Below are 115,343 nucleotides of genomic sequence, written 5' to 3'. Positions count from 1 at the left end.
TCTACTTGCTATGACTGGGCAAGCACATGCCATGGCCTGAGCTAATACCATACCAAAGCCATCTTGTATGCTAGGTAACACCAGCACATGACTGCGACTCATGATGTGTTTCAGTTCCGCTTGAGGCACATGCCCCAATACTTTTGCATCTGAAGGCCATAGCCCACGCTGTTGTAACAGCGTTATTAAAGCCTGCGAAGGCGACCCTACAAAAGTTAATGACTTAGCAGGATGAGTAATTTTTTGATAAGCCTGAACAAGGTATTGAACACCCTTTTGTAAACTCATCGCACCTACAAAAAGAATATCGAATCTATTTTCATCTGGCGCAGTGACTGGTTGGAAGCGTTCAACATTCACTCCGTAAGGTAGTAATGCTAACTTATCAACTTGAACACCCTGCTCAACAAATGAACTAAATGCAAAGGTAGATGGCACAGTGACGAGATCTGCCTCAGCATACTCAGCCTCCTCACGGTCGATAGTACGTTCATCTATACCAGAAAAATCTAAACCCCAGCTATCATGCTCTTCGCGCAACAACTGATTTTGTACTCGAATATGCGCAGAACCTCTATCACAAATAAAACGTATGCCTCTTTTATGCGCCTTTTTACCTGCCAGAAGTGCAGTTCCAGACATTCCTATATATAAATCACAATCTGGTAAGTGATGACTAACATAATGACTAAAAGTAATATCAGCCGCATATTTCCACTGACGAATTATTAAATCAGGCCACTTATTTTTCCATGGAAGTGCCATGTATGCTCCATGCACCCAAGGAAAACTATGTATCAAAGGTTCTGGCAACTGCTCATTACGCAGCTTGAAACTAGGGTACCCCGAAAAAATTGATTCTAATGCTCCACGTGCATGCAACTCGCGCGCCAAGTCAAAAGCATGATATTTCCCTAATGTTGAAACAGCAACCTTCATGCTGTCACGCTTTTCTGAGGTTGATAAGCCATTGCAGCATATGCAAGTTTGGTCGCCACTATAGCAATGAGTAGTTCTGAAACAATCATAGCAATGGCCACACCATTAAGCATCCAATACTGTCCAAACCACCAGGCTAGAACAATCACAAGTACTCCAACCACTAAAGACCATTGAGCGATTTTCATTGGTTGGTTAATTGCCATTAATAGGCCACGCGGTACATGCCAAACTCCACATATTGCAGCATATATAAGCATGAGTAGCATTAAATCTGGGGTGAATTTAATACGCCCATGCGTCCAAAAGTCTAATATCCACGGTGATATAAAAAAAACTAATACACTTAAACCTATTGCTTGAAAAACTCCGAAAAGTGAAGACCTCTTAAACAACCACTCAACCGCCTCCATTCCACCTTGACCAAATAGACGTGAAAATTCTGGCCAAACAGCAAAACTAAACATAGCTGTCACTTGAACAGAAATACGAGCAATTGTCCGATATGTATTAAAAATTGCGACTAAAGAGGATCCAAATAAAGTCCCCACAAGTAAAGTAATGCCCTGAAAGCTCAAAGCATTAGCTAATGGAAATGTCATAAATGATATTGCTGGTTTTACTAATGAAATAACTTTAGACTTTTCCGCCAAACTAATTCCCAACTTAATACCGTGATTACCACGCACGGCGTACAATATAAAAAATATAGTACCTATTAAACGGGCTACTAGGCTAAATAATGCAATTGCAGCAAAACTACCTATAAACATCAACCCAAGTATTGAGCCTAACCACTCCCCTAAGCGGACAAGATTACCAAACATCGCACCAATTGCGTAGCGACCTGTTGATCTGTACAGCGTTTCGATTAAACCACTAAATAAAGAAAGTAATACCCCAGCAGATAAGGCAAGTAAAGCGACTCGACGATCCATAGTGTTTAGCCCTGGAAACGGAGCGAATAGCACCAATGGAATAACTAACAAAGCCAATGAACAACAAACAATCATCATAAACAACTGTGCACTTTGAAAAGTTCTATTTGCCTCTAAGACATCACCATCACCCATAGACATAGTCATCTGATTTCCTGCTGCAGCAACCATTCCTATATCTGCCATAGACAGATAAGCTGGAATTGCTGACAACATAAGCCATACACCATATGTTGAGGTATTCCAGTAATGTAAAAATAATGGTAATGAGACCAGCTGTATAACAATAGTAATTGCCAAGCCAAAAGAGTTTGCACCCATGCCTGCGATGATTCTACGTTTCATAGACAACCTATAAATAAATGCTGTTGATTTAATACAATATTTTTATAAGCGCGAATCATAATTTAATGTTTAACAACAGAGTTCACCGCACTCAAGAATCCAGCGACGCTTTTGCACTCCGCCATATCCGAAGCAACCACTAATGACGCCTGAGACATCTTTGTAAATAGTTCAGGCCGACTTGCCAACGCAACTATTTTAGTTGCAAGCGAGCTAGCATCTAAACTTGGATAAACTAGCGCATTAAAGTCTGGGCGCGCCGCATCGGTAGCGCCGATACAACCAATTTGATCGCTAACAATTAATGGCATACCAACACAAACGGCTTCTCGTGCTGACAGTCCATATGGCTCTTTTTCAGAAGGAAAAATCAAAATATCAGCCATAGCATAGATGGACGGCAACACATCTACGTTAATAAAACCAGCAAAAACTGCACGAATGCCTTTAGTGCTGGCAATCGCCTCTAGTTCGGCTTTCATCACACCATTTCCTGCAAAAAATGCGACCAGCTTCGCCGTCATGCCTAGTTTTTCTTGTGCAGCCCTCACTGCTAATAATAAGTCTTGTGGTCGCTTCCATGGCGCTAGCTTTCCCACAAATAAGAGGACTACTTCATGATTAGATATTTTATAGTTGGTACGATACTGCTCACGCAATTTAAGCTTATTGACTTTAGCTTCGTTTAGCCGAGACTCATCAACGGTAAAGGGGCAGCGAAATATAGCGTTTGGTTTGATGCCATACTTAAGATAGTAAGCAGCATTATTTTCACCTGTTGCCAGAACTCCACTAAATCGATTAAGCAATACAGGCAATACCATATCTTTTAGAAATTGCTTTAAAGCGGGACGGCGAAACAACAAAGAACTGTCTGACCAAAGCAACACTGGAACTCGTTTTAAATTACACCATAGCAAGGCACGTAAAAGCGTTAGTTGTGCATAACCATGCAATTGCACAACGTGCGGTGCAAAGCTTTTTAATGCAGAAGTTACGCTAGGATTATTAATTTTTAAGAAACCAGACTCTTTTATGGTCTCTGCTTCAGATAAGAATTCATATTCATAGCCTCCAAGCAAATCAGTAGCCCATTTAATTTCAACGGCCATATCCTTGTCAAAATATGAGTTAAGACCAATTTTAGAGGCAAAGAAAACTTTTAGCTGAATACTCTCTTGATTTGCCAGCGCTTTATATAAATGCACAAAGTGCTGTATAGGGTGAGATATGACGATTGCTACACGAATTTTTTTTACTGGATTATTCATACGAATGTTTACTTTAGCCAGCAATTAAGGTTCTATTAATGCTGCGATTTCAATTGCACGCTGGTCGTAACTATAGGCTGGCACACAACGCTGATAGGCTTTTTCGACCATTTGCAATCTTATCTGTTCATGTGCCAAATAGAATCGAATTTTTTGCGCTAAATCATCTACCGCAGTGAAAACATCGATCTCTTGGCCTACATCATACAGTTGCCTAATTTCAGCGTTATCTGCATGCAACATAAAGCCTCTACAGGCTGGCAACTCAAAACTGCGCGTTGAAACTAAGTCTTGCCAACCGCTATCATCAGCTGCCCCCATATGAATCGCCAAATTAATTTTGGCCGAGCTGACTAATTGTGCATAGTTCATTGCATAGATTGGTCGGTCTGCTAGGCAATTGATTAGCTCCGCACTGCATTTCGAGTGACTCCACCCATTACCGTAAATCTTAAAACGTACATCTGGACAAGCTTTTATTAGCTCAGAAAATAACTTTTCTTTATGTGTAGTATAGGTGCCAACATACAGGACATCTGGTACGTCAGCTACATTCAACGAGTTTTCTTTGGGTGGTTGATGAACATCTGAACAGTATCCATGATGCAGGAAATGAACTTTATCTCTACTCATTAATTTTTCAAGCGCTTCTACTTGAAAAGATTTAGTCGTTATAAATGCCGAATAAAGCGGAAAAGTAGATCGATCAACACTTTCGTAAGTAAATCTAAAATCTGGATAGTAATTTACTGTCTTGACTCCTCGTGACGCTAATATTTTAAGCGTTTCTGGTTTGATATTATTGCCTTTGACAGTTAAAAAAACCTTTGCATTTAATTGATCAACCGCTTGTAATATTTCTTTGTTGTAAATAGCAATATTTATGGGTCTGCTTAACCTACCAATGACTCTAGCTATCAGTGACCGCCCTTGTATAAATGAGGAGGACTGACTAACTTCTACAACTTCGAATCCTAAACGACGAAACCCTTGGGCTACACCAAAAGTCGTCGATCCAAACCATGAGTCAGCTGCGATAACAATACTAGATTTAAAACACACAATAATATTCTCTAAAAGTCATTCTGCTTAGCATTTAAACTTTGGGACCAATAAGGATGGCTTGTTGCGCAGGACCTATCGCTTTGAGCAGGTCATTGATAAACTGATCATTGAGTTGATTTGACAGCTTGGCATCGTCAGCAACTTCAGAAACACGAAATAATAATCCATCTGCAATATAGCCTTTTAGTCCCATCCCCATACGAGCATAATTGAGCGCACTTGGTGGGCCGCTGATGACTTTATCTCCAATACGAATAAAATAGGTCACTTGCTCTAATGTAGAACTCCTCGATGCCGTCATACGCCTTACATTGATTGGGAAACTTGATGTATTCAAAACCTCTTCTTGTAAGCTTTCAATTTTAAAACCTTGGGAGGAATAGCAAGATTCAGGGCGATGTAGTTGCTTAGAGAAAGTTTGATTATCTCCATACGCGACCGAAAGCATGACTTGCCTGCCGCTAGGCTTATGCAAATAAGTACGGCCTACTATTTGCGTGTAGAGGCTATTCAGGGCGTCTTGTTGCTCTGGGTCGACAATTGCGCTACCTAGTACATCTGAAACTTCTACCCAGTCACCAAACTGCTTTGGTACAACATTTTCAAACTGCGGCTTGCCAATATGTTCAAACCAAGTAGCATGTGGTGTTAACCAGAATGCAATCGCAACACAACTTGCCATAAAGAATACGGCTAACCAATGGTGAGTATTTGGCTTAGAACTCGCATTAATATTCATCTCAATCACCATGGAATCTCCTACCAATCATTCGCAACAGAGAATCCGTGCCAAGCATCATAAGTAATCCAGCTGCAAATAACACCATTCCAGCAAAACCATGTAGAAAGCCTTGACCAGCCGCGTTCCCGCAGTAATAGGTAATGAGCGATAAAACAATCACACGAATCACGTTAGCCGTAAAAGAAATCGGAATGATAAGAATTGGCAACGCAATATTGCGTAATATTGAGTGATGATGCACTAGGTTAAGGTATAAGATTCCTAGTGCTTCAAGCATGAAAAGAGTACGCATTCCAGCACATGCATCGGCAACTAATAATTGATAATGCCCCAAATAAATCACAACACCACTTCGAGCGACAGGCAGTCCGCCCCATGCAAGTACGTTAACAGTCACAGTTGAAACAGCGAGCTTCATTACACCAGTAATAGGACCTACTAAGGAGTTTGGCAGAGGAATCATAAATATCATAAAGAACAACGGAAACTTTAACTTATTGAGTAAACCCAATCCACCAGACATCAATACGATGCCTGTTAGCAGCCAAACGAAGGCTCCCGTCTCAAAGTAGATAATGTCTAATGCCCTACCAGGAATATATAAGGCTCCTGCTATCAAAAAGCAGACCCATGCCAATGCTGGCGCAGGTTTATAACGCTGTAAATCTGGCGTTTCGTTCCAACGAGTCCAAAGTAGCCAAAGTGAGATGCTTAAAATGATAGGGCCATGAGAATGCTCATCATCAGTCCATAGACCATTACCCGCAAAAAGGCTCCATAGTGTGGGTATAAACATGAGCGCTAAACCTGCAAACATCAACCATAGGCTTTTATTTGCAGTAAAGTGTGCATGTATCTCACGTACTTTTAAAGCAAGGGAGTTTGATTGAGATAATGTGTTCATTAAGCAACTTCCCAAGCTAGCATACAGTGATTGGTGGTCAACATTACACACTCAGGTTTCTAAAAGGATCTGTTGCATAGGTCAATGCTATACCCTCTTTTAAACCAACTTCAGACTGCCATCCAATGTCTTTCAGTCGACTTACATCAAGTAGCTTACGTGGCGTTCCATCTGGCTTAGTTGCATCAAATACAACTCCACCGTCAAAACCCACAACTTCCATCACAGTTTCAGCTAACTCACGAATAGTAACGTCTGTGCCAGTGCCAACATTATATAAACCTTCATTGATGTCATTTTCCATTAAGAAAACACAAGCTGCTGCCATGTCATCTACGTACAAAAACTCGCGCTTAGGCGTACCAGTACCCCAAATCACCAAATCTGCATCACCACGTTCTTTGGCTTCATGCGCTTTTCTTAACAAAGCTGGAAGCACGTGACTATTCGCTAGGTCATAATTATCATTTGGACCATAAAGATTTGTGGGCATGACAGCTACAAACTGATGCCCATATTGCTGCTGATAACTTTCACAAAGTTTGATGCCAGCAATTTTGGCAATTGCATAAGGTTCATTTGTTTTTTCTAAAGCGCCTGTTAATAAGTACTCTTCTTTAATTGGCTGCTGGCAATCACGTGGGTAGATGCAACTAGAACCTAAGAAACATAACCGTTTCACTCCAGCTAAATGAGCACCATGAATCAAGTTCGCTTCGATGATTAAGTTCTCATAAATAAAATCAGCTCGGTAGGTATTATTTGCATGTATACCACCCACTTTAGCCGCGGCCAAAAAAATGTAATCTGGCTGCTCTTCTTGCAAAAAGGCAAACACTAATTTTTGATCTAACAAATCTAGCTCTTGGCTACTACGTGTGAGTATATTGCTATACCCCTTCGCTTCTAAGTTTCTTAAAATGGCAGAGCCCACCATTCCACGGTGCCCTGCGATATAAATCTTAGCGTCTAATTGCATATTGATATCTCTAAAATTCAGTTAATTAATGCTTAGATGACAACTCTTTTTCGTATGAGCTTTAATGCTGTGCGCGCAAGATACTCAGCACGTATCGGGTCTTCTGCTTCAGCATAGCAACGCAGCTCTGGCGCATTTCCAGAGGGTCTAAAATGAACAATTTCGTCATTATCAAACGTAATACGAAGTCCATCGGTCTGATCTAACTCACTGACGTTTGCACCAAAGCTCTTTAGTAACTGATTAATAGAGCTAATTGATGCAGCTAGCTCGAGCAACAGCTGACTAGAAATATCAGAAGGAAATAACTGCAATCTATCGCTGGCAGTGTATCTAGCTGGTAGGGTTTGCGATAATTCAGAAAGTTTACACGCACTCCCTTTGGCCATAGAAAGAACTGAGAGTATTGGCAGTGCGGCATCTCTAGTATTTAACAATGCCAATACTCGCCCATCTTTTACCATACTAGACCCAAGTAAAAATCCGCCATTGGCTTCAAAACCTACGATACTATTTAAACCAGACTCACGTAATTGCTCCATACCAGCAATCACATAAGGAGAACCAATGCGAGTCCTAATCACCGTTGAGAAAACACCACTTTTCTCAATAGCAGTATTGCAGCTTACTGGCGTTGCGACAGCTTGAGCGTTAAGAAAGTGTGCGCACAATAGACCAACAACATCTCCGCGCATCCATCGCCCTTGCTCATCCGCGATAAGTGGCCTATCCGCATCACCGTCTGTAGAAATAATTGCGTCAAATTTATTTTCGCTCGCCCACTTATGAGCTCGTTTTATGTCCACCTCTGCGACAGCTTCGGTATCGATAGGTATAAACTCATTCGTTCTATTCAGTGAAGTCACTTGAGCGCCAAGCGCTTCTAAAATCTCTCGTAACAAATCACGCGCTACGCTGGAGTGCTCGTAAAATCCAAGTTGCATTCCAGCTAAGCAATGAGGCTCAAAATAATCAAGGTATCGATTAATATACATTTGACGAGCAGCCATATGCACATCAGTCAAATCAATTGGATGGACCACTTGAGGCAAACGAATGATTGCCTGACTAATGCTTACTTCGTCGTCTTTAGTAATTTCACCTGACAGTCCATAAAATTTAATGCCATTTCTGTCAAAAGGGATATGACTGCCAGTAATCATCATCGCAGGAATGCCCTGCTGTTGAGCATAAAAAGCCAAAGCGGGTGTTGGAATATCAGCACAGAAATCGACCGTAAATCCTGCATACTCAATTGCAGCGGCACAAACTGCAGCTATACGAGGACTACTTGGGCGCAAATCAATTGCCAACGCTACGCTACTTTGGGGCTCAATACTCATTGTTTCTAAAAAAGCTAATGTATAAGCAAAGCAAACATCATCGGTCATATCTACAACCAAGCCACGTGCGCCACTCGTACCAAAGCGAACATTGTTAGTAGCGATTAGGTCTTTTAAGGAAATAGTTCGTTCAGACTGATTCATTTTGATAGAATTTTCATCAAAGAAGCTTCGAGCATATGCTTAAAGTTATTCATGATAATCATAAGCAGAGTATCCATTTTCTTTCACCAATTCGTCACGCTCTGCACTTTTCAGATCTTCTCTAACCATTTCTGAAACCAACTCTTGGAAGCTTGTTTTAGGCGTCCAGCCTAATTTTTCTCTTGCCTTGGTAGGGTCACCCAGCAAAGTTTCTACTTCTGTCGGGCGGAAGTAACGTGGATCAACTTTTACAATAACCTTGCCATTCTGGTCTGTACCCGTTTCATCAACCCCTTCACCCTGCCAGTTAATTATAATATCCAGCTCTTTGGCAGCAGCATTCACAAAATCACGCACACTATATTGGACGCCAGTCGCAATGACAAAATCGTCAGGTTGCTGCTGTTGTAACATGAGCCATTGCATTTCAATATAGTCTTTAGCATGACCCCAATCTCGCAGTGAGTCCATATTGCCAAGGTACAGGCAGTCTTGCAGATTGAGTTTTATGCGTGCTAATGCCCGTGTTATTTTACGAGTGACGAATGTTTCGCCGCGGATAGGGCTTTCATGATTAAAAAGTATACCATTACATGCATACATACCATATGCTTCACGATAGTTAACGGTGATCCAGTACGCATAAAGCTTAGCCACTGCATATGGACTGCGCGGATAGAATGGGGTTGTTTCTTTTTGGGGTATTTCCTGCACAAGTCCATAAAGCTCAGAAGTAGAAGCTTGGTAGAAACGTGTTTTCTTTTCAAGACCTAAAATACGTATAGCCTCAAGAATGCGTAGAGTACCGATACCATCGGCATTTGCCGTATATTCAGGCGTATCAAAGCTTACGGCTACATGACTCATAGCGGCAAGATTATAAATCTCATCTGGCTGAACCAACTGAACGATGCGAATAAGATTAGTAGAGTCAGTCAAATCACCATAATGCAATACAAGATTTCGGTTTGAAACATGCGGATCTTGATAAAGATGATCAATACGATCTGTATTAAACAATGAGGCTCGACGCTTCAAACCATGAACAACATAACCTTTTTTTAGCAAAAACTCCGCCAGATATGCGCCATCTTGGCCTGTGATACCGGTAATAAGTGCAACTTTATTCATGAATTAACATTTCAAACAAGGTTTATAAAATGACGCTAGCCAATACTAGCAATCAATTTCTATATTGATTCTAGTGTTGAAACATAATGACTTATCTTCTTTACAAGGGCATGACAACTAAGTTTTAATCATGTTCAAAATAGAGATTAGCACTTAGAATTCATTGATAACAGAACCGATGACACGAGCACCTGTCATTGAAATTTGACTGCGTACTTCAGCAACATCAGAAAGTCGTGTGTGATTTAACCTAGAAACAAGCAATGCTCCTCCACACCTTGCCACAGTTGCTTGCACGTCTGCAATATAACTACCTGGAGTAGTATCAATAAGAATCACATCATATTCATTTGCTGCAGTATGCATAAAGCTTGCAAAGACATCTCTATTTAATAGCTCTTGAGGATTTGGAGGCAAAGTGCCCGCACCAAGCACGGATAAATCAACGAAAGAATCAACATTAGTCACAACACTCATCGCCGCTCGATCAGCTAAAATATCAGACAAGCCAAGCTTTTCTTTAAGATTAAAAATCTTATGCTGACGTGGGTCACGCAAATTTGCATCTATCAAAAGCGTGCGTTGTCCCAATTGTGAAAACACTATGGCTAGATTAGCGGCTAGAAAACTTGCACCTTCACCTTCATTGACGCTGACAACGGCTAAAGTCTTATAGCCTTCATTAATCCATCGCATCATGACTTGGCTTCGCAACACGCGCAACTCTTCCACCTGCTGGCTAAATGGTTGGTATGCGGCGACTAGCTCAGCACTGTAATTACCCTGCCCTGCATGTAAGTAGGGATAATTAAACTGCATGGAAAGCACTTGACTAATATCAGCCTCAGTAATCAGTTTAAGCTTGAGTGCTGCATCACCAAATCGCAAGCCTAAGTCTTTTTGTGCTCGAAGAATAGCCTCAGCGTCTTGTGTTGATATTTTTCCAAGTTGGAGCAATAGGCGACCAATACTTCGCTCGCTAACTGTATCTACATTTTTACCTAATAAATGCGTCATATTATCTTGCATACAATTCCTTGCGCGGCCTAAACAATCGACGAGATAATGCTTTAAAGCCATACTTACTTACATTGCCTTTATTTGAATTACTTCGAATAATGGCAAAGACTGGTAGCTGCAAGTCTTCACTAAGATCTTCACGACTGCGAACACGTCTATCCATTATTTCAGCGAGTAATCCCACCCCGACACCTAAAATTGAACCGAGAAAAATGGATAAGATAAGATTAAAGAAAACTCTAGGACCCGCAGCTTTTCGTGGGGCTGAAGCAGGCGTTAATACGGCAACATCTGCCTGATTTGCACTGCCTTCCAAGGTCGTTTGAGTAAAGCGTTGACTTGCTGTATCCATCGCCCGCTGAGCATTTTCCACATCGCGTTGCAGCACAGATAACTCATCTCTAGTGAGATTTAGCTCAAGTACGCGCGCCTTTTGGGCTGCAAGTGCGGCTCTTATATCAGACTCTCGCTGCTGATGAATCTGCGCAGTGCCGCCGATAGTTGTCGTCGCTTTACGAGTTTCTTCTAGCAATTGGCTTTTAAGTTTATCAAGCTCCGCCTTAGCTGATTGATACTGAGGATGAGCGTCACTTAGCCTCTGTGATAACTCAGAAAACTTGGATTCTGCGCGAACGATCTCAATTTTAAGGTTTTGAACTACTGGGTTTGCTGCAACATCAGGCGACTCATCACCATTTCCAGTTGTGCGCTGCTGGCGAGATGTCGAATCAAAAGACTGTGATTGGGCGGATACCAGTTGTGAAGAAAGGTCGTTGAGACGAGCACTTTCAACATCAAGATTGCCCATCACACTCGTTAACCCTTTTTCCTGCTGATATTTTGAAAGCTTAGACTGAGCAGCTTCTAAATTTGTCCGCAATGTTTTGGTTTGCTCACCAAGGAATTCAGCGGCTTTCTGTGCAGGCTCTACCTTAAGTTGTATATTAGTTTTTTGGTATGCCTCTGCAAAAGCATTTGCCACACCTGCTGCGAAATCAGGATCTGTACCAGTAAATGATATTTCAATCACACTACTTTCACGAGATGGCTTAGCTTCTAAATTATTCAGAAGCAAATTACCAAACCATTCACGAATATCACCTTTACCATTTGTCGCTTTATTAAACTGTGCTTGAGCTTGCTCGTTCTCAGCAAACTTGAGTTGATCAACCACTTTAATCGCAACGGTAGGGCTAGTAATAATATCTATCTGAGTTGCCATATAGCCTGGCATTAGCTGGGCTGGAAGAGTAAGACCTGTGACGGGGTCAACACCTTTATAGTTAAGCACTATAGAAGTTGTTGCCTTGTACACTTTAGCAGTGAGTAAGTTGACGAGCAGTGTTGTTAACACAATCAAGCCGAATGTAATTAATACAATCTTAATCCTTGCCTTAAGGATAATCAGAAACTGAGTGAAATTCATGAGGGTTCCTAGAACAGGCTTTCTTGTACGTATAGAACATCATCCGGCAAAACAGGATCTGTTAGCTCTGGAGAAAGTTTTTCTATTACACCTTTTTCATTCCGGCGATGTAACTTGATGTTGCGTTGAGTACCACGCGAGGTTAATCCACCACCTTGAGCAAGTGCTTGTATCACCGTCATATTACGTTCAATACGAAATGATCCAGGACGCTGTACTTCACCGTAGATATAAAACATTGGTGCACGAGGGACATAGATACCGTCACCACTTGCGAGTTCTATATTTTCAGAGTTGTTACCAGTTCTAAATAGGCTATCTACATCAACTTCAAAGCGATTAAGTTTTCCATCTCGAAAGGTGGTCACAGTGACTACATCGGCTCCAGAAGGATTAATGCCGCCAGCTACTCCTAAGAAATCTGCAACAGTTCGAACACCGCCAACAACGGAGTACTTTCCTGGGCGATTGACCTGCCCCATGACCGAGATGTCACGAGCATGAACATAAACAATTTCACCACCAGCCAATGGAATATTCTGTGAGCCATCAGCTTTGTCGACAATGCTACGCAAATCGTATTCACTCTTGCCAGACTTGCCAATAATGGTAATTAAGTCAGAACCATCAGGCGTTGCTCCGCCTACGAGTGCGAGCAGATCAGTCAGGTTTGTTGCACGATCCAATGGATAGCGCCCTGGTTTGTAGACACTGCCTAATACAGAAATCATCTTACTTTGGAATTGCACCACTAAAATATTGATTTGCGGCTGCTTAAGAAATCGACCACTGACAAGCAACTCGGCAAGTTTACTTTCTGCTGCAGGAGCGGTCATACCACCAAGCTGAACTTCACCAAGTAAAGGGAAACTAATTGTTCCATTCTCTGTGATTCTAGTTTCAAGTGTCAAATCAGGGTTGTTATATACCGTGATTTTAAGCACATCACCTGGACCCAAAACGTAATTGCTTTCTTCTGCAGAGGCTGAGTGTATCCAAACAGCTAGCACTAACGTCACCATACAGACAAAAAAATGTCTAAAGCTTTTACCTAACATTAACTAAGTCTCTCTATAAAAATTAATGGTCATCTTACTCGAACAACTTAAAGCAAATAGCAAGACTAGTTAAAGCCCTGACAAGCCTTTATTTACTGCAGATGAACCAGCATCAGACTTAGCATCTTTTTGGTTTGACTTAACTTCGGCTTTTACCTCGGCTACAGGCTGTTTAGCAGCGTTTTCTTTTGCACTATCAGGCTTCTCTAAATCTGACTTTTTCATGTCAGAAAAAACCCCAGAAAATTCAATTTTCGCCTTTTCATTAAGGGTAATCATTTCTTTTTTAGCTAAAGTTTTTTTATTCTGATTTAAAAAATACTGCTCAATAATTGGTGTCGCTTTTGTACGAGTAATTGGTGATATTTGAGAGGCTGCAATTTGTATCACATTCAGTGTATTACCTGTTGGAACCTGCAATACCTCTCCATCTTTTAGCGCTTGTAATTTCACCAACAAAGCCGTTGGCAACTGCTCTGCAGCTTTCACATTACTGTTAACAGTAAATACATAATTATTGTCTTTTATCCACTTAACGATTTGATTGATATCTTTCAGTGATTTTAGATTTGTTTCAGCCTCCGCAGACTTATCTTTACTAACATCAACCACTAGCTCCTGTAGACGGAAAATACGACGGTTTTCAAACAGCTCAGGGTGGGATTTATAAAAAGTATCGATTTCTGATGAAGAAGGTTTAGGTGCTTTTTGCATCAATTGCTCTAAATAAGCTTGAGCTAAGAACTGATCCTTTGACGCTTCTATTGCCTGCTGCACCCTAGGGTCAATATCCAACTTAGAGTTAAGCGCTTGTTGCTTAAGAAGTTGTTGCTCTACCAATGCAGCTAAAACTTGCTTAGATGCGGTTTTGGCCTGAGCCTTATCCAAAGGACCCATTTGAGCCATCTGATTATTGACCTGATGTATTGTTATCTCATCACCATTTACGATAGCAACCACTTGCGAGTCGGATTTTTTTGAGGCTGCCTGATCTTTTTTTCCACAAGAAGCAAGTACCATTGCCGAACAAATGATTAACAGTACTAAACCACTATTTGTATGACGCATATCTATTTTATCCAATTCTAAAGTCCATCTACTATAAGAGTAAAATGTGTATTTAATATGTCTAAAATAAGTCAAATTTATGACGTTGTATTAAGCGATTTAACAAAATCACTGAGCGCAATGTCACCAAAACTTAAAAAAGTTAATTGATTAATAATCGTAGCGTAAAGAAAGATTTACGTTATTAAATTGATATCCTTCATTTGCTGAATTGGATGTACGCTTTTCGCCTTGATATTGAAGCTGAACTAATGTCCTTAATGTGGGAGCATAAATAAGCGATAAATTGTAAAGCTTGGACTCATCGTGACGATCTATATTATTGAAAGATACTCCAGCACTTCCTAGATATGTTCTTTCCTCATATCCAACACCTGATCGCAACCTGATTTTGCTGGTAGCGTCCCATGTTGGACTGATACCCCAACCCTTCGCCTTTACATAGGTTGACAGCACATCATCTACAGGCGAAACCTCTTGGTACGCGGTTAAGTTAACACTGGTTTTACCTGTCAGACTTTCATCTAAATTCCAGCGTTGGCTAAAACCATTAAAGTCACGCTCTGGCGAATCTTTGCGGTCTAAACTTACGCGTGAAACTCTAGTTGAAATCCTAGTTTTACCAGTAGGCACCCATGCAGCACTCACTATAATGTCTTTCTGGGTACTCTCATTTCCGAAAATGGCCTGTGTAAAGCCTGTTCTATTCGGATACATTGAATCAGCTACACGATATGAAAGACCTAACGCTGTAGCTGATGGATTTTGGTACCGAATACCACCCTCATAAATATCATCCTCTCTGTCATAAATATTTGAGCTGGTTAATGCATTTTCCAATTTAACATGTTCACGGCTTGCACTTAATGTCCAATCTGGCTGCAAGTTCCAGTTAATACTGGCAAGTTGCCGACTCGATGTTCTTAAGTTTTTTAATGGCGTTCTAGTTTCGTTGAAGCCAGCAATTGCTTCATTTTTACTTGTACTGAGCTCACCATAAACATCATTGCCGATTCGCCAACTCCAACGAAGACTATTAGATTTACCTGTGTTATTTAAATTCTCAAATCGATTATAAGTGCTCTCATTAATACTTGTTGCAGCAGTGACTAACTGGCGACTTAACCTTAAATTAACAGCCACGCCTAAATCAACTTGTTTCACCGTATCTGAGGCGTCGGCTGTTCCCAACGCTGCTTTTGCCTGCTCAGGTGACGAAAATCTAAACACGTTATCATCGTAGCTAATATTGGTACTGACATAAGGTTTTATATCGATAATACCTTCGGCTGAAGAAGCTAAAGAAAAAAATAGCAGCCCTCCAATAGAAAGTGTTTTGTAAGTACGATTGCGCATTACCAATACTGCCAGTGACCTGTCAACATCACCCACAACCCTAGCACGCCATTAGTCACCGCGTGTGCAACTACGGGTATCCACAGATTTTTATACTTCATGTACATTGCGCCATAAACAAGCCCCGCCAATAAACCTGCAAGCCACAAATGATGTGCTGAAGCAAACAATCCTGAACTTAAAACGAGCGCATACAAGGAGATATTTTTTGGTGAAGTATTGAGAAAGTTTTTATTATCGATCCAGCGCATCACTAACGAACGCCAAAAAATTTCCTCCATGACTGGTACGATAAGTGCCGCGCCGATTAAGCGTGATGATAACCATAAGACATCTTGCGCTATGCCAACAGTTTTAAAATGATTGTTAACACCTGCCCATGTAGGATAAGGTAAGATCCAAAGCAGAAACACTAGTAGACCAGCAAGTACTGCATATAAGAAATCCACAACAGCAGGTTTAGTTGCAAGTTCTACATAGTCGCGCCAGTAATAAAGCAATACTGAAAGAACCAACAGCACTCTGACGAGATATAACCATTTAGAATCAAAGCTTAAGAAACTACCACTTAAACTATTCAAGAGTAATGGCAAATAATCACTTAGAGCCAAAAAAAAGATATAAATAGCAAAAGGCAGAACTCTAGGAAGGATATTATTTTGATTGACCATATATTCACACTGACTGGTGAGACATGGATATTACGTGCCGATTATTACGACAATATTTCTAACATTACATTTTTAATACAATTTCATTTAATTACAGGGCTGTAATCACTTAGTGAAAACCACCCCCTAATTTAGCTAACTAAGCTAGTGCAACATAGTACAGCCCCCTATTTAATATGCAGCCTGCTTTTTAACTACAAGCTCATCATTGAGCTGATCTTGGCGACTTTGTAATATATTTTCCAGTTCTACACGTTTTAACTGAAAAAATTGCTCTTTTCGCATCACTGCATTATAACTATCAGGTTTATCGTATATCTGAATAAGCTCTGTACCAAACTGGTGTAACTTAGCATTTTTAGCTTCACAAACGTCTAGTGACTTTGTCGTTTGCGCTAAATTTGTAGACAGTGTTTTTCGTTGATTATCGTTAAATTTAAGATCCGCCTGCGCTTGTAGATGCTGCGCTTGTAGATCATCCAAATTCTTTTGTGTGCTTTCTAGTAGAGCTTGCGTTTGTAACTGCTTAGCGTCTACCGCTTCTTTCGCCAGCGTTACTTTTTTAATTTCGCCCTCCAAAGCTTTATTCTTACGCTCGGCTGTGGCTAGCAACTTACTAGATTTATCTAATGCCTCATCACTACTTTTTAACTTATCTTCAAGTTCTTTTTTTTGTGCATCAAACTGCGTCTGCATGGTTGCTTTTTCAGCTTCAATATCCTGTTTCATCTTTTGCATCATCAATGCGGCACGTCTAGATGACTTGTCTTTCTCGGCTGCATTACTATTGCTAGAGTAAACAATAGTAATGGCTAAAGTCGCAATGATTAAACATGTGTTCTTAAAGGTTGGTGTTAGTGTCATGATGAGTATCAATTAAAATTTAGTATTGAGATCAAGCATTAACACATCAACAGATAGTGGAGATAATGGTGCTTCTCCAACAACGCCCGAGCTGCGAGGAGAAATCTCATCGGCGCTAAACCATCTTGCTGTTAACCAAGTATTTTTATCTAAACCATAACTGCCGCCTAACAACCAGCCTTTAGCATTGGTTCCACCTAGATAAAAATCTGAATCCGTAAAACTATCAAGAACTGAATCGGCTTCTAATCGTTTATAAGCGGCGAATACATTCCACTGGCCTTTCTGATATGTTTCTAGCATACCGACTGCCACTTTCAATTGATACGCATTCACCTGCTTCTTAGGCATTAATGGAGAATTGATATCGCCGCCTGTCGTTCTTTGAGCAATTTCCTGACTATCGAAACCTATATTCCTAATGTAGTCACCAGTTAAAATAATGTGTACGGGGTCAAACTGAGCTAAATCAATTTGCCCAGTGATGTTGATGTCTCTGAATTTCGAAGATAAACCATATTGCTCAGTACCTGATACGCCACCATTAATATCGAATGTTGAATTTCCTTTGGTTCTAAAAGCTGGAACTGTAGCGCTGAATGGCCCGCTGGTACTAGCAGTAAATCCGTTAGCTACGTTAGAAATTCCTTCCACATTCTGAAAATCATACAAAGCTACACCAAATTTTGCAGATGATTTATCACTAAACTTCCAGTTAATGCCAGCTTGTGAACCATACATCCATTTGCTCTTAGCCTGATTAAGGTCAGATTTTTCGATTTCGTCAATGGGAAATGCCCCTAGAGTAACAAAGCCAGAAAGTCGATCATTAATCGCCGGCGTAAAGCTTGCAGCAATGCCGTCAAAGGCTAAATCGGGGTCCCACATTAAATCAGTTGAGAACCAAGGGTTAGCAAAGCGACCGCCTACGACATTCAGCCAAGGTTTAATTTTGGCATTCATATAGGCTCTATCCAACCCTATTGTATATTTACCGCTAGCAGCTTCTTGTGTTTGGTTGGGCGAAATGGGGTCGTCCAAACTACCTGTGGTCATCCTGATACCAGCAGTCATCCAATCGTTAATATCTGCCTTAACCCCTAGCTGAGCACGTACTCTCAAACGATTTCTATCTTCGGTAGTATTATTTAATTTAGTACCGTTAAGACTATTAAATTTACTTGCTATAGGATTACCTTCAGGATATTTGTCTGCTTCAGCTCGTAAACGTAGTGAGCCTTCCCATTTCAAACGATCTATCCACTCTGGCATGCCTAAACGTTCACCTGCTTTATAATTGAGGGTTGTCATAACCTCATCTTTAATTTCCTCTTTCATTTGTTTTTTTACAATGTCAGGAACATATTGCACACGCACCATTTTCTTATCAATAGCCGCATCCACAGACTCAGAAGTGCTTGCGGGGGCTGCAGCAGCGTCAATTTCTTTAGCTTTTTCAGCATCCTGAGCAGCTTGCTTTAATAAAGCACCCGCTTTGTCTTTACTGAGCACGCCTTCCTGCACCAATAGATTAACTAGGTTGGTCGTAGTCGAACGAAGCTGCTCCAATGACTCGCGCTCACCAGCTTGTGCAGAGTTAACTGAAGTTCCCAGCATTACCGCAGCGATAGTTGCGATAATTGAACTGGTGTTTAAACCAGATAAATGACTACGCTGAAAGTCTTGAGCGTGCGCTTTAAATAATGGCAGTTTCTTCATATCTACTCCAATTTCATATTCAATAAAATTCATTTAATGCTTAGTTAATTTTTTAACTTTTTGAACTATGGCGGCATTTAAACCAACGATAGCTTTACCCTATAGAACGTGCACTCACTTTTAGCTTTACTGGCTGCGGCATATCTGCAGGTGGTGGCTCAGACAACGCAGGCATGTTATCTAAAGCTTTTCTAACTAATGCATCCTTATCAGCATCTCCAGTAGAGCTGAGCAACTCATATCTCTGAATATGTCCATTAGTCGCTACCCACACCTTTACAATCACTTTGTATGAACCAGTTGCAAGCGCTTTATCTTTAGAAATGGCATCTTCTATTTTGTCTTTGAGTTGCCCTGTGTACCAATCAAATTGGTGCTTATTAGGGCCACCACCTATGGTGCCTGTATCACCGCCTTTGTAATCTCCACTCACTGCACCTGCTGCAAACGGACTAGGTCCATCACCTGCAGCACCCTCCATTTTTAAGACTTCAGCTGGTGGCGTTTCAACTGGTTTCGGCTGTGGTTCAACCTTTACTTCTTTTGGCTGTTCCTTAGGTTGCTCTTTTGGCTGCTCTTTTGGCGGAGGAGGTGGAGGAGGTGGCGGTAAATCTTTTAAAGCAATCGTCGTCATCTTCTTTTTAGGGTGAGCATCACCACCTGACATAAGCTTTTTTATGCCGTAGCCAATGCCCGCAAGAATTACCAAAGCCAATAGCACAATAACAATCCGCTTTAACCAAACACTAGCTTGGCTTGGGGTTTCTGCGTCTATCAATGGGTCATAAGTGTGTTGCACGTTGATTACCTTTATGTCCCAATTTTTCCGGTGGCTAAACCTACGTTTTCTATTTCTAGCTTATTGACCAAATCAATGACGCTGACAATACCGCCATAGGGCGCATTAGCCTCGCCAGCAATCATCACATTAAACTTAGGGTCTTTGGCTTTGGCGGTATTTAACTCGGTCTCGAGTTGCGCCATACTCACACCAGCTCCATTAATAGTGACAGTGCCAGCAGGCTGTACTTTTATAATTTTTACATCGTGTTTTTCAGTGCTAGGCTTATTTGAAGGCTTAGGCAGATTCATTTTCAAACCCTGCACACCTGCAGTTGTCATCAAAATAAATATCACCAGCAGCACATAAGCCAAATCCAACATTGGCGTGATGTTAATGGTGTCATAAGGTTGTGCGTCGTTTTGTACTTGCATGATGTTCTCTATTAAGTTACTCCGCCACTCGCTTAGTCACCAAACCAACTTCAGTAATATCCAGTTTTTTACAGATTCCCAATACCTCGGAAACTTTATCAAAATGTGCAGCAGCATCGCCTTTTAGCACCACGGGCAAATCTGGATTACCACTTTTATATTCCGCTAAGCGTGACTCTAACGTCGCCATATCTACTGGGTAAGCATCCAAATACACAGCACCATCACTTGTAATGGTAATTGCCCGCATTTGCGGCTTTGCCAATGGCGCAGAATTGACGGTGGTTGGGGTTTGCACTTTCACCCCTTGCACAGATGCCGTTGTCATGATGATAAAAATCACCAACAGCACGTAAGCTAAATCCAACATCGGCGTGATGTTAATCTCGTCGTACAGCTGATTCTCTTCTTTAACGCCTTCAGACATTTTCTGCCTTACTCTTTACCGTAAAGTTCGGCAGAACGTGTCACAAATTCATCTACAAAAATCTGCATTGCAATCGTGATGTTTTTAATCCGACTAGCCAAATAGTTATAGCCAAACAACGCTGGAATCGCCACGCCCAAACCAGCTACAGTAGCCAGCAAAGCTGCCGCAATACCTGGCGCAATGGCATTCACGTTCACATCACCAGCTGCGGCAATTGCTGCAAAGGTAATCATCACCCCAACCACTGTACCCAATAGACCTAAAAAAGGGCCTCCAGAAATTGCGATGGTGAGTAACACCATACCCGCATTTTGCTTTTGAGTTTCACGCACTAAGTCTGCATCAATCGCCGCTTTAATAGCATCCATTGACGCACCACTCAAGGCGAGTTGCTGTTCAGGGTGTTGACGTTTTTTAATCTCTCTCAAACCCGCAGAGTAAAGTCGATACAAAGTAGAGTTTGGGTAGTTAGCACCTTTATCTAAGCTTAATAAATCGCTGGAATCTGCTTTCTGAAAGCGTGCCAAAAACTTTTTATTATCTTTATCAGTTTTTGATACCAATACAGCTTTTGACCACATCACCCAAACACTAATGGCAAACATCACACCCAAAATTCCAATGACAACTTTGGCATCAATGGTCAAACTATTAATTAAAATAGAAAGATAATTAGGCTCACCACCCTCTTCGTCACCTTCACCGGCATCAGATCCTGAGACTTTCAATAACGCACTTTCAACACCTTGGCTACTTGCAGCCAACTTAATTGCACCAGCAGTTTTCGCTGCACTAGCCATTTGCATTTCATCCAATTCGCCAGTAAAACCTTCACCAATTTTAATTTCTTTACTCATGTCTAATGCTTGTATGGCGCCTGTAGCCACTTGTGCACCATCCAAATACAAACTTGCATTTCCAGCATTGACTGTAAAAGCAATATGTTGCCAAACTGCAGGTTTTAGTTCGCCGCCTGCTATGGTGGCACCACCAATTTTTAAAGTGAGCTTTTGTGCATCAATACTTAAACTTAAAGCATCACCTTGATTGTAAAGATTTGCTGTCTGTGGAAGCGTCGCTGGCTTAATCCAAGCTGACCACGTGTAACCAGCACTTGCCGTAATAGCAGGGTTTGCGGCAATCACAAGTGGCTGTCCACTAAAAACCGCGCTCTCTCCAATTAAACCTGCTTTTTGTACGGTAATTGCACCTGAAGCTTGTAATCCAGTTGCTGAGCTATCTTGTAATAAGCTAGCTTCCGCAAAGTGAAAGCTAGCTAAGGTTCCAGCAGCATTAATTGCTTTAGCATCACTGGTGCTAGCCGTTGCTTTTTCATTGCCGTAATACACATTAAAATACGCATCCTTATCAGCTGGCTTAATGCTTGGCAGCATGACCCAAATAATCGCTAGTTCATTCACTGCATCAAATTTTTCGATATAGTATTTAAGTTCGGTTTTGTCATCCGCAGCAACGAAACGTAAATCTGAGCCATCTACATTCACACTTGCAAAATCAAAGTTGCCTGAGTGTAGTCGCACCACGACCGGCACTTGACTGGCTGCTTCAGTCACGCTTTGTGAATTAATGCTAACTTTTGCATGTTTCGTCCAGTCTTTGTTCCACTCCGCAACACTCGTTAATGGTAGTAACCCGCACACAATTACCAATGTTAAAAATAGTCTTTTCATACGCTAGCTTTCCAAGTTAAACTTTTATAAATTAATTGCTCATTACTTTAATATTTAGAATTCATACCAAAGCCGCATATGGCTTGCCAAATCACCTTTTTTTGTAGCCAAGCTCTCTTTAAGTGGCACGGCTAAATCGAGATTAAAATTAACACCCTTAAATGCTTTTAGCCGCAAACCTATACCGGTACCTGATAGCTGGGTTGATCCAGCATCAATTGTTTTTAAACTAGCGATGTCGTAAAAAGCAGCTAATTTAAAATCCTGAACCCAGCTAACATTTTTAAGCAACTGCGGTGTGCGAATTTCCAATGTGGAATGCAGACCCTGATCACCAGAAGCTTCCGCCTCTAAATAACCTCTTACCGTATCAGCACCACCTGCTAGATATTGTTCATTTGAAATTAAAGGTGAGCCTGAGAAAAATCCATCTAACTTGCCATAGGCTTCAAAGCCACGCGGCAAAGCCTCAGTTCGCTCTACCTCCGCTTTTGCGATGAAGAAATTTGGTTTAGCCCCAGCAGCATTGCCAACGCCAGGTCTTTTTTCCAGAAACTCTTTATCATCTGCCACTAAGCCGCGAAGTCCAAAAGTAACCCCTGTCGTGAACTGCGTACTACTACCAGCACCTTGCCAACCACCAGAGTAAGAAGCCGACAAAGGCATATAAGTAATAGGCGTACTGAGATCAAAGTTTGTGAGTGTTTGGCCGTAGTCTTTATAATCAAGGCCTAGTGATATTGAGTGATAATAACTATCAACTGAAGGTAAAGGCTTAATCAGACGTGCGCCCAAAATAGTACCGTTACCCAGAATATTAATGCCACCCACAGTTGCCACGTTACTCTTAGAGTGCACGCCATATAGCGCTAATAGCAAATCGCTATTGTCAAAGCGCATCAAATAATTGGCAGAAAGCACTTGAACTTCGTCTATATTTTCTGGAGATAGCTGAAAGCTTAATGACAAACTGTGGTCGCGTTGCCATAGGTTATCGTAACGAATAGAACCACCTAGTCGCCACCTAGTCGTATCTTGGCTATAGCGGTCGTTGAGTTCCAAGCTAGCATGCAGCGGCAGCTTATCTTCCACCTTCAACTCAACTTCAACCGTGCCGAATTCTTTACCCGCTTTTAGAACAGGCGTGATGTGTCTATCTGAAGTTCGGTTTAAACGCGTGACATCTTGCTGAAGTGCTGGAAAGTATGGAACTTCACCCTCTTTAACCGATGGTGCTAAGTCTTTAATTCTACCTAATGAGTAATAATGCGAATCTTTAATCCGCAGCCTAGAGACCTTACCTTCAGTGACGTTTAATTTGACTATTTTCTTATTAACTTCTTGCTCTGGAATGTCGACCAAAACCGTTAAATAGCCCGCGTCATGATAAGCTTTCTCTAAATCTTCTCGCGCTTTTTCAACATCATCAATGGTCTTCTTCTCACCCATGTGTGGATATACAGACGACTCAATTTTAGTTTGCGGGAGCTTGGTGTTGCCTTCTACCTGAAACTCTAAAATATCAAAATAATTAACTTCTTTTTCTTTAGATTTTTCAGGGGCAGCCACTGGATTTTCAAGAGCGTTAACATCAGCTACAGGTTGTTTTGTGACAACTGAGTCAGCATCCAACGTTTGCGAAACTGGCGGCAAAGCAAGCTTCTCTGATGCAGCGCCAAGGCTCTCCGCTGCGAACAATGAAGTCTCTTGTGCAAGCATCAGAAATGTAAAAATAACTGTGCATGTTTTATAGTTATTCTGCTTGCGCATAACGAAATAAAGTCCTGTTGATAGAGATTAGGATGGTAAGCAAACTTACCATCCTAATGAGCGATCTATACTAATAACTTTTTGTTACAGCAAGGTTACGAGATGACTAAGAAACAAGATGCTTAGTCTTTTTTATTTTTTCCATCTTTATCTTTTTTGTTTGATGCTTCAGGCTTAGTTGATACCTCAGGTTTAGCTGCTGGCGCAGACTCATCTCCTAATGAAATCACTTCTACACTAATAACAGAGGGTAGTGCTGCAAGCTTACTATTTTGCCCAAGCTTATCCGCAGCACCAAGTTGATCTCCTTGACCGTTCGTAGCTGAGGAATCTGGTGATACTGGCGCATTAAAACTAATGCCAGCTGAACTGGTTGATGGCACACCACTTGAGGTACCTCCCACTGAGATATTATCCGCCCCTATCACACGCTGAGCAGCAATCAGTAGGTTACCTGATGAGCGAATACCAGCATCACCCGCAATAACTGCCCCTGATGGTGCAATTAAGACAACTTCACCAGCTTTCACTGATGCTAATGTTTTTAAAGTACCAATACCGCTACCTGATACCACGCCCGACAAATCAACTACTGTGTTTCCTTTGTCATCTGTTCTAATAAGTGGCGGCGGCGCAGAGGTGGCTGTTTTAGGACCTTTACCAGCATCAATATCACCTTCACTCGACCAATCTAAAATATCTCCACCACCAACAGTAAACTCACGAGATTGCGCAACATCAATATTCCCCTTACTGAACAGATTAATATTGCCGCCTTTTATCGTAAATATGCCTAACTTACTAGCTGATTCAGCTTTAGATTTCTCCAGATCAATATGATCTCCAAACTTAGCTAAAAGAAAAGCCTCTGGCGTTTTAGGTAAGCCAATGACTATGCTACCCCCTGGCGCCATTACATTTAGGTCACCACCGCGCTCTGTTTTAAGTTGGCTAAAAGCTAAATCTAAATTGCCATCATAATGTTCATTTGGGAAGTAAGTTGCAATTGCATCAAATCCACGCGCATAGTTGCCACCTGCATTATGATCAGCTCCAGCTTGCCTGAGCTCTTTAAAGAAAATGCTTTGAACAAATTGATGTTGCAATTTTGTATCCATGGCTTGAAACTTTGTCCAAGCATCAGCATCGCTCAAAATACTATCCGTCCCTATACCATTTACTTTTTTAACAAAGTTGGTCAAGTCGCTACTGTATGTTTTGCTGGCTGACGGATCTAAATACTTAGCAATAAATGCTTGATTATCTGCGGCGGCGGCGCCTACTAATAGATTTAAATTAGCACCTGCTTCAGGTAAGAATGGGTTATCCAAATTACCACGCGTAATAATTCCATCGCTGGTACCCAAACTAATATTTCTACCCGCCGAAATATCGAGATAGCCTGGCCCACCCCATGTAACGCCACTCGACCCCACATTGTAGTCATGGCCAGCGGTAATGGTGGTGACATCCGTTAAGTTTAAATTCTGTCCAAATATAGCAAAATTATTAATATCATTACCTGCGATAACATTTGCTTTTTTAGGTAAAAATAGGCTGTATTTACCATTACCAACAATGTCATTCCCAGCATAAATCTCTACGGACTCATCATCATTAGCATGTAAAGGCGTTGCTGCGTGATAAAGATTAGTATTCAGTGGAGGATTGGTGCCTAACACTAGAGTTTTTAATACTGTGACAAAGTTTTGAGTAGAAGTCGGCTGTAATATAGAAGGTATTTGTGCTGGGTCTTTATCCGACATATTGATAGTCGTGTTTAAGTTCACTGAGCCACTTGCTGCTAGTTGGAGATTGCCTTTTGCTGAAGGCATTAAGGTAAACCCATTAACCGTACCACTATTACCTTTTTTGCCCTGACTCAAAGTAAAATCGCCCCCTATCGCTGCCACCTTAAGCGAGCCTGGAAATAATAAAAGCGAATCATCAGTGTTTTTTACGACCAAATCATTTGTCGTCAATTGATTAGTAATTTCAACACCACTGGCGATGGAAGTAAGCTGTACCGCGCTGCTGTCGCCATAAGTTGAAAAAACACTTGAGTCGGAATTTTGTTTAATAGTAGTAGGCACATTAATGCTAGACATACCAGTTAAGGTTGGGTTAAAAACTGTCATTAGTTTCAATTGCCCTAATGTGGCGACATTCATTGCAGCATCACCAAGCGCAAAAGCCGTAGCAACACCGTTACTATCTGCCGTTAAGCCTCCACCTGCGCGAATTGTCCCAACGCCTTTATCTACCATGTACAAACCACCAGAAATGTCACCACCAGCTTTTACAGTCAGGTCACCACCGCCATTCTGTATCAACTTACCATCCGCTGAGCCTGTGCCAAATACACGTCCATTGGTAGCGATCACCGCTGATAGGTCATTAATCGCACCACCAGCATTGATGTTGATATCACCACCACCCAAAGCACCGATGTTTTCTTTAAAGTTATTGAAATAAACCCACCAGCTGGTATTTTTGCTATAAAGACCTGTCGTAGTATCAACCCTGCCTTGGCGGAACAACCAATCGGCAGGGGTTTGGGCAATCGCAGTATCTGCCCCATTAATACTACCTTTACTGTTTAGCGTAATATCACCACCATTCATGTTATAGCTAGCAGCAACGGTTGGTGTCGTGAACGCTCCAAAACTTGTTGTGTAATCAGTCGTATCTAACTCACCCGCAGTATAAATGGCAGAGGTTGCAGAGGATAGAGTAAAGTCTCCACCCGTTGAAATTTCAATATCACCCTTACCAGTGCGTATTAACTTATTAGCCGCTAATGTGAAATTTCCACTACCGTCGTTTTTGGTTGCCAAAGCATCTGCACTATTCAAATCAGCACCTGCTGAGATTTGGTAAGTCCATGCGCCACCGTCAGTCAATACACCTGTTGTTGTCGCTGTGCTAAAGCCAGCGCTAATATTGGCATTCACATTGACATCACCTGCAGCACGCAAAGTTAATGTGCCAGGGCCTGCTGCATGCAAATCAATATCATTTGCCACAGTAATACTTCCCGTACTGCGCACCTCATCACCTGAGGCAATCACAAGTCGAGAATCAGAATCTAAACCTAACTTAGATTTAATTGCGTCAGCATTTTTTAAGAACTCAACATTGCTATCCAGCATATTGTTAACAGCTGTAGTGTTTAAGGTAAAGTCACCCGTCTTTTTATAAACTTTCACGCCCTCTGCAACAATATTTGCTTTGTCGCCTTTAACGGTAGAGCCAAACTGAGTGATGGCAATGTCATTGCCTGCTTGGGTATTATCTGCCATGCCTAAACGTGGCGCACGCAACGTGACTTTACCGTCCGTACCTAAGCCTTTACCGCTAACGTTAATCACACTGCCAATAGCGGCAAAAATACGGCTGCCAATGGAGGGTGAAGTATCACTATCCGTCGCAGTATGCAGGGTAACTTTACCGCCGTCACCTGTTGACCCTGCTGTTTCTGTTGCGGCACTCGTAGCCGATGCATCAATGATAGCTTTTGATGAAACAAGGTTGATATTACCTTTGCCATCCCCTGCTATTTGGCCAGCATTTAATTTAACAATGCCACCTTTGCTGCCAGATGCGTCAATTGTTGCATCAACATTCACATCACCATCATCTGTCGTCAGTGTTACATTATGCGCAGTGACTTTATCAGTCACATTCAAATCGCCTTGCGCGACATGTATATTACGGTTTTCATTAAAGTTACCACGTTCTAGCTCGGCATTTAAGGCTTTAAAATCAGCTACTTTGCCAGCGGTTATCTCAAAGCTACCTTGTTTAGGTAAACCTACGCCGTTACCAACCGCAGCAAGCCCATTAAGCGTACCTGCCAAGGTAGCTAAACCTGCAGCATTAACAGCTACTTTACCAGCTGCTGCACCACCCGTTGCCGAGACATCAAGCAATGCGCCTGTATCCATACGCAGATTGCCATTGCTTGCGATTAAATTAATGGTTCCAGCATCAGCTAAACCTGCTACCGAACCGAGCATTTTCGCACTACCTTTAGCACTAATTTGCGAACCAGAGAGTAAAACTAAACTATCACCGCCAGCAGAACCAGCGGCTTTAAGTGTGACGGTGCCAGAAGGCAATTCAATATTTCCGCCGTGGGTAATGGTATCTGCGGCTAACGTCAGCTTGCCACCAAGTGGAGATTTGTCTGAAAAAGTGATTGCTTCACCTTTTTCATTTAACAACGTTTTAGTTACTAAATTACCACTAGCCTTGATTGTTTGATCCGACAAACCTGCGGCTGTAATGCGACCTGCATCAATATTAAGATTACCAGTCACGTCCAAGGTACCTTTGGCTTGACTTATCACTTGATTTGCTTTTAAGTTTACTTGGCTAAAGCCAGCAGTAGAGAACGTACCTGCACCCAGGCCAATTTCTTTAGTCGCATTCACTTGTAATGTACCGTTGCCCAACGCGCCACTGGTGTTAAAGCTAGCACCATCTGGGTTAGCCAAATTAACAGTATCGGCAGTTAACGTCACTGTTTTACCTGCATTGTTGTAGCCTTTAAAACCAGCGGTTTCAAGTGTTAAGCTTTTTAAATCTTTATTTCCCACCTCAGTTTCACCGTAAAAATCAATAGAGCTATACGATTTTAATTGAACATTACTTGGGTTTCCTAATGCAGCTAACTTGCTATTATCCAGCAACAAGCCATCAACTGGAGCAGCAGGTGTGCCAAAGCTAATTTTTTGGGCGCCAAGCCGTATTGCGGCATCTTTTGCTAAAGTAATGTTGCCACTTATGTTATTAGCTTTCGTTGCATCAGCAATAACAGAACCCGTTGCTGAAACACTTGCGCCTGATTGAACATCAAGTGTACCAGTTGTTTGGCTCACATTTTGACGGACTAAATCACGTTGCTCACCAGTGCTAACACGTAACAATGCGCCATCACCACTCACTCCGGCATCCACGTTGCCAATAATCAATGCGCTGCCATTTTTCACCGCTGTGCCTGTAGCATTAACAGAGGTGCCAGTTGCCATTGAAACCGTATCAATCGCCGCCAGTGTAATTTCTTGCCCTGTTAAACTTGCACCGCCTATTAATTTCACATTGCTGGCTGTGACATCAAGCTGTGTGCCCGCTGCAACGCTAGTGCGTTTACCGCCAATGGTCAGGCTTTCTGCCCCCATGGCATTTAGCTTGGTACTAGATAGCGTCAAGTAACCAGCCTCTTGACTACCATCGCCAGAAATGGCGATTTTATCTGAACTAATATCAACTTCAGAGCCGCGTGAATCGGCTGAATGTTTGCCGATAATATTGCCATCGAGTATCAAGTTTGTGGTGGCACTAATTGCAACGCGGCCAGCATCAGCTGGTAAGCGTAAACCACCCGCTTGCCCTGTGCTGTTGGCAGGATTAAAGTAGTTGCTCGCTAAAGTATTGCTAAACTCAGATTGCGTTCTAGCAATGGTGCCAGAGGCTACAATAAATCCAGAAGATCGTGAATCTGCGGTAATACCACCAAACTGTGTACGATAACCAGACACAGTCATTGAGCCATCTTTATTGCGTGTATTTTGCTGTGCGCTAAAATCTTGCGTGCCAGCCACAGCTTTAACAGAGTAAGCACCCGGTAACAAAGCATAGTGTGCTGGCAGTAACACATAATTACCCGCAGGTAAGCCGTTACCGCCGGAAAGGTAAATTGAGTCACCCGCTTTAAACGTGCCATTGCTATATGACTCACTATTACCCGCCATATAACCTGCTTTAAGATCAGGCATCACAGCAAATACACCAGCCGCTGCTAGCACATCATCACTACCGCCAGTGCCTGTTGTAAACTCCCAAGAGGATAAATCACCGCCGCCTGAAACGTCTATTTTAGAACCAGCTTTGGCTTCAATGACTTGGCTATCTAAATTCACATTTTTATCTGGCAGGCTATTGATTGCTGCAAAAATATTAATACTACCTTCATCAAAACGCCAATCTTTACCATTCACGGTGTAACCAAAAGGCAAAGTTTTTCCTTCTGCTGAAACTGAGGTTAAGCTGTTACTACCAAGCGTTAATTTGTCAGTCGCTTTAAGATTAATCACGCCAAACGGAGCGCGTAACACACCATCTTGCGTGATATTAGCCGCTTCTACATTAAGCTTAGCTAATACTGAATATGGCACGCCAGTATCTGTACCGCTCGATTTAAAACCAATCGTTGAACCTGCACCAGTGCTACTGAGCGTGTAATTGCTCAGCGTTGAAGGATAAATGCGCCTAGCGCTAAAGCTTAAATCACCAACGGTTTGTAACTTACCAACTGGCGTAGTATCATGATCGGCCACATCTTTAAGCACACCTCTTAGTTGAATATCGCCAGTGCTATTGAAATTAGCCCCCCCTTTTCCAGAGGCATCTTGATGACCAATGCCAGAAAGACTTTGTTGTCCAAACAAATCAATATAATCCGCATTAACGGTTAGCGATCCTGTGCCTAAAACAGCGGGTTTAAGATGTTGGTTAAGCACATCTTGCGTAAATACCTGCCCATTACCAATGCCAACATAAGAAGCATTAATCACAGCATTCACACCGTCGACCAATAAATTAGGCGTGTCTAGGGTAATGGCACCGCGGGCATTTAAGGTAAGGTTATCTGCAATGCGAATTTTATCCGCTTTAGCCAGCTGTATGGTATCAAAACCAGCATTTTGGATTTTATCTGCAAATACATAGGCAATGCCGTCATGGGAGGCATCTATCGCATCGCCAACTTTCAAGCCGACTGGCACTGCCGCCCCGGCTGCACTCAAGACTATTTCACGTACCAATGTTGGATACTGTTCTTCAGGGGAAGCATTACTATTCTCAGCATTTTTCGTATCTATATCAGGAATCAATGGTAGCGCAATTGATAAATTACCCGCTGCCACACTTGCATTACCGCCATGTGCAGTCATGGTAGCGTCTAACATTAGGCCTTCGCGTGCCGAAATACTTAAAGTACCGCCCTTTGAAGCCACATCTTTTGCCACATAACTGTTACCAGATTTAACATCTAGCAATGCATGAGTACCATCAAGCTTTAACTGACTCCCTGTTTCTGCTACCACCGCTCCTGCTGTCGTTTTTAAGGTAATATTACCGGCATCTTTTACCTCACCGACGTTAAAGCCTTTGTTGTTGGTATAACTAGTGCTTACACCACTGACATCTAAAACGCTGTTAGCACCCAACCATAACGTTTGATCTGCCTTATACTTCAAAGCACTTACACTGTCCTCTTTGACAATACCTACGGGAGCATTAATAGTACCCAATGTGGCCGATATATTACCTGCCCGAGCTAAAACGCTACCTAATATGGTTAGCTGACGTTTAGCCAATAAATTGACACTTGCGCCTGGGTCTGTGTTAATTTCAGACCCTAAACCTAGCGTGAGCACACCAGTATTTTGATTGCTGGCATATAAACTTAAGTTAGTCGTCTGACGCGTTAATGCAGCATTTGAGGCTGGCAGCATGACCAAATGCGAAAAATTGCTAATATCAGCGCCACTTTGCTGAACACTAAAACCGCCATCTAACACACGAGTAAGTGCTGCAGGAGCAATTTTAGTATCATCGGCTAGGGTTAAGCCTTCAAAACCATTGATTTCATAAGAAGTGAACCCACCACTCCGAAAGAATGCAGGGTCAATCAATGTTTCACCCGTCGTTCCTAATGCAGTGGCACCGATGGTAACTGTGCCTGATGAAAGACTTAAGCTACCACCTTTTACTAGCGAGTCGGCGCGCAAAGTGCCATCTAATTTTAGTTTACCTGTATGTGAGGTCGTTTTATCATCGGTAATACCATCACTCGCTAACAGTTTAATGTCACCACCCTTACCGCTAGTCAGTTTTCCACTAGCATTTAGCCACGCGCCGCCAGAGGCATTTACTACACTACCTTTCTCCAAAGTAATATCGCCAGCACCATCTGCACTAGAAGCTGAGATGCTAATTGCTCCGCCATCTACAGCCACTGTATCTTTAGCAGCTCGGTTTACGCCATCATTTGTCCACAAGCCACTAACATCTAAAGTGCTGGCTTTGGCTACGACCACATTACTATTAGCGTTGCTTGTAAAGGTAGCCTTTTTGCCAATATATTCCCCCATGTTCTGAGCTGATAAATCGATCGTGCCGCTACGAGCAGTGATATTACCTTGCACATCAAGCCCACCACCGTTCAAGGTAACATTACTGCCTGGCGTCACATTTAAATTAGTGCCACTCTTAACGGTTATTTGACCATCTGCATAGTATAAAAGGCTGTTAAAGCCAGTTGGCGCAGTAAAGTTAGAACCCAATAGCAAGGTTTGTTGTTGTTCTTTACTTAAGTCCTGACCAAACACAGGTAATGCACCCGCAGTGTGTGAAGCATCTAATGTTAAGTCCGAATGTAATACGTAAGTCTGTTTAAGCAACTCTGTATCTGTTGAATTTGCCCTGTTTTGGCCTATTTGCAAAGTGGCACCTTTAGGCTTAGTTAATTCAGTGCGCTGGTGTATACCAGAAATAGTGTCGCCCTTTAATTTACCTTCTAGCACCATGGCTGGCGCACTAAATGACACACTACCCGCATCTTTACCTGATGTGTAGCCTTGTTCCTGATAACTGACATTTTGAATATCAACATACGTCAAATCTTTTGAGGCATTCGCTATGTCATAAGATTGGCCATTAGAGGCTAACAGCTTTGTTTTAGTGACCGTACCGCCAGCGTAATCCACCTTACCACCAGAAACATTAATAGTTGCCGTTGGGGCAAATACAATATTGCCTTCGGATTGTATTTTTACTGCGCCACCAGTAGCCAAACGCTCTTTAACACCATGCTGAATACCGGCCACATACCCATTTACATTGGCAACAGAAGTGCCTACATCACCGTTGATACCAGTGAGCCTAGAATCTACATACACTTTTGATTTGTTTAAAATACCATCACGCTGCAGAGGTGAGTCGGCTAACTGCGATGAACGCAACTCCGCTAACACCACATTACTTGCCACGGAAACCTGCGCCGCAGTTTCTCCAGCTCTATCCACCGCTGTACTGCCACTACCCACACCACTTACATCAATACCACTGCCACTTTCAAAGTAAATGCGGCTGCTATTAGCCACCGCGCTGGAGTTAGAATCTGCAATAGTGGGCGTACTCGGGTCTAAACCAGCAACTAAATTGACATTGCCACTAGGTGCAATAATCATGGCATTATTCATTAGGTGTATGCTTTGACCACTAATATCCACTTTAGATTTATTTACCGTTGCGCTATCTAATACGGTTGCGGTATCTGTATCATCCAGTAAAACCTCCGTAATACTATTTGCACCGAGTACCACCGCCCCACCTTTAGTCGCAACACGTTTCGTTACGTTTTTAACATCCGTCGTATCTTGCGCCTGTATTTTAATAGAGCCATTAGCAGTAACAGATGTGGTCGCCTTCAAACGCCCATTTTGATTGACTGCTATCCCGGCTAAAGTGATATTGCCACGCTCAGCAATAATGCTACCAAGATTAGTATTGGTCGTTGTACCGCCATTATCAACCTCCACCAATAAACCACGTAAGTTAGGGTCGTCACTTGCGGCAAGGTACACTTTTTGCCCTGCTGCTAGAAGAGTTTGTCCATCCGGCGTATTAATAATGCCATTGTTTTCTATATTAGGCGCAAATAGCATAATCTTGCCGCCACTGGCAGCGGTTAGCGTTGCGCCAGCGTCCACTTGCACATAGCCTGTAGTGCCATTAAATGCTGCAGACCCATTAATAAGAGACAAGAATCCTTTATTAAATAGATCGTCAGAAATATCCAGTGTTGAGGCAATTAAACTATTGACGTTAACCGTAGCACCTTTACCAAACAAAATGCCATTTGGGTTAATTAAGTAAACTTGACCGTTAGCCGTCAACTTACCATAAATCTGGCTTAGGACGCCAGCCGCATTCACGCGATTCAGCACAGCGCTGGTAGCACCTAACGTTTGGTCAAAGTTGACGCTTGCAGCAGAGCCAATATTAAATGCACCCCAATTAATCACCATATTCTTAGTCGATTGGTTGATGGTCATAGCTGCATCATGGCTATTAATAGCACCTACGCCAGAGGTAATAACTCCGGCGGTTGGTAAAGCATTAGATGGTAAGGGGTCAGCTGACACAGCATCGACACTATAAGCAATAGAAACTAACGCTGCTGCCAAAGCATGGCGCGAACGTATACGCTTACCTGAGCTTTTTTGGCCGTGTGACTTTGTTGCCTCTGACACTGGAACAAACATACCCAAATACTGGCTATAAACTAAGCGAAAACGACCAAAATTCATGCTGACATCCTTAAAAAACTTTAACTGACTTTAACTGACGAATATTTCAATTTAGTTATCGAAAATAACAAAAAACCATAAAATTTTCGACACTGAAGTTTGCTATTACCCAATCCACTTTTTAATCTGCTTTATTGTTGAAATGCTTACAAAAAACGTTTCAACAATAAAGCAGAAAACCACCTCCCTGTTTTCAGAGAGGTGGTTATCCTATATTGAATAGATAGGATCACTACTCATTCAATACCTTTACGTTATTTACTAACTAAAACTATTACCATTGTGCAAGTGGCGTTGCGCACTCGTTACCACCGCGTGAGTAGTGGCTTGTATCTGTACCAAAGTCAGCAGCTGGCGCTAATGGGTCACCAAACAAACCGTTGCTTGTAGCTAAGTTAGAACCAACACCTAAGTCAGCAACAAAAGCATTTGAGAAGTCATTGATGTTGTTAAGAACAGCAGCACCTAACGTTGATTTTGTTGATTTAAATAGCACTGTTTCATAAGCAAAAGCATAACGGCCATTCACAAGATTTGTTTTTTGGAACTCAGGCGCATTTGCAGTACCTGGGTGTACGCCATCAATTGCCAAAAATTTCCATGAGCTAGCTGGTTGTGCATTTTCTAATGAAACCACACCAATCACATATGCAGTTGTTGATGCTGCATCAGCCAACACAGCATCTGAACTAGCCGCTTGCTTAACGATTAAAGTATCAGTGCCGTCAACAAATGATTGACCAGCAGCTGAACCAACTGTCGCACCTACAGAGCCAGAAACCGGACCAGTTGCACATGGATTCTCTAAGAAGAACACCTCTGCAGAAGCTTGAGTACCAGAAGTTACACTACGACGATCTAAAGTTAATGGTAATGCGGCGTGGGCAGTGCCATTAGGTAATAAAGTATTCCAGAAGCCACCTGTTTGTGTCATTAAAGAAGCATATTGTGCTTTGCTGATTGATGGCACGCCTGAAGTACCTTGGTCAGCTTGTAACAATGTGTAAAGTGCTGGTGAAACTACCACGCCAAAACCTTGACCTGCACCTACAGCAACGTCCGCAGTGTAAGTATTACCCGCTGTTTGTGCTACCAATTGGCCTTTTGCAGCAAATATTTTTTGTGAAACATCAGCGAAACCAATGTGTTCTGGTTTATTTACTAACGCATTAGCACATGTACCTGTAGAACCTGTCACTGTGCAGTTAGTTAAATCAAGTTGACCTTGTGTAGAACCGTTACGTAAAGGTGTAATAGCATTTAAAGAGCCACCTTCGTTTTTAAGCACCACAAATGGACCTGTTACGCCTGGTAAATTAGGGTAAGTTGTTGTAGCAGTTGCATTACATTTCCAACCCTTAGCCACTGGCACTGCTTTACCATCAGTCAAGGTAATCAATGGGTTAGTGCCACATAATCTACCTACAGAAATTGCAATACCTTTTGTTTGTGCAGTAGCACCGGTTACGTACATAATGTTATCTACAGTTACGCCTGTAGAAAGATCAGCTGCAAAAGCAGATGGTGCAGCGATAGCAACAGCCAAAGCCAAAACTAGTTTTTTAACTTGCATATTATTCTCCAAAAATTTAGATACAACCTACCTGAACCAACGCATATAAGCGCTAGCTTGTTTAATTGAATTTCGTGTTATTTTGATCACCAGCTCTTAAAAAAGAGCCAGTGATATTGCAGATGAATTAAGCGCGTGAACGACGACGTGCAACAAAACCCATTAAACCTAAGCCCAACATTGCCATGGCCCATGAATCAGCTTCTGGTACCGCTGCAGTTGCTGTGTAAACTAATTGACCGGTTGAAGATAGATTCCATGTATCACGAGCAGAGCCAGCAGCACCTTGTACGTATTGTGTTTTGATTGTTTGCACTACGTTACCTGAAGTTGCTGGTCTTGTAACACTGTAGAAACCTAAGTCAGTACCTAAAGCAGATGTTGTATCTACACTTAGAAATTTACCAAAAACGTTAGTGTTCACTTTATAACCAGAGTCAGCGCCAGTACCTAATACCAAACCAGTTGTAGTGCCAGTAATAGCACCATTCAAGACGTTAAAATTACCCCAACCACCTGAAGATAGGTTCTGATCATTCATTAAGTTATTCATTAAGCTGTTACTCAAAGTACCTGGTGTAGCATTTGAAGAAACAACTAATTTATCACCAGCGTTGTATGATGTTGAAGCAGAAGTATTAGACTCAAAAAGACCCATTACAGAGTAAACAACACTTCCTGCAGTTGCAGTAGAAATGAAGTTTGTCCAGTTTGCATCAGTTGAGTAATCTATTGATAGATTAGTAGAACCAGTAAATGCTGAAACTGAACCAGCTTGACCTAAAGCGGCGATAAATGTTTTAGAAGAAGCTGCATCATAAGCAACCAGCATAAACTCGTTGTTTGTCAAAGCGTTTGCAGCACCTGACATTGTTGTTGCAACAACTGCAGCTGCAACTAAAGCTTTTAATTTGAAATTCATTGTAAATCTCCCTAAAAATTAAAACAAAAAAAACACAAAAAAACACATAAAAAATAAAACCGCTAAATAACCAAAATATTCGTTACTTGAAATTCGTTTAAAACACTCTCTTTAAACGATGGTGACAATTTACATTTCACCTATGACATGCCAAACAAAAAAAATAGTCTGTGTGGACTAGTCGCTTTTCTTTGTTTGCTACCCAATAAATTGCAACTTTTACTAAATTGAATAATGCATGTAATGTGTAAAATTTAAGTGTTGAAAACTAGTCCGTTCGGACTAGAAATAACTAAGATATGTGGAGATTGATGACGGAGGGATTTAAAACGAATAAACGATACAACGCTGACACTATTTCTACTTGAGCATTCTAATTAATCCAAGCTTAGCGGCTTTAACGGCTGCCTGACTTCTGTTTAAAACGCTGAGTTTACGTATAACGTTTTGTACATGATTTTTTACTGTGAGCGGGCTAATACCTAATATGGTAGAAATTTCCCAATTAGTTTTGCCCATATGTAGCCATTGCAAAACCTCTGACTCTCTTTTGGTAATTAATCTACCTAAATTATCAGTAGAGGCGATTGTATTGACTCGGTTACTAGTTACCCGAATAAGCACACAGTGTAAATGCGGCATAATCAGCTCTAGCATTTGCGCATAGGCGGTATTGGCTTGTTTATGCAATCTGGCAAAAATAACGATGCTAGATAATTCGCTTTGATTATGACCAAAACCATATAAGACAAAGTCTTTTAACTCTGAACTTACCAAAGCTTCTTGATCAAAATTAATGACTCTGTAACTGCCATGTTGTAATGGCTTATCTTGATTATTGACGAATAACGGCATTGCCGTTTCTTTCCACAGATTCAATACTTGACTTACTAGTCCGACGTCACGCTCAATTACGGCAGAAAATTGAGTATCACCAAAATAGCGTGAGCTAGTAAAGTATTCAAAATGGTAAGTGTCATTTTCGGATGATTTAATGCCGAAAATCATAATCTCATGTCCAACTAAACCTTGAAAGCCACCTTGTAACCAATTAAATAAATGCGTGCGCTGTGAAATGCGCAATGATTCGGAAATGACATCCATAAAATCAACGCGCTGCTCTAAGCTTAGAGCATCGGTATTGTTGAATGACACGCCAGAATTTAACTGAGTAGAGATGATAATTCTTCTAGTTTTTATAATGGGTATCATTTTTCAATAGTTAAGTGACACTAAGATTAAGACTAGATGTTACTTTTCTTACAGTTTTGTAACAAAAGCCCATGCCAAATCATTTTAGGCGCTTATCTCAAACTAAAACTTTCATTTATTGTTACGACCAAGCAATTGTGGTCTGTGTCTGGCCGCTCACATGAACCTGTAACATTACTCATGCAAACTTGTATGATGAAAAATTTTTACATCATGCTGCTTTTAAAATCCTTAGTTGCCTTATGTCTAGCTTTATCATTGACTGTTAAAGCCGATGTTTATGTTGATCTATCGCAAACAGATGAGATTAGCATCGCTAATACTTCAAATACAGAGAACTATAGTTTTAAAATTGAAGAGCCTCCGCTACCTAACGCTGCGACGAAAATAGCAAGCTTTAATAATGTAGGCTCAGAAGATAATAAGAATCTTCCATTTAATAATGAAGTCATCATCGCGGCCAACATAACGGGAATTGAACCTGCACTCATTCATGCAGTCATTGCCGTTGAGTCAAAACATAACCCCCGCGCGCAGTCTGTAAAAGGCGCTTATGGCTTAATGCAGCTAATGCCTGAAACCTCACGTCGGTTCAATGTGCTAGATAAAAATAATCCAAAACAAAACATTTTAGCGGGTGCAAAGTACTTACGAGAGTTGCTTAAACTTTTTAATGGAGATTTAACATTATCTTTGGCAGCCTATAACGCTGGCCCAGCCGCTGTTCAGAAATTTGGCGGGAAAGTTCCACCCTATAAAGAAACCGTGAACTATGTTCCGAAAGTATTAAAGTATTACAAGCAGTACTCATAGCTATACGATGACGATATTAATAAACTAAACGAATGGGCTAACTAGTTCTATCATCTAAATAAAGTGATAGTTAGCCTGGCATATAGGTAAACTTCCAATCACTGTATTTGTTGGCTCCACTAAAATCTCCGTACGGCTCAGGAAACTGTTTTCTTTTAATCGGCTTTAAACTTGATTGACTGTAGACGCCAATAATTCTTTCTTGATCTAAAACCAAACCCCACACTGCTTCTCGCGCAATCGGGTCAATATATAGTCTACGTATATGGCGCTTGATATTAGGAAATCGCTTATCAAGCATTAAGTCATCTAACTTTCTAGGATACTGTTTTATGCCTGACGGGCTATTCTCGTAATAACTACTAATTGCCTGTCGATATGCATTACCGATAAAAAGTAACTCTTTCTCTCGCTCGCGCTGCATATCTTGATGCCAAACAATGCCGACCCCAGCCAAAGCAATACCTGAGATTGCGACCATGATCATTAGGCCTATATAAGTAAAGCCATCGCATTGATTCGCTAAATAAAAATTAGGCTTACCAATCCTCATAACGCGTGCCATCTTTTGCCACACCTTTTGAACCACTATGAATATCGTAAATATCACCTTCCAAAGGTGGTTCTGGCGGCGTGAATATCCAAGTGGTGGTTTTTTCGGTAATAGGATCAACAGGTAACTTACGAATGTATTTACGCTCAACCAAATCCTCTAAGCTTTTAGGATACTGACCGTTATCCGCATAATATTTATCCAAGCTTTCACGCAAGGTATTGAGATCTTGCTTTAAGGTAGCGTCTTTTGCTTTCTCTATACTAGTAAAGTACCTTGGTACGGCAAGCGTCAGCAGTAGCGCTAAAATTGACAATACAACTAAAAGTTCTACTAAAGTAAAACCATTACTTTGCTTATGTAACACCTTTAAATATTGATGATTAACAGGCTTCATTCGGCTTTACCATTGATTATAAGGAACGCCATTAATACCAATTTGCCTACTTCGAGAGTACACATCATAAACATCGTCACCCTCAGCTGGGTTATTAGCTTCGCTTTTATAACTTCGTAAACCCCAGTTACTTAATAAGTCACGGTCAGATTGACTACTGGCTTGATTAGCTGGCTGCATCGGATCGAGAGGTATATTGCGTAGGAATCTAATTTTATGTTTATTGGGATCTTTTTCATCCACAACCCCATAGACCAACACCTCCAAGCTAGGCGGGTATCCAGACTGACTGAGCGTTTTTTTTATCGGTCCGTTATCCATATCCGCGACTTTTTTGTAAGCATCAATCGCTTCTCGAATTTGTCGTAGATTAGTGCGTAACTCATTCTCTTTAACGCGCTGAACGCTCAGCTGCAACATGGGTAAAGCGACCGTCGCTAAAATAGAGACAATCGCCACGGTCACCACCAACTCTATTAAGGTAAATCCACTATTTTTCATAGAAATGTTAATCACTAATGTGACACAGCTTCCGTACCTTCTGGATTGGCGCTAGGTGTAACTTCTGGCTGGGATAGCGGCGGCTCTATTGTTTCTAAAGTTGGCGTTTCAGCTGCCGGAGCCACTTGCTCAGATGGATTATTCCCCTCACGTATTAAGCGAATTCTTTCTCGAGCTCTGTCTTGTGGTGTCATAGATTCACCAGATGCAGGTATATTAATCACAGGTTTATCGGAAATAACCGTATCTGTACCAGACCAGTATTCAGAAATTTCTGCGCTTGGCCTTGCTATATTTGAAACAATTCTTGGTGTAATGGCCAAAACGATTTCCGTTTTACTTTTCTGATCCTGTTGATTTGAAAATAAACGTCCGATTAACGGAATATCTCCAAGCCCTGGCAATCGGCTTGTGTTTTTACGTTCGTCGTCCGATATCAAGCCAGCCAGTACCTGAGTTTCACCGTTTTTTAGGCGCAATATGGTATTGGCGTTTCGCGTTCCAATGGTATACACGGTGGCGCCATTTCTTGTTACAGTTTTTTCACCAAGAGAACTAACCTCAAGTCCTATTTTAATATTTACATAGTTGTCTGGCGTAATTCTTGGTTCAACATTGAGCGTTAAACCAACATCAACGTACTGCACACTTTCAGAAATACCTACATTGGCGGTTGAAGTTGTTGTGATGACCGGTACTTTATCCCCAACTAAAATTTTAGCCTTTTCATTATTACGCACTCTAATTCTTGGATTAGACAGAACATTCACATCACCCGTAGTTTTTCTAAAATTGACGGCTGGATTAGGTGATACATCAAATCGACTTTTATTAAGGTTTAGCAATCCTTCTAATGTTAACTGGCTAGAGGTGTTCACCGTTGAGCTTGCGACAACGCCTGTGGCGGATGTGACGGTAGTAATTGGAATCAAACTATTGACAGCTATTCTACTTGGATAGTCAACACCCAGCTCCTGCAAACGACTTCTATTCACTTCAAAAACTTCTATATCTAGCATTACCTCAGGGTCAGCTAAGTCATTCGCGGCCACTAATTTTTCTGCAATACGAATCACCTCTGGCGTATCGCGCATGGTCATCATATTCAAGCGATCATCCACAAAGATGTCTTTAGTTTTAAGCATAGATTTAACGAGTGCCGCAACTTGTTTGGCGGTTGTATTGCTGAGATAAAAACTACGAATCATCAAATCTTGATAATCTTTTAATTTTTGCGGGCTACTAGGAAAGACTAAAACCGTATTCTCTGATAGCACTTTCTTTTGCAATCCATTACTAGACAACACCATGTCAATCGCATCTTCAATACGTGCCTTTTTAACAAAAATTGTCGCTTTTGTTTCTGGTTTAATGTCTTTATCTAAAATGAAATTTACCCCTGTGGCGCGCGACAGAGCTTCAAAAGCAATTTTAATATTGACATCACGTAGCTCTAAAGTCACAGGTTTATCAAACTGCACCTTAAGCTGAGGTGGTTTTGAATTAGACGGTGCTGATTTATCGTTAATTTGCTGCTGAAGCTTAAGCGCTTCCTCATGGAGGGGATTCTCTATAAGCACGTCATGAACAGCATCTCTAGCCTCGTCTAGCTTATTACTTTCAATAAGCTCAGCCGCCTTAGCCAACTTTTTTGATTGCATTTGCTCTCGATTCACCTTATTTTTTTCATTAATCGCATTAGGGTTATCAGGAAGAATTTCCAATACACGGTCATAAATACTATTAGCACTCTCATACATGCCCTTTGACCTTGCCTGTTCTGCCTCTGCAAATAGCTTTGTGACAGCCAATTCATTTGTCACAATTAAATTCTTACGGCTGACAGTTCCATCGGGGTCTTTAGCGACCACTTGTTTGGCTTCTGCGACCTGTGCTTCTGGTGTTTTATTTTTATCGCCAGACTTCTCCCAAGGGGCAAAAGCGCAGCCACCAAGCTGAGTCATTAGCAGCGCCAATAAAAAATAGTGTCGATCGAATTGGTTGGCGTAAGCTTTATTTTTATTTAATTGCATGCATAAGTCCTTTTACTGATTTACTTCTATTGCAGTTGGCACAACGAGCCTTGCGGATTTTGATAGGACTTGCTTTAAATCAAGCGGTATAAAAGTGAGGTGTATTGCACTAGCATCTTCACTGTCAAGCTTCCACAACCCGTTCACTTTCTCGCCCACCACCACCGATAACAGTTTGTTATTTTCCATTAAAAATATCTGCGTACCTTTAGGTGAATTTTCTAACTTACCCACATAAGTAAATGGTGCAGGAGGCGCTTTAGGTGGCGGAGGTGGAACAGGTGGTAGTTTTTTCACTGGCGGCACAACAACCCATGAGTGCACCTTAAATGCGTCATAGGGTTTACTATCTAAGCGCTCACGCTTTAATTTTTGCCATGGAATCGAACTATTGACTAAGGAGTTTTCTACTGGCTTTAAAGATGACTGATCTTGTTTACTTTGGCCAACGTTGTATTTTGAAGTTTGATTGTTAGTAGCTGATGCATTTTTAACTTCAAGTTCATTATTAGCTTCATCACCATTGTGAAACGCAGTCCAAGCCGTAAACACCAAGGTAATGAACAATACAATATAAAGCCACTTATTAGATGTTTTTGCTTTGGCATTGCCAGTTTTAGTCACATTTACCATGAGTCACCTTTTAAAAACAGCACAAACACTAAGCGTGCTTCAACTGTCGGTGATAGAGAATTTTCTCGTTTAATTTGTAGGTCGCTTAAAGCTAATGCAGGCAATGTTTTTAAGACTTCCGTCACAAACTGATGGACCTGCGAATATTGACCTATCAGTGGCATGACTATTTCATAGCGTAATAACTGCCCTTGTTTAGTTTGTGAAAATCGGTAATCCCCTCGATTTAAAATCAAATGCTGCTTAATTGCGATTTCATCAATCATGTGTAGCCACTTTGGTAAGCTAGCACCTGAAGGAAACCGCTTGTAAAACTCACTTATGTCCTGTGTAGTTGTCTGCAATGTTAGTGCTTGTGGACGTACTATATTCATTACACCTTTCTTTTTATTACTCAGCTCATATTGCGTTGTTTTAATTTCTTGCTTAAGCGGCTCAACTTTCACAATGTAAAATATGATGCTGCCAAGCACTAACCCAAGCCCAACTAAACCCCACAAACCAAGGGTCGTTGTAGCTCGGCTAAGTAGCCAATAAATATAATATATATCCAATTTTTTCATCATTGATTACTTTTATAAAAGCCACTGTGCCGACAATGTGAACTTCACTGGTTTAAATGGATTAGCCTCATCAATATTGTATTTTTGTAGGTAGACCTTATCTAGCATGGGTTGCGCTTCTAGTTTCTGAATATAGTCCAATGCTGCTTGTAAATTTTTAGCCTCGCCAATAATGCTGACCAACTGTTTTTTGCTATTTGGCTCCAAACTAAGCAAGGCAATATTTGGCATATCAGACTTCTCTATGCCGTGTAAAAGTTCATTCCACGGAACAATCAGCGCACTAACCGTCGCCTGTGTCTGCTGCATTTGCTCTGGGGAAATATCCGATATAACAGCTGTAGTCGATGGTTTTTCATGAATAACCTGACGATTTATTTGGCTTACTTTTAATGCAACTGCATTCTGCTCAAGCACTTTATTTTCATAAACCTGCCAAGTAAAAGTAGCCATGACTAAGCTAGCCAATAGAACTATTAATCCCGCCAAACTCCAGCTTGATATAGAAAAGCTTGATTGATTAATAAAGTCTAATTGCAATCTCACAGAGCAACCTCTAGCATCGCAAAGTGATAGTTACTTAATTTATTTAAAGTACTGATGCGCTTTAGCTGCCATCCATCGAGGCTATTAATCACAATATTTTTCTGTACTGGTGCATAAACCAGAATCTCTCTATTTTTGCTTTCACTTAGGACAGATTCACGCACCATCAGATTTTTCAACTCAGCTTGCCAATCGCTGCCCAAGTTAAACATACGGACATTGACACACTTGCCTTGCTGTAAGTTAACCAACAACAACCGCTTAAACTCAACGATGACGAGGTATCCACTACTACGGCCAACTTGTTTGGTTAAACTGTTAAATGCACTCATCAAATACGGCTTTACCGTGATGAGTTTAAGCTGGTATTTAACAGCCACCTGATTGAGCGCCTCTAATAATCGCTTATCTATGGCTGCGACAATTGCCGTTTCATGCATTGGCGCATCTTGCAGCCTTATTTCCCACTCATCGACTACTGAGCCATATATTTCTCGATATGCCGCAGTAGCATAGGCTATTTTCTCAACAGCATTCATATAAAACTGCTGTGGAGGCAGCGACAAGTATCGTACAAACTCACTAGCTAACGTAATATTGAGTTGAGATTTTGACTTTACTTTCATCGCGTTAATCAACATATCAAGTTGATGAATAGCAGGCTGCCAAATAGATACTTCCGTACTTTCATCTTCGATGTGTCGTGGAAAGTGAACTTGTTTTTGATCAACAATTCGTCGACGTAATCCCCGTGTTCGCCTCACGACAGCAACGCTATCAGTGCCGAGGACAGCTAACAATTGATTAACCAACAAAAGTGACACGATTGATCTCCTGCAAAGTGGTTAATCCATTGCCTACCGCCTCAAGTGCGGCTTCTCTTATCGTGCGCATCCCACTTCTTTTTGCGGCTTCCTTTAACTTGCGTATTGGTTCTCGTGCGACAATCATTTCTCTTAACTCATCATTCAGTATCAATAATTCGGCAACGGCTTTTCGACCGCGGTAGCCTGTACCGCGACAATGCCCGCAGCCTTTAGCCTCTTTAAATTTCATACCAACGGCCATTTCTTGGCTAATGCCTGAATCAGCTAACAATTGGTCGTCTGGTTGGTAGTCTTCAGCACAGTGTGGGCAAATAGAACGTATCAAGCGTTGTGCCATAATGCCGTTCATGGCAGAGACAAAGTTATAAGGGTCAACACCCATGTGCATGAATCGGCCAATCACGTCTAACACGTTATTTGCGTGAACCGTGGTGAATACCAAATGCCCTGTAAGTGCTGCTTGCACTGCAATTTGTGCAGTTTCAGAATCTCTAATCTCGCCCACCATAATCTTGTCAGGATCGTGACGCAAAATAGAGCGTAAGCCTTTTGCAAAAGTGAGGCCTTTTTTCTCGTTGACTGGAATTTGCAACACACCAGGCAATTGATACTCTACGGGGTCTTCAATCGTAATGATTTTATCGTGACCAGTATTCACCTCTGAGATTGCCGCATAGAGTGAAGTGGTCTTTCCGCTACCTGTAGGCCCTGTGACTAAGACCATGCCGTAAGGCTCAAGCGCTAAACGACGGAATTGCGTGATAATTTTTTCATCGAACCCTAAGACATGTAAGCTTAGCCCTTGCGCTTCTTCTGAAAGTGCTTTTCTGTCGAGCACACGTAAAACCGCATCTTCGCCAAATACACTAGGCATGATGGATACTCGAAAATCGACATCACGGCCTTGAACGATGACTTTAAAGCGTCCGTCTTGTGGTGTGCGGCGTTCAGCAATATCAAGCTGCGCCATGACTTTAACGCGCGAAATTGCTTGATCTGCATTGTCCATACCTTGCAGACCGCCAACGCCATTCATCACACCATCAATTCGGTACTTAATAGATAGACCTGAACTAGAGCACTCTAAATGAATATCACTAGCACCAATTTTTAAGGCATCATAAAGTGTGGAGTTAATCAGCTTGATGATTGGATTAGAATCTTCATTAATCGACTTTAATGACAAATTTGCAACGGCTTCATCAGCATCCGCCACCGTGTGATTATCTTCCCCATGCAAACTATCCATCGCGCGCATAGTTTCCTCATGACGCGCTAAAAATGCGGCAATATCATTACGATGCGCTAAACGCCAAGTAAAACCTTGCTTAATATTTTCTAAAGCCCACTCTTGCAAGCCTTCATTAAACGGGTCTGCAAACACTAATATCAAACCATTATTGGGTGCATCTTCATTGGATATAAAAGCCAGACACTCCTTCTGTTGCGCCTTCGAAAAAGGAATGACTTCGAAAGCGGCAGTTAAGCTATGAAGCTCTTTCATGCTAATCGCATCAAAATGCAGCGTTTGGCTAAGCGCCTGTAAAAAGTCCTCTTGATTGTATTGAGTGACGTCTTCCAATATCTCAATTACTCGGCGTTGCTGTATATTCGCCTGCGACCTAGCCTGTTTAATCTGTTCGATATCAATGATGCTAGTTTTTTTAAGCTCAATCATCTCGTCAATATCAATCGTATTGATTGTATTTTGTAAAATCGCATTCATTGGATGTTTCCTGCTAGCTCAAAGATTGGCATGTAAAGCAACAACACTACAACGCCGATGACCAAGCCAATCAGCAACATCAATATGGGTTCAAAAAGCTTGGTAAACCAGTCAATCCAACGCGCCAACTCTTCATCATAAAAAGAGGCTATGCGCTCCATCATGTCGCCGATTCTTCCACCGCGTTCGCCAACACGTAGCATGCGAAGCGCAATTGGCGTTGTTAAGCCCGCTTGTTCCATAGCCACTGAAATAGTCTGCCCCTCTTGTATTGCAGCAGATGCTTGCTTCATCTTGGCTTGAAGCACCACATCTAATAGCCCAGCAACAGAATCTAAAGCGACAATAATCGATGTACCACCTTTAAGCAGCATGCCTAAGGTTCGATAAAATCGTGCCAATTGAAAAATACGTAATCGCTTACCTAACGCAGGTACTTTCCATATCACTTGTATGATTGATTTGCGCACTGAAGCCTGTGATAAACCAAATACCAAACCAGCTATAAATAGGACTACAAAAATCAGCAGCTCTTTACCGTGGCTTTCCAAAAATAGCCCCCAAGCTAATAACACCTGTGACAAAAATGGCAGGTTGCCGCCTGTACCTTCATAAATTCGACTAAATTTAGGCACAACAAAGCCGAGTAAAAATAAAATCACCAATCCCCCTACCGCCATTAACAGAATTGGATAGATCGAAGAAGACACGATTTTCTTCTTTACTAATCCGAGCTGCTGCTCATAACTCACATAACGACTCAAGGCTTCTGGCAAGTCGCCTGTTTTTTCACTAGCACGAACGGTAGCTATGTATAAAACAGGGAAAATTAAAGGTTGCTGCTCTAGGGCAGATGAAAATGTCTGACCTTGATATAAAGCCTGCAATAAAGCATCTAAGGTATGCTTTATTTGATTGCCCTGTTCTTTTTCAGCTAAAGTTTCAATCGCTTCAACAAGGTTTAAGCCAGCTTCCAGTAAGGCAAGCAACTCTTGGCTAAACAAAGCTAGGGGAAATTTTTTGTTCTGTCGATTACTTAACGCAGAGCTAGTAGACTTTGCTGCAATAGGCATGAATCCTCGCGCCTGCACTTGCGCAAGTGCGTCTTGAGCATGCGCAGCCGAAATACTTAACAGCACCATTTCTTTTCCGCGAACGGCTTTAACTTGGAATTCCATCGAGTTGAACTAAACTACCAGCTCACAACATCTTCTGATTCTTTAGTGCCGCCCAGTTGAGCATCTTTACCTAAAGAATATAAGTCAAAATCGCCATGCTCACCAGGTGACTTATAGAGGTAAGGCTTATTCCACGGGTCATTCGGGACATCTTTTTTAAGATATGGTCCAGCCCATTTTGCATCATTTGCAACATTTTTATTTAATGCAGCTAAACCCTGCTCAGAACTGGGATACTGACCAACATCAATACGATATTGATCTAAAGCCTTACCCAGAGAATCAATTTGCGCGCGTGCTGTTTTAGTTTCAGACTTACCAATTTGCTCAAAATACTTTGGACCAACATAACCAGCAAGTAAGCCAATGATGACCATGACGACTAACAACTCAAGCAGTGTAAACCCTTGAGTTTTAGATTGAGTAAGCTTTAAACCATTTAAATTTGACATATTTTTGCACATAGTGAATTTCACGTGGCAATTTTAGTCATTCTTGTTTTCAGTAAGATTGCATATTTGTGACACTTTTATCACAAAGCATGCTTTTACTGGGGCATGCTTCTAGTTAACATTCAACCAGAAAGTTAAACTCTTGCTTGCGCATAATCCATTGGGTAAATGACTTTTTCGCGCGCATCAGACCATATCAAGTCGCAGGTGTCGTCATCTACATGCATCATTCTGCCGTACTTATCAACACAGTACTCACCGCAGACAATCATTTCCTCAAAGCTGAAATCTTGCCCAACACGCGTGTATTCAAACAACACGCTGCGCACCACTTTTCCGCCACGTTGCACATGGCAACCGTCGCTAATCCAACTCGGACCTATAATTTCAGCGCCTTTATCTACACGAGCACCAGAACCAATATACACGGGACCTTCAATGTTCGTATTTTCCCAATCAATACGAACATTTAATCCTACCCATACTCCAGGCCTAATTTGCTTACCAGGCATATTCATTGATGGCACTTCACCTCGCATCAATTGCTGCATGACTTCCCAGTAATCACTCACTAGTCCAATGTCAATCCAATTAAAACGTTGATTAATCGCATAGAAAGGTAAGCCTTTTTCTACAAGTAATGGAAATAAATCTGAACCTATGTCAAAGGTACTACCTGATGGAATAAGATTAATCGCTTCAGGTTCAAATATATAAATACCTGTGCTAACAAGATTAGATTTGGCTATAGCCTGACTTGGTTTCTCTTGAAAAGAAACAATCTTTCCACTCTCATCAGTCAACACAATGCCGTAATCTGACACCTTATCCATAGGTACTTCTTTTGCCACCAAACTGACTAAAGCACCTTTTCTGCGGTGTTCAGCAACTGCAGCGGTAATATCTAAATCAATGATGGCATCGCCGCATATCACGATAGTTGTCTCATTGAAAAAACCACCAAAATCTTGAATTTTACGCATACCACCCGCCGAACCAACTGGGCTAGGCACAATCTTTCCGTTACTAATATCACCTTCAAACGAGTAGCCAATTTCAATACCGAATCGATGACCATCGCCAAAGTACTGTTGTATCTTTTCATGCAAATAACTGACATTCACCATCACTTCATTGACGTTATGTTTTGCTAAATGCTCTATTAGATACGCCATGACAGGCTTGCCTAATAGTGGAATCATGGGCTTGGGAAGCTCATAGGTAAGAGGACGAACGCGCGTGCCTTTACCCGCAGCTAAAATCATGGCTTTCATTACTTAAACTTTCTTGGAATGTCAGAGCTAATATCAAGGAGTTGATATATATAATTGAACTATAAAGTCTAATTATTAACGATTAATGACCGACTGAATAAAACACTACTAGCATTAAAAAATGCGGCTTAAACTAAGCCGCATCATCAATAATTGCATAATATTAATTTTTTCTACGTTTGATAAAACCAAGCATTAATAAACCAGCCAGCATTAATGCGTAAGCAGTTGGTTCAGGAACTGGTGCAGAATGATGCTGATTCCAGCCATGATGATTATCCCACTCATGATGACCATCCCATCCAGAATGGTTCCAATCAAAGTTTTTAAAACTGTCACTAAATACCACAATCACTAGAAATGGAGAGTGATTATTAGCCGCCTGCAAGAAGTAATTAAAGTTAGTATTAGTTAAAAACTTATAGCCACCAAACCAACTAGCACCTTCAGAGAGCCTATCTTCAGACTCAAACTTTGATTGAAAACTATCCACTGAGAATTGCTTATGATTATCTGATTTTGAGTAAGTTGAGAGCTTATTTGATGCTCCAATAAGATAGCGACTCTCTAAATCAACCGTCGGCTTTAAGAAGTTTTTATAGAAACCACTGCCTTCGCTAACAACAAAAATGTTTTTTGAATTTTCGTGCTTAAAATTATCGTGATTATTCGCTGCTGCGACTACAGGTAAAGCAGCAAAAGTAAGTGCTAATACAAAGTTAAATAGCTTCATCATTCATTCCTAAATAGTATTTCCAAAGTTGGACGTTTAGATTAGCCTCAGAATATGACAATCTAAATTTATTTAGTAGCAAAATGCTAGTCTACTAAGACTAGGGTAGACCAAGTGGGTGCTATTCTGAAATGATACTGTCACATTTGTATCATCTTTTTTTCTTAATTAGAGTCGATTGAATTGATTAAGTAACGGTCAGCTAGATGCAAATAAATGCAAAAATAGTTGGGTTAAAGTTCTGAGAATTTAGAAAATAAACGTTTGACACTCAAACTTAGTTACAAACAATTTAATAACGACGAGGAGTTAATTAAACTTAAGTCGAATTTAATTAATGATGCAAGTTTAGCCCACTAGAAAACAGAAAAAAACTACCCATTTAAGCTATAAATCGCTTTATTATTTGGATATATAAAAGTGATGTGGCTGACTAGATTTTTTGGAGGCGCGAGCCGGAGTCGAACCGGCCTAAACGGCTTTGCAGGCCGCGGCATAACCGCTTTGCTATCGCGCCTTATTGTGAGAACTATTTGAACAAACAATTCTACATTAAAAGCTGAAACTAAAACGGCGAAAGCTTATTAGCATTCGCCGTTTTATGTACTACTACCAAATTCGTGGAGCGGGAAACGAGACTCGAACTCGCGACCTATACCTTGGCAAGGTATCGCTCTACCAGCTGAGCTATTCCCGCGTCGTTAAGACAGGCGCCATTATAGCGACTTTCAGAATGTCGTCAATACTAATCGACATTCAAATTGCATATTTATTTCAGTTTTATTTTCCTTTTAATTTTGGCCACGCGGCCTTTAAATAATAAGCCATTGATAGCAATGTTAAAAATGCTGCTAACACGATTAAAGCATGTCCAAACAGTTGCGTTGGAAAAACACCTAAGCTGCCTAAATCTATTTCATCCCAATATAATAAGAATAAGATCGCAAGCATTTGTGCGGCAGTTTTTATTTTTCCTATCATCGCAACACCTACGCTGCTGCGTTGCCCTTCGCCAGCCATCCACTCACGAAGCGCGCTAATGGCGATTTCACGACCGATGATAATTAAAGAAACAATCGCACCTACCCGGCCAAATTCTACCAACACGATTAAGGCAGCCGCCACCATGAGTTTATCTGCCACAGGATCTAAAAAAGCACCAAATGATGAGGTTTGATTCCAGCGTCGAGCCAAATATCCATCGAGCCAATCGGTAAATGATGCAATCGCAAATATCACAGTGATGAAGATATTCACCGAATGTGAAGGCATTGCACTGAGTTTGTGTAGGTTTTCAGGCCAATAGAAAGCACCGACAAACACAGGAATCAGCAAAATACGTAACCATGTAAGCATGGTAGGAATGTTAACTTTCATTTAACACGCTCCCATTTTTGCCCTGCAATTCGACTAAAACACAGCTCATTAATGCAACTCTCCGTAAATTTTTTCTGCCAAGCTCTGGCTGATGCCTTCAACTTGGGCGATTTCGTCAATACTAGCACCCTTTACACCATCTAATCCACCAAAGCGCGTGAGTAGCGCCTTGCGGCGCTTGGCTCCTATGCCTTCTATATCTTCCAAGCTGGAATGTAGTCGCGCCTTAGCACGCTTGGCTCTATGCCCAGTAATGGCGAATCGATGGGCCTCATCACGGATTTGCTGCAGTAAATGTAAGCCTTTATTGTCTTTTTCTAAGTTAAGCATTTCGCCTGTGTCAGAAAAAATCATGGTTTCTAGACCGGGTCTACGCTCTTCACCTTTAGCGATGCCGACAAGTAAAATATCCTCCAGTCCTACTTCTGCCATCACTTCAACCGCAACGCCTAGCTGCCCTTTACCACCGTCAATAAAGATTAAGTCGGGTCGCACGCCCTCACCTGCCGCCACTTTTTTATAGCGGCGCGTCAGCACATCCCGCATTGCAGCGTAATCATCACCTGGTGTAATGCCTGTGACGTTATAGCGTCGATACTCGCTATTTTGCATATCTCCACGGTCAAACACCACGCAGCTACCCACGGTCGCCTCACCCATCGTGTGGCTAATATCAAAACATTCAATGCGCTCGGTATTATCGGGTAAATGTAGCGCTTCACGTAAAGCCAGTAATTTAGCAGTTTGATTGGCTGAAGTCGCAGCACGCTGACCCAACGCCAACTCGGCATTAGTTTGCGCCATTTTCAGCCAAACACGTTTGTCACCAATCGGATTGGTATTGATTTTTACCTTGCGACCAGCTTGTTCACTCAGCACCTCTTCAAGCACAGTCGTTTCAATTTTAACGCCCACCACAATCAGCGGCGGCGTATTTTGCGCGACATAATGCTGCGCTACAAACGCCTCCATGCTCGTTTCCAATGTTTCGCCGTCGGTGTTCTTAGGCATATAGCTTCTGTCGCCTAAATGCCGACCGCCACGAATCATTACCAAATTAATGCAGTGCTGCCCTTGCAATTCGGCGCACGCAATCACATCCGCGTCTGACACATTGAAGTCGCTCACAAACTGCTTGGCTTGTACCTGCCTTAGCGCTTGCATGCGGTCACGAAACACCACCGCCATTTCATATTGCTGATTGGCTGCGGCTGTATTCATCCGCGCGCCAAGCGCATCAATCACCTCATTAGTCTTGCCTTGCAAAAACATCGCGGCTTGATGCACGTCATTATTGTAATCTTCAGTTGAAATAAGCCCCACGCAAGGCGCGGTACAGCGCTCAATTTGATGCTGTAAACAAGGTCGACTTCGGTTAGCAAACACCGTGTTTTCACAAGTACGTAGCTTAAATACCTTTTGCAAAAGTTGAATACTTTCGCGCACCGCAACCGAGTTAGGAAAAGGACCAAAGTATTGATTACCTTTACGCTGAGCACCTCTATGAAACGCCAAACGCGCTACATCATCGCCAGTCAATACTATATAAGGGTAAGATTTATCGTCGCGAAACACGACGTTGTAACGCGGCATTAAGCCTTTAATCAGATTATTTTCCAGCAACAAAGCCTCGGCTTCATTGTGAGTGACAGTCGTTTCAATTTTAACGATATGGCTCACCATCATGCGCGTGCGCGGGCTAGCTAAGTTTTTATTGAAATACGACGAAACGCGCTTTTTGAGGTCTTTGGCTTTACCCACGTAAATCACTTCATCCGTGGCGTTTATCATGCGATAAACACCGGGCAGATTAGGTAAATTTTTTAATATGGGTTTAGGGTCGAACATGAGTTTAGTCGAACATGGGCTTATTTAGCTCGAGCTTGTTATTCCGCTTTAGCTTCAGCGATGCGCAACAACCTAGCCTCTTCGGCTTTCTTTGTGTCTTCGATTTCACGCATCACACTTTTTAAATCAACCGCTTTAGTGCTTTGCCTAAAGCGCCCTGTGAGTGGCGTTTCCAGCGTTAAATCACCATGTGCATAAAGCGCCCAAATTTCTTTGCCGTATTGCGTGGTGAGTAGCTCTGGTGCAAAACGTCCAAAGTAATCACTTAAGTTTCTAACATCGCGCTCCAGCATTTCACTTGCGTTATTGTTACCTGCCGCATCGACCGCTTGCGGCAAATCAATAATCACGGGGCCATCGGCGCTCATTAAAATATTAAACTCTGACAAATCGCCATGCACGATTCCCGCACAAAGCATGCGCACCACTTCTTTAATTAAAGTGGCGTGATGAATACGTGCCTCTTCGGCACTAAAAGTCACATCGTTTAAACGTGGCGCGGCGTTGCCATTGGCATCGGTCACCAGCTCCATTAACAATACACCTTCGTAAAAATTATACGGCTCTGGCACTCGCACGCCTGCATTGGCTAGGCGATACAAAGCATCCACCTCTGCACTTTGCCATGCGGCCTCTTGTGATTCGCGACCGAACTTTGAACCTTTAGCCATGGCACGACTTTGGCGGCTATTTTTAGTTTTACGGCCTTCGGTATAGTCTACGCTCTGACGAAAGCTGCGCTTATTCGCCTCTTTGTAGACTTTAGCGCAACGCACATCGTCGCCACAACGCACGACATATACGGTAGCCTCTTTACCGCTCATTAGTTGACGCACAACATCGTCAATCAAGCCATCTTCTAGAAGAGGCTCAAGTCTTTGGGGAGTTTTCATTGTTCTATTCTAACACTAGGCATTTATTCAACTTGCTTTTACTCCATTGGCACTTAATCACTGAGCAGCTTCCCACCTATTGCCCAATCTTCATAAGCAACTTCTTCAAACGTAATATAAGTATAGGATTTAGGCTTATGCGCAACGCGCTCTAAAGTTTCAGTAAATTCTTTTGCGATTTGGGCTTTTTGTTCTTTAGTCACAGAACCCGCTAACTTAATATTGACATAGGGCATATTGAATCTCCTTTGATTTAAGTGGTGATAAATAGCGTGAGTAGCTTGATATAAGCCATATTAGGCTCTACTAATTAGCCGTTTTTAAATGTGCGCCAAATATCTTTGGCTAACTTTAAGGTGACGACCAAAATCAATGCCGAAATAAACAACGTTAAAATAGGGTCAGCTGCCTGCCAGCCAGTAAAGTAGATAACGGCACCTGCTACCAAAGCAGCAGTTGACCCGAGTACATCTCCCAACACATGTAAAAATGCAGCGCGATGATTAAGATTATCTTTACTGCCATGCTCTTCACCGTGATGATGTAACATTTTAGCTACCAGTAAATTCACCAATAAACCAACAAATGCAATCAGCATCACATAGCCACCTGTCACGTTATGCGGATTTTTTAATCTATCTATCGCCTCAAATACCAAGTACACAATGACGACTAACATCAACACACAATTCACAATGCTAGCGTAAAGTTCTTTGTGCGTTAAACCACTAGCATGCTTGCTGCTGGTAGATTTACTAGCATGGTGCGACGCATACCAAGCCATTCCAAGCGCCAATACATCCGAGATCATGTGTCCAGCATCGCCAAGTAATGCGAGCGACTGTGTAAAAATCCCACCAAATAGCTCAATAATGGCAAAGATTAGAATTAAGAAAAAAGGAATTGCGAATGCATTGCCATGCTGATGGTCATCCGTATGATGCTGATGTGCTGCATGTTGATGGTCGCCGTGCTGTGGATGGTTGCTCATAAGGTTTTCTAGAAATTGCATGTTAAATAATTTATTGAATCATACAGAAAACAGACGTTTGTCGCCTATAATTTCTCCATGTTAATTGCACCTATTATCAAATGCTAAGTTACCGCCATGCCTTTCACGCAGGCAATCACGCCGATGTACTCAAACACTATGTATTAGGCCTAGTGCTAGATTACATGAATCAAAAAGATAAGCCTTATTGGTATATCGATACCCACGCTGGCGCTGGCTTGTACAGCTTAACCGAAGGTTATGCCACACAGAATGCAGAGTTTGAACAAGGCATTGCGAAACTGATGTCGGCGGACAATCTACCTAAGCCGCTTACTAACTTTGTTGCGCAGATTAAACGCTTTAATACCAACTCACTGGAGTTCTATCCTGGTTCGCCTATAGTGGCACAAGACTTTTTGCGTGCTGACGACAAAATGCGTCTATTTGAGCTGCACCCAAACGACTGTAAGTTGTTAATCGAAAACTTTAGAGGTCAAGGCAAGCAAGTTAAAGTTGAAATGCAAAATGGTTTTGCTGGCATCAAAGCTTGCTTGCCACCACCGCCTCGTCGTGCCGCCGTGCTGATAGACCCGCCTTATGAAGACAAACAAGATTACCAGCACGTGGTCAACATGATTAAAGACAGCCTGACACGCTTCTCGACTGGCACTTACATGGTTTGGTACCCTATTTTGCAGCGTTCAGAACCAGCTGAAATGATCGATGATTTAATAGATTTAGGTTTGCCGAACTGGTTAAACGTAGAAATGACCATACAAGAGCCATCGACAGAAGGCTTTGGTATGCATGGCAGCGGCTTGTTTATTGTGAATCCGCCTTGGACATTGCCTAAAATACTGGAAGAAACCATGCCAGTGTTAACACAGCTATTAGCTCTGGATGGAGCCGCGAGTTACGCGATAGATAGTCAAATAGTCTAAATAAAGCTAACGCTTCAACCTGCTACAATAACATCGCAATCTGCAATCAAATTAAAGGCTTTAACACATGCAAGAACATAACACCCCTTCTTCTATCGAATATAAGCAAAAAAGCGTGATGACCAATATTTTATTTGGTAGCCGCTGGCTTCAACTACCACTTTATTTAGGCTTAATTGTTGCACAAGCCGTATATGTGTACTTTTTTGGCCTTGAGTTAGTACATTTAGTGGCTAAAGCTTCACACCTTGTTGAAGCAGACATTATGTTGATTGTATTGGGTTTAATTGACGTGGTGATGATTTCAAACCTACTCATCATGGTGATTGTTGGTGGCTATGAAACTTTTGTTTCACGCCTTAATTTAGAAGGTCACCCAGATGAACCAGATTGGTTATCTCACGTAAATGCCAATTTGTTAAAGGTTAAGTTAGCCACCGCCATTATTGGTATTTCATCGATTCATCTACTTAAAACATTTATTAATGCAGAAAATTTAAGTGACAAAGTATTAATTGCGCAAACTGTCATTCACATGACATTTGTATTTTCTGCTATTGCGATTGCATATATAGATAAGTTAATGCGTGTAGAACATAAGCACTAATAAATCAATTCTAATAAACTTGTATGTACGGCGTTGAAGTTGACGATTCAGCTTTAACGCTAAACTCATGCACTGCTACAGTTTTATCGTTTTCAGTTTCAACATTGACTCTCCACTCACCTGCTTGCAAATCTGTTTTGTAGGTATATCCACGAAAGCCATTGTAACGGCCGCCAGATAAAGTAAAGCCGACGCGTGACTTAGTTTGCCAGCCTGCTTTCTTATCGTGGAATTGCCATACATGGTACAAGCGTGTTTTTAATCCATTAGGTGCAAAAACTGAAGAAAAGCAATACACACGCTGGCCAGGCGCAACATACAAATCACTACTAGCATTACGCCAAAATACCCACCAGTTGGATGGCTGCTGGCTTAACTGGTAATTACCATCGACTTTATTAATGGCATAACCCACCGCAATATCGCGCTTCACTAGCGGCACAGGCGGAATCATATCAAACGCATAAGCGAGCATTAACAAAGCAGCTATTACACCAACTGGCCAGATGCTACCATCATGATTAGGTGTTTTTTTATAGAGACCATATGCCGCAGCTGCACCTAGTAATGTACTTAAATAAAACCACACTGCATGAATGCTGCCCATTAAATAAGGCAAAGCAAAATTAAACAGCAACATGGCACAAAAACCAAATAGCGCCCAGCTGAGCGTGAGTTGTTTATATTTGTCTTCTAGATACTCATTGGCCACTAGCAGAATACCTAAAATAATAGACATCGCCCAAGCCAGCCAATGATTAGAACTTTTGAAATACAGAATGAATAAAGAACTCAATAAATTGCCAAATAAAAACTGCAATAAAAAGTAAGGTAAATTCTCCCAATATAAACGCTTATGAATTTTTGCAGCCCATGGGGATAGCTTTGAGGCATCAGATAAGATAAATCTTGGGCTTCCGATGGTAAATAGAATAGCAGCGGCTATACATAAATAGACAAAAAAGGTAATGAGATCTGAGTAGGCAACATTACGACCTATGGTGAGCGCATCCCACAAAAATCCGCCAAAAAAGAAAATCACAGGAAAGAAATCACCTAGCTTTAAAACATGGTGATACAAGCGTGTTTGTTTAATTTTTGTGATGATCATCTTGCGATAACTTAGAGAAAATAGCGTTATAGATTTGGGGATATTTACTGCGATGAAGCATATGGTTAAGAAATAAGGCTACAAAGTATGTAGCCAATGACAATTCCAGTAATAAGCGCAATGGTCACCGCGCGATAGGTCAGTACATCTTTAGAATAGCCACGCTTAATAGCAACATAGGAAACCAAATAGCCGATAGCGTTCAACAGCCAAATGATACCAATCGATAGCACTTTTACAATGAGTGGGCCAATAATAGGAATAAGAGCAATTAGACCGACGACCCAAGCAAACACATGAGAAATAGTGGCGAATATCACCACACCAGTTGTCACGGCTTTAGCGTGCCAGCCAAAATGCCATGCTGCAAAAACCACCACGGATAGCACAACAGATAACGGCAGCATCCACTTCCAAGCGCCGCGCTTAGCGGGCTGCGTAATCTCTTCAGGGTTAAATATGTGATGATTATCTGGTTTTTGTTCTGAATTCATAAATGGATAATATCAGGAAAACTGAACAATCAAATTGGAAATGCAAAATTCACAAGATTGATTAAAAGTCTTTATCCGCGAGTGGATAGTTTTTTGGCGCTTTATAACTCCAAGCTTTACTGTCGAAATTAAATTTCCAAATTTGACTTTTTAGCTCTGCGCTCTTATCACGTCCTGTTAAAGTTAACAATATAGGATAAACCTTAACATTGGGGTTTTGCGTATCTATTTTCAGCGAAGACTCAACGAATGAAGAGGCTTTGTCGCAATCCACATCGACCTGAATAGGTTCTCCATTCTCATCTAATACTGCATTACCGTTCTCGTCTAGCTTATCAGTCATACCGCCACATGCGCCCGTGTCATCATAGTTGGCGGTCATAGACCCAACTTCTTTCACACTCTTTCCATAAGGCGCAAGAATACTGTATCGACTACCGCAATAGCCCTGATGACAATCACCCCAAGTATTTTGCCAGCCCCAATAGTCGGCAGGGCCAAGCTTGACTAATTTCCATGCGGTTGGGCCAACTCCGCTTGAACCTACTTGAATAGATGGATTAGCGGCGATAACTTCAGACTTACCATTTCGCGACTCTGCCACAAAAGCGCCAACAGAGCCTATATTTGCATGCGATGCAATAGACTCGCCTTTATCATCCACTAGTTCACCAGAAGTGATGACATATAAGCGTTCGCCATCTTTTAATGTCAATTTCTGCTCGGCATCTAACTTCATGCAATAGCGACTACCATCGCCATCATCTGAAATCCAGCATGCGTGTTTTTGATCAAAAATTGGGTAGGCTTGGTCAAGTATCTGCTTGGCTGTTAAAGGCTTTTGACTACATGCCGCGACAGTGAGCACCACTAATAAACAAGCGACTAGATGCTTGCACCTAGCCGTAAAGAGTGACTTCATAGAAAAATTTCAATAACAAAAAACTAAATACTAAACTATCTCAGCAATTGAAATTACTTTTTTACCAGTACTTAATGTATCTAAGGCCGCTTTATACTCAGTCATCTGGTCAAAATTTAGATATTTGTAAATTTCAGCAGTATTAGCAAGTTTATTACCTACTGTTTCCAAGTATTCAGCATGGCTTGGCATACGACCGAGCTTCGCACAAACAGCAGCTAACTCAGCTGAACCCAAGTAAACACGCGCATCTTTACCCATGCGGTTATCAAAGTTACGTGTACTGGTTGAGAATACAGTCGCTTTATCCGCCACGCGCGCTTGGTTACCCATGCATAAAGAGCAACCTGGAATCTCAGTTCGCGCACCCGCCACGCCGAAAGTCGAGTACACACCTTCGTCACGCAACTGTGCTTCATCCATACGGGTTGGTGGGGCAATCCATAAGCGCGTTGGAATACTACCTGAACCTTCTAAGACTTTAGCCGCAGCACGGTAATGGCCGATATTCGTCATGCAGCTACCAATAAACACCTCGTCCACTTTATCGCCTTCAACTGCTGATAACGGTTTAATGTCATCTGGGTCGTTCGGGCAAGCCACTAGCGGCTCATTAATCGTGTTCAAATCAATCTCAATCACATGCGCATATTCGGCATCTGCGTCTGGTTTGAGTAAAATTGGTTTTGCCAACCACGCTTGCATACTTTCAATACGGCGTTGCAACGTACGCGCATCTTCGTAGCCATTTTCAATCATGTTTTGCATCAACACGATGTTAGATTTTAAAAACTCAATTACTGGCGCTTCATTCAACAACACAGTACAACCATTGGCTGAACGCTCAGCTGAAGCATCCGCCAACTCAAAGGCTTGTTCCACTTTCAAATCTGGCAAGCCTTCAATTTCTAGCACGCGACCATTAAATACGTTCTTTTTGCCTGATTTACCAACGGTTAAAGTGCCTTCTTGAATCGCTGCATAAGGAATCGCATTCACTAAATCTCGTAAAGTAATCCCTGGCTGCATGGTGCCTTTAAAGCGCACCAACACTGACTCTGGCATATCCAATGGCATTGCGCCTGTTGCCGCGGCAAAAGCGACTAAACCAGAACCTGCGGGGAAAGAAATACCAATCGGGAAACGCGTATGAGAGTCACCACCTGTGCCCACTGTATCAGGCAACACTAAGCGGTTTAACCATGAGTGAATTACGCCATCACCTGGGCGTAATGAAACGCCGCCACGGCTAGACATAAACTCAGGCAAGCTGTGTTGCAATTTAATATCTACTGGTTTTGGATAGGCTGCTGTGTGACAGAAACTTTGCATGACTAAATCAGCACTAAAACCCAAGCAAGCCAACTCTTTTAACTCATCTCGCGTCATACCGCCTGTTGTATCTTGTGAACCAACCGTTGTCGCTTTTGGCTCGCAATAAGTATTAGGACGCACGCCTGTACCTTCTGGCAAACCGCATGCGCGACCAACCATTTTTTGTGCGAGCGTATACCCTTTTGTTGAGCTTACTGCTGGTGTTGATTTAATGAATACGGTAGTTTCTGGCAAACCTAGTGCTTTACGTGCATTTGAAGTTAAACCACGGCCAATAATCAATGGAATACGTCCACCAGCGCGCACTTCGTCTGGCATAGTGACTGGATTCAATTCAAAGGTAGAGAGCACATCACCCGCTTCATTGAGCACTTTGCCTTCATACGGTTTAATGACAATCACATCGCCCATATTCAGTTTTGACACATCACATTGAATCGGCAATGCGCCTGAATCTTCGGCTGTGTTAAAGAAAATTGGTGCAATTTTAGCGCCTAAAATCACGCCACCCGTGCGTTTGTTTGGGATATTAGGAATATCATTGCCCATAAACCATTGTACTGAGTTAATCGCAGATTTACGTGATGATCCTGTGCCCACCACATCGCCTACATAAGCCAACGGCAAGCCTTTTTGTTTCAAAGTCTCAATCAGCTTCAAACCATCTGGCATTTTATTAATGAGCATGGCTTTGGCATGCAGTGGAATATCTGGGCGGCTCCATGCATCTTGCGCAGGGCTTAAGTCATCAGTGTTGGTTTCGCCATCTACTTTAAAAACGACCATTTTGATTTCATTAGCTAGTACTGGCGCATTGGTAAACCACTTGGCATTTGCCCAACTTTCAATCAATTTCTTAGCGTGGGCATTACCCGCTTTCATCAACACATCCACGTCGTGAAATGCGTCGAACATCAAAATTGTACTGCTTAATGCAGTTACTGCATTTGCCGCCATCGGAGTTTCAAGCAAGCTCACTAAGGCTTGCACGTTATAACCGCCAAGCATGGTGCCTAGCAATTCCACCGCTTTTTCAGGTGAAATCACAGGTGATTTAGCAATGCCTTTAGCAACATCTGCTAAAAAAGCTGCTTTAACGTAAGCAGCTTGGTCAACCCCTGCTGGCGTACGATTGGCAATTAAATCAAGTAATGTTTCACCCTCGCCTGCTGGCGGGTTTTTAAGCAACTCAACGACTTGCGCTACTTGCTCAGCAGATAAAGGTAATGGTGGAAGTTGAACTGTGTTGCGCTCTGCAACATGGGCTTGATAGGCTTTTAACATAGTAATTTAAGGCTCTTTTAAAAGTAATGTTTTTAAATATTTAGTTCAATGAATAGATGGCGCAATTATAAACCAGTCTAAATTTTAGTTAACGGGTTTTAATAATTCGAAACACTTGCACTAACCTAGCTTTAGTTAAATTATTAACGAAATTATTAAGAATCGTCATACCAGCGGAGGCTGGTATCCAGTCAGGTTTCAATTTAAGTGATAGTAACTTAATACTTTAATGTTCAACTTTGACTGGATTCCGTCCTACGACGGAATGACGAATTTGTAAGTTTTTCTATGATTAAAATACATTCTTGCTAATGACTCAACTCTTTAATTAAACAATTTATCGTCTGGCGGCAATGTGCAACTTTTACCTTGGCTACGCAACTGCCATCTATCTAGTATCTCTTTTTGATAATCCGTACCGTTTTTAAGCACTAAAAACGCGCGTACTTCAGTAACATCGGCAAAGCCATTTTTATCAGTATCCATCGCAAGCACATTGTCTTCTACTGTTGGGCCAGCATATCGACCATCACTATCGGTTAAGTAGCCTAGCACATCATCTGCATTGGCGATGGCTACATTCAAAAACAAGCCTAGCAAAACAGCACTTCGTAACAAAAGTTTTAGCATTTTATGTGCGCTCTCTGAGTATTTATCATCAATTTTGACAGAGTTTAACGCAAATAGTGCACTACACATGTGACTTAAGGCACAGAGTGAATTTCTATCGTTTTATGCTGCGCAATCTTTTCTTTCCACTCAGCAGGGCCAGTGGTGTGTACTGAATTACCTTGGCTATCCACGGCCACCGTCACCGGCATATCTTGCACCGTGAACTCATAAATCGCTTCCATACCCAAATCTGCAAACGCCAGCACTTCGGCTTTTTTAATGGCCTTGCTCACCAAATAAGCCGCGCCGCCTACAGCTGTCAAATACACTGATTTATATTTGGCGATTGACGCAATTGTTTCATCGCCACGCTCAGCTTTACCCACCATCCCCAGCAAACCAACTTCATTAAGCATCATTTCTGTAAAACCATCCATACGCGTTGCCGTGGTTGGGCCTGCTGGTCCAACGGCTTCATCACGCACTGCATCTACAGGGCCGACGTAATAAATAAAACGGTTTTTAAAATCTACTGGCAATTTCTCACCGTTAGCTAACATCGTGGCAATGCGCTTATGCGCAGCATCTCTGCCTGTAAGCAATTTTCCGTTTAACAACAAAGTCTGACCTGGCTTCCAAGTCTGAATATCGGCTTGGGTTATTGCGTCTAAATCTACTCTTAACGATGCTTCACTTGGTGCCCAATGCACATTTGGCCAGTCGTTTAAATTAGGCACTTCCAACTCTGCTGCACCACTACCATCCAACTCAAAATGCACATGGCGTGTAGCTGCACAGTTTGGAATAATCGCCACTGGCAAGCTAGCCGCGTGCGTTGGGTAATCTAAAATCTTCACATCCAATACTGTTGCTAAACCACCTAAACCTTGCGCTCCTATGCCTAAATTATTCACTTTTTCAAAAATCTCTAAGCGCAATTCCTCAATTCTGTTTTTAGCACCACTAGCTTTAAGTTCGTGCATATCAATCGGCGCCATCAAAGATTCTTTCGCTAACAACATGGCCTTTTCTGCGCTACCGCCGATTCCGATGCCTAACATGCCCGGTGGACACCAGCCTGCACCCATTTGGGGCACAACTTCCAAAATCCAATCCACAATACTGTCATTCGGGTTGAGCATTGCCAACTTAGCTTTGTTCTCAGAACCGCCACCTTTTGCTGCAATTTGCACATCAACTTTATCACCAGCAACCAATGAAACATGCACCACAGCTGGCGTATTATCCTTAGTATTGGCGCGCTTTCCAGCGGGGTCCCTCACAATAGAAGCGCGCAATTTATTCTCTGGCAACATATATGCACGGTGCACACCTTCGTTCACCATTTGCTCAACATCAAGCGTTGCATCCCACTGCACGTTCATGCCTACTTTAACGAAAGCAACAACAATGCCAGTATCTTGGCAAAGTGGGCGCTTACCTTCCGCACACATACGAGAGTTAGTTAAAATCTGCGCAATAGCATCTTTAGCCGCGGGTGATTGCTCTGCCTCGTAAGCGCGGCCCAAGGCCTGAATATAATCTACAGGGTGATAATAAGAAATATATTGCAAGGCATCTTTAATGCTTTGAATGAAGTCAGTTTGTTTAATGGTGGTCATAAATTTCTTTGTTTTATCTGTGTTTTAGTTGCTTAATTTGAACCAGTGGGGTGAAAATCAATGGAGACTACATTTGCTCTATAGAAAGTGCCTTGGCTGGTTAACCCCAAATGAGGTATTCTTTAATAATCAGGGTGTCGCACTTCGTAGTTTAATCCGCCGCATTTACTTACAATTTAATTTCAACTCGTATATTTGCTCATCTTTATCAGTTTTCTTGGTAGCAAAAATTTTTGTTCCACCAAGATACACATTAACTGTTTTGAATCCTGCAATATTAGTTATTTTGGCAACATGATTGTTTTCATCTATTAAGAAGTCTCCATTTGAAGCTGTAATCAATAACTTTTTAGACTTATCGATATTTTGAATACGAAATATTGAACCCATTAATTCATAGGCGTCATCTGTGATCAGTTTGATCGTTCTTTTTTGCACATCAATAAAAAACAAACCTATACCATTGCCCAAAACAACATCATCACCGTTTGGATGTCTGGCCAGTATTTGAGTGCCCCTGTCGTTATAATTAAGAACTAGATTATCGCCAGCAAGCTTTTGAGGGGCGCCCGTGGTTTTTTTATATATGCACCATCAGTTGTAGCCACTACTGTTGTTTTGTCATTTACATCAAAGATAGATGCGGTCAATATTTTTTTAGAAGCTTCAAATTGACCATCAAACAGTTTTATCCTCTCTAGCTCTGAAGGTTTGGATGGCTTATTAAAAATTCTTTTAAGTTCATCCCATTCAATGTGAATTTTAGCCCCTGTCATCCACCATATCGGCACAAAACCCTCATCAGATGCCTGTGAACCATCATTCTGTGGATCAATATTGAGGATGGTATTACTCTGGTCTACGTAGTGAACACCTTTTACAGCATCAAAAAAGACTCCGTCTCCATTCGACGAGGGTTTGCCTTCACTAAGTAATAGGCCTATATCCTTTATTTTTGATTGTTTAATGGGATTAATACAGAGTTGAACTTTGGGTATTTTAGAGTTCATTACATCGTAATAATCACAGACAGCATGACCCGATACCTTCTTATCAACCACCGCAAAGAAACCCCGCCTATTGCTCAAATAGAGTTCACCAGTAACATTATTGTGACCAATATGCTCTGCATTTGAAAAATTACTCGTAAACGTATCGCCGCCATGAATCCTTTTGGTAGCTAGGTTTTTATCAACCGTATAAATCCCAGAGTCATTTAGAAGCAAAGCTGATTTAGCATTAGGCCAATCAATAATAGATGTTTGAAAACTCGATAAATCTACTGTCGTTTTAACTTCGGTAAGAGGCTTGTTTTTATCAAAAGAATACAACCGATTATCATGCGTTAGCAATAGAGCTTTTTCGATTGATGGTAACGGAAATACTTTACTGTAATACTGCTGGGGATTAGGATAGGTCAATATCTTGATGAATTTAATACCATCATATTGAAATATTGCATTGCGTGTATCTAACAAAGCCATATTCAAATGTGGCATTTCTGTGATGGTAGCTGACTGAGGTATGGATACATCGCTTTGAATAGGGATAGGTTCAAAGCCTTTACGGGTTAATCTTACCCAGCGTGATATGGAGGCATCATACCAAATGAATTGTCCTATATTTTTTAAGTATATATAGCCTGACTTTACACTAAGAGTATAACTTCTAACGTTAATCTGCCCCTCATCAGAACGTTGTACGACATGAATTAACTCATCAGAAGTGACAAATACAAACATTTTCTGATCGATCAAATTAACTGCTTTTTGGATTCCGTCTTTTGTGCCAATTTTGATTTTTTCAAGCTTGTTATCACTATATAAAAATAACTCACTGGTATCACTGGCAACAATAAAGCCACCAAGTGCTGGTGCATCATAGATAGGCTCTCGACCACCATAACCTAATTTTTTAAAGCTAACACCCTGTTGCCTAATTTTTTGATATGTTGGCCATGGTTTTAATGAGTCTTTTCCTACTTGATAAGGTATGCCAGCTTGTGTGAAAACAATGGTTTCTTGAGCGATAGATAGCGTAGCAAGGCTTTTAAAAAAAGTTCGACCTTTGAGTTTGCTCTGATCAAGTGCCTTAAACAATGTTTGTCCCTGCTCTAATGCTAATAGTTGCTTCTTAGCAGCATTTCGATTGAACACAACTCTGCCGCTCCAAGGCTCTTCAATATATTCATCCCATGGGTGAGTAGGTGCAGGGTGGTTATATGGTACAAACTCACGATCTTTATTGATTGTCCAAGTGCCAAAATAAGTTGCTTGTTGATTCAAACTATTGACATAAAGTGGCTGTTCAATACCTGATAGCTGCCATCTATCTTCAACTAAACGAGAAGTAAATAAGCTATCGTCGTATGAAGGTACATTTTTTATTGGCACGACACAAAACTCATCAGTGTAATTATCAGCATAGCAATTCGTAGACAAACTTACTAAGCTAAGCAGCAAAGCGAATAGTTTTAATTTCATTTGTATTATTCTTTCCTTGCAACTGTCAGACTTACAACAATAAATCATAGGAATCAATAAGGTCAGACTCCATTGATAGAACCAAGTAGGGGTTACTTGTAACCCACACGGCATCCTCATAAAACTCCCGAGCAAAAATAATCGGGCTGGGAGCCGCATTCTAGGCGGCTTCCAGAGGTGGTCAAATAATGTTGTGCTAAATTCACTATAAATACTCTTCGACAAAGCTCAGAGCGAACGGTTATTGATAGCTGTGCCCATGTCAGAATAATCTAGCGTGAACTCTTAGCAACCGCCATGCTTGGCTGAATATCTTTACGCAAAATTTTACCATTTTTAGTGCGTGGAAAATCCTGTGCAAAGTACACTGTTTTGGGCGCTTTGTAGGCGGCCAAATGTTGCTTACCAAAAGCCAATAAATCATCTGGGTTAGCGCTGGCTTCTGGTTTTAAAATCACGTAAATCACCACTAGCAATTTATCTTTTTCTAATTCTTCGCCTATCGCTGCGCAATCTGCTACATCGGGGTGGCCTTTATACACGCGTTCTATCTCGTAAGGTGAAACACGATAACCAAAGCTTTTAATAATGTCGTCTTTACGACCTAAGAACCAGATATAGCCATCTTCATCATAACGGGCATAGTCGCCAGAGAAGAACCAACCATCATGTTTGTATTTGGCTGTTTCTTCGTCTAAATTCCAGTAACGCAAGAACAAGCCTGGGTCGCTATCTAGCACGCTAATCATGCCCTCTTCGCCTTGCGGAACCTCTTCTAAGGTTTCAGGATTCAGCAATTTAATGGCATGTCCTGGCTGCGGAAAGCCTGCAGAACCTGCACGTATCGGGCGGAATATGCTTTGGCTTAAGTAGTATGAAAATTCGCTCATGCCAACTGCTTCGTAAATATCCGCACCAAAGCGTTCGCGCCATTGTTGCAAAACTTCATCAGATAGATGCTCACCCGCGCTCATGCAGTGGCGCAAACTTGTTACATCTACTTGCTTAGCTGTAGATTTCTGAATGATTTGGCGATAAATGGTTGGCACGCCCACAAAAATCGTCGCTGAATGTTTAGCAATCAAGCGTGTCCATAAATCAGCGTCATTTTTGCCTTCATGCACAATGACGGTTTTGCCCAAATAGAGCGGATCCATCAAGCCTGAACCTAACACATAAGTCCAATTGAACTTGCCTGAGTGCATGATACGGTCTTGCGAGTTTGCATCAAAATTAAACCAGTATTTAGAGGCTGGTTCGCGGCCAATCAACGCGCGGTGCGCATGTAGCACGCCTTTTGGATAACCTGTTGTTCCTGAGGTGTACACCAAATAGGCGGGGTCATCAGAAGCTGTTAAATGTGCTGGTTCACACGTCTGAATTGCAGAAAGTTGCGCGTCTAAATCGCAAACATTTAAGCTTGCATGTGGCGCTACTTCGCCAATGCCTGACAAAAACACATGTTTTAAATTTGGCAAACCTGTTAAATGATCTTGCAATGAAGGCCAGGCAGCTTTATCTGTAACGAGCACTGTTGCTGTTGAGTCTTTTGCCAAATAAGCCACTTCTTCAGCAGTGAGTAGGGTTGAAGTTGGCACTGAAATCGCACCGCGCTTCATCGCGCCTAAAAACGCCGTTGGATAATCCAAACAGTTAGGTAAGCGAATCAACACGCGCTCACCCGCACCCACATTCAAATTTCTGAGTAACTGAGCAAATTGATCAGTACGTTTCGCTAATTGCTCAAAGGTGATTTGTGAAGTGCCTTGAGCGTCATCCTCAACAATCATCGCAATCAATGATGCCGCTGGCGTATTCAAGTGCTTATCAGTACATGCCGCGCCGATATTAAAGTGTTTTGGAACGTTCCACTCCCACTCAGGAAATTGTTCTAACTTTTGCATTTTCAGACTCTCTTGAATTTCATTTTGTTAAATGACAGCAGCATGATTGATTGAATTTATAGCAACACGCCATACGGCCAGTTTTGACGAATCACTTGAGCTGGTAATAATTCCAGCACTTGCAAGGCAAAGTCCATATCATCTTGGTTTAACGCGCGTAAAGCATGGGCTCTCAGCAGAGTTTGCAGTGCTTTACCAAACATTGGTGGATCCAGCATTTCGCCTTCAAACTTAATCGCGCCGCCATGTAAGGCATCTGCCTCAATTGCCGCTTTCAAGATGCGTACTTTTTGGTTTACTTCAGTGGGTGAAGGGGTATACGCCGTTTTGCATAAATGTATGTGGCCTGGGTGTATTACCTGTTTACCCGTTAAACCCATCGCGGCCTCTTGGCAGGCATGTTTATAAACAATGCGTGACTCATAATCGCCATGCAAATCTAGCCAGCGGCGTACATCGTGTGGTTCAATAAATTTTTCAGGCATAATATTCGCGCCAATTAATGTTTCAACACCACCAATCACGCCCTTACCCGCAATACGCGCTTCAAACATGAGTTGATTCATATAAAACTGTAACTCTTCAATCCAGTGTTCAGGCGTGATGTGTATGCCCATCGCTTTTGAAAAGTCATGAATACCAAACACGACATGCTTCACTGTGCTGTATTGCATTAACTCTGGTGCTATTTTAAGTGATTTAGGATGCTCAATAATTGGCTGAATAGTAATATTCGGATTTAACTCAAGTAACAAGCTAGATAAATCGCGCACCTCGGCGGCGCCATAGGCTTCACCAGCCTTGGCAAGCATCACCACATCAATACAATCAGACATATCGCTAACGAGTTGCATATCTAACTCATATTCATCGGTACGGAATGAGTTTGAGCGAATGGCAATGGTGACGCTCGGGTTAACTTTACGCAGCTCTGGCAACTCTTGGCGCAGTAAATCACGACTCATTTCTTTTTGACGACAACCGTCTTCCAAGTCAAAAATTAAAGTATGGGCATTGGTGTGATGCGCATGCTTTTTCATGCGTGCCGCTGCTTGTGTGACATCTTCGTAAATGCCCTGCGCTGGCGAATACTTAACAGGTGGATAGTAAAGCTGTATGCCAGGCCAATTCTCACCCAGCATATTGCTATTGGTATAACACTTTATTTTTCCAGGGCTATTCATGCTAAATCTTTCAATAATTTTAATTATTCTTAACTAATTTCGTTAATGACCACTTAATTTGGTCAGTACTGTCTTCATAGAACCTGCATCCAATGGCCTGCTTCTCAATGCCTCTACCTCTGCAAACTTTATTCTTGATGTCACCACATCTAAAAACTCGTTATCAGGTAAATCTAGCAAGCTATCAAACGCCAATAACTCTGATTGAGTGAGCGTTGCAAGATGCTTTTCAGAAAAGCGCTGCAATACAATATCTAGTTCTAACAAGCCTCGGCGACAACGCCAGCTTAGGCGTCGCACTTCTTCATCGGTCATATTTTTTTGATCTGGCTTGTTATCTTTCTGGAGTTCACTTAAAAACATTTCCATAACCCCTTAAATCGCTAAACAGACTTAATTTCGATGTGTTTTTTCGCTTTGTTTTTGTGCTCACGCGCCTGCTCAAATTTAAGGTCTTTGATTTTTGCAATAGCGGCATTGGGGTTGAGTTTCTTAGGACAAACTTCCACGCAATTCATAATATTGTGGCAACGGTATAATCGATCCGGCTCTTCCAAATTCTCCAAACGTTCATCCAGCGCCTGATCACGGCTATCCACCATAAAGCGGTAGGCTTGCATTAACCCTGCTGGCCCGACAAACTTATCTGGGTTCCACCAGAAAGATGGGCAAGAGGTGGTACATGCTCCGCATAAAATACATTCATATAAGCCATCAAGCTTGGCGCGGTCCTCAGGCGACTGTAAGCGCTCCGTTTCAGGTGGTGGGTCATTATTCACCAAGTATGGTTTAACCGAATTGTAGTTTTCGAAAAACTGCGTCATATCGACGACTAAATCGCGAATCACAGGTAAGCCTGGCATCGGACGAAGAACGATGGGCTCTTCTAAGTCGGATAGCTTAGTAATACAAGCCAAGCCATTTTTACCGTTGATATTCATGCTGTCAGAACCACATACGCCTTCACGGCATGACTTACGCAAACTCAAACTATCATCCAACTCTTTGATGCGCAATAACGCATCCAACAACATTAGATCGCTGTCTTCAAGCTGCAAATCGTAGTCTTGCATGTAAGGCTTTTTGTCTACGTCTGGATTAAATCTGTAAATTGAGAATTTCATGTTGTCGTCTCTAGTTTTATTTCAATTAGTACACGCGTGCTTTAGGTTCAAAGCTTTGTACTGTTTGCGGTTTTAGGCGTACAGGCTTATATGCTAAGCGATGGCCTTCACGGTAGTAGAGTGAATGTGTGAGCCAGTTTTTGTCATCACGCTCGCTAAAGTCTTCCCGTGCATGTGCGCCACGGCTTTCAGTGCGCGCCTCTGCCGCATGCATGGTCGCTAAAGCCACTTCTACCAAATTATCAAGTTCTAATGCCTCAACTCTGGCGGTGTTGAATACTTGGCTTTTATCTTTAATCACAGTATTTTTTGCGCGCTCAGCTATCTGGTCGATTTTCACTACACCAGCTTGCAACAAGTCTGGAAAGCGGAACACGCCACAATGCGTTTGCATGGCTTCACGCAAATCTGCACCCACATCTTTCACGCTCTCACCTTGCGTTTGTGTGTCTAAGCGATTTAATCTTGCCAACGTTTTATCGAATGCGTCGGCGGGTAGTGGTTTGTGAGCAGAATGTATTAAATTCTCCTTTCTCACCTCCTCAACCATTTTGTCGCCAGCGGCACGGCCAAATACCACCAAATCTAACAGTGAGTTTGAACCTAAACGATTCGCACCATGCACTGAAACGCAAGCACACTCGCCCACTGCATATAAGCCATTCACTACTGATTGACCGCCATTGCCATCGGGCACGACTACCTGTCCTTGCAGATTAGTAGGAATACCACCCATCATGTAGTGCACTGTTGGCACGATAGGAATTGGGTCATACACTGGGTCAACATTGGCAAAAGTTTTAGCAATTTCACGGATACCTGGCAATTTATCGTTGATTAGTTTTTCGCCTAAATGGTCTAATTTTAAGAACACTGCATCTTTGTTCTTACCCACGCCACGGCCTTCTTTAATTTCTGTGGCCGTTGCGCGTGAAACCACGTCACGGCTTGCCAAGTCTTTAGCATTTGGTGCGTAGCGCTCCATAAAACGCTCACCTTCGCTATTCACTAAATAGCCACCCTCACCGCGAACGCCTTCGGTAATCAATACGCCTGCATTCAACACCCCTGTAGGATGAAATTGCCAGAACTCCATATCTTGCAACGGAATATTGGCGCGTGCTGCCATGCCTAAACCATCGCCAGTGTTAATGAACGCGTTCGTACTGGCTTTAAATATGCGGCCTGCGCCACCAGTCGCCAGCATAGTGGCTTTAGCGCGTATGCAATGCACCTCGCCTGTTTCAATTTCTAGGGCCAACACGCCCAATACGTCGCCATCTGCATCCTTTAGTAAATCGAGCGCTAACCACTCCACAAAAAACTGCGTATTCGATTGAATATTGCGCTGATATAGCGTATGCAACATGGCGTGGCCTGTTCTATCGGCTACCGCACAAGTCCGTGAGATGGCACTCTCACCAAAGTTTTGCGTCATGCCACCAAACGGCCTTTGAAATATTTTGCCATTTTCTAATCGGTCAAACGGCATGCCAAAATGCTCAAGCTCATAAATTGCCGCAGCGGCATTTTTACACATAAACTCAATCGCGTCTTGGTCACCCAAATAGTCTGACCCTTTGATGGTGTCGTACATATGCCATAACCATTTATCATCCGCCACGTTGCCAAGCGCGGCGGCAATGCCACCCTGCGCCGCCACAGTGTGGGAACGCGTAGGAAACACTTTTGACAGCACCGCTACTTTTAAGCCAGATTGCGCTAATTGCAGCGAAGCACGTAAACCTGCACCACCGCCACCTACCACTAACGCATCAAATGTTTGAGTTTGTAACGCCATAACCAATTAACCTTCAATAAATTTTAAATAATGACTATTTCAATTAACACCATTTCAATCAAGCGAGTAGCAACCAAGTGGCCCAAACCAAATAAACCCATAATGACACCACTAAAAGTTTATCTAACACGTCACGTACACTTGGGTTTGGCACGTAATCTTTAAATACATCACGGATGCCTAGCCATGCATGAAGACACAAGCTCATCCAAAACAACAAAGTGGCGATACGCCACCACAGTGGCTGAAAAAAATCGACCCAAGCTTCATAATGACTCGGCTGTACGATTAAGAATCTAGCTACCGCAAAAACGCTGTAAATCGCCATCACTAGCGCACTAAGTCTTTGAGTTAACCAAGCGCGCATGCCTGGATAACGTTTAGTTAAAAGTTCAATCAGCATAAATTATTAAATCCATATTTTTAGGGCTAATACTAGGGTCGCTAGCGCACCTAGTACGAGTACCACTTTGCTGGTGTAACGCGCTTTCATGAGTGTAGTCATCCAATGTACGTCCATTGCCAGGTGACGAATACCTGCAAAAAAGTGATGAAAGAAAGCCCATGCCAATCCAAGAAGCATGATTTTTATAAAAGGTGAATGCAAAATCGCAATCACTGTTTCATAGTGCTGCGCGGAGCTGAGTGAAAACTGCAACAACAGTAAAATGATCGGCAAGATTAAAAATAAAACGCAGCCTGTTGCTCTGTGCAATATCGACACCAGTGCGTTTATTGGCAGGCGAATTGTGAGTAGGTTCAGGTTTTTAGGTCGGCTCATTTGACCCGGTCTTAGCCTTGCCTTTTGAGTATTTTTTTGCTGATTATTTTGCATATTCAAGAGTCTTGTTGAGATTATTGTATTTATTTACTTTGCTGCAATCTTGCGGCATCCGCCACAGCGCCAGACACACGTGATAACAAGCGTTTATCGAACGGTTTGGGAATAATGTAATCCTTACCGAAACTTAAGCTCTTCAAGTGATAAGCCGCTAATACATCTTCTGGCACAGGCTCTCTCGCTAACGCGGCTAAAGCATGCGCTGCTGCGATTTGCATTTCATCAGTAATTTGCTTAGCTTTGGCATCCAATGCACCTCTGAATAAATACGGAAAGCACAACGCATTATTCACTTGATTCGGAAAGTCTGAACGTCCAGTCGCCATTAAAATATCATCGCGAACTGCGTGCGCTAAGCTTGGTAAAATCTCTGGGTCTGGATTTGCCAAGGCAAACACCACTGGTTTTGGCGCCATCAATTTAAGTAATTCTGGTGACAAGGCATTGGCGGCTGAAACGCCAATAAATACATCCGCATTAGGCATCACATCTGCCAATGTTTTTGCATCACTTGGCGCAACGGCTAAATGACGATTATTGTCATGCAAGTCACTACGTGAAGTATCGAGTACACCTGATTTATCCACCATGGTAATATTCGTGGCACCCATTAATTTGAGTAAACGCGCACATGAGCAACCTGCGGCGCCAGCGCCTAAAAACACGATTTTTGCTGTTGGTAATGTTTTGCCTTGCAACTCTAATGCATTCGACAAGGCCGCAGCCACAATCACCGCTGTACCATGCTGGTCGTCGTGAAAAACCGGAATATCTAAACGCGCACGCAACTCATTTTCGATGCGGAAACAATGCGGCGCCGCAATATCTTCTAAATTAATACCGCCAAATGTTGGCGCGATATTCACCACCGTTTCAATAAACGCCTCAATACTTGGCGCATTGATTTCTATATCGAACACGTCAATACCCGCAAAGTGTTTGAACAAAACTGCTTTGCCTTCCATCACAGGCTTACTTGCCAGCGGCCCCATGTTACCTAGACCCAATACCGCAGTGCCATCAGTAATCACTGCAACTAAGTTACCTTTATTGGTATATTTATAAGCCAAGGCAGGATCACGGTTAATTTCGCGCACGGGTACTGCCACACCTGGCGTATATGCTAAAGATAAATCATCTTGCGTAGCGCACGGCTTAGATGACTCCACAGAAAGCTTACCTGGCTTAGGAAACTCGTGATAATCAAGTGCGCGTTTTTTTAAATCGTCCATTTTGCAATACCTTTTCAGGGTTTAGTTTTTAATTTTTACTACCGCTCACCTAAATTCTGCGATTTTCAAAAATTGCAATAGCAAGAAAGGCAAACGCAGACAGTACTTTAGTACGGCAAGTGCAGCCTGACGCCGCTAGTGCATGTTTTCAAAAGCACAAAAAGGGCTATTCGAGCTCATTCATGTAGTGATGATTATCAGTCACGCACAAGCCCAAACGCCACTCCATCGGCTTATCACCGTAAGTAAATGAAACGCGCTCTATGCTAAGGATTGGCTCTCCCTCTTTTAAACCCAAAGCCTTTGCCACCTCACCTTTAGCGCCTACCGCTGTTAAACGCTCCTCAGCACGTATCATTCGCACACCAAACTCTGATTCGTACATGCTATACATTGAGCCGTTATTTTCTTCTACACGTGTACCATTCAAGCCTTTAAATGGCGCTGCTGGTACAACAATATGGTCAAAAATCAGCGGCCTGCCTGAAAAAGTCAGTAAGCGCTTTATTTCTATAGTTGATGCGCCCGCTTTCAAATCAAGAATTTGCCCCATCCGCACATCAGCCTTGCCTTTGGTACATGAAATGAACTCATTTTGTAACAACTCTTTTTGGCCATCTACCGAAGTCAACCTTAAAAACCGCAACTTCATGCCCTCAGCGCTATGTGTAGCAACAAACGTGCCTTTACCTTGACGGCGAATAAGAATGTTTTCTGTAGCAAGCGCATCAATGGCTTTTCTGACCGTACCTTGACTCACCTTATAGCGACCTGCCAACTCAATTTCACTAGGAATCATGTCGCCCGGACGCCACTCACCGCCGATTAAGCTTTGCGTAAGCAGCACTTTAATCTGATCATACAAAGGCTTATAACTTGGCGAGTTGTAGTGTTTATCTATCATAGTCTTTGTATCTCACTTTTAAACCTAACTAAAGTTGAACAAGAGGTTGAGCTGACTTTAAGTTATTTAGTCGCCATTTAACGTTGAATTCTATTAACGATATTTATATCACGAGTATTTACAATAGTCTAGCATTTTATATCTTATATAAGACATAAGATATATATTGACATTTTTTATTTTCTCTCTATATAATCAGCCTAGCTTTAAAACAATTAAAACTAAAGGTAACAAGATGGCTCAATACTTTCGCCCTAGGCGCTCTATGCTCTACGTACCAGGCTGCAATACGCATTATCTTGAGCGTGCGCGGACGTTACATGCCGACTCTGTAATATTAGATTTGGGCGACCCAATATTAGTTGAATGCAAAGAAGAGTCACGCGACAACGTAGTGCGCTTTGTCAATGAAGGTGGTTATGGCTCGCGCGAAGTGGTAGTGCGCGTGAATGACCTCACTTCACAATGGGGACCTGACGACATTAAAGCCATCGCAAAAACCAAAGTTGATGCCGTTTTATTTCCAAACATTGAATCTCGCGAAGATGTACTCACCGCGCTTTCTTTACTTGATGCCGCTGGAGGCAGTCACTTGCCGATTATGGTGATGATTGAAAGCCCAATTGCGGTTTTGAACGCAAAAGAAATTGCTGCGGCATCTGACCGCATTGTATGCATTGTGATGGCAACCTCTGACTTAATTTCTCAACTGCACGCACGTGTAACACATGAACGCTCTGCAATTTTAACTTCACTTTCTTTGGTGATTTTAGCCGCACGTGCTTATGGGCACGCGGTGGTCGATGGTATCACTAGCGACTTCAAAAATATGCATTCATTTGAATACGCATGCCGCTTAGGTCGCGATATGGGTTTTGATGGAAAATCACTGGTACATCCCGCACAGCTAGCCTACAGCAACGATGCCTACACGCCACAATCATCAGAAGTAAGACATGCGCGCGAAATCATCGCCGCCTTAAAAGAGGCAAATGAACAAGGCAAAGGCACTGTTGTGGTTAACGATAAATTAGTTGAGCGCCATCACGTGAGAGCCGCTGAACGCTTATTAAAACTCAGCGAAATGATTACGACTTTGGAAGAAAGCTATGTCTAAAACTGAACATATAATCAAAACAGGCAAAATCAATGCGGGCAATTACTTTGAGGATTTCCAGCTCAATCAAGTGATTCATCACGCCACGCCACGCACCATTGCTGAAGGTGAAATGGCTTTATATATTGCGTTAACTGGTGCACGCCAAGTGCTGCACTCTGCGGATACAGTTGCTCAATCATTAGGTTACAACGCCAGGCCAGTAGATGACTTACTGGCTTTTCATATTGCGTTTGGCAAAACCGTGCCTGACATTTCCGTCAATGCAATCGCAAACCTAGGCTATGCCGATGTACGCTTTTTGCAGCCTGTGCATATCGGCGATACGCTGAGTACCAGCTCAACAGTGATTGGCTTAAAACAAAATTCCAACGGTAAATCTGGTGTGGTTTATGTACGTTCGGTTTCTATAAATCAATTACAGCAACCCGTGCTTTCATGGGTACGCTGGGTAATGGTGCATAAAAACAATTTAGATGCGCCAGCGCCTGAAACCGTAGTACCTAACTTACCTAATTATGTACCTGCGGATGAGCTTAGCGTACCAACATTTCTGGACGCTAGAAAATTCAATACGGCAGTGACTGGCGGACAATACTTATGGGATGACTATGCCGTCGGTGAGCGCATCAACCACCCAGCGGGCATGACTATCAGCGATACCGATCACACCTTGGCAACTAAGCTTTATCAGAATAATGCGCGCCTGCATTTTGATGATGTGATGATGAAAAAAACCGCATTTGGCAGACGATTAATGTACGGCGGTCACATCATTTCCCTTTGCCGCGCATTATCAAATGATGGTTTGGAAAATGCGCTTTGCATCGTAGCGATTAACGGCGGCACGCATTGCAATCCCTCGTTTGGTGATGACACCATTTACACTTGGACTGAAGTACTAGATAAATGGGATGTGCCAAATCGCAGCGATGTAGGCGCATTGAGATTACGCATGGTCGGTATAAAAAATATCCCTGCGGATGCGCTCGAAAGCACACATATCACTACCGATGGCAAACAGACTTACCACCCGAACGTAGTATTAGATTTAGATTACACCGTGCTGATGCCACGCAAATCAAATTAACCAATACATAGAAAATTTTCAAAGACTTAGGAAAAGACAATGGCGACCACACAACAATTAGTTCACCCTAAAGATGCCTTATTTGGCGGGGAAAAATCATTCCCAATCATTCCTTCATGCGAGCATTTTGCTGGCAGCGAAAAGTTAATTCTTAAAGCTTTAGCTATGCAAGACACGATTGGCCCTGTTTTCGATATTACTTGCGATTGCGAAGATGGCGCACAGGCGGGCCAAGAACGTGAACATGCTGAAATGATCGTCCGCGTTTTAACAAGCTTAGCCAATCAACACAAAATGGCTGGCGCACGTATTCACGACTACACCAATAGCTACTGGAAGCAAGATGTAGATATTTTGGTCGCGGGTGCTGGCAAAGTTTTAAGCTATATCACCATTCCAAAATGTACAAGCTACGCACAAGCCAGCGAGATGATTGCTTACATTCAGAAAACTGCCACTTTTAATGGTATTGATCGTGTGATTCCTGTGCATATATTAATTGAAACACATGGCGCATTAAAAGCTGTGCATGAAATCGCGACCTTGCCTTGGGTTCAAGTGTTAGATTTTGGCTTAATGGATTTTGTCAGCGGTCACCATGGCGCAATTCCAGCATCAGCCATGCGTAGCCCAGGTCAGTTTGACCACCGTTTGCTTGCACGTGCAAAAGCTGAGTTAGTTGCAGCAGCACTTGCAAACGGCGTAGTACCAGCACACAACGTAACATTAGATCTCAAAAATGTAGAAACCACGCGTTCAGATGCATCGCGTGCACGCAACGAATTTGGCTTTTTACGCATGTGGAGCATTTACCCAACGCAAATCGAAGCAATTGTGAATGCAATGAAACCTAATTTCGACGAAGTGCAAGATGGCGCCAACATTCTACTTGCTGCACAAAAGGCTGATTGGGGACCAATTCAGTATGACGGCGAACTCCATGACAGAGCGACATATCGTTATTTCTGGGAAATTTTGCAAAAAGCAAAATTAACCAAAGTTGCAATTCCTACTGAGGCAACAGAAGCCTTCTTCAGTTAATTTTTAAATTTAAAATATTTTTAAATAAATACAGTTAGGTAGTTAATATGACACAAGCAGCCACAGCAGGGGCACGATTTCGTGCCGCCCTAAGCGCAGAAAAACCATTACAAATCATTGGTGCGATCAATGCTTATCACGCCATGCTCGCCACCCAAAGCGGTTTTAAAGCCATTTATTTATCAGGTGGCGGCGTTGCTGCAGGTTCACTTGGTTTGCCAGATTTAGGTATTTCGACTTTAGAAGATGTGCTCATTGACGTACGCCGCATTACCGATGCCGTAGATACGCCATTATTGGTAGATATTGATACTGGCTGGGGCGGCGCTTTTAACATTGCTCGCAGCGTAAAGAGTATTGCCAAAGCTGGTGCGGCGGCAGTGCATATTGAAGACCAAGTATCCGCAAAACGCTGTGGTCATCGCCCAAATAAAGCCATTGTGAGCTTAGAAGAAATGGTAGACCGCGTAAAAGCCGCAGTTGATGCAAAACCATACGATGACTTCGTCATCATGGCGCGTACTGATGCGCTCGCTGTTGAAGGTCTGCAATCAGCCATAGACCGCGCTTGCGCTTGCGCTGAAGCGGGCGCAGACATGATTTTCCCTGAAGCGATTACTGAACTTGGCATGTATAAACAATTTGCAGCGGCAGTCAAAGTGCCCGTGTTAGCCAATATTACCGAATTTGGCAGCACGCCATTATTCACAGTTGATGAATTACGCACAGCGGATGTGAGCATGGTGCTGTACCCCCTTTCAGCCTTCCGCGCGATGAATCAAGCAGCACTGAATGTTTACCAAGTAGTGAAAAATGATGGTACGCAAAAAAATGTAGTCGGCATTATGCAAACCCGCATGGATCTTTACGACCACTTGGGTTACCACAGTTTTGAACAAAAATTAGATGCTCTATTTAAAGGAGAAAAGTAGCATGACTGTCACTACTCAAACGACGGTTCTAATATCAAACAATGACGCCCCTAAAAAGAAAAAAGGCGTAGCATTAGCAGGTGTTTCTGCTGGTACCACTGCGATTTGTACGGTTGGGCATACTGGTAACGATTTACATTATCGCGGTTACGATATTATTGAACTAGCTAAAAGCGCCACATTTGAAGAAGTCGCTTACTTATTAATTCATGGTGAGTTGCCCAATAAATCCGAGTTAGCGGCTTATCATGCCAAGCTAAAAACATTGCGCGATATACCTGCCGCACTTAAAACAGTGCTTGAGCAAATTCCTAAAAACACTCACCCGATGGACGTCATGCGCACGGGTTGTGCCATGTTAGGTACATTGCAACCAGAAGCGGCTGACCGTAATACCAAAGCCGCACAAGATTTAGGTGACAGTCTCATTTCATGCTTTGGCTCCATTTTGTTGTATTGGTATCACTTTAGCCACAACGGCAAACGTGTGAATTTAGAAACTGACGATAATAGTATTGCCGCACACTTTCTACACGTACTGCACGGCAAAGCACCAAGCCAATTGCACATTGATGCGATGAACACTTCGCTAGTGTTATATGCAGAGCATGAATTCAATGCATCTACTTTCACTGCTCGTGTCATTGCTGGCACCTTGTCTGACATGTATTCATGCATCACTGGTGCAATTGGTGCCTTACGTGGCGCAAAACATGGTGGCGCCAATGAAGCGGCCATGGAAATTATAGGGCGTTATAAAAATGCCGATGAAGCAGAAGCTGATATTTTAGAGCGCATGGCACGTAAAGAAATCATCATTGGTTTTGGTCATCCAGTGTACACAATCGCAGATCCACGAAATGAGTCAATCAAAGCTGTTAGCCGCAAGTTATGCGAAGATGCGGGCAATATGACGCTTTTTGAAATCTCAGCACGCATTGAAGAAGTGATGTGGCGCGAGAAAAAAATGTTTCCAAATTTAGACTGGTATAGCGCATCTAGTTACCACATGATGGGCATTCCAACAGGCATGTTCACGCCAATTTTTGTGATTTCACGTACTACTGGCTGGGTGGCGCATGTGATTGAACAGCGTATTGATAACAAAATCATTCGTCCAAATGCTGAATACATTGGCCCAGATAATCGTGCTTATGTACCACTAGAAAAACGATAACCATCACTGCTGTCATTCCCACGAAAGTGGGAATCCATTGCGAATTTAACGACTGTCTAAATATGGATTCCCGCTTCCGCGAGAATGACGAGCTAAATTAAATTATTTTTATATCAAAGGTTTTTAAACATGTCCGCTCATATCTCTAACGTACGCCCCGCTCCGGACCAAGTGATTGTCGATATAGCCAATTATGTGGCTGATTACGAAATCAAATCCGACGAAGCCTTCGACACTGCACGCAACTGTTTGATGGATACACTAGGTTGCGGTTTTGAAGCTTTAGATTACCCAGCTTGCACCAAATTATTAGGCCCAGTCATTGCTGGCACTGTCGTGCCAAACGGCGCAAAAGTACCTGGCACTTCTTTTCAGCTAGACCCAATTTTAGCCGCCTTCAACATCGGCGCGATGATACGCTGGTTAGACTTTAACGACACATGGCTAGCAGCTGAGTGGGGTCACCCATCAGATAACTTAGGCGGCATTTTGGCAACGGCTGATTATATTTCTCGTAAGAATGTGGCTGAAGGCAAAAATGCACTCACCATTAAAGACGTGCTGACAGCGATGATTAAGGCACATGAAATTCAAGGCGTATTAGCGCTAGAAAACAGCTTTAACCGTGTGGGTTTAGACCACGTGATTTTAGTAAAAATCGCCTCAACAGCGGTAGTGACAAAGCTTTTAGGTGGCAATAAAGAAGACATCATCAACGCAGTTTCTAACGCATTTGTAGATGGCCAAAGCTTACGCACCTATCGCCACTCACCAAATACAGGCTCACGTAAATCATGGGCGGCAGGTGATGCTACCTCTCGTGCGGTGAGGCTTGCGTGGATGACTATGCAAGGTGAAATGGGCTATCCATCGGCACTTACAGCCAAAACATGGGGTTTCTACGACGTACTATTTAAAGGCAATGCCTTCAAATTCCAACGCAGTTACGGCTCTTATGTCATGGAACAAGTATTATTCAAAATCTCGTTCCCCGCTGAATTCCATGCGCAAACCGCTGTGGAGTGTGCAATTCAATTACATGCCCAAGTGGGCAGAGAAATTCAATCATTAGAACAAATCACGCAAATTGATAAAATCGTGATCACAACACACGAATCAGCGATTCGCATCATCGATAAAACTGGCCCATTAGATAACCCCGCGGATCGTGACCACTGTATTCAATACATGTCTGCCATTGGTTTACTAAAAGGCAACTTAACCGCCCAAGATTATGAAGATGCAGCAGCGGCAGACCCTCGCATTGATGCAATCCGAGCAAAAATGGTATGTGTAGAAAAAGCAGAATACACGGCTGATTATCTAAACCCAGAAAAACGCTCAATTGCCAACGCGATTCAAGTGTTCTTTAAAGATCATACAAGCTCAGACAATATCGCCGTGGAGTACCCAATCGGTCATCGCCGCCGCCGCGGTCAGGGCATTCCAGAGCTCGTGAAAAAATTCCAAGTGAACTTAGCACGCCGTTTTGATGTTAAAAAACAAGCGGATATTTTAACGCTTTGCTTAGACCAAGCTAAGTTGGAAGCAACCTCAGTGAATGAGTTTGTGGATATGCTCACTCATTAATTAAAAAAGGGTATGTAAAATCACTACATACCCTTTTTCTAATACTGCAAAAACATTTACGTATTGTTGTTCTGAGGAGGTGTTGGCGTCACTACTGGTGCAGCGGCGCCATTATCATCCTTAGTATTCACATAGCCTGCGCCTAACACAACACCACTCTGCAAGAAGTCATACCCCACTGTAATCGCGGAATTATTAAAGTTGTAGCCTGCACTAATGTCAGCACCAAATTTATTCGTGGACATTGGATAGTAAGAAACACCAGCACCAACCACCGCTTTGTGCTCTTCTCTATCGCTTAATAATTTAAACGAAACGCCTGGGCCACCAGAGCTACCAAACGCATAACCTACACCAAAAAAAATCCCTACGCCATCTGCTTTTACTGAAGCACTTGCTAAAACCAATACAGCCAAAACCGCACACTTTAATTTAGTCATTAAAATCCCCTTAAAAATCATTACAAAACTTTACACAAAATAATTTCAATTGCATACCCCCTATTTAGGGGAAGGTATTTATTTTTAGCTAAAAATATACAACCAAAGTAGTTGGTGCAAAATAAAAACTTTTTACGCACCTTCGACTAAGGTAAAATATTACTTTAATTCAAACGCTGTTTTCGAAAGCTCGAACGATGTCACTTACTACGCTGAATGCACTCTCTCCTCTTGATGGTCGCTACCAAACTAAATTAGATGCTTTACGTCCTTACTTTAGCGAGTATGCCCTAATTAAACACCGCACTTGGGTGGAGGTTGAGTGGCTTAAAGCGTTGTCTTCGGCTAAAGATTTACTAGAGATTGCACCGTTTAGTGCAGAAACTATTAAAGAGTTGGATGATGCGATTGTTAACTTTAGCGAAGTCGATGCATCTCAAGTTAAGGCGATTGAAGCGCGTACTAATCATGACGTAAAAGCGCTTGAATATTGGCTTAAAGAGAAGTTTGACGGCAATCTTGAAATTAAAAAAGCCAGCGAGTTTATTCACTTTGCTTGCACATCAGAAGACATCAATAACTTATCACACGGCTTAATGTTAAAAAGCGCACGTGATGCAGTGATGCTGCCATTTTTGGCGAGCTTAATAGCTAGACTCAGTGAGTTGTCACATCAACTAGCTGACCAACCGATGCTTTCACGCACGCATGGCCAAACAGCATCACCAACCACAATGGGTAAAGAGTTGGCTAACGTGGTATATCGTTTGCAACGTCAACAAAAACAGCTTGAAGCGAATGAAATTTTAGGGAAAATCAATGGTGCTGTTGGTAATTTCAATGCACATCTTTCAGCTTACCCAAATTTTGACTGGGAAAGTTTTGCGAAGAACTTTGTAGAGAGCTTAGGTTTAACTTACAACCCAATGACCATTCAGATTGAGCCACATGACTATATGGCTGAATTGTACGATTGCCTAAGCCGCATTAACACGATTTTGATTGATATTAACCGCGATATTTGGGGTTACATTTCAGTGGGTTACTTTAAACAAAAGGTTAAAGCGGGTGAAATTGGTTCATCTACCATGCCACATAAAGTGAACCCAATTGACTTTGAGAACTCAGAAGGTAACTTAGGTTTAGCTAATGCCGTGTTACGTCATTTAGCTGAAAAATTACCTATCTCGCGCTGGCAGCGTGATCTAACGGATTCAACGGTCTTACGTAATATGGGCGTGGCATTTGGTTATACACTGTTAGGTTACGACTCTTGCTTACGTGGTCTAAACAAGCTAGAAATCAACCCAGAAAAACTAGCTTTAGATTTAGATAACAGCTGGGAAGTATTAGCTGAGCCCATTCAAACTGTGATGCGCCGTTATGGCATTGAAAACCCATACGAGCAACTCAAAGAGCTTACGCGCGGCAAAGGCGGCATTAATAAAGCATCGCTACATATATTTATTAGCGGTTTAAATATTCCTGCGGATGCAAAACAGGCATTGCTAGAAATGACGCCAGCAAGCTACACAGGCAAGGCAACGGAGCTTGCACGTACTGTTTAACTGCGATGCTCGCTTAGTAAGCATCCACAAGTCGGGCAATTAAATAAGGTAGCCTACACTTGAGAAAAATCCTTTTAATCTGTTTTTTGTGGCTATTTCTGGCTCTACCTGTGCAGGCAGAGTCAGCCCATTATCAGCTTGAAATTACGGCACCAACACCACTCAAAGACTTACTGCAAAAGCATTTAGACATGGTGAAATGGCGCGACAATCCGCGCATGAGCCCCGCAGAGTGGCAACGTTTATTCTCACTAGCCCCGCAAAACATCAAAGATTTAATCGCAACCGAAGGCTATTTCGCAGCCAAAATTACTCCAACGCTCAACAACCAAAGTGGCGTATACATCGCTAAATTTGAGGTTGAAGCTGGTGCACCTGTTTTAGTCAACGATGTGACATTGAAATTTACGGGAGAAATTACTACTCAGCCAGCAGATGCCAAGCCTAGCGTAGAAAAACTCCGTGATACATGGCTATTGCAAAAAGGTGAGCCTTTTCGCCAAGAAAGTTGGAGTCAAGCTAAACGTAAGCTGTTGACTGAGTTTTTAGTCCAGCGTTATCCCAATGCCAGCATCAGCAATAGTAAAGCAGAAGTTAACCTAGAGACGCAGACAGTAGCATTAAGTGTCGAGGTGAATAGCGGTGCTGCAATTAGGTTTGGTGATACGACAATAGTAGGTTTAAAGCGCTACAAACCTAGAGTGGTTGAAAACCTTAACCCCATTAAAGCTGGGCATATTTATAACCAATCTGACTTGCTGACATTTCAAACGCGCTTACAGGAAAGTGGTTATTTTCAAAGCGTAGAAGTAACTGCCGATACGCTCAATTCAAATAATGGTGCAGACCCTAATGCTGCACCGATTAAAGTCACAGTCATCGAAAATCGTAGCATTAAAATGGGCATCGGTGCTGGTTACAGCACTAACACAGGACCACGTTTGCAATTATCTGTAGATGACTTGAATTTGTTCAATATGGGCTGGAGATTGAGTAGCAACCTTAAAGTGGAGAAAGATGCGCAAGTCCTTAGCAGTGAGATTCATCTGCCAACGACTAAAGCAGGTTACCGAGATAGCTTGAATGGAAATGTATCTCATACGCTGGTAGAAGGTTTAGATTTAACCGTGACGCAAGTTGGCGTTAAACGCGCATGGGGAGATCGAAAACGTGAACAATATGTGAATGCAAACCTGCTGACTGAAAGCTCTAAGGTTGATGGTGCAGGCTCTGCCAGCACTTATGCAGCAACACTTGGCTATGGCATCATACTCAGACATACCGATAACGATCTCAACCCAACACGTGGTTATTTATTGAATGTGCAGTTTACTGGCGCGCCATTAACGTCTACGGCGAATGGCAGTTTCTTGCAAAGTCACATTAAAACTCAAGCCTACTACCCGATTACTTCGAGCACACAACTTATTGCACGTGCCGAAATTGGTTTAGTGAACGGCAAAAATAGTGCTCCTGAATTATATTTATTTCGTGCCGGTGGTGATCAGTCCGTGCGCGGTTATGCCTATCAAAGCTTAGGTGTGACAGAGGGCGATGCAATTGTTGGTGGACGTTACATTGCCACGGGTAGCGTTGAAGTTGTTCAATGGCTCACCAGCCAATGGGGCGCAGCGCTATTTGTGGATGCAGGTAATGCCGCCAACTCTTTACAAGACTTATCACCTGTCTACGGCTATGGTTTAGGTGCACGCTGGAAAAGCCCTCTAGGCCCGATTGGTGCTGATATTGCTTACGGTGAAGCGACTGGCGAATATCGACTCCACTTTAATATAGGGGTGGCTTTCTGATGGTGCAACGCTACTTTTCTATACGTTATTTAATGTTAATGCTGATTGGTCTTAGTTTATTGGTAAGCCCCGCACACAGCGAAATGTCAATCAACTCCCAAACCAGCCTTGATACTTTTAGTTACGACCTCGATAACATTCACCTGAAACTTGAAAAACTAGAGGCTAACTGGCAGTTTTCGCCATTTGGTGACGGCAAGTTATTGGTAGACAAGGTGCGCGCAAAACGGCTTATTATTACAGTGGGCGACGGTACGGCAAAAACAAAAGATGCAGGTTTGCCTAATCGCATTAAACCACCATTTCCCATTAAAATCATGCAGGCGGATATTGCAGAGATACTCGTCATTAAAAATGGTGAAACTCAGACCTATAGCAATCTAAAGCTCAACCTTGAAGCTGATGCAAAAACCATCAAAATTAATACGTTAAATGTTGATACGCCATGGGGTTCCGCTTCAACAACACTACAAATGAGCACCTCCAAACCTTTTATACTTGAAGGCAACACTAACCTCAAAAAAGCGAATGCCAGCACACATTACGATATTAAAGTAGCACTCTCTGGCGACCTGCAAACCTTACATTTTAATAGCGACTTAATACTCGCCAAACACAACAATCAATTAGCCATATTCCAAACTCAGCAGACCAATATACCATCCGCAGCCCTTGTGAATATTAAAGGTCAACTTGGCTTGGCGGATGATTATCCCCTCTCGGCCAACATCACGATTAACGAACTCAAGCCTGAAAACTTTGGTAACTACCCAACATCAAAACTCAATTTTGATATTGCTGTACAAGGTAAGCTTCTACCGACCTTCGCGACTACCATCCAATTTGCCGCACGAGATAGCCAATGGCAAGGCCAAGCCTTGCTTAGCAGCGGCAACATCATCATTGAAGATAAGCAAATCCGCAATATCGATCTGCAAGCCAGTATTGCCAACAACATCATTAAAGCAAATGGCAGCCTTGGGCAAGCCGATAGTAAACTTGATTGGCAAGCTGATTTAGCAGATTTGAGAAAGTTTGGCACAGATTATTCTGGTCAAGCAAATGTAAGCGGTACGGTGACAGGTACTTTTGAGAATTTAGCACTACAACTCAAATTGCTCGCAAAAAATATCAGCTTGCCAGGCGGTTTGAAAGTAGAAAAACTAGCAGGTCAGGCATCGATGATGGCTGATGAAAATGGCCAAGTAAACGGAGAGTTTACTGCCAACAACCTGCAATACGGCAAGCATCCTGTGTTGGATGGCAAACTGACTTTACAAGGTACACGAGCAAAACATCAGCTTAATCTAAGTGCTCAAGGCAAGGAGCTTAAATTTGAAAGCACGTTGCAAGGCGGCTTAATCACTGCAACCAACCGCTGGCAGGGATTATTGCAGAGCCTATCTTTGGAAGGAAACTCACCTATCAAACTGACCACGCCAGCGACGTTGTCATTCGATGCGAAAGGCGCAACACTAGAACAAGCGCACGTTCAATTAAATAAAGGCAACCTGTTTATTGACCTCATAAAATTTGACTCCAGTGGCTTTGCAAGCGCTGGCCATGCCGATCAATTGGCACTAGAGGATTTACCCGCAGAATTGTTCATATTGCCATCCACACTACAAGGCAGCCCAGTTTTTTCAGCTCAATGGGACATCAAAGCAACAGATAGTTTGAATGGCTATATCAACTTAAAGCACGATACTGGCGATTTCACAATGACCGCAGCCGATGGCACTAAGAAACCACTTGGTTTACAAGAGGCAAGATTTGACGCTACGTTTGTGAATAATCAGGCTGAGATTAGCGCTAGCCTTAAGGGACAAAATATTGGCTTTTTAGAGGTTAATTTAAGCACCACTTTCACCAAAGTAAACGCGGGGTTCGCCCTACTTGCCAGTGCGCCACTGACATTGAACGGCAAAGCGCAATTACAAACTCTAGCATGGCTGCCCATGCCCACTTCACTGATGGATGCCAGCTTTGATGGTCATTTAAATATCACCGTTACCGCTAACGGCACACTAGCAGAGCCTAATTTCAGCGGCAATGTGGATGGTAAGAATCTGCAATTCTCGCTACCAACTGAAGGCGTCAATTTTATTAATGGCGAGTTGCAAGCAAGTTTTGAGCATGACAAATTACTCATTACTAAAGCCACATGGCAAGGCGGCGATGGGCACTTACAAGCCACAGGATTTTTACTGCTAGACACCGCTCATTTAGACAAAGCAAAACCACAAATTGACCTAGATTGGTCTGCGCAAAACTTCACGGCAATCTCTCGCGCTGATCGCCTCTTAACTTTAAATGGCACAGGAAAAACCACATTGACCAATGGTTTACTCATGATTTCTGGCAATTTCAATGTAGCGAAAGGTCTCGTTGAGTTGTCAAATGAGGATACGCCAGTGCTTGGAGATGACGTGGTTATTATTGGGCAAACTGACATTACCCCTGAACCTGCACTCAAAATATTACTCAACGGATTGCGTATCGACTTAGGCAAGGAGTTCACCTTGCGCGGTCGCGGACTAGATGCACAACTTACTGGTGCATTAACCCTAACTGGTTTAACACAATATCAACCACATACCGAAGGTATCATCGAAGTGAAAGAAGGCTCTTTCTCCGCTTACGGTCAAAAATTAATCATAGAGCGCGGCATTATTAACTTTAACGGCACGGTAGAAAATCCAGGGATCAACATCAGAGCCATGCGTAACACCACGCCAGTGAATGCGGGCATCGAAGTCACAGGCACAGCCCTTATCCCCATCACAAAATTAGTTTCTGACCCAGCGGTAGCTGACAGCGAGAAATTATCATGGCTAGTATTAGGACACGGCATGGACCAAACCAGCAAAAGTGACTATGGCTTATTATCACTAGCTGCTGGCGTAATACTATCGCAAGGACAATCCGTGCCATTGCAAACACAGTTGGCAAGAGCGGCCGGCTTAGACGAATTTAGTTTTTCTGGCGGTGATGCAGACAGCGCCGCCGTGGTGTTTGGCAAACGCCTTTCATCGAGGCTATATCTCAGCTATCAAAAAAGCATCAGCGGTCTTTTAGATGTTGCCAGACTCACCTACAACATGACCTCACGTTGGTCATTGCGCGGAGAAGCAGGCACAGAAAGCGCTGTAGATGTGCTGTATACTTTTAGCTTCAAATAAAATGTATCCAAAAAAATGAACGTTAATAATAAGTAATCCACGCCAAAACTCATGCATGTGAATTAATGTCAATATTACTTATAAATTTAAAGGTTTTAATTTATTAATGAAAACTAACTTTGTACTTATAGACTACGAAAATGTTCAGCCAAAGTTGCTCTCAGCTTTAAATCAGGAGCAATTCCGAGTATTTATTTTTGTAGGTGAAAATCAATCCAAAATTCCATTTGAACTAGTAGAAACGTTGCAAGAATTTGGAACTAAGGCTAAATATATAAAAATAGATGGTAATGGCCACAATGCATTAGATTTTCATATCGCATTCTATATCGGTCAGTTAGCAAAAGAAGAACCTAACTCATACTTTCATATTATTTCTAGAGATAAAGGATTTGATCCTTTAATTAAACACTTAAAGACTATAAAAATATTGTGCGCCAGGTCACTAGAGGTTAAAGATATGCCTTTATTTAAAGCACTTAACTCATCATCTGAAACCGAGAGAATCAATGCGGTTATCGACAACTTAAAACAGCGAGGTTCTTCAAAACCACGTAAAGAGAAAACTCTAAACAGCACGATTAATTCACTATTTCAAAAAAGCCTTTCTGGACATGAATTAGCTAATTTAATTGAAACTCTAAAATCAAAAAAAATAATTACCATTAAAGATGGAAATATTACTTATCACTTGGAAGATTAGTCATACTCAATGAATACACAACCAGAAATCCTAGTCTTATATTACTCCCAAGGTGGCGCAGTGCGTGAAATGGCGCAACTGATTGCGCGTGGTATTGAAAGTGTAGCGGGTATCAAAGCACGTATTCGCACAGTGCCGAAAGTTTCAGCCAATTGTGAAGCGACTGAGCCAGATATTCCAAACAGCGGCGACCCTTATGTGGAACTAAGCGACCTAGAGGAATGTATTGGCTTAGCACTTGGCAGTCCAACACGTTTTGGCAATATGGCAGCACCTATGAAGTACTTTTTAGATGGCACTGCTGGCTTGTGGCTAAAAGGCGCATTGATTGGTAAGCCTGCATCCGTATTTACCAGCTCAGGCTCGATGCACGGTGGCAACGAAACCACCTTAGTAACCATGATGTTGCCACTAATACACCACGGCATGCTGATAGTAGGTTTGCCTTACTCTGAGCCTGAGTTATCAAGCACGCAAACTGGCGGTACACCTTATGGTGCCAGCCATATAGGCGGTACGATGGACGACAAGCCAGTTAGTGCAGACGAACGGAAACTATGCATAGCATTAGGCGCAAGACTCGCTCAAACCGCATTAAAACTAAAGTAATTAATGAAAGTGACAATATAGTGAGTTTAGCCAAAGAGGCATTACAGTTTTTACGCAGTACACGCAGCGGCGTACTTTCTACCTTATCCACAAAGTTTGCTGGCTACCCGTTCGGTTCAGTCGCGCCGTTTGTGTTAGATCATAGAGGTCAGCCGATTATCCTAATCAGCACAATTGCTGAGCACACGCAGAACATTATTGCTAACCCAAAAGTATCCTTATTAGTATTTGCTGGCGATGAAGATATGCAAGCGAGCGGACGCCTCACACTCATGGGTGAAGCAAAAATAATTGATAAAGAAGATGCTGATTTACGCGCGCGTTATTTGCGTTATCTACCGCAAGCCGCGAGTTATTTTGAAATGCATGATTTCAGTTTTTACCGTATCGAAATCGCTCAAGCGCGCTATATTGCGGGGTTTGGTAAAATGGGATGGATTTCAGGAGATGCCATGCATCCTGCAGAGCTTACAGAAAACTCGCCACTTGCCGTGCAAGAAACTGGCATTATCGAACACATGAATGCAGACCATGTGCACAGCTTAATTGCTTACAGCCAGCACTTTCATCATATAAACGCAACACATGCGGAAATGTTAGGTATAGATGCTGATGGTTTTGATGCGAAAGTGACTATTGTCGATGGCAAAACACAGACTCTGCGATTCAACTTTGAACAGCCTATTCAGGATGCTCAGTCAGCTAGAATGGCGTTAGTCAGTATGTCGAAAGCGGCAAAAGTATGATGCAAAAACCTAGCATACAGCAACTTCAACTAGGCGCTAGCATTAGCTTAATCGCGCTTATCCTACTTTGTTTAGCATGGGAAACAGTGCTCGCACCATTCAAGCCAGGCGGTTCATTACTCATGCTAAAAACGCTCCCATTATTACTGCCGTTATTCGGCACTCTGCACGGCAAACGCTACACCTATAAATGGGCAAGTATGTTTATTTTGCTATATTTCACTGAGGGCATTGTGCGCGCTTGGTCAGATGTTGGACTTTCAGCCAAATTAGCACTGCTTGAAGTTTTACTCACCGTGATATTTTTTGGATGCGCTATTTATTATGCAAAGTTTACCCGAGCAAAATAAATAGCCCCAATCTTAGGACAAGCAAACTAGTTGGGAAACAACTTACCCGGATTTAAAATATTATTCGGGTCAAACGTTAACTTAACGGCTTTCATTAAATTAATGGTGGTTTCATCGATCTCGCGTGAAATAAATGGGCGTTTCGCCATACCCACACCATGTTCGCCAGATAACGTGCCTTGCAACGAAAGTACTAAGCTGAACACCTCATCCAAGCACTCATAAGCACGTTTCATTTCATCGGCATTGTCTGGGTTTACTAGTAAGTTCACGTGTATATTGCCATTGCCTGCGTGACCAAAATTCACATTAGAAATTTTGTATTGCGCGGCTAATTTCTCTAAACCTGTTAATAATTCAGGCAAATGCGACACTGGCACGGCGATGTCTTCATTAATTTTCTTAGGCGCAATGTCTTTCAACAATGGCGACAAAGCCTTACGTGCAGCCCATAAAGCCTTGGTATCTTCCGCAGGTTTGGCTTCAATCAAGCCATCTACTTGGCAAGCTTGCAAAATCGCCTCGGTGGCTTCAATAATCTCTTGCTGCGCACCATCAACCTCTATCATCAAGTAAGCGCGGGCATTTTGTGGCAATAGGTTTTTATGGCGACCTCTAATCAGATTTAAGGCACCGTTATCTAAAAATTCCAAAGCACTTGGCGTGTAAGGTTGCGCCATAATCGCTGCAATCGCGCGCGCGCAACTGGCCGTATCTGCAAACTCTGCGGTGATGCCTCCTGTATGTTTTGGTAAAGGGGTGAGTTTGAGTGTCGCTTCAACAATTACTGCGAGTGTGCCCTCAGAACCAACTAATAATCGAGTTAAGTCGTAACCAACCACGCCTTTGCTGGTGTAGCAGCCTGTTTTAATAATGTCGCCATTACCAGTTACTGCTTTTAAGCCAAGCACGTGGTCACGTGCAACACCATATTTCACAGCATGTGGGCCAGCTGCACAAGTGGCAAGATTACCGCCAATACTGCAATAAGCCGCACTTGATGGATCTGGCGGCCAAAAGAAACCAACACCTTTAATCGCATCTTGCAACTCTTGATTGAGCACGCCCGGCTCAATAATCGCCATGCGGTTATCTGGGTCTACACTGATAATTTTATTCATGCGCTCTAAGGACAACGCAACACCGCCAGCTTCAGGCACGCTACCACCCGCAGTGCCCGTACCACGGCCGCGCGGCACAACTGGCACATTATGCGCATTACAAAGCTTAATCACAGCTTGCACTTCTTCGGTATTCAGCGGAAAAACTACGGCGATAGGGGCATGAAAAATACGCGAATTATCATAAGCATAAGCGTAGCAATCCACAGGGTCGGTGAACACCCTGTCATTTGGAAGGAGTTGCGAAAGTAATGAGGTAAATGTTTGCATTAGTTTTTAAGCATCCTTTTTATTCGAGCTGGCTTCGCTCTGCAATCTAGCACATGCCACACAACCACACTCACAGGCTCTATTTTGTAATAAATTGCATAAGGGAATACTTTTGAGAGCGCACGATAAAATCCGAAAATCTGCACATGAACACCTGCATAGACAATCAGTGAATCAATATCGGCAAATATCGCATCTTGAAAATAAACCCCTAAATCCTTTTGTTGCTTCTCATAAAACATTTGAGCCTCTGCTATATCAGCAAAAGCCGTGCTTAATAACTGAATTTTCATTTAAGTTGATTGCGCAATAGCTGCTTGGCTTTTTCCCAATCTAAAGTTTCAACCTCACCCTTAGCAACTCGCTGTTGCGTGTCACGTAACACATCCTCATGCCACGCTGGCGATTGAAACGGCTCTATATCATGAGTTAAATCGTCCCAAAGCGCATCCATCATGCGCAATTTCTCAGCTCTCGTTAAACTGTTTAGTGATTGCATAGTGTTATATCCTATTCAACTTAATTCAGTAGAATCTAGACTCAGTAAATCCTAGCGTTTTTTAATGTAGAGGTCAGTAATCGTGCCCTCTTTCATCTCGGCTGCAAAACATACAGTTTCTGATAAGGTTGGGTGCGCATGAATCGTCAAACCTAAATCATGAGCATCTGCGCCCATTTCAATCGCCAACACGGCTTCAGCCAATAACTCACCTGCATTAACGCCCACAATACCAGCACCAATCACACGATGTGTATTTTTATCAAAAATCAACTTGGTCAACCCTTCTGTGCGTGCCACTGATATTGCGCGACCACTCGCAGCCCAAGGGAATGAGGCCTTTTCAATCTCAAGGCCTTTGGCTTTAGCTTCTATTTCTGTCACACCAACCCAAGCCACTTCAGGATCTGTGTAAGCCACCGATGGGATCACTGAGGCAACGAATTCTACTTTTTCACCAGCAATGACTTCTGCTGCTACTTTAGCTTCATGTGTCGCTTTATGCGCCAGCATCGGTTGGCCGACGATGTCGCCAATCGCAAAGATATGTGGCACGTTGGTGCGCATTTGCTTATCTACCGCGATAAAACCATAATCATCTACAGCCACACCTGCGTTTTCAGCGCCGATATTTTTACCATTTGGGCGGCGACCGATAGACACCAACACGCGGTCATACACTTCAACGCCTTTAGGCGCATCTGCATTACCGTTAACGCCTTCAAAGGTGACATGAATACCATCTGTTTTAGGCTCCATGCTAGCAACTTTGGTATTAAGCATAATGCTTTCAAAACGTTTTTCCATACGTTTTTGTAGTGGGCGCACCAAGTCACGGTCACAACCTTGAATTAGCCCATCAGTAAACTCTACAACACTCACTTTAGAACCTAACGCATCATAAACCGTGCCCATTTCCAAACCAATAATACCGCCACCAATGACTAGCATGCGTTTTGGTATATCGGCTAATCCTAACGCGCCAGTAGAGTCCATAATACGCTCATCGGCTGCAACACCTGGAAATTTAGTCGCTTGTGAACCAGCTGCGATAATTGCATTATCAAACGAAATGGTCGTCACTGTGCCATCTGCAGCAGTAACAACCATTTGATTTGGGCTGGTAAACTTACCTACACCTTGCACGGTAGTGACATTGCGTTGTTTAGCCATCGCTGCTAAACCACCCGTCAACTTGGCGACCACGTCATTAGCTTTCCAATTGCGTAATTGTTCTAAATCTACTTGGGGCGCACCGAAACTCACGCCGTGATGCGCAGTTTCTTCAGCTTCAGTAATCACTTTTGCTGTATGCAATAAAGCTTTTGAAGGAATACAACCAACGTTTAGACAAACACCACCAAGTGTTGAGTAACGTTCAATCAGCACCACTTTTTTGCCTAAATCCGCAGCGCGGAAAGCTGCGGTATAGCCGCCTGGGCCTGAACCTAAAACAACGACTTCCGTATGTAAATCTGCAGCGCCTAAAGCAACAGTTGAAGCCACTGGCGTTGCGACTGGCTTAACTTCAACGGCTGCAGTTTTTGTAGCCACTTCTTGTGTAGCTGGCGCTTCCGAACTTGCAGCCGCTTCAACTAGCAGAATCAAGCTACCTTTAGCCACTTTATCGCCAACTTTGACCTTTAACTCTTTTACGGTACCAGCAACTGAAGACGGAATGTCCATGGATGCTTTATCAGATTCAACTGTCATCAGCGAGTCTTCTTTAGCAATAACATCTCCTACTTTTACAAGGACTTCAATCACATCCACACTATCAAAGTTACCAATATCCGGTACCAAAACTTCTAATAAATTGCTCATGCCAACCCTTCGTTAAACCTTCAGTTATTTATCATAATTTTATCATCAAAAAGACCTTTAAGACCTTCAAAATATATGAATCAGTAGTATGATTTACACACTAAAAATTTAAGCCTATTTTTGACTAGGCTTTACAAAAAAGTACTTTTCAAAAAAAGGGTGTACATGTCATTCATTCGCGCTGGCTTAAAATTTACTCAAATGATTTTCGCTAAATTATGGCAATTACTCAGCGCCTTACTCAACCATTTATTTGGCTCAGTCAATTATCAAGCACCTGCATGGATGAAATGGTGTGGGGACAAGCTTAATCAACTACGCCTAGCCCTCATTCAAAAACCACTCAAAGGTTTAGGCATTATTGCTTTAATTGTCGCACTTGGTGCAGGCGGCTGGCAGGCTTGGACTTGGTATCAATCTAGACCACAGCCTGTGACCGTAAAAGTAACTGTGACCGTACCGACCAGAACACAAATCGAAGACAATTTACCGCCAAACCCTTTCAAATTAAGCTTTGATAGCTCCGTCGCGCCAATTGAAAACGTTGGAAAAGTGATTGCTACTGGCGTGAATATCATGCCAAAAATCGAAGGTGCGTGGAAATGGGAGTCTGAAAATGAGCTGTCATTTCAGCCAAAAGCGGACTGGCCAGTAGGCACTGACTACAAAGTAAGCTTAAATGCCCAAGCATTGACACCTAAAACATTGCTAGACAAATGGGACATAGAGTTCACTTCGCCATTATTTATTGCCAGCATTAGCAATAGCGAGTTTTATCAAGACCCTATCAATGCCGCCATGAAAAAAGTAGTGGTTAACCTTAACTTTACGCACCCAGTAGACACTGTAAAACTAGAAAAAAGTATTACGCTAAAAATGCGTAGTAATAAAAACAGCTTATTGAGCTTTGGTTCTGACAAGATTCCATTCGTCGTAAGCTACGATAAATTAAAGCTCAACGCCTATATCCACTCCGCCCCACTCGCGATTCCTAAAGATGATAGCGTGTTAGAAGTGACTGTTGATGAGGGCTTAAAAGCCGCCACTGGTGGCAAACCATTTGAAAAAGCTTTAACACAAAGCGTGAATGTGCCAGGCTTATATAGCTTGCTAATTAATGAGGTCAGCCCAATTGTGGTGTCTAATGACCAAAACGAGCCTGAGCAAATTCTATTACTTAATGCCTCTGCTGCGGTGAATGAAAAAGACATGGCGAGCCATATTAAGGCATGGGTATTGCCACGCAACAAATTGGTCAGCACGCCAGAGGAGTTAAAGTATCCGCATGCTTGGTCTAACACCAAAGACATTACCGAAGCAGTACTGGCAGCGGGCAAACCCCTTGCCTTAGAAGCTATTCCTGCCGAGCGCGAGAACATAGAAGCTCATTCATTTAAATACAAAGCAGATGTTGGCAGCTATATTTATGTGCAAATCGACAAAGGCTTAAAATCATTTGGTGGCTATCAATTAGGCGCAACTCAGCAGCGCATATTGCAAGTACCCGTCTTTCCAGCAGAAGTGAAAATTCTCAGCCAAGGCTCACTATTAGCGCTCAGCGGCGAACGCAAAGTGGCGGTATTAGCACGCGACTTACCTGGCATTAAAATGGAAATTGGTCGCATTCTGCCGGGCCAATTGCAACATCTCATTACGCAATCTAGCGGTAATTTCAGCGACCCATCATTCAATTATTATCTTGATGGTGATAACTTGAGTGAGCGTTTTGAGAAAAACATTCCCTTACATTTAGAAGCGGGCAAAGCGCATTACGAAGCGCTAGATTTGAGTGATTACCTAAGCAAAGGTGAAGGCTTAGATTCTAATCAAAACAAGCGTGGTGTATTCTTACTCACGGTTCACGGATACAAACCTAAAAAAGAAGCAAATGCTGAAGCGGGTGAACAAGCAAGCGAACAAGTTGATGATAGTAGTGATTACAACCCATCGGAGAATCAAAACCCAGAAGCCTTTGTTGATAAACGACTGATTCTTGTCACTGACTTAGGCTTAATCGCCAAAAAAGAACTCGATGGTAGCCAAGTGGTTTACGTTCAGTCTATTCATACTGGTTTGCCAGTGGCTGGCGCTACGGTTGAGGTGATTGCTAAGAATGGTCAATCCATCTTTAGCCAAACGACTGATGCCAATGGTCGCGTTAACTTTACTAAGCTTGATGGCTTACAACGTGAACGCTCACCTATTTTATATATTGTGAAAAAAGCGGGAGATTTAAGCTTCCTGCCGATTAATCACTATGACAGAAACCTAGACTACTCACGTTTTGATGTAGGCGGCATTGCGAATGCAGCCAGCTCAGATAGCTTAAATGCTTACCTATTTTCAGACCGTGGTATTTATCGCCCTGGCGACACTATGCATATCGGCATGATAGTCAAAACTGCTACTTGGGCTAAAGCATTAGATGGCTTGCCGTTGCAAGCCGAAGTGCTTGATGCACGTGGCCTAGTGGTGAAAACCCAAATGGTTAAGCTTGGCGCAGGCGGCTTTAACGAGCTAGAATATAAAACCCTAGAAACCTCGCCAACAGGGTCTTACAATATTAACCTTTACTCGGTTAAAGATGGCAATCCTTATCAGCAATTAGGCTCTGTCAGCGTAAAAGTACAGGAATTCCAACCCGATCGCATGAAGGTAAAAGCCTTATTTGCGAAAGATGCAACGTTATACCCTGAAAACACTGAAGGCTGGCTGAATCCAAAAGATTTAAAAGCTAATATCAATGTGCAGAACTTATTTGGTACGCCCGCTGAGAATAGACGCGTGACTTCCACTATGACGCTCAGCCCGGCTTACCCAGCGTTTAGCCAATATGCAGACTTCGCATTCTATGACCCATTACGTGCAAAAGAGGGTTATACCGAAAAGCTAAGCGATGCCACAAGTAACGCGCAAGGTGTTGCAGAATTTGCCTTAGGTTTAGAGAAATACACCAAAGCGACCTACAGACTCAATATCGTCGCGCAAGCCTATGAAGCTGGCGGTGGACGCAGTGTTTCTGCCGAAGTCGCCACGCTAATTTCAGAACAGCCTTATTTGATAGGCTTTAAAGCCGACGGTGATTTAAATTACGTCAGCAAACCTAGCAAACGTAGTGTTAATCTGATTGCAGTTAACTCAACCTTGCAAAAAGTGGCTGCCGAAGGCTTAAGCTTGAACCTCATTGAGCGCAAATACGTTTCAGTGTTGACCAAGCAAGGCAGCGGTACATTCAAGTATGAATCACGCAAAAAAGAAGTACTGATTAAAGCATCACCTTACAGCATCAAAGCTGCGGGCAACAGTCTGGCACTTGCCACCGAAACACCGGGCGACTTTGCTTACGTGCTTAAAAACAAAGACGGCTTAGAGCTTAACCGTGTGGAATATAGCGTGGCGGGCCTAGGCAATGTCAGCCGCTCATTAGAGCGCAATGCTGAACTGCAACTGGTGCTAGATAAAAAAGACTATGCGCCAGGCCAAGAGATTAGCGTAAGCATTCGCGCGCCTTATGTGGGTGCTGGTTTAATTACTATTGAGCGCGACAAAGTGTATGCACAACAATGGTTTAAAGCTGATTCGCAAGCTTCGGTGCAAAAAATCAAGCTGCCTGCAGACTTTGAAGGCAACGGCTATGTGAGCGTGCAGTTTGTGCGAGACCCAAGTTCGGATGAAATCTTCACTAGTCCGCTTTCATATGGGGTTGTGCCATTTGTAACAAGTTTGGCACAGCGCACCAATACACTGAAACTCAGTAGCCAGTCACTCATCAAACCAGGTCAAGTACTGAGAATGAAGCTGGATGCGGCTAAACCTGGTCGTGCAGTGGTGTTTGCGGTAGATGAAGGCATATTGCAAGTCGCAAGATATAAAAATCCAGATGCGCTTGGTTTCTTCTTCCAAAAACGACAATTGGAAGTTTCAACTTCACAAATTTTGGATTTAATCTTACCTGAATTCAAAAAAATCATGGCTGCAACCGCACCGGGCGGCGATGCCGATGGCGCTTTAGGCAAACATTTGAATCCGTTCAAACGTAAAACTGACAAGCCAGCCGTCTATTGGTCTGGCATTGTCGATGTGTCTGGTAGCAAAGAGTTTAGCTACACGGTGCCAGAAACATTCAACGGCAAAATGCGCATCATCGCAGTCATGGTGAACGACGCTAGCATTGGCATTACCACTAGCGATGCCTTAGTACGTGGTGACTTTGTATTGTCACCAAACGCACCACTCACCGTCACGCCAGGTGATACATTTGATGTGAGTGTTGGCGTATCTAACAACGTCAAAGGTTCAGGCAAAGATGCCGCAGTCACCCTTAATCTTGTCGCTTCGCCAGCCTTTGAGTTGGTGGGTTCAGCAAAACAAGTGTTAAAAATCGGTGAATTGCGTGAAGGTACTGGTCTTTATAAACTTAAAGTCAAAGAAGGCGCAGACGCTAAATTGGGCTCAGCTAGAATTGAATTTGCGGCCAATATCGGCGATAAGTCTGCGAAATTGGGCACTGAAATTAGTGTGCGTCCATCAACGCCGCACATGACCATTCTGCAAACTGGCAGCTTTAAAGGCGATACACAAGTCAACGTGAAACGCGCTATGTTTGCAGAATATCGTAAACAACAAGCCAGCGTTTCACCGTTGCCATTAGTGGCTTCTGGCGGCTTACTTGATTACTTAGCCAACTATGAACATAGCTGTACTGAGCAATTGGTCAGCCAAGTCATGCCTATCATCGTGCTTAAAAAACGCCCTGAGCTATTGGCTAGCGTTAGCACGAAAAAAGGTAACTTTGAAAACGCCTTGAGCGTACTTCGCACACGTCAAAATGCTGAAGGTGGCTTTGGTTTGTGGGATGCTAGCGTAGGTGCAGACGAGTTCGCCAGCGTTTATGCAGTACACATGATGCTAGAGGCGCGTGACCATGCGAATGTGGGTGAAGAAGTACCTGCCGACATGCTGAAAAAAGGCTTGGAGTATTTGCAAATTTTAGCCGCCAGCCCAGCAGAAAACTTGGATGCCGTGCGTGTACGCGCTTACGCAACTTATCTGCTGACTCGCGAAGGCACAGTCACCACGCCATTGCTAGCAAGCTTGCGTAGTACCTTAGATGCTAAAGCTTTAACTGACAGCAGCTTCAAAGAGTGGCGTTCAGACTTAACTGCGGCTTATCTTGCCGCTAGCTATCAGCTATTACAACAACATGCCGTAGCAAGTGACTTAATAGCTAAACCCGTTAAATTGTTAAATGCTAGCAGCCAAAAACCGATCTACGGGCATTATTACGATGACGTGGTGCGAAATGCACAAACGCTTTACTTAGTGTCACGCCACTTTCCAGAAAAGGTTAAAGATATATCAAGCGGCGCGTTAAACAACATCATGCAGCCAATATCTGAGGGGCGTTTTAACACATTGTCATCGTCTTATGCGCTGCTTGGTTTTGACGCTTATGTGAACGTTGCTGGCACAAAGGTTGTAGGGCAAATGGGCATTAGTGCAATAGACAAGCAAGGCAAAGTCACCGCGCTCAAACTGCCAGAAAATAGCATTGCACCACTGGTAAACTTCTCGCCAAACACTGCGCGCTTGAAGTTACAAGGACCAAGTGGCTTGCCGTTATTCTATGCAGTAACAGAGTCCGGTTTTGACATGAAGCCGCCAAGCACCGCCTTAAAACAAGGCATGGAAATCATCCGTGAATATACCGATGATAAAGGTGCCGCGTTAAAATCTATTACCATGGGCGACGAGATTACTGTGCACATCAAAATTCGCTCGATTGACGGCAATGTAGATGATGTGGCGATTGTAGATTTGTTGCCGGGCGGCTTCGAGCCTGTGCTACAAGCTGCGGTAAGCGAAACGGACAGTTCGATTAGCCAAGATGGCGAATACAGCGAAGAAGGTTCTGCACCAGAAACGTCAAGCTGGACAAGTCCGCTGGGCATTGGCGGGGGCTGGCAACCAAGCTATGCAGATATTCGTGAAGACCGAGTGGTGTTTTACGGCGCAGTGACCAACACGATTACGGAGTTCACTTACAAAATCAAAGCAACGAATAGCGGGCAATTTGTAGTGCCGCCTGCTTATGCGGAGTCTATGTATAACCGCTTACTGCAAGCACGCTCATTGCCTACTAACCTAACTGTAGGACGTGCTGGAAAATAAACTAAGCGCACTACTATCAATTAATTTAATGGTGTAATTTTCATAAACTTCTCTTAAGCTCGTCATTCCCGCGCAGGCGGGAATCCAGTTAGGGTTCAATATCAGTGATAGTCATGAAATACTTTAGTGGTGCTTTCTGTCTGGATTCCCGCCTACGCGGGAATGATGGTTTTGCGGATGTTTGCGGCTCTTTACTTACAAAGTTTGAACTGATAAAACCAGACTTAATAGTAGACATCAATTGAATGATATTAAACAACGGCGACTCGTAAAGTTTTGGTTAGCTTTTAAGCTAACTACTCGCATAATCAAAAAACCGTTAATCATTGTTGCACTCTTAGGTTTAGTGCTTGCGGGGCTCCGCCTGAGTCCTAAACCTTCGCTTTCAAGCTTAATCCCTCACTCCACCGCCATTTATGCAGCCGATGGCACCTTACTACGGCTCACCTTAGCCTCAGATTCACAATACCAACTATGGGTGCCGTTAAAAGACATTCACGCTAACGCAGCTGAAGCAGTTAAATTATATGAAGACCGCTATTTTGACTGGCATTTTGGCGTTAATCCTATCGCGTTGTTACGTGGCATGGCACGCACTTATTCTGGCAGTTCTCGCCAAGGCGCATCCACCATCACCATGCAGTTGGCTCGCGGCTTATACGGCATTGACTCTCGCACAGTAGGCGGCAAGCTAAAGCAAATACTAGCGGCAATTTGGTTAGAGTCACGTTACTCCAAGCACGACATTCTCGAAGCTTATGTGAATATTGCGCCCTATGGTGGCAACATTAAAGGCATCGCTACCGCTAGCCTGTTTTACTTCAACAAACCCGCAAGCCGATTAAACTTGCCCGAAATGATGACGCTGGCAGTAATTCCACAAAATCCTAACAAACGCCTAAGCATTAGTAACAAAAACGCACAATTAAATGAAGCTAGAAGCCGCTTATGGCAAGACTGGTTAGCTCAACATCCAGAAGATGCTAAATATACGGCTGACATGCGCTTGCCAGCGCAATCATTAAAAGAAGCCAAACGTTTAAGCAACCAAAACTTACCTTTTCTAGCCCCGCACTTTACTGATGCATTGCTTGCCGAGCACCGCAATCAAGCAACCATACACACGGGCTTAAATATTCACGCTCAAGCCACACTCGAACGCATGATTGCTAGCTACATTGAGAATAATAAAAACTTAGGCATCAGCAATGTCAGCGCTGTTTTGTACGATGCAAAAAACATGCAAGTCAAAGCCTTAGTAGGCTCGGCTGATTATTTTAGCGCAGTGATAGACGGGCAGGTAAATGGAACATCCGCCAAACGCTCGCCAGGCTCTACCTTAAAACCATTTATATATGGCTTGGCAATGGATCAAAGTTTGATTCACCCTGCCAGCATTTTAAAAGATGCGCCAACTAGCTTCGGTCCATACAGTCCAGAAAATTTCGACGGTCGTTTTATCGGCCCAATTAACGCAACAGATGCACTAATCCGTTCTCGCAATGTACCTGCGGTGAGTTTAGCCTCGAAACTCACTCAGCCTAGTTTGTACGACTTTTTGAAGAATGCAGGCGTAAGCAATTTAAAAAGTGAATCTCATTATGGGCTAGCCCTCGCATTAGGTGGTGGTGAGCTAACGATGGAGGAACTCGTCAGCTTATACGCCATGTTGGCCAACCACGGTCGCTTTGCCCCTTATCGCTTAACAAAACAAGATTCAGCCACTTTTCCACTATTAAGTGAAGAGTCAGCGTATATCACTCTAGATATGTTGCGGCAAAATCCTCGGCCAGACACTGGCGAACCTGACCCATACAAAACCGCTTGGAAAACTGGCACCTCTTGGGGTTTCCACGATGCATGGACGGTAGGCGTAAGCGGTAACAATGTATTAGCGGTGTGGGTGGGTAATTTCGACGGCAAACCTAATCCAGCCTTTATCGGCATCAAAACCGCAGCACCTTTATTCTTTCAGATTCTGGATAGCCTACGTCATCAGCATTTATTAAACCCAAAAACTGATATTGAGGCAATGGCACCGCGCACTTTAACCAAAGTAAAAGTTTGTACTGCAAGTGGAGACCTGCCCAATCAATACTGTAAAAATCTCAGTGAAACTTGGTTTATTCCAGGCAAATCACCCATAAAAATTAGCACGCTACATAGACCAGTTTACTTTGATAACACGACCAACCAAGTTGTCTGTGGTGCGGGGGCAAATACGCGAGAGGAAATCATTGAGTTTTGGAGCTCGGATATGTTGCGGCTATTCCGTGAAGCAGGTATGCCACGTCGAGTACCACCAGCGCTGCCAACAGGTTGTAGCAATAATATCAGCCAAGTCATCGACGATAAACCGCAAATCACTTCGCCGCTCAGAGGCGTCTCCTACACCATACGTTTAAGTAAGCCAGAAACTATCGCGCTTAAGGCCAGTCGTGGCGGTCAAGGTGCTATTTACTGGTTTGCTGACAATTCTTTTATTGCGAAAAGCGAGGCTGGTGCGGGCATCGCATGGTCACCCCAAAAAGCGGGGCATTATTTGTTACGTGCGGTAGATAATGCGGGCCAATCCGATAGCCGTGAAGTCGTTGTAGAGTTTGTGCCTTAGGCTATTATTTAGGCTCTCGCACAGAATCATAGCTTAAGATGATGAAGACATTGACTTAACTGTTCAATTTTCGGCTATGCCCATTGCCACCTTTAACTCACCTGCCGTCGTTTGATCCAAACTATCCAGCATGGCAACCAAGTTCAATGCTTCCATGTGCTTACCAGTATTCTCCGCGATTAAGCCCAAATAATAAATCGCGCTACTGTTATTGCCGTTCTTTACGAGCACTTGATTAAAATGTTGCTCAGCCCTCGCCTCATTTTTCAAACTAAACTCAGCAACAGCGCGATAAAACAAGGCTTCTGAAGTGTTCGGTTCTTTTTCATACCATGCTGAAGCAATTTTATTCAGCATCTCCCAGTTTTCAGTTTTTAAGGGCTGAACAATACGCATAAAAAACGGCCATTTATCCTCAGATTCTGCCCAAAATGGCAACTCACTCACACTGACAATACTTTGCTCAGGTTGATTGAGTAAATGCTTTACCCACTCAACAGACATATTGTAATAAAAAGCATTATGGCCAGGGCTTTTAACTGTGATGATAGCCACTAAATTACCAGACTCATCAAACACCCCGCCGCCACTATCACCTAACCTAAAAGTGTTGCTAGCTCTCACTACCACACTATCATCCATAGGGTACAAGCCTTTAACAAAGCCTGATGTCGCATTAGCACGTGGTGAAAACCCTGCGAACCCAACAGAGTAAACAGGTTGTTCGTATTTAAGATTTTGACTTGAGCCGATATTAGCTATTGGCAGATTAAGGCCTTCAACTTTTAGAATGCATAAATCATGATGCCAATCTGGCTTAAGGGCGCTTGCACTGTAGTTTTCGCCCTTTGCATTAATCGTCACAGAAACTGCGTTAGCAACCACATGGCAATTGGTCACAACTTGGTCTTTGGCGATAACAACGCCTGAGCCTAAACCGTAGCCTCCATTGGCTAATCCAACTTGAACCTTCACAACATGTTCACTAATGTCTTGCACTAACTCATCGGTTGGCATTGCCCAACTGTAAGTTGCTACACACATATAAAGTAAAGCAAACATTAACCTTGTCATGATGGACTCCAATATCAAATTGAATGTTACATAATTAAGTGAAAAACCTCGTAAAATTAAATTAACAGTACATTTAAAGCTGCATTACCTGAATTAACATTAGCAATTTACATACCAAGTGACTGATTACTATATGTAATAAAGTGTAATTTTATAGGTAGATTGCGCATTTAATCCTTGAATAAAGCGCATTTTTCTATCAGATTTTACGGTTTTATAAAACCATTTACATCTTCGTTATTGGCCGCAGGGAGCATGGGATAAGGATGAAAGCTAGCTAGATTAAATAAATTTTAATCTAATCTTTTAATTGATTAAATTTGCTTGTAATTCAAAGTGATTTTGCAATAGTTGCCTTAAACGACACTTCTGAAATGACTAAATTAGTCTTTAACTATCACTTAAATAAGCACATTGCACAATATGAGTGCAATGCATGCCTTACTAACCACCAAATTTTAGAATCTGCTCTAACAAGCCAGGAAAGCGACTATTGATATCCTCAATACGCAAGACATTGCGATTTTCCACACCAACTTTACCTGTGTGGATAATGCCAGCTTCGCGCAAGATGCGAAAGTGATGAGATAGCGTAGATTTTGCCATATTGGGGCAAGGTGCAGCCTCAGAACAAGACATACAGCCATCTCTTTGAAGCATGCTACTAACAATACGCAGGCGCATTGGATCTGCAAGTGCACCAAGCAACCCTGCCAAAGTAATATCTTGTGTAGATGGATGAACAAATTGAACCATAGAAAAAATTATACAGTAAGTGTTGACATGGTTCAATAGTTCATTAATAATGAACTATTGAACTAATATTAGTTATTCACGAAAAACTAAATTCAACAATAGAGCAATTACACATTCAAACTTTAAATACACATGAAATGGAGATTATTATGTCTAAAAAACTTGCAGGTAAAATCGCACTAGTGACTGGTGCATCGAAAGGAATTGGCGCCGCAATAGCACTACGTTTGGCAGATGAAGGAGCGCTAGTTGCCGTAAACTATAACAGCAGCAAAGAAGGTGCTGACCGTGTGGTGACTGAGATTATTAGCAAAGGCGGTAAAGCAATTGCCGTGTATGGCAATCTTTCAAAACCAGAAGAAATTAAAAGTATTGTCGATGAAACCAAATCCTCCCTAGGTGCGATTGATATTCTTGTAAATAACGCGGGCATTTATGAGTTCAGTCCGCTTGATGCTATTACACCAGAGCATTTCCACAAACAATTTAATCTAAACGTATTAGGTTTGTTGCTAGTGACACAAGAAGCGGTACGTTCTTTTAGTGAAAAAGGCGGTAGTATTGTAAACGTTAGCTCTGGTGTATCAACGATTGCACCACCTAACAGCGCCGTCTATACAGCAACCAAAGGTGCAGTAGATGCTTTAACAATGGTGCTATCCAAAGAGTTAGCGGGGCGAAATATCCGCGTAAATGCAGTGAACCCAGGCATGATTGCAACCGAAGGCGTAGTGACCGCAGGCTTTCATGAAGGTGATATGCGCACTTGGATAGAGTCAGTTACGCCTATGGGGCGCATTGGCACGGTAGATGAGATTGCCTCTGTAGTGACTTTTCTAGCATCCAGTGACGCGGCATATGTAACAGGTGAAACATTACATATTACGGGCGGCTTACGCTAAACTTCAAAGAGCTGCTCTGTATTCACCTAACCAATAAATAATAAGCTATAAAATAAAAAGGGCGCTAATTGCGCCCTTTTACATGACTAAACTATTACAGCAGGCTTGTTAAATGTTGACCTAATGTTTGTGTATTCACAAAAGTCATGCCATACATTGCAGTCAAGCCTTTACACTGCTCATTATCTAGGTCTACAACACAAAGAATAAAGTATCTTTGGTCTATTGCCAAACGCTTACGCAAAGCCACATACTTATCTAAGTCTTGGCGAAAATCGCCAGTCTTGCACTCAATATAAAGTGGCTGATTGTTGTTAATCAAAAAGAAAACATCAAGCTCTCTATTTTCGTTTGATGGAAAAGCAAGCGTCATATTTCGAGCACAAGAAAATTTGATATTACGTTCTTTACATATTCTTAAGCCAACCATCAATGCAAACCACTCAAGCCAATCACCCGCAAAGAAACGCCTGACACTAGGCGCATTTTGTAGGACAACACGGATATTTTTCTCTTTTTTATTACTGATGCAACGAGCAATAAGTGAGTGATCATACAGCTGCTGAACAAACACCTCAATGGCTTTAACATCTTCTTTAGATTTTTTATCAAGATGGATTAGGTTGCTGGTGTACTCTTTTTGTTGAGCGTAGCGAATCTGCTCGCACACCACTCCAAGTAGTTCGTAATCAGTACCAATAGCTACAGCGGCTTCGTCAAAATAGCCTGTAGTATCAACTGCATTAATGCTGGCGGTAGCAATGATATTTTTTGATTTAAACCACTGAATAATAGGGGCGTGTTGCGCATCAGAACTTAAAGAATCCGAATTATGAATGTCGAAACTATCGTCACTCTTTTTTAACTGATTTTGATGGGGTGTTGAAGAATCTGGAGTAAGCGCATTAAACTCTTTGCGTAATGCAAAGTACATCTCAGAAAGTTTGTTGACGAAATATGCAGTGTCATAAACTGCTGCACTAGCTCCACATTGACAAACTATCGTTGTAGCTACGAGCTCTCGCTCATGTTCTGTAACATTGCCACATTTATTACATCGAGAGATTGCCATATAGGTTTAACTTAAAATCAAAAAATGATTCTAGCACTAATCTTTACCACTGTGACTTTGTAGGTATTAATCACTAAGTTGACGTTCACCAACCCTACAAAAGTAGGATTGGTGAAGTAAATTAGACTATAGCAACAACCTTCTTACATCACTTAACATCATGCGCATATGACTCGTAAAGCGTGCACCATCAGCACCATCAACCACTCGGTGGTCATAAGACAGTGACATAGGCAACATCAAGCGTGGCTCGAATGCTTTGGTTTTAGGATCATACACAGGCTGCATACTAGAGCGTGAAACGCCTAAAATCGCCACTTCTGGGCAGTTGATAATAGGCGTGAACATCGTACCGCCAATACCACCTAAGCTAGAAATGGTGAAACAACCTCCTTGCATTTCTTCAACTTTCAGCTTGCGCTCACGCGCTTTGGTTGAAAGCTCACCTAAATCGCGAGCAATATCGAGCACGTCTTTTTGCTGTACATCTTTAACTACTGGTACGACCAAACCATCTGGCGTGTCACAGGCGAAGCCGATGTTGTAGTAGTTTTTTAAGATCAAGCTATCGCCATCAGGTGAAAGTGATGAGTTAAAATTTGGATATGCTTTAAGTGCGTTCACAGAGGCTTTAATCAAAAATGCCAACATGGTGAGTTTAACACCGCGTTTTTCTGCATCAGCTTGCATCGACTTTCTAAAGTCTTCCAAGTCGGTAATATCAGCTTCATCAAACTGCGTGACATGCGGAGCCGTTACCCAGTTACGGTGTAAGTTAGCACCTGACAATTTTTTAATGCGTGAGAGTGGTTTATTCTCGATTGCACCAAACTGGCTAAAATCAATCACTGGCATAGGTAAAGTAGAGAAACCACTTACGCCTGCACCCATATTTTCTGTACGCGGTTTAGCCAGTTCACCTTTTACAAACGCTTGCACATCAGCTTGAACAATACGACTCTTAGGCGCACTTCCTTTTACAAAAGCTAAATTAACCCCTAACTCACGTGCAAATTTACGTACTGAAGGGCTTGCATGCGATAACTTGCCCGCATCAACAACTGCACTTGCAGCCACTGGCACAGGTTGTTGAGCTGGTGCAATCGTTTTTGGCGGCTCTGGCGCTGGGCGGCTAGGTTCAGGAATTGCCACTGCAACAGCCACTGGTTTTTCTGCGGCGGGCTGCGGTGCGGCAGCTTTCACAGCGTCTACTGGCGCAGAAGCTGAGTCATCCACATCCATCGTTAAGATTAAACCACCTTGAGCAGCTTTATCGCCGACTTTCATTTTTAACTCTTTTACCACACCAGCAAAAGGTGATGGAATATCCATAGAAGCTTTGTCAGATTCCACCGTCATGAGTGAATCTTCTTTAGCTACGGTGTCGCCCACTTTTACTAATATTTCAATAACATCAACACTGTCAAAATTGCCGATGTCGGGGACAAGTATGTCTTGAATTGCCATGTCTGCGTGTCCTTAAACTGTCGTTGGGTTAGGCTTGTTAGCGTCTAACTTGTATTTTTTAATTGCTTCAGTTGCTTTGCTTGCTGGCAATTTACCATCGTCTGCCAAAGCTTTAAGCGCAGCCAATACTACGTAATGTCTATCAACTTCAAAGAAGCTACGTAATGCTTCACGGCTATCTGAACGACCGTAACCATCAGTACCCAAAGATACAAAGCGCTTCGGTACAAAGTTCTGGATTTGGTCTGCAAATGAGCGCATATAATCTGTAGAAGCAATCACAGGACCTTCTGCTTTTTCTAAGCACTGAGCCACATAGCTAAGTCTAGGTTTAGCTTCTGGATTCAACAAGTTTTGACGTTCTGCATCAATGCCTTCACGGCGTAACTCGGTAAAGCTAGTTACACTCCAAACGTCAGCGGATACGCCCCAGTCTTTTTCTAACAACTCACCCGCAGCAATCACTTCACGCAAAATCACGCCAGAACCCATCAACTGTACTTTCAGGCCTTTCGCTTTTGATTTGCTAAAGCTATACATACCTTTCAGAATACCCTCAGCAGAGTCTTTAGGCATTTCTGGATGCGTGTAGTTTTCATTCATCAAGGTAATGTAGTAATACACATCTTCTTGGTTTTGCACCATGCGGCGCAAACCTTCTTGAATAATCACAGCAAGTTCATAAGCAAATGTTGGGTCATAAGATACACAATTTGGAATCGTTGCAGACATTAAATGGCTATGGCCATCTTCATGCTGTAGGCCTTCGCCATTCAATGTTGTACGACCTGCAGTAGCCCCTAACAAGAAACCACGCGCACGACTATCGCCAGCAGCCCATGCAAAGTCACCAATACGTTGGAAACCAAACATTGAGTAGTAAATGTAGAATGGTATCATTTGCGTGCCTGTGACGCTGTATGAGGTTGCAGCAGCTAACCAGCTGGCAAATGAGCCAGCTTCGTTAATGCCTTCTTCTAAAATCTGACCAGTTTTTGACTCTTTATAGTACATCACTTGATCAGAATCTTGTGGCTCGTACAACTGGCCAACAGAAGAGTAAATACCTAACTGGCGGAACATACCTTCCATACCGAAAGTACGCGCTTCATCTGGCACGATAGGCACGACAAACTTGCCAATTTCTTTATCTCGCACCAAGGTTGAAAGAATACGCACGAATGCCATCGTCGTTGAAATTTCACGCTCGCCAGTTGCAACTAACATATTCTCAAATGCTGAAAGCTCAGGCACTTTCAGTTCATTACCTCTGCGACGACGCTGTGGTACAAAACCACCCATCGCATTACGACGCTCAGCCAAGTATTTCATCTCAGGGCTATCATCGGCTGGTTTGTAGAATGATAGATTTTCAACTTGCTCGTCAGTTAATGCTAAATCAAAGCGGTCACGGAATTTTTTAAGTGACTCAATATCCATGCTTTTTTGTTGGTGCGTCGTATTTTGACCTTCACCAGCATCGCCCATGCCGTAACCCTTAACAGTTTTGGCTAAAATTACAGTCGGCTGACCTTTATGGTTTACTGCTGAATGATAAGCCGCATACACTTTGTGAGGATCGTGACCACCACGGTTTAAGCGCCAAATATCAGCATCGGACATGGCCGCGACCATTTCTTTTAGCTCAGGATATTTGCCAAAGAAGTGTTCACGTGTATACGCGCCACCCTTTTGTTTAAAGTTCTGATATTCACCATCCACGCACTCTTCCATGCGCTTTTTGAGCAAACCATCTTTATCCATAGCAAGTAGTGGATCCCAATATGACCCCCACACCACTTTAAGTGCATTCCAACCCGCACCGCGGAAGTTGGATTCAAGCTCTTGAATGATTTTGCCATTACCGCGCACAGGACCATCGAGGCGCTGCAAGTTACAGTTAATCACAAAAATTAGGTTATCTAAACCCTCTCGCGCAGCCAATGAAATTGCACCTTGTGATTCAGGCTCATCCATTTCGCCATCGCCACAAAACACCCAAACTTTACGATCGCTAGTATCCGCAATACCACGGTTATGCATATATTTCAAAAAACGCGCTTGATAAATCCCCGCCAAAGGGCCTAAACCCATAGACACAGTCGGAAACTGCCAGAAATCTGGCATCAACCAAGGATGTGGGTAGCTAGATAGACCATTACCGCCCGTTTCTTGGCGGAAATTATCCATTTGCTCTTCAGTAAAGCGGCCTTCTAAGAAAGCTCGCGCGTATACACCTGGTGAAGAGTGGCCTTGAAAGTAGATGCAGTCGCCTCCAAAGTTTTCATTTGGTGCACGGAAAAAATAGTTAAAGCCAGTATCATACAAAGTAGCAGCAGACTGAAAGCTGGCAATGTGTCCACCTACACCTGGTGACTTTTCGTTGGCGCGCAATACAGTCATAATAGAGTTCCAGCGAACCAGTGCACGTACGCGGCGCTCCATTTCTGGGTCACCTGGCAATTTAGACTGTAAATGCGTTGGAATAGTGTTGACGTAAGCGGTAGTTGCTTTATAAGGCAAATTACTGCCTGAACGACGTGCTTTATCAATCATTGCTTCAAGTAAAAAGTGCGCGCGTTCTGTACCTTCGTTTTCAATGACGGCAGTGAGTGCATCTAACCACTCCTGTGTTTCTAGCGGGTCAGTTTCAGTTAAGCCGTTGTCTTGAATACTAGCGTTTTGATTCGTTGCCATGCGTGAGATTTCTCCGTGTTGTGGTTGCTGCGCGTATAATTTATAGAAAATAAATATACAAAACGTTACTGCAACTAAACGTGATTAGGTTGTTCCATTCGTTTAGAATATTCTAAACGATGAACTTACTTTAAAAAATTAATTTTGAAGCTATAGTGTGTCTTTTTTAGGCTTTTTGGTCAAGTTAAACCGTGCTGAACAGCCCATGAAATATTGACATTAGCTACGATTGTCTTACATATCATATAAGAGTTCGAGGGAAATAAATGTCGTTAAAATTAACTCAATTTTCAGAAATTGGTAGTGAAAATACACTAACTTCGTATAAGCACATGCTTTTTGTTCTAACTGAAAATGAAGAAGCCAATATTCCTTACAGTGAGATATTACGCACAAAACTAAAACGCACCCACAGTGAATACAAAGATTTATATAAAACACCATTAACAACAGACTTACCTAATGCTGGTATCGCAAGCTTTGTAGTCTTAGAAGGAAAATTGAATGCGTTTCAACGGCATACACTCCTTCGTAAAGCATTAGCACCATTATTAGATGAACAACCTTCAGAACTGGCCATTTTTGTATTTGGTGACGTGGCCACACGTGAGTTAAATGCGTGCGCAGCTTACTACGTAGCAACAGTTAATGCCGCAAAACTTCCCAGTTGCAAAAAAGAAGATAAATTTAAGGCTTTAGAAAATATCATCATACACGGCTACAGAGCGCAGCATGATTACGCTTACGTAAATGCTCGTGTAGCAGGCAACACGCTATGCCGCCAACTCAGCATTACGCCGCCCAATGAACTTACTCCTACAATTTATCGAGATAGAATAACGGTATTAGCTAAAGAGTACGGCTGGAAGCATCAAGAGTTTGATATGGCCAAACTTAAAGCAATGGGCGCAGGTGCGTTCTACTCTGTTGGCCAAGGTAGCAACCCGCAAGATGCCGCTATTGTGCATTTAACATATGAGCCGAAAGATGCTCAAAAGAATATTGCTCTCGTAGGAAAAGGCATCTGTTTTGACACAGGTGGGCACAATCTAAAACCAGCAAAATATATGCAGGGCATGCATGAAGACATGAATGGCAGCGCTGTAGCCTTAGGTATTTTACTTGCCGCAACACTACAGCAATTACCCGTGAGACTTGATTGCTGGCTTGCTATCGCACAAAACCATATTGGCCCTCTGTCTTACAAGCAAAATGATGTGGTAACCGCACTTAACGGCATGACAATAGAAATCGTTCATACTGATGCTGAAGGCCGCATGGTATTAGCTGACACCTTAACATTAGCGAGCCGCACTAATGAGCATGGTCAGTTACCAGATGCTATTATTGATTTCGCTACGCTCACAGGCACTATGATATCTGCACTCGGCACACGGATGAGCGGCGTAATTGCCAATCATGCTGAGTTGGCAAACAAGGCTGTGCATGCTGGCAATGAAACTGGCGAGCGTATTGTTGCTTTTCCTTATGATGACGATTATGAAAGTGATTTAGATAGTGATATTGCAGACATTATGCAATGCACAATCGATGGCGATGCAGACCACATTCATGCCGCACGCTTTTTAGGAAAATTTGTAGAAAATGATGTGGCTTGGCTGCATACTGATTTATCCTCAGCGAATAATGAAGGAGGGCTAGGCGCAGTAAGTAGCGACACAAGTGGCTTTGGAGTTGGTTTTGGCTTAGCTCTAATTAAAAGCTTAATGAACGACAATTAAACTTACCATATGATATGGTTTACAGAGCGGCAAGCTTATCCCCATACGCGACTATTGCTTTAGTTAGCTTATTTTAGAGTTATATCCATTAACTTATTATTTCTAGAAAGTTTACAAAATGCAAAGCACGCATGACAACCTATCTTGGTTAGCACTATTTCCAGAACTTAATAACTTAGAATCACCCGCCAAAGATTTACTTACAAAGTATGTGCGTATAGTCGAAGCGCCGATCGGAACTATTGGCTATCGTGAAGGTACGCCTTGTGGTGCTTATGTCATGCGCCTAGAAGGTCAATCTCGCGTATATAAGATGTCAACTAATGGGCGTGAAATATTGCTGTACAGAGTAGTTGCAGGTGAAACCTGTGTCATCACCACGACCTGCTTATTAGGTAATAGTGATTATCCTGCCTCAACCATAGTCGAAGAAGCGATTCGCGATGCGCTAATTCCAGCAGCAGCATTTCATCAACTAATGATAGATTCTGCAGTTTTCAGAAAATTTGTTATGACAAACTATGGCGCGTTAATAAGCGACCTCATTGTGCTACTAGATGAAGTTGCATTTCACAGCCTAGATGCAAGATTGGCAAAAGTGCTATTAGATGCCAAATCATCGCAAATAACACGCACGCATCAACAAATTGCTGATGAACTTGGTACAGCGCGGGAGGTTGTAAGCCGACAATTAAAGCGACTCGAGCAAAAAGGAGCCGTATCATTGGGTCGAGGCCAAGTAGAAATTATTGAGCGTAGCACATTAGAAAAGTTAGCAAACTCTTAGCATAGTTACCCTGCCCTCCCCAAGAGGGCATTATTTTGGTTTGAGTAAGCCTGACACTGTCTATCTTGTACTTGAAGAAG

The 115,343-nt window shown here is 42.5% G+C and carries 92 protein-coding genes and 2 tRNA genes (1 of these 94 running past the window's edge); 21 read left to right on the top strand and 73 right to left on the bottom strand.

The window, feature by feature from the left end:
• The 26 genes from PSU78_RS07600 to epsA all read right to left on the bottom strand — a co-directional run.
• Window positions 1-939, bottom strand: partial view of a glycosyltransferase family 4 protein gene (locus PSU78_RS07600; RefSeq protein WP_300386630.1) — the 5' portion only. The gene continues 222 nt to the left of window position 1, outside the view; only the first 939 of its 1,161 coding nucleotides appear in the window; it begins with the start codon at window positions 937-939; its stop codon lies beyond the left edge, outside the window.
• Window positions 936-2,222: an MATE family efflux transporter gene (locus PSU78_RS07595; RefSeq protein WP_300386627.1), complete on the bottom strand. Its 1,287-nt coding sequence runs from the start codon at window positions 2,220-2,222 to the stop codon at window positions 936-938. Before PSU78_RS07595 ends, PSU78_RS07600 begins: the two co-directional genes overlap by 4 nt.
• Before the next feature lie 62 nt (window positions 2,223-2,284).
• The gene (locus PSU78_RS07590) at window positions 2,285-3,493 is read right to left on the bottom strand and encodes a glycosyltransferase family 4 protein (protein ID WP_300386624.1); all 1,209 of its coding nucleotides are present in this window, start codon (window positions 3,491-3,493) and stop codon (window positions 2,285-2,287) included.
• Between the two features lie 24 nt (window positions 3,494-3,517).
• Window positions 3,518-4,555, bottom strand: coding sequence for a glycosyltransferase (locus PSU78_RS07585; protein WP_300386621.1), 1,038 nt, complete (start codon window positions 4,553-4,555; stop codon window positions 3,518-3,520).
• Between the two features lie 34 nt (window positions 4,556-4,589).
• Complete coding sequence (locus PSU78_RS07580) at window positions 4,590-5,309, bottom strand: exosortase C-terminal domain/associated protein EpsI (RefSeq protein WP_300386618.1); 720 nt, start codon at window positions 5,307-5,309, stop codon at window positions 4,590-4,592.
• A complete protein-coding gene (gene xrtB / locus PSU78_RS07575) occupies window positions 5,299-6,204 on the bottom strand; it encodes an exosortase B (protein ID WP_300386615.1) in 906 nt (301 codons plus the stop codon). The genes PSU78_RS07580 and xrtB overlap by 11 nt, the downstream gene beginning before the upstream one ends.
• A 43-nt stretch (window positions 6,205-6,247) precedes the next feature.
• Entirely contained in the window at window positions 6,248-7,183 is a 936-nt protein-coding gene (locus tag PSU78_RS07570) for a GDP-L-fucose synthase (RefSeq protein ID WP_300386612.1), read from the bottom strand.
• 32 nt (window positions 7,184-7,215) lie between these two features.
• Entirely contained in the window at window positions 7,216-8,670 is a 1,455-nt protein-coding gene (locus tag PSU78_RS07565; protein ID WP_300386610.1) for a phosphomannomutase, read from the bottom strand.
• A gap of 45 nt (window positions 8,671-8,715) precedes the next feature.
• A complete protein-coding gene (gene gmd, locus PSU78_RS07560) occupies window positions 8,716-9,801 on the bottom strand; it encodes a GDP-mannose 4,6-dehydratase (RefSeq protein WP_300386607.1) in 1,086 nt (361 codons plus the stop codon).
• 153 nt (window positions 9,802-9,954) lie between these two features.
• Complete coding sequence (epsG, locus tag PSU78_RS07555) at window positions 9,955-10,830, bottom strand: chain length determinant protein tyrosine kinase EpsG (RefSeq protein WP_300386604.1); 876 nt, start codon at window positions 10,828-10,830, stop codon at window positions 9,955-9,957.
• Window positions 10,820-12,247, bottom strand: a complete 1,428-nt coding sequence (epsF, locus tag PSU78_RS07550) for a chain length determinant protein EpsF (RefSeq protein ID WP_300386601.1) — start codon at window positions 12,245-12,247, stop codon at window positions 10,820-10,822. Before epsF ends, epsG begins: the two co-directional genes overlap by 11 nt.
• An 8-nt stretch (window positions 12,248-12,255) precedes the next feature.
• Window positions 12,256-13,305, bottom strand: coding sequence for an SLBB domain-containing protein (locus PSU78_RS07545; protein WP_300386598.1), 1,050 nt, complete (start codon window positions 13,303-13,305; stop codon window positions 12,256-12,258).
• 69 nt (window positions 13,306-13,374) lie between these two features.
• Complete coding sequence (locus tag PSU78_RS07540; protein WP_300386595.1) at window positions 13,375-14,388, bottom strand: EpsD family peptidyl-prolyl cis-trans isomerase; 1,014 nt, start codon at window positions 14,386-14,388, stop codon at window positions 13,375-13,377.
• A gap of 135 nt (window positions 14,389-14,523) precedes the next feature.
• Window positions 14,524-15,729: an XrtB/PEP-CTERM-associated polysaccharide biosynthesis outer membrane protein EpsL gene (gene epsL / locus PSU78_RS07535; RefSeq protein ID WP_300386593.1), complete on the bottom strand. Its 1,206-nt coding sequence runs from the start codon at window positions 15,727-15,729 to the stop codon at window positions 14,524-14,526.
• Window positions 15,729-16,400, bottom strand: a complete 672-nt coding sequence (locus tag PSU78_RS07530) for a CAAX prenyl protease-related protein (RefSeq protein ID WP_300386590.1) — start codon at window positions 16,398-16,400, stop codon at window positions 15,729-15,731. Before PSU78_RS07530 ends, epsL begins: the two co-directional genes overlap by 1 nt.
• A 171-nt stretch (window positions 16,401-16,571) precedes the next feature.
• A complete protein-coding gene (locus PSU78_RS07525; protein WP_300386587.1) occupies window positions 16,572-17,264 on the bottom strand; it encodes a hypothetical protein in 693 nt (230 codons plus the stop codon).
• A gap of 12 nt (window positions 17,265-17,276) precedes the next feature.
• Complete coding sequence (locus PSU78_RS07520; protein ID WP_300386584.1) at window positions 17,277-19,016, bottom strand: putative porin; 1,740 nt, start codon at window positions 19,014-19,016, stop codon at window positions 17,277-17,279.
• Window positions 19,017-19,077: 61 nt separating this feature from the next.
• Window positions 19,078-19,782, bottom strand: coding sequence for a TonB C-terminal domain-containing protein (locus PSU78_RS07515; RefSeq protein WP_300386581.1), 705 nt, complete (start codon window positions 19,780-19,782; stop codon window positions 19,078-19,080).
• An 11-nt stretch (window positions 19,783-19,793) separates the two neighbouring features.
• Window positions 19,794-20,198 (bottom strand): biopolymer transporter ExbD, encoded by a 405-nt coding sequence (locus tag PSU78_RS07510; RefSeq protein ID WP_300386579.1) that lies wholly within the window; start codon window positions 20,196-20,198, stop codon window positions 19,794-19,796.
• Between the two features lie 16 nt (window positions 20,199-20,214).
• Window positions 20,215-20,625, bottom strand: coding sequence for a biopolymer transporter ExbD (locus PSU78_RS07505; protein ID WP_300386576.1), 411 nt, complete (start codon window positions 20,623-20,625; stop codon window positions 20,215-20,217).
• An 8-nt stretch (window positions 20,626-20,633) separates the two neighbouring features.
• A complete protein-coding gene (locus tag PSU78_RS07500) occupies window positions 20,634-22,319 on the bottom strand; it encodes a DUF2341 domain-containing protein (protein WP_300386573.1) in 1,686 nt (561 codons plus the stop codon).
• Between the two features lie 54 nt (window positions 22,320-22,373).
• Window positions 22,374-24,038 carry a ShlB/FhaC/HecB family hemolysin secretion/activation protein gene (locus PSU78_RS07495; protein ID WP_300386569.1) on the bottom strand — a complete coding sequence of 555 codons (1,665 nt, stop codon included), beginning with the start codon at window positions 24,036-24,038 and terminating at the stop codon, window positions 22,374-22,376.
• Window positions 24,039-24,211: 173 nt separating this feature from the next.
• A complete protein-coding gene (locus PSU78_RS07490) occupies window positions 24,212-34,468 on the bottom strand; it encodes a filamentous haemagglutinin family protein (RefSeq protein WP_300386566.1) in 10,257 nt (3,418 codons plus the stop codon).
• A 274-nt stretch (window positions 34,469-34,742) separates the two neighbouring features.
• Window positions 34,743-36,041, bottom strand: coding sequence for a hypothetical protein (locus tag PSU78_RS07485; RefSeq protein ID WP_300386563.1), 1,299 nt, complete (start codon window positions 36,039-36,041; stop codon window positions 34,743-34,745).
• A 127-nt stretch (window positions 36,042-36,168) separates the two neighbouring features.
• Complete coding sequence (locus tag PSU78_RS07480; RefSeq protein WP_300386560.1) at window positions 36,169-36,963, bottom strand: PEP-CTERM sorting domain-containing protein; 795 nt, start codon at window positions 36,961-36,963, stop codon at window positions 36,169-36,171.
• Between the two features lie 360 nt (window positions 36,964-37,323).
• Window positions 37,324-38,175, bottom strand: coding sequence for an XrtB/PEP-CTERM-associated transcriptional regulator EpsA (gene epsA / locus PSU78_RS07475; RefSeq protein WP_300386558.1), 852 nt, complete (start codon window positions 38,173-38,175; stop codon window positions 37,324-37,326).
• Between the two features lie 36 nt (window positions 38,176-38,211).
• Here epsA and PSU78_RS07470 point away from each other — a divergent pair, with 36 nt between their 5' ends.
• Window positions 38,212-38,988 (top strand): lytic transglycosylase domain-containing protein, encoded by a 777-nt coding sequence (locus PSU78_RS07470; RefSeq protein ID WP_300386555.1) that lies wholly within the window; start codon window positions 38,212-38,214, stop codon window positions 38,986-38,988.
• A 70-nt stretch (window positions 38,989-39,058) separates the two neighbouring features.
• Here PSU78_RS07470 and PSU78_RS07465 read toward each other — a convergent pair whose 3' ends face one another.
• The 20 genes from PSU78_RS07465 to PSU78_RS07370 form a co-directional block, all read right to left on the bottom strand.
• On the bottom strand, window positions 39,059-39,553 hold the full coding sequence (locus PSU78_RS07465) for a type II secretion system protein (protein WP_300386552.1): 495 nt from the start codon (window positions 39,551-39,553) through the stop codon (window positions 39,059-39,061).
• Window positions 39,528-39,938: a type II secretion system protein gene (locus PSU78_RS07460; RefSeq protein ID WP_300386550.1), complete on the bottom strand. Its 411-nt coding sequence runs from the start codon at window positions 39,936-39,938 to the stop codon at window positions 39,528-39,530. Before PSU78_RS07460 ends, PSU78_RS07465 begins: the two co-directional genes overlap by 26 nt.
• Before the next feature lie 6 nt (window positions 39,939-39,944).
• Window positions 39,945-40,439, bottom strand: coding sequence for a type II secretion system protein (locus PSU78_RS07455; protein WP_300386548.1), 495 nt, complete (start codon window positions 40,437-40,439; stop codon window positions 39,945-39,947).
• A gap of 14 nt (window positions 40,440-40,453) precedes the next feature.
• On the bottom strand, window positions 40,454-42,472 hold the full coding sequence (locus PSU78_RS07450) for a secretin N-terminal domain-containing protein (RefSeq protein ID WP_300386545.1): 2,019 nt from the start codon (window positions 42,470-42,472) through the stop codon (window positions 40,454-40,456).
• Window positions 42,473-42,484: 12 nt separating this feature from the next.
• On the bottom strand, window positions 42,485-43,105 hold the full coding sequence (locus PSU78_RS07445; protein WP_300386542.1) for a hypothetical protein: 621 nt from the start codon (window positions 43,103-43,105) through the stop codon (window positions 42,485-42,487).
• Window positions 43,099-43,671: a type 4a pilus biogenesis protein PilO gene (pilO, locus tag PSU78_RS07440; protein WP_300386539.1), complete on the bottom strand. Its 573-nt coding sequence runs from the start codon at window positions 43,669-43,671 to the stop codon at window positions 43,099-43,101. The genes PSU78_RS07445 and pilO overlap by 7 nt, the downstream gene beginning before the upstream one ends.
• A 9-nt stretch (window positions 43,672-43,680) precedes the next feature.
• A complete protein-coding gene (locus PSU78_RS07435; protein ID WP_300386536.1) occupies window positions 43,681-44,214 on the bottom strand; it encodes a hypothetical protein in 534 nt (177 codons plus the stop codon).
• A complete protein-coding gene (locus tag PSU78_RS07430) occupies window positions 44,211-45,038 on the bottom strand; it encodes a hypothetical protein (protein ID WP_300386533.1) in 828 nt (275 codons plus the stop codon). The genes PSU78_RS07435 and PSU78_RS07430 overlap by 4 nt, the downstream gene beginning before the upstream one ends.
• On the bottom strand, window positions 45,019-46,719 hold the full coding sequence (locus PSU78_RS07425; RefSeq protein ID WP_300386661.1) for a GspE/PulE family protein: 1,701 nt from the start codon (window positions 46,717-46,719) through the stop codon (window positions 45,019-45,021). Before PSU78_RS07425 ends, PSU78_RS07430 begins: the two co-directional genes overlap by 20 nt.
• A gap of 44 nt (window positions 46,720-46,763) precedes the next feature.
• Window positions 46,764-47,945 (bottom strand): type II secretion system F family protein, encoded by a 1,182-nt coding sequence (locus tag PSU78_RS07420; RefSeq protein ID WP_300386530.1) that lies wholly within the window; start codon window positions 47,943-47,945, stop codon window positions 46,764-46,766.
• Window positions 47,946-47,959: 14 nt separating this feature from the next.
• The gene (gene gspG / locus PSU78_RS07415) at window positions 47,960-48,397 is read right to left on the bottom strand and encodes a type II secretion system major pseudopilin GspG (RefSeq protein WP_300386527.1); all 438 of its coding nucleotides are present in this window, start codon (window positions 48,395-48,397) and stop codon (window positions 47,960-47,962) included.
• A 134-nt stretch (window positions 48,398-48,531) separates the two neighbouring features.
• Window positions 48,532-49,671, bottom strand: coding sequence for an NDP-sugar synthase (locus PSU78_RS07410; RefSeq protein WP_300386524.1), 1,140 nt, complete (start codon window positions 49,669-49,671; stop codon window positions 48,532-48,534).
• A 163-nt stretch (window positions 49,672-49,834) separates the two neighbouring features.
• The gene (locus PSU78_RS07405) at window positions 49,835-50,404 is read right to left on the bottom strand and encodes a PEP-CTERM sorting domain-containing protein (RefSeq protein WP_300386521.1); all 570 of its coding nucleotides are present in this window, start codon (window positions 50,402-50,404) and stop codon (window positions 49,835-49,837) included.
• A gap of 443 nt (window positions 50,405-50,847) precedes the next feature.
• A tRNA-Cys gene (locus PSU78_RS07400) sits at window positions 50,848-50,921 on the bottom strand.
• Between the two features lie 104 nt (window positions 50,922-51,025).
• Window positions 51,026-51,101, bottom strand: a tRNA-Gly gene (locus PSU78_RS07395).
• Between the two features lie 83 nt (window positions 51,102-51,184).
• The gene (gene pgsA, locus PSU78_RS07390) at window positions 51,185-51,781 is read right to left on the bottom strand and encodes a CDP-diacylglycerol--glycerol-3-phosphate 3-phosphatidyltransferase (protein ID WP_300386518.1); all 597 of its coding nucleotides are present in this window, start codon (window positions 51,779-51,781) and stop codon (window positions 51,185-51,187) included.
• A gap of 48 nt (window positions 51,782-51,829) precedes the next feature.
• On the bottom strand, window positions 51,830-53,629 hold the full coding sequence (uvrC, locus tag PSU78_RS07385) for an excinuclease ABC subunit UvrC (protein ID WP_300386515.1): 1,800 nt from the start codon (window positions 53,627-53,629) through the stop codon (window positions 51,830-51,832).
• Between the two features lie 38 nt (window positions 53,630-53,667).
• Window positions 53,668-54,522, bottom strand: a complete 855-nt coding sequence (locus tag PSU78_RS07380; protein ID WP_300386512.1) for a PA4780 family RIO1-like protein kinase — start codon at window positions 54,520-54,522, stop codon at window positions 53,668-53,670.
• 53 nt (window positions 54,523-54,575) lie between these two features.
• Window positions 54,576-54,758 (bottom strand): 4-oxalocrotonate tautomerase family protein, encoded by a 183-nt coding sequence (locus tag PSU78_RS07375; protein ID WP_300386509.1) that lies wholly within the window; start codon window positions 54,756-54,758, stop codon window positions 54,576-54,578.
• Window positions 54,759-54,832: 74 nt separating this feature from the next.
• Window positions 54,833-55,513, bottom strand: a complete 681-nt coding sequence (locus PSU78_RS07370) for a cation diffusion facilitator family transporter (protein ID WP_300386506.1) — start codon at window positions 55,511-55,513, stop codon at window positions 54,833-54,835.
• Window positions 55,514-55,614: 101 nt separating this feature from the next.
• Between PSU78_RS07370 and PSU78_RS07365 the strand changes: the two genes are divergently transcribed.
• Together PSU78_RS07365 and PSU78_RS07360 are read left to right on the top strand one after the other, a co-directional pair.
• Window positions 55,615-56,457, top strand: coding sequence for a 23S rRNA (adenine(2030)-N(6))-methyltransferase RlmJ (locus PSU78_RS07365; RefSeq protein WP_300386503.1), 843 nt, complete (start codon window positions 55,615-55,617; stop codon window positions 56,455-56,457).
• A 67-nt stretch (window positions 56,458-56,524) separates the two neighbouring features.
• Window positions 56,525-57,064 carry a TIGR00645 family protein gene (locus PSU78_RS07360; RefSeq protein ID WP_300386500.1) on the top strand — a complete coding sequence of 180 codons (540 nt, stop codon included), beginning with the start codon at window positions 56,525-56,527 and terminating at the stop codon, window positions 57,062-57,064.
• 10 nt (window positions 57,065-57,074) lie between these two features.
• Here the strand turns inward: PSU78_RS07360 and PSU78_RS07355 are convergent, their stop codons facing one another.
• From PSU78_RS07355 to PSU78_RS07275, 17 genes are all read right to left on the bottom strand, one after another.
• Window positions 57,075-58,175 (bottom strand): DUF2914 domain-containing protein, encoded by a 1,101-nt coding sequence (locus PSU78_RS07355; RefSeq protein ID WP_300386497.1) that lies wholly within the window; start codon window positions 58,173-58,175, stop codon window positions 57,075-57,077.
• Window positions 58,176-58,240: 65 nt separating this feature from the next.
• Complete coding sequence (locus PSU78_RS07350; RefSeq protein WP_300386494.1) at window positions 58,241-58,669, bottom strand: hypothetical protein; 429 nt, start codon at window positions 58,667-58,669, stop codon at window positions 58,241-58,243.
• Between the two features lie 61 nt (window positions 58,670-58,730).
• Window positions 58,731-59,591, bottom strand: coding sequence for a hypothetical protein (locus tag PSU78_RS07345; protein ID WP_300386491.1), 861 nt, complete (start codon window positions 59,589-59,591; stop codon window positions 58,731-58,733).
• Window positions 59,592-59,621: 30 nt separating this feature from the next.
• Window positions 59,622-62,210: a bifunctional aconitate hydratase 2/2-methylisocitrate dehydratase gene (gene acnB / locus PSU78_RS07340; protein WP_300386488.1), complete on the bottom strand. Its 2,589-nt coding sequence runs from the start codon at window positions 62,208-62,210 to the stop codon at window positions 59,622-59,624.
• Between the two features lie 324 nt (window positions 62,211-62,534).
• On the bottom strand, window positions 62,535-62,840 hold the full coding sequence (locus tag PSU78_RS07335; protein ID WP_300386486.1) for a hypothetical protein: 306 nt from the start codon (window positions 62,838-62,840) through the stop codon (window positions 62,535-62,537).
• A 74-nt stretch (window positions 62,841-62,914) separates the two neighbouring features.
• Complete coding sequence (locus PSU78_RS07330) at window positions 62,915-64,444, bottom strand: fumarate hydratase (protein WP_300386483.1); 1,530 nt, start codon at window positions 64,442-64,444, stop codon at window positions 62,915-62,917.
• A 165-nt stretch (window positions 64,445-64,609) separates the two neighbouring features.
• Complete coding sequence (locus tag PSU78_RS07325) at window positions 64,610-64,915, bottom strand: hypothetical protein (protein ID WP_300386481.1); 306 nt, start codon at window positions 64,913-64,915, stop codon at window positions 64,610-64,612.
• Window positions 64,916-64,980: 65 nt separating this feature from the next.
• Window positions 64,981-66,927 carry a hypothetical protein gene (locus PSU78_RS07320; RefSeq protein WP_300386478.1) on the bottom strand — a complete coding sequence of 649 codons (1,947 nt, stop codon included), beginning with the start codon at window positions 66,925-66,927 and terminating at the stop codon, window positions 64,981-64,983.
• A gap of 272 nt (window positions 66,928-67,199) precedes the next feature.
• Window positions 67,200-68,831 carry an acyl-CoA synthetase gene (locus PSU78_RS07315; protein ID WP_300386475.1) on the bottom strand — a complete coding sequence of 544 codons (1,632 nt, stop codon included), beginning with the start codon at window positions 68,829-68,831 and terminating at the stop codon, window positions 67,200-67,202.
• Between the two features lie 56 nt (window positions 68,832-68,887).
• Complete coding sequence (locus PSU78_RS07310; protein ID WP_300386472.1) at window positions 68,888-70,015, bottom strand: aldolase/citrate lyase family protein; 1,128 nt, start codon at window positions 70,013-70,015, stop codon at window positions 68,888-68,890.
• A gap of 42 nt (window positions 70,016-70,057) precedes the next feature.
• Complete coding sequence (locus PSU78_RS07305) at window positions 70,058-70,378, bottom strand: succinate dehydrogenase assembly factor 2 (protein ID WP_300386470.1); 321 nt, start codon at window positions 70,376-70,378, stop codon at window positions 70,058-70,060.
• Between the two features lie 20 nt (window positions 70,379-70,398).
• Window positions 70,399-71,139, bottom strand: a complete 741-nt coding sequence (locus PSU78_RS07300; protein WP_300386467.1) for a succinate dehydrogenase iron-sulfur subunit — start codon at window positions 71,137-71,139, stop codon at window positions 70,399-70,401.
• Between the two features lie 25 nt (window positions 71,140-71,164).
• Window positions 71,165-72,940 (bottom strand): succinate dehydrogenase flavoprotein subunit, encoded by a 1,776-nt coding sequence (gene sdhA / locus PSU78_RS07295; RefSeq protein ID WP_300386464.1) that lies wholly within the window; start codon window positions 72,938-72,940, stop codon window positions 71,165-71,167.
• Between the two features lie 58 nt (window positions 72,941-72,998).
• Complete coding sequence (sdhD, locus tag PSU78_RS07290; RefSeq protein ID WP_300386461.1) at window positions 72,999-73,343, bottom strand: succinate dehydrogenase, hydrophobic membrane anchor protein; 345 nt, start codon at window positions 73,341-73,343, stop codon at window positions 72,999-73,001.
• Window positions 73,344-73,349: 6 nt separating this feature from the next.
• Window positions 73,350-73,775, bottom strand: coding sequence for a succinate dehydrogenase, cytochrome b556 subunit (gene sdhC, locus PSU78_RS07285; RefSeq protein WP_300386459.1), 426 nt, complete (start codon window positions 73,773-73,775; stop codon window positions 73,350-73,352).
• Between the two features lie 29 nt (window positions 73,776-73,804).
• Window positions 73,805-75,013, bottom strand: a complete 1,209-nt coding sequence (locus tag PSU78_RS07280; protein ID WP_300386456.1) for a malic enzyme-like NAD(P)-binding protein — start codon at window positions 75,011-75,013, stop codon at window positions 73,805-73,807.
• A 166-nt stretch (window positions 75,014-75,179) separates the two neighbouring features.
• Window positions 75,180-75,914, bottom strand: coding sequence for a GntR family transcriptional regulator (locus PSU78_RS07275; RefSeq protein ID WP_300386658.1), 735 nt, complete (start codon window positions 75,912-75,914; stop codon window positions 75,180-75,182).
• A gap of 238 nt (window positions 75,915-76,152) precedes the next feature.
• Here PSU78_RS07275 and PSU78_RS07270 point away from each other — a divergent pair, with 238 nt between their 5' ends.
• The 6 genes from PSU78_RS07270 to PSU78_RS07245 all read left to right on the top strand — a co-directional run bounded on the left by PSU78_RS07270 (window position 76,153) and on the right by PSU78_RS07245 (window position 82,864).
• Window positions 76,153-77,034 carry a CoA ester lyase gene (locus PSU78_RS07270; RefSeq protein ID WP_300386453.1) on the top strand — a complete coding sequence of 294 codons (882 nt, stop codon included), beginning with the start codon at window positions 76,153-76,155 and terminating at the stop codon, window positions 77,032-77,034.
• The gene (locus PSU78_RS07265; RefSeq protein WP_300386450.1) at window positions 77,027-78,124 is read left to right on the top strand and encodes a MaoC family dehydratase; all 1,098 of its coding nucleotides are present in this window, start codon (window positions 77,027-77,029) and stop codon (window positions 78,122-78,124) included. Before PSU78_RS07270 ends, PSU78_RS07265 begins: the two co-directional genes overlap by 8 nt.
• Window positions 78,125-78,163: 39 nt before the next feature.
• The gene (locus tag PSU78_RS07260) at window positions 78,164-79,165 is read left to right on the top strand and encodes an aldolase/citrate lyase family protein (RefSeq protein ID WP_300386447.1); all 1,002 of its coding nucleotides are present in this window, start codon (window positions 78,164-78,166) and stop codon (window positions 79,163-79,165) included.
• A gap of 47 nt (window positions 79,166-79,212) precedes the next feature.
• Window positions 79,213-80,097, top strand: coding sequence for a methylisocitrate lyase (prpB, locus tag PSU78_RS07255; protein ID WP_300386444.1), 885 nt, complete (start codon window positions 79,213-79,215; stop codon window positions 80,095-80,097).
• Window position 80,098: 1 nt separating this feature from the next.
• Window positions 80,099-81,274: a 2-methylcitrate synthase gene (gene prpC, locus PSU78_RS07250; protein WP_300386442.1), complete on the top strand. Its 1,176-nt coding sequence runs from the start codon at window positions 80,099-80,101 to the stop codon at window positions 81,272-81,274.
• A gap of 129 nt (window positions 81,275-81,403) precedes the next feature.
• On the top strand, window positions 81,404-82,864 hold the full coding sequence (locus PSU78_RS07245; protein WP_300386438.1) for a bifunctional 2-methylcitrate dehydratase/aconitate hydratase: 1,461 nt from the start codon (window positions 81,404-81,406) through the stop codon (window positions 82,862-82,864).
• A 56-nt stretch (window positions 82,865-82,920) separates the two neighbouring features.
• Here the strand turns inward: PSU78_RS07245 and PSU78_RS07240 are convergent, their stop codons facing one another.
• Window positions 82,921-83,304: a hypothetical protein gene (locus PSU78_RS07240; RefSeq protein WP_300386435.1), complete on the bottom strand. Its 384-nt coding sequence runs from the start codon at window positions 83,302-83,304 to the stop codon at window positions 82,921-82,923.
• 197 nt (window positions 83,305-83,501) lie between these two features.
• Here PSU78_RS07240 and purB point away from each other — a divergent pair, with 197 nt between their 5' ends.
• The 7 genes from purB to PSU78_RS07205 all read left to right on the top strand — a co-directional run bounded on the left by purB (window position 83,502) and on the right by PSU78_RS07205 (window position 92,270).
• The gene (purB, locus tag PSU78_RS07235; RefSeq protein ID WP_300386432.1) at window positions 83,502-84,872 is read left to right on the top strand and encodes an adenylosuccinate lyase; all 1,371 of its coding nucleotides are present in this window, start codon (window positions 83,502-83,504) and stop codon (window positions 84,870-84,872) included.
• Window positions 84,873-84,931: 59 nt separating this feature from the next.
• Complete coding sequence (locus PSU78_RS07230) at window positions 84,932-86,680, top strand: autotransporter assembly complex family protein (RefSeq protein ID WP_300386429.1); 1,749 nt, start codon at window positions 84,932-84,934, stop codon at window positions 86,678-86,680.
• A complete protein-coding gene (locus PSU78_RS07225; RefSeq protein ID WP_300386426.1) occupies window positions 86,680-89,862 on the top strand; it encodes a translocation/assembly module TamB domain-containing protein in 3,183 nt (1,060 codons plus the stop codon). Before PSU78_RS07230 ends, PSU78_RS07225 begins: the two co-directional genes overlap by 1 nt.
• 106 nt (window positions 89,863-89,968) lie before the next feature.
• The gene (locus tag PSU78_RS07220; RefSeq protein WP_300386423.1) at window positions 89,969-90,565 is read left to right on the top strand and encodes a PIN domain-containing protein; all 597 of its coding nucleotides are present in this window, start codon (window positions 89,969-89,971) and stop codon (window positions 90,563-90,565) included.
• A 9-nt stretch (window positions 90,566-90,574) separates the two neighbouring features.
• Window positions 90,575-91,174: an NAD(P)H:quinone oxidoreductase gene (gene wrbA, locus PSU78_RS07215; protein WP_300386420.1), complete on the top strand. Its 600-nt coding sequence runs from the start codon at window positions 90,575-90,577 to the stop codon at window positions 91,172-91,174.
• Between the two features lie 20 nt (window positions 91,175-91,194).
• On the top strand, window positions 91,195-91,920 hold the full coding sequence (locus PSU78_RS07210) for a DUF2470 domain-containing protein (RefSeq protein ID WP_300386417.1): 726 nt from the start codon (window positions 91,195-91,197) through the stop codon (window positions 91,918-91,920).
• The gene (locus tag PSU78_RS07205; RefSeq protein WP_300386414.1) at window positions 91,917-92,270 is read left to right on the top strand and encodes a DUF2069 domain-containing protein; all 354 of its coding nucleotides are present in this window, start codon (window positions 91,917-91,919) and stop codon (window positions 92,268-92,270) included. Before PSU78_RS07210 ends, PSU78_RS07205 begins: the two co-directional genes overlap by 4 nt.
• Before the next feature lie 26 nt (window positions 92,271-92,296).
• Here the strand turns inward: PSU78_RS07205 and PSU78_RS07200 are convergent, their stop codons facing one another.
• From PSU78_RS07200 to lpdA, 4 genes are read right to left on the bottom strand one after another with little or no spacing between them, the layout of a single operon-like run.
• Window positions 92,297-93,661: an FAD-linked oxidase C-terminal domain-containing protein gene (locus PSU78_RS07200; protein ID WP_300386411.1), complete on the bottom strand. Its 1,365-nt coding sequence runs from the start codon at window positions 93,659-93,661 to the stop codon at window positions 92,297-92,299.
• Window positions 93,661-93,954, bottom strand: a complete 294-nt coding sequence (locus PSU78_RS07195) for a type II toxin-antitoxin system RelE/ParE family toxin (RefSeq protein ID WP_300386408.1) — start codon at window positions 93,952-93,954, stop codon at window positions 93,661-93,663. The genes PSU78_RS07200 and PSU78_RS07195 overlap by 1 nt, the downstream gene beginning before the upstream one ends.
• On the bottom strand, window positions 93,951-94,160 hold the full coding sequence (locus tag PSU78_RS07190; protein WP_300386405.1) for an addiction module protein: 210 nt from the start codon (window positions 94,158-94,160) through the stop codon (window positions 93,951-93,953). The genes PSU78_RS07195 and PSU78_RS07190 overlap by 4 nt, the downstream gene beginning before the upstream one ends.
• A 51-nt stretch (window positions 94,161-94,211) precedes the next feature.
• Window positions 94,212-95,984: a dihydrolipoyl dehydrogenase gene (lpdA, locus tag PSU78_RS07185; protein WP_300386402.1), complete on the bottom strand. Its 1,773-nt coding sequence runs from the start codon at window positions 95,982-95,984 to the stop codon at window positions 94,212-94,214.
• Window positions 95,985-96,149: 165 nt separating this feature from the next.
• Here lpdA and PSU78_RS07180 point away from each other — a divergent pair, with 165 nt between their 5' ends.
• Together PSU78_RS07180 and pbpC are read left to right on the top strand one after the other, a co-directional pair.
• On the top strand, window positions 96,150-102,155 hold the full coding sequence (locus PSU78_RS07180; RefSeq protein ID WP_300386399.1) for an alpha-2-macroglobulin: 6,006 nt from the start codon (window positions 96,150-96,152) through the stop codon (window positions 102,153-102,155).
• 241 nt (window positions 102,156-102,396) lie between these two features.
• Window positions 102,397-104,766 (top strand): penicillin-binding protein 1C, encoded by a 2,370-nt coding sequence (gene pbpC / locus PSU78_RS07175; protein WP_300386396.1) that lies wholly within the window; start codon window positions 102,397-102,399, stop codon window positions 104,764-104,766.
• A 63-nt stretch (window positions 104,767-104,829) separates the two neighbouring features.
• On the opposite strand, the gene PSU78_RS07170 is transcribed toward pbpC, so the two are convergent.
• On the bottom strand, window positions 104,830-105,840 hold the full coding sequence (locus tag PSU78_RS07170) for a serine protease (RefSeq protein WP_300386394.1): 1,011 nt from the start codon (window positions 105,838-105,840) through the stop codon (window positions 104,830-104,832).
• Between the two features lie 444 nt (window positions 105,841-106,284).
• Window positions 106,285-106,596: a helix-turn-helix domain-containing protein gene (locus tag PSU78_RS07165; protein ID WP_300386391.1), complete on the bottom strand. Its 312-nt coding sequence runs from the start codon at window positions 106,594-106,596 to the stop codon at window positions 106,285-106,287.
• Window positions 106,597-106,745: 149 nt separating this feature from the next.
• On the opposite strand from PSU78_RS07165, the gene PSU78_RS07160 reads away from it, so the two are divergent.
• Window positions 106,746-107,498: an SDR family NAD(P)-dependent oxidoreductase gene (locus tag PSU78_RS07160; RefSeq protein ID WP_300386388.1), complete on the top strand. Its 753-nt coding sequence runs from the start codon at window positions 106,746-106,748 to the stop codon at window positions 107,496-107,498.
• 94 nt (window positions 107,499-107,592) lie between these two features.
• Here PSU78_RS07160 and PSU78_RS07155 read toward each other — a convergent pair whose 3' ends face one another.
• The 3 genes from PSU78_RS07155 to aceE all read right to left on the bottom strand — a co-directional run bounded on the left by PSU78_RS07155 (window position 107,593) and on the right by aceE (window position 112,734).
• Window positions 107,593-108,570, bottom strand: a complete 978-nt coding sequence (locus PSU78_RS07155; protein WP_300386385.1) for a hypothetical protein — start codon at window positions 108,568-108,570, stop codon at window positions 107,593-107,595.
• A 126-nt stretch (window positions 108,571-108,696) separates the two neighbouring features.
• Window positions 108,697-110,037: a dihydrolipoyllysine-residue acetyltransferase gene (aceF, locus tag PSU78_RS07150; protein WP_300386382.1), complete on the bottom strand. Its 1,341-nt coding sequence runs from the start codon at window positions 110,035-110,037 to the stop codon at window positions 108,697-108,699.
• Window positions 110,038-110,049: 12 nt separating this feature from the next.
• A complete protein-coding gene (gene aceE, locus PSU78_RS07145; protein WP_300386380.1) occupies window positions 110,050-112,734 on the bottom strand; it encodes a pyruvate dehydrogenase (acetyl-transferring), homodimeric type in 2,685 nt (894 codons plus the stop codon).
• Window positions 112,735-113,000: 266 nt separating this feature from the next.
• Here aceE and PSU78_RS07140 point away from each other — a divergent pair, with 266 nt between their 5' ends.
• Window positions 113,001-114,476 (top strand): leucyl aminopeptidase family protein, encoded by a 1,476-nt coding sequence (locus PSU78_RS07140; RefSeq protein ID WP_300386377.1) that lies wholly within the window; start codon window positions 113,001-113,003, stop codon window positions 114,474-114,476.
• Between the two features lie 118 nt (window positions 114,477-114,594).
• On the top strand, window positions 114,595-115,263 hold the full coding sequence (locus tag PSU78_RS07135) for a Crp/Fnr family transcriptional regulator (RefSeq protein WP_300386374.1): 669 nt from the start codon (window positions 114,595-114,597) through the stop codon (window positions 115,261-115,263).
• The last annotated feature ends 80 nt before the right edge of the window (window positions 115,264-115,343 follow it).

Origin of the sequence: Methylotenera sp. (assembly GCF_029945705.1) — a bacterium.
GTDB lineage: Bacteria > Pseudomonadota > Gammaproteobacteria > Burkholderiales > Methylophilaceae > Methylotenera.
Note: the sequence above shows the minus strand (reverse complement) of the source record. Positions and strands in the feature narration are given on the sequence as shown.

What these genes read in the sequence shown, in the direction of transcription:
- PSU78_RS07595 (WP_300386627.1), bottom strand. Translation starts at nt 2,222, where the DNA reads ATGAAACGTAGAATCATCGCAGGCATGGGTGCAAACTCTTTTGGCTTG.
- PSU78_RS07590 (WP_300386624.1), bottom strand. Translation starts at nt 3,493, where the DNA reads ATGAATAATCCAGTAAAAAAAATTCGTGTAGCAATCGTCATATCTCAC.
- PSU78_RS07580 (WP_300386618.1), bottom strand. Translation starts at nt 5,309, where the DNA reads ATGGTGATTGAGATGAATATTAATGCGAGTTCTAAGCCAAATACTCAC.
- xrtB (WP_300386615.1), bottom strand. Translation starts at nt 6,204, where the DNA reads ATGAACACATTATCTCAATCAAACTCCCTTGCTTTAAAAGTACGTGAG.
- PSU78_RS07570 (WP_300386612.1), bottom strand. Translation starts at nt 7,183, where the DNA reads ATGCAATTAGACGCTAAGATTTATATCGCAGGGCACCGTGGAATGGTG.
- PSU78_RS07565 (WP_300386610.1), bottom strand. Translation starts at nt 8,670, where the DNA reads ATGAATCAGTCTGAACGAACTATTTCCTTAAAAGACCTAATCGCTACT.
- gmd (WP_300386607.1), bottom strand. Translation starts at nt 9,801, where the DNA reads ATGAATAAAGTTGCACTTATTACCGGTATCACAGGCCAAGATGGCGCA.
- epsG (WP_300386604.1), bottom strand. Translation starts at nt 10,830, where the DNA reads ATGCAAGATAATATGACGCATTTATTAGGTAAAAATGTAGATACAGTT.
- epsF (WP_300386601.1), bottom strand. Translation starts at nt 12,247, where the DNA reads ATGAATTTCACTCAGTTTCTGATTATCCTTAAGGCAAGGATTAAGATT.
- PSU78_RS07545 (WP_300386598.1), bottom strand. Translation starts at nt 13,305, where the DNA reads ATGTTAGGTAAAAGCTTTAGACATTTTTTTGTCTGTATGGTGACGTTA.
- epsL (WP_300386593.1), bottom strand. Translation starts at nt 15,729, where the DNA reads ATGCGCAATCGTACTTACAAAACACTTTCTATTGGAGGGCTGCTATTT.
- PSU78_RS07530 (WP_300386590.1), bottom strand. Translation starts at nt 16,400, where the DNA reads ATGGTCAATCAAAATAATATCCTTCCTAGAGTTCTGCCTTTTGCTATT.
- PSU78_RS07525 (WP_300386587.1), bottom strand. Translation starts at nt 17,264, where the DNA reads ATGACACTAACACCAACCTTTAAGAACACATGTTTAATCATTGCGACT.
- PSU78_RS07520 (WP_300386584.1), bottom strand. Translation starts at nt 19,016, where the DNA reads ATGAATTTTATTGAATATGAAATTGGAGTAGATATGAAGAAACTGCCA.
- PSU78_RS07510 (WP_300386579.1), bottom strand. Translation starts at nt 20,198, where the DNA reads ATGCAAGTACAAAACGACGCACAACCTTATGACACCATTAACATCACG.
- PSU78_RS07505 (WP_300386576.1), bottom strand. Translation starts at nt 20,625, where the DNA reads ATGTCTGAAGGCGTTAAAGAAGAGAATCAGCTGTACGACGAGATTAAC.
- PSU78_RS07500 (WP_300386573.1), bottom strand. Translation starts at nt 22,319, where the DNA reads ATGAAAAGACTATTTTTAACATTGGTAATTGTGTGCGGGTTACTACCA.
- PSU78_RS07495 (WP_300386569.1), bottom strand. Translation starts at nt 24,038, where the DNA reads ATGCTTGCACAAGAGACTTCATTGTTCGCAGCGGAGAGCCTTGGCGCT.
- PSU78_RS07490 (WP_300386566.1), bottom strand. Translation starts at nt 34,468, where the DNA reads ATGAATTTTGGTCGTTTTCGCTTAGTTTATAGCCAGTATTTGGGTATG.
- PSU78_RS07485 (WP_300386563.1), bottom strand. Translation starts at nt 36,041, where the DNA reads ATGCAAGTTAAAAAACTAGTTTTGGCTTTGGCTGTTGCTATCGCTGCA.
- PSU78_RS07480 (WP_300386560.1), bottom strand. Translation starts at nt 36,963, where the DNA reads ATGAATTTCAAATTAAAAGCTTTAGTTGCAGCTGCAGTTGTTGCAACA.
- epsA (WP_300386558.1), bottom strand. Translation starts at nt 38,175, where the DNA reads ATGATACCCATTATAAAAACTAGAAGAATTATCATCTCTACTCAGTTA.
- PSU78_RS07470 (WP_300386555.1), top strand. Translation starts at nt 38,212, where the DNA reads ATGTTACTTTTCTTACAGTTTTGTAACAAAAGCCCATGCCAAATCATT.
- PSU78_RS07465 (WP_300386552.1), bottom strand. Translation starts at nt 39,553, where the DNA reads ATGGCACGCGTTATGAGGATTGGTAAGCCTAATTTTTATTTAGCGAAT.
- PSU78_RS07460 (WP_300386550.1), bottom strand. Translation starts at nt 39,938, where the DNA reads ATGAAGCCTGTTAATCATCAATATTTAAAGGTGTTACATAAGCAAAGT.
- PSU78_RS07455 (WP_300386548.1), bottom strand. Translation starts at nt 40,439, where the DNA reads ATGAAAAATAGTGGATTTACCTTAATAGAGTTGGTGGTGACCGTGGCG.
- PSU78_RS07450 (WP_300386545.1), bottom strand. Translation starts at nt 42,472, where the DNA reads ATGCAATTAAATAAAAATAAAGCTTACGCCAACCAATTCGATCGACAC.
- PSU78_RS07445 (WP_300386542.1), bottom strand. Translation starts at nt 43,105, where the DNA reads ATGGTAAATGTGACTAAAACTGGCAATGCCAAAGCAAAAACATCTAAT.
- pilO (WP_300386539.1), bottom strand. Translation starts at nt 43,671, where the DNA reads ATGATGAAAAAATTGGATATATATTATATTTATTGGCTACTTAGCCGA.
- PSU78_RS07425 (WP_300386661.1), bottom strand. Translation starts at nt 46,719, where the DNA reads ATGATTGAGCTTAAAAAAACTAGCATCATTGATATCGAACAGATTAAA.
- PSU78_RS07420 (WP_300386530.1), bottom strand. Translation starts at nt 47,945, where the DNA reads ATGGAATTCCAAGTTAAAGCCGTTCGCGGAAAAGAAATGGTGCTGTTA.
- gspG (WP_300386527.1), bottom strand. Translation starts at nt 48,397, where the DNA reads ATGTCAAATTTAAATGGTTTAAAGCTTACTCAATCTAAAACTCAAGGG.
- PSU78_RS07410 (WP_300386524.1), bottom strand. Translation starts at nt 49,671, where the DNA reads ATGAAAGCCATGATTTTAGCTGCGGGTAAAGGCACGCGCGTTCGTCCT.
- PSU78_RS07405 (WP_300386521.1), bottom strand. Translation starts at nt 50,404, where the DNA reads ATGAAGCTATTTAACTTTGTATTAGCACTTACTTTTGCTGCTTTACCT.
- pgsA (WP_300386518.1), bottom strand. Translation starts at nt 51,781, where the DNA reads ATGAAAGTTAACATTCCTACCATGCTTACATGGTTACGTATTTTGCTG.
- uvrC (WP_300386515.1), bottom strand. Translation starts at nt 53,629, where the DNA reads ATGTTCGACCCTAAACCCATATTAAAAAATTTACCTAATCTGCCCGGT.
- PSU78_RS07380 (WP_300386512.1), bottom strand. Translation starts at nt 54,522, where the DNA reads ATGAAAACTCCCCAAAGACTTGAGCCTCTTCTAGAAGATGGCTTGATT.
- PSU78_RS07375 (WP_300386509.1), bottom strand. Translation starts at nt 54,758, where the DNA reads ATGCCCTATGTCAATATTAAGTTAGCGGGTTCTGTGACTAAAGAACAA.
- PSU78_RS07370 (WP_300386506.1), bottom strand. Translation starts at nt 55,513, where the DNA reads ATGAGCAACCATCCACAGCACGGCGACCATCAACATGCAGCACATCAG.
- PSU78_RS07365 (WP_300386503.1), top strand. Translation starts at nt 55,615, where the DNA reads ATGCTAAGTTACCGCCATGCCTTTCACGCAGGCAATCACGCCGATGTA.
- PSU78_RS07360 (WP_300386500.1), top strand. Translation starts at nt 56,525, where the DNA reads ATGCAAGAACATAACACCCCTTCTTCTATCGAATATAAGCAAAAAAGC.
- PSU78_RS07355 (WP_300386497.1), bottom strand. Translation starts at nt 58,175, where the DNA reads ATGATCATCACAAAAATTAAACAAACACGCTTGTATCACCATGTTTTA.
- PSU78_RS07350 (WP_300386494.1), bottom strand. Translation starts at nt 58,669, where the DNA reads ATGAATTCAGAACAAAAACCAGATAATCATCACATATTTAACCCTGAA.
- PSU78_RS07345 (WP_300386491.1), bottom strand. Translation starts at nt 59,591, where the DNA reads ATGAAGTCACTCTTTACGGCTAGGTGCAAGCATCTAGTCGCTTGTTTA.
- acnB (WP_300386488.1), bottom strand. Translation starts at nt 62,210, where the DNA reads ATGTTAAAAGCCTATCAAGCCCATGTTGCAGAGCGCAACACAGTTCAA.
- PSU78_RS07335 (WP_300386486.1), bottom strand. Translation starts at nt 62,840, where the DNA reads ATGCTAAAACTTTTGTTACGAAGTGCTGTTTTGCTAGGCTTGTTTTTG.
- PSU78_RS07330 (WP_300386483.1), bottom strand. Translation starts at nt 64,444, where the DNA reads ATGACCACCATTAAACAAACTGACTTCATTCAAAGCATTAAAGATGCC.
- PSU78_RS07320 (WP_300386478.1), bottom strand. Translation starts at nt 66,927, where the DNA reads ATGAAATTAAAACTATTCGCTTTGCTGCTTAGCTTAGTAAGTTTGTCT.
- PSU78_RS07315 (WP_300386475.1), bottom strand. Translation starts at nt 68,831, where the DNA reads ATGCAAAAGTTAGAACAATTTCCTGAGTGGGAGTGGAACGTTCCAAAA.
- PSU78_RS07310 (WP_300386472.1), bottom strand. Translation starts at nt 70,015, where the DNA reads ATGAATAGCCCTGGAAAAATAAAGTGTTATACCAATAGCAATATGCTG.
- PSU78_RS07305 (WP_300386470.1), bottom strand. Translation starts at nt 70,378, where the DNA reads ATGTTTTTAAGTGAACTCCAGAAAGATAACAAGCCAGATCAAAAAAAT.
- PSU78_RS07300 (WP_300386467.1), bottom strand. Translation starts at nt 71,139, where the DNA reads ATGAAATTCTCAATTTACAGATTTAATCCAGACGTAGACAAAAAGCCT.
- sdhA (WP_300386464.1), bottom strand. Translation starts at nt 72,940, where the DNA reads ATGGCGTTACAAACTCAAACATTTGATGCGTTAGTGGTAGGTGGCGGT.
- sdhD (WP_300386461.1), bottom strand. Translation starts at nt 73,343, where the DNA reads ATGCTGATTGAACTTTTAACTAAACGTTATCCAGGCATGCGCGCTTGG.
- sdhC (WP_300386459.1), bottom strand. Translation starts at nt 73,775, where the DNA reads ATGCAAAATAATCAGCAAAAAAATACTCAAAAGGCAAGGCTAAGACCG.
- PSU78_RS07280 (WP_300386456.1), bottom strand. Translation starts at nt 75,013, where the DNA reads ATGGACGATTTAAAAAAACGCGCACTTGATTATCACGAGTTTCCTAAG.
- PSU78_RS07270 (WP_300386453.1), top strand. Translation starts at nt 76,153, where the DNA reads ATGGCTCAATACTTTCGCCCTAGGCGCTCTATGCTCTACGTACCAGGC.
- PSU78_RS07265 (WP_300386450.1), top strand. Translation starts at nt 77,027, where the DNA reads ATGTCTAAAACTGAACATATAATCAAAACAGGCAAAATCAATGCGGGC.
- PSU78_RS07260 (WP_300386447.1), top strand. Translation starts at nt 78,164, where the DNA reads ATGGCGACCACACAACAATTAGTTCACCCTAAAGATGCCTTATTTGGC.
- prpB (WP_300386444.1), top strand. Translation starts at nt 79,213, where the DNA reads ATGACACAAGCAGCCACAGCAGGGGCACGATTTCGTGCCGCCCTAAGC.
- prpC (WP_300386442.1), top strand. Translation starts at nt 80,099, where the DNA reads ATGACTGTCACTACTCAAACGACGGTTCTAATATCAAACAATGACGCC.
- PSU78_RS07245 (WP_300386438.1), top strand. Translation starts at nt 81,404, where the DNA reads ATGTCCGCTCATATCTCTAACGTACGCCCCGCTCCGGACCAAGTGATT.
- PSU78_RS07240 (WP_300386435.1), bottom strand. Translation starts at nt 83,304, where the DNA reads ATGACTAAATTAAAGTGTGCGGTTTTGGCTGTATTGGTTTTAGCAAGT.
- purB (WP_300386432.1), top strand. Translation starts at nt 83,502, where the DNA reads ATGTCACTTACTACGCTGAATGCACTCTCTCCTCTTGATGGTCGCTAC.
- PSU78_RS07225 (WP_300386426.1), top strand. Translation starts at nt 86,680, where the DNA reads ATGGTGCAACGCTACTTTTCTATACGTTATTTAATGTTAATGCTGATT.
- PSU78_RS07220 (WP_300386423.1), top strand. Translation starts at nt 89,969, where the DNA reads ATGAAAACTAACTTTGTACTTATAGACTACGAAAATGTTCAGCCAAAG.
- wrbA (WP_300386420.1), top strand. Translation starts at nt 90,575, where the DNA reads ATGAATACACAACCAGAAATCCTAGTCTTATATTACTCCCAAGGTGGC.
- PSU78_RS07205 (WP_300386414.1), top strand. Translation starts at nt 91,917, where the DNA reads ATGATGCAAAAACCTAGCATACAGCAACTTCAACTAGGCGCTAGCATT.
- PSU78_RS07200 (WP_300386411.1), bottom strand. Translation starts at nt 93,661, where the DNA reads ATGCAAACATTTACCTCATTACTTTCGCAACTCCTTCCAAATGACAGG.
- PSU78_RS07195 (WP_300386408.1), bottom strand. Translation starts at nt 93,954, where the DNA reads ATGAAAATTCAGTTATTAAGCACGGCTTTTGCTGATATAGCAGAGGCT.
- PSU78_RS07190 (WP_300386405.1), bottom strand. Translation starts at nt 94,160, where the DNA reads ATGCAATCACTAAACAGTTTAACGAGAGCTGAGAAATTGCGCATGATG.
- lpdA (WP_300386402.1), bottom strand. Translation starts at nt 95,984, where the DNA reads ATGAGCAATTTATTAGAAGTTTTGGTACCGGATATTGGTAACTTTGAT.
- PSU78_RS07180 (WP_300386399.1), top strand. Translation starts at nt 96,150, where the DNA reads ATGTCATTCATTCGCGCTGGCTTAAAATTTACTCAAATGATTTTCGCT.
- PSU78_RS07170 (WP_300386394.1), bottom strand. Translation starts at nt 105,840, where the DNA reads ATGACAAGGTTAATGTTTGCTTTACTTTATATGTGTGTAGCAACTTAC.
- PSU78_RS07165 (WP_300386391.1), bottom strand. Translation starts at nt 106,596, where the DNA reads ATGGTTCAATTTGTTCATCCATCTACACAAGATATTACTTTGGCAGGG.
- PSU78_RS07160 (WP_300386388.1), top strand. Translation starts at nt 106,746, where the DNA reads ATGTCTAAAAAACTTGCAGGTAAAATCGCACTAGTGACTGGTGCATCG.
- PSU78_RS07155 (WP_300386385.1), bottom strand. Translation starts at nt 108,570, where the DNA reads ATGGCAATCTCTCGATGTAATAAATGTGGCAATGTTACAGAACATGAG.
- aceF (WP_300386382.1), bottom strand. Translation starts at nt 110,037, where the DNA reads ATGGCAATTCAAGACATACTTGTCCCCGACATCGGCAATTTTGACAGT.
- aceE (WP_300386380.1), bottom strand. Translation starts at nt 112,734, where the DNA reads ATGGCAACGAATCAAAACGCTAGTATTCAAGACAACGGCTTAACTGAA.
- PSU78_RS07140 (WP_300386377.1), top strand. Translation starts at nt 113,001, where the DNA reads ATGTCGTTAAAATTAACTCAATTTTCAGAAATTGGTAGTGAAAATACA.
- PSU78_RS07135 (WP_300386374.1), top strand. Translation starts at nt 114,595, where the DNA reads ATGCAAAGCACGCATGACAACCTATCTTGGTTAGCACTATTTCCAGAA.